116 protein-coding genes and 1 other RNA gene (2 of these 117 cut by a window edge) are annotated in these 115,343 nt (G+C 34.5%); 51 read left to right on the top strand and 66 right to left on the bottom strand.

The features are described 5' to 3' along the window. From BUC31_RS12715 to BUC31_RS12700, 4 genes are all read left to right on the top strand, one after another. On the top strand, positions 1 to 494 hold the 3' portion of the coding sequence (locus BUC31_RS12715; protein ID WP_073244752.1) for a CdaR family protein. The gene continues 472 nt to the left of window position 1, outside the view; the window shows 494 of its 966 coding nt (coding positions 473-966); its start codon lies beyond the left edge, outside the window; its stop codon occupies positions 492 to 494. Continuing rightward, positions 491 to 1,075 carry a dephospho-CoA kinase gene (gene coaE / locus BUC31_RS12710; protein WP_073244750.1) on the top strand — a complete coding sequence of 195 codons (585 nt, stop codon included), beginning with the start codon at positions 491 to 493 and terminating at the stop codon, positions 1,073 to 1,075. The genes BUC31_RS12715 and coaE overlap by 4 nt, the downstream gene beginning before the upstream one ends. Positions 1,076 to 1,158: 83 nt before the next feature. Further along, entirely contained in the window at positions 1,159 to 2,742 is a 1,584-nt protein-coding gene (locus BUC31_RS12705; RefSeq protein WP_073244748.1) for a sensor histidine kinase, read from the top strand. A gap of 6 nt (positions 2,743 to 2,748) precedes the next feature. After that, positions 2,749 to 3,462 carry a response regulator transcription factor gene (locus tag BUC31_RS12700; RefSeq protein WP_073244746.1) on the top strand — a complete coding sequence of 238 codons (714 nt, stop codon included), beginning with the start codon at positions 2,749 to 2,751 and terminating at the stop codon, positions 3,460 to 3,462. 54 nt (positions 3,463 to 3,516) lie between these two features. On the opposite strand, the gene BUC31_RS12695 is transcribed toward BUC31_RS12700, so the two are convergent. From BUC31_RS12695 to BUC31_RS12665, 7 genes are read right to left on the bottom strand one after another with little or no spacing between them, the layout of a single operon-like run. Continuing rightward, positions 3,517 to 4,005, bottom strand: a complete 489-nt coding sequence (locus BUC31_RS12695) for a gluconokinase (RefSeq protein WP_073244745.1) — start codon at positions 4,003 to 4,005, stop codon at positions 3,517 to 3,519. Continuing rightward, a complete protein-coding gene (gene miaA, locus BUC31_RS12690; RefSeq protein WP_073244743.1) occupies positions 3,998 to 4,918 on the bottom strand; it encodes a tRNA (adenosine(37)-N6)-dimethylallyltransferase MiaA in 921 nt (306 codons plus the stop codon). The genes BUC31_RS12695 and miaA overlap by 8 nt, the downstream gene beginning before the upstream one ends. Further along, positions 4,911 to 5,771 (bottom strand): ion transporter, encoded by an 861-nt coding sequence (locus BUC31_RS12685; RefSeq protein ID WP_073244742.1) that lies wholly within the window; start codon positions 5,769 to 5,771, stop codon positions 4,911 to 4,913. Before BUC31_RS12685 ends, miaA begins: the two co-directional genes overlap by 8 nt. Before the next feature lies 1 nt (position 5,772). Continuing rightward, a complete protein-coding gene (locus BUC31_RS12680) occupies positions 5,773 to 7,140 on the bottom strand; it encodes an exonuclease domain-containing protein (protein ID WP_073244740.1) in 1,368 nt (455 codons plus the stop codon). Positions 7,141 to 7,180: 40 nt separating this feature from the next. Continuing rightward, complete coding sequence (locus tag BUC31_RS12675; protein WP_073244738.1) at positions 7,181 to 7,834, bottom strand: YggS family pyridoxal phosphate-dependent enzyme; 654 nt, start codon at positions 7,832 to 7,834, stop codon at positions 7,181 to 7,183. Between the two features lie 24 nt (positions 7,835 to 7,858). Next, a complete protein-coding gene (locus BUC31_RS12670) occupies positions 7,859 to 8,749 on the bottom strand; it encodes a 3-hydroxybutyryl-CoA dehydrogenase (protein ID WP_073244737.1) in 891 nt (296 codons plus the stop codon). Next, positions 8,746 to 9,720: a Gfo/Idh/MocA family protein gene (locus tag BUC31_RS12665; RefSeq protein WP_073244735.1), complete on the bottom strand. Its 975-nt coding sequence runs from the start codon at positions 9,718 to 9,720 to the stop codon at positions 8,746 to 8,748. The genes BUC31_RS12670 and BUC31_RS12665 overlap by 4 nt, the downstream gene beginning before the upstream one ends. Positions 9,721 to 9,866: 146 nt before the next feature. Between BUC31_RS12665 and BUC31_RS12660 the strand changes: the two genes are divergently transcribed. Continuing rightward, positions 9,867 to 10,508, top strand: a complete 642-nt coding sequence (locus BUC31_RS12660) for a protein-L-isoaspartate(D-aspartate) O-methyltransferase (RefSeq protein ID WP_073244733.1) — start codon at positions 9,867 to 9,869, stop codon at positions 10,506 to 10,508. Here the strand turns inward: BUC31_RS12660 and smpB are convergent. Both smpB and BUC31_RS12650 read right to left on the bottom strand, forming a co-directional pair. Next, on the bottom strand, positions 10,505 to 10,966 hold the full coding sequence (gene smpB, locus BUC31_RS12655) for an SsrA-binding protein SmpB (RefSeq protein ID WP_073244732.1): 462 nt from the start codon (positions 10,964 to 10,966) through the stop codon (positions 10,505 to 10,507). The genes BUC31_RS12660 and smpB overlap by 4 nt on opposite strands. Before the next feature lie 80 nt (positions 10,967 to 11,046). Further along, on the bottom strand, positions 11,047 to 11,589 hold the full coding sequence (locus BUC31_RS12650) for a SixA phosphatase family protein (protein WP_073244730.1): 543 nt from the start codon (positions 11,587 to 11,589) through the stop codon (positions 11,047 to 11,049). 84 nt (positions 11,590 to 11,673) lie between these two features. Here BUC31_RS12650 and BUC31_RS12645 point away from each other — a divergent pair, with 84 nt between their 5' ends. Further along, a complete protein-coding gene (locus tag BUC31_RS12645; RefSeq protein WP_073244728.1) occupies positions 11,674 to 13,311 on the top strand; it encodes a PorP/SprF family type IX secretion system membrane protein in 1,638 nt (545 codons plus the stop codon). Between the two features lie 59 nt (positions 13,312 to 13,370). On the opposite strand, the gene BUC31_RS12640 is transcribed toward BUC31_RS12645, so the two are convergent. Together BUC31_RS12640 and clpB are read right to left on the bottom strand one after the other, a co-directional pair. Next, positions 13,371 to 13,964 carry a TetR/AcrR family transcriptional regulator gene (locus BUC31_RS12640; protein WP_073244726.1) on the bottom strand — a complete coding sequence of 198 codons (594 nt, stop codon included), beginning with the start codon at positions 13,962 to 13,964 and terminating at the stop codon, positions 13,371 to 13,373. Positions 13,965 to 14,076: 112 nt separating this feature from the next. Beyond that, positions 14,077 to 16,677, bottom strand: coding sequence for an ATP-dependent chaperone ClpB (gene clpB, locus BUC31_RS12635; protein WP_073244724.1), 2,601 nt, complete (start codon positions 16,675 to 16,677; stop codon positions 14,077 to 14,079). Positions 16,678 to 16,835: 158 nt separating this feature from the next. On the opposite strand from clpB, the gene ytxJ reads away from it, so the two are divergent. Beyond that, positions 16,836 to 17,231 carry a bacillithiol system redox-active protein YtxJ gene (gene ytxJ, locus BUC31_RS12630; RefSeq protein ID WP_073244723.1) on the top strand — a complete coding sequence of 132 codons (396 nt, stop codon included), beginning with the start codon at positions 16,836 to 16,838 and terminating at the stop codon, positions 17,229 to 17,231. Positions 17,232 to 17,260: 29 nt separating this feature from the next. Here ytxJ and BUC31_RS12625 read toward each other — a convergent pair whose 3' ends face one another. Then, positions 17,261 to 18,445: a hypothetical protein gene (locus BUC31_RS12625; RefSeq protein WP_073244721.1), complete on the bottom strand. Its 1,185-nt coding sequence runs from the start codon at positions 18,443 to 18,445 to the stop codon at positions 17,261 to 17,263. Positions 18,446 to 18,691: 246 nt separating this feature from the next. On the opposite strand from BUC31_RS12625, the gene glyA reads away from it, so the two are divergent. Further along, on the top strand, positions 18,692 to 19,966 hold the full coding sequence (glyA, locus tag BUC31_RS12620) for a serine hydroxymethyltransferase (protein WP_073244719.1): 1,275 nt from the start codon (positions 18,692 to 18,694) through the stop codon (positions 19,964 to 19,966). A 28-nt stretch (positions 19,967 to 19,994) separates the two neighbouring features. Here glyA and BUC31_RS12615 read toward each other — a convergent pair whose 3' ends face one another. From BUC31_RS12615 to BUC31_RS12585, 8 genes are all read right to left on the bottom strand, one after another. Beyond that, positions 19,995 to 20,633: a hypothetical protein gene (locus tag BUC31_RS12615; protein WP_073244717.1), complete on the bottom strand. Its 639-nt coding sequence runs from the start codon at positions 20,631 to 20,633 to the stop codon at positions 19,995 to 19,997. A 156-nt stretch (positions 20,634 to 20,789) separates the two neighbouring features. Continuing rightward, positions 20,790 to 21,458, bottom strand: a complete 669-nt coding sequence (locus tag BUC31_RS12610) for a response regulator (RefSeq protein ID WP_073244716.1) — start codon at positions 21,456 to 21,458, stop codon at positions 20,790 to 20,792. A gap of 39 nt (positions 21,459 to 21,497) precedes the next feature. Next, positions 21,498 to 23,573 carry a tetratricopeptide repeat-containing sensor histidine kinase gene (locus BUC31_RS12605; RefSeq protein ID WP_170861959.1) on the bottom strand — a complete coding sequence of 692 codons (2,076 nt, stop codon included), beginning with the start codon at positions 23,571 to 23,573 and terminating at the stop codon, positions 21,498 to 21,500. Between the two features lie 91 nt (positions 23,574 to 23,664). Beyond that, positions 23,665 to 23,841 (bottom strand): hypothetical protein, encoded by a 177-nt coding sequence (locus BUC31_RS20325; RefSeq protein WP_170861958.1) that lies wholly within the window; start codon positions 23,839 to 23,841, stop codon positions 23,665 to 23,667. Between the two features lie 139 nt (positions 23,842 to 23,980). Further along, the gene (locus tag BUC31_RS12600; RefSeq protein WP_073244712.1) at positions 23,981 to 24,712 is read right to left on the bottom strand and encodes a LytR/AlgR family response regulator transcription factor; all 732 of its coding nucleotides are present in this window, start codon (positions 24,710 to 24,712) and stop codon (positions 23,981 to 23,983) included. Positions 24,713 to 24,856: 144 nt separating this feature from the next. Then, the gene (locus BUC31_RS12595; protein WP_073244711.1) at positions 24,857 to 26,401 is read right to left on the bottom strand and encodes a hypothetical protein; all 1,545 of its coding nucleotides are present in this window, start codon (positions 26,399 to 26,401) and stop codon (positions 24,857 to 24,859) included. Positions 26,402 to 26,427: 26 nt separating this feature from the next. Next, positions 26,428 to 26,814 carry an acyl-CoA thioesterase gene (locus tag BUC31_RS12590; protein ID WP_073244709.1) on the bottom strand — a complete coding sequence of 129 codons (387 nt, stop codon included), beginning with the start codon at positions 26,812 to 26,814 and terminating at the stop codon, positions 26,428 to 26,430. Between the two features lie 4 nt (positions 26,815 to 26,818). After that, positions 26,819 to 27,874, bottom strand: coding sequence for a glutaminyl-peptide cyclotransferase (locus BUC31_RS12585; RefSeq protein WP_073244708.1), 1,056 nt, complete (start codon positions 27,872 to 27,874; stop codon positions 26,819 to 26,821). A gap of 133 nt (positions 27,875 to 28,007) precedes the next feature. On the opposite strand from BUC31_RS12585, the gene ffs reads away from it, so the two are divergent. Then, positions 28,008 to 28,106, top strand: an RNA gene (ffs, locus tag BUC31_RS12580) — signal recognition particle sRNA small type. A gap of 89 nt (positions 28,107 to 28,195) precedes the next feature. Further along, the gene (locus tag BUC31_RS12575) at positions 28,196 to 29,002 is read left to right on the top strand and encodes an SDR family oxidoreductase (protein ID WP_073244706.1); all 807 of its coding nucleotides are present in this window, start codon (positions 28,196 to 28,198) and stop codon (positions 29,000 to 29,002) included. A 35-nt stretch (positions 29,003 to 29,037) separates the two neighbouring features. Here BUC31_RS12575 and BUC31_RS12570 read toward each other — a convergent pair whose 3' ends face one another. Then, positions 29,038 to 30,420, bottom strand: a complete 1,383-nt coding sequence (locus BUC31_RS12570; protein ID WP_073244705.1) for a DUF4369 domain-containing protein — start codon at positions 30,418 to 30,420, stop codon at positions 29,038 to 29,040. A gap of 179 nt (positions 30,421 to 30,599) precedes the next feature. Between BUC31_RS12570 and BUC31_RS12565 the strand changes: the two genes are divergently transcribed. Continuing rightward, positions 30,600 to 32,222, top strand: coding sequence for an ABC-F family ATP-binding cassette domain-containing protein (locus BUC31_RS12565; protein ID WP_073244703.1), 1,623 nt, complete (start codon positions 30,600 to 30,602; stop codon positions 32,220 to 32,222). 32 nt (positions 32,223 to 32,254) lie between these two features. After that, entirely contained in the window at positions 32,255 to 33,379 is a 1,125-nt protein-coding gene (locus BUC31_RS12560; protein WP_073244701.1) for a hypothetical protein, read from the top strand. A gap of 9 nt (positions 33,380 to 33,388) precedes the next feature. Here the strand turns inward: BUC31_RS12560 and BUC31_RS12555 are convergent, their stop codons facing one another. After that, the gene (locus BUC31_RS12555) at positions 33,389 to 34,111 is read right to left on the bottom strand and encodes a hypothetical protein (protein WP_073244699.1); all 723 of its coding nucleotides are present in this window, start codon (positions 34,109 to 34,111) and stop codon (positions 33,389 to 33,391) included. Between the two features lie 206 nt (positions 34,112 to 34,317). Here BUC31_RS12555 and BUC31_RS12550 point away from each other — a divergent pair, with 206 nt between their 5' ends. Next, positions 34,318 to 34,890: a fasciclin domain-containing protein gene (locus tag BUC31_RS12550; protein ID WP_073244697.1), complete on the top strand. Its 573-nt coding sequence runs from the start codon at positions 34,318 to 34,320 to the stop codon at positions 34,888 to 34,890. Here BUC31_RS12550 and pheT read toward each other — a convergent pair whose 3' ends face one another. Then, positions 34,891 to 37,320 carry a phenylalanine--tRNA ligase subunit beta gene (gene pheT / locus BUC31_RS12545; protein WP_073244695.1) on the bottom strand — a complete coding sequence of 810 codons (2,430 nt, stop codon included), beginning with the start codon at positions 37,318 to 37,320 and terminating at the stop codon, positions 34,891 to 34,893. A gap of 127 nt (positions 37,321 to 37,447) precedes the next feature. On the opposite strand from pheT, the gene BUC31_RS12540 reads away from it, so the two are divergent. Beyond that, complete coding sequence (locus BUC31_RS12540) at positions 37,448 to 38,671, top strand: peroxiredoxin family protein (RefSeq protein ID WP_073244693.1); 1,224 nt, start codon at positions 37,448 to 37,450, stop codon at positions 38,669 to 38,671. 1 nt (position 38,672) lies between these two features. On the opposite strand, the gene leuB is transcribed toward BUC31_RS12540, so the two are convergent. Together leuB and BUC31_RS12530 are read right to left on the bottom strand one after the other, a co-directional pair. Next, positions 38,673 to 39,791: a 3-isopropylmalate dehydrogenase gene (leuB, locus tag BUC31_RS12535; RefSeq protein WP_073244691.1), complete on the bottom strand. Its 1,119-nt coding sequence runs from the start codon at positions 39,789 to 39,791 to the stop codon at positions 38,673 to 38,675. 2 nt (positions 39,792 to 39,793) lie between these two features. Beyond that, positions 39,794 to 40,966 carry a 2-isopropylmalate synthase gene (locus tag BUC31_RS12530; protein ID WP_073244689.1) on the bottom strand — a complete coding sequence of 391 codons (1,173 nt, stop codon included), beginning with the start codon at positions 40,964 to 40,966 and terminating at the stop codon, positions 39,794 to 39,796. A gap of 145 nt (positions 40,967 to 41,111) precedes the next feature. Between BUC31_RS12530 and BUC31_RS12525 the strand changes: the two genes are divergently transcribed. After that, the gene (locus tag BUC31_RS12525) at positions 41,112 to 42,656 is read left to right on the top strand and encodes a hypothetical protein (RefSeq protein WP_073244688.1); all 1,545 of its coding nucleotides are present in this window, start codon (positions 41,112 to 41,114) and stop codon (positions 42,654 to 42,656) included. A 15-nt stretch (positions 42,657 to 42,671) separates the two neighbouring features. Beyond that, positions 42,672 to 43,532 (top strand): DMT family transporter, encoded by an 861-nt coding sequence (locus tag BUC31_RS12520; RefSeq protein ID WP_073244686.1) that lies wholly within the window; start codon positions 42,672 to 42,674, stop codon positions 43,530 to 43,532. A gap of 9 nt (positions 43,533 to 43,541) precedes the next feature. On the opposite strand, the gene BUC31_RS12515 is transcribed toward BUC31_RS12520, so the two are convergent. The 4 genes from BUC31_RS12515 to panB are packed head-to-tail and all read right to left on the bottom strand — an operon-like array spanning position 43,542 to position 46,165. Further along, positions 43,542 to 44,072 (bottom strand): DUF4252 domain-containing protein, encoded by a 531-nt coding sequence (locus BUC31_RS12515; protein ID WP_073244684.1) that lies wholly within the window; start codon positions 44,070 to 44,072, stop codon positions 43,542 to 43,544. A 30-nt stretch (positions 44,073 to 44,102) separates the two neighbouring features. Then, positions 44,103 to 44,801 (bottom strand): RluA family pseudouridine synthase, encoded by a 699-nt coding sequence (locus tag BUC31_RS12510; protein WP_073244682.1) that lies wholly within the window; start codon positions 44,799 to 44,801, stop codon positions 44,103 to 44,105. A 33-nt stretch (positions 44,802 to 44,834) separates the two neighbouring features. Then, complete coding sequence (lspA, locus tag BUC31_RS12505; RefSeq protein WP_262987452.1) at positions 44,835 to 45,302, bottom strand: signal peptidase II; 468 nt, start codon at positions 45,300 to 45,302, stop codon at positions 44,835 to 44,837. A gap of 44 nt (positions 45,303 to 45,346) precedes the next feature. Continuing rightward, complete coding sequence (panB, locus tag BUC31_RS12500) at positions 45,347 to 46,165, bottom strand: 3-methyl-2-oxobutanoate hydroxymethyltransferase (protein WP_073244678.1); 819 nt, start codon at positions 46,163 to 46,165, stop codon at positions 45,347 to 45,349. A 132-nt stretch (positions 46,166 to 46,297) separates the two neighbouring features. Between panB and BUC31_RS12495 the strand changes: the two genes are divergently transcribed. Further along, on the top strand, positions 46,298 to 46,771 hold the full coding sequence (locus BUC31_RS12495) for a 3-methyl-2-oxobutanoate hydroxymethyltransferase (RefSeq protein ID WP_073244676.1): 474 nt from the start codon (positions 46,298 to 46,300) through the stop codon (positions 46,769 to 46,771). Between the two features lie 4 nt (positions 46,772 to 46,775). Here BUC31_RS12495 and BUC31_RS12490 read toward each other — a convergent pair whose 3' ends face one another. Continuing rightward, positions 46,776 to 47,819: a ThuA domain-containing protein gene (locus BUC31_RS12490; protein WP_073244674.1), complete on the bottom strand. Its 1,044-nt coding sequence runs from the start codon at positions 47,817 to 47,819 to the stop codon at positions 46,776 to 46,778. 155 nt (positions 47,820 to 47,974) lie between these two features. Between BUC31_RS12490 and BUC31_RS12485 the strand changes: the two genes are divergently transcribed. Continuing rightward, positions 47,975 to 48,505, top strand: coding sequence for a hypothetical protein (locus tag BUC31_RS12485; protein WP_073244672.1), 531 nt, complete (start codon positions 47,975 to 47,977; stop codon positions 48,503 to 48,505). An 8-nt stretch (positions 48,506 to 48,513) separates the two neighbouring features. Here the strand turns inward: BUC31_RS12485 and BUC31_RS12480 are convergent, their stop codons facing one another. Beyond that, on the bottom strand, positions 48,514 to 49,554 hold the full coding sequence (locus BUC31_RS12480; protein WP_073244670.1) for an alpha/beta hydrolase: 1,041 nt from the start codon (positions 49,552 to 49,554) through the stop codon (positions 48,514 to 48,516). A 322-nt stretch (positions 49,555 to 49,876) separates the two neighbouring features. On the opposite strand from BUC31_RS12480, the gene BUC31_RS12475 reads away from it, so the two are divergent. Beyond that, on the top strand, positions 49,877 to 50,881 hold the full coding sequence (locus BUC31_RS12475; RefSeq protein WP_073244668.1) for a sugar kinase: 1,005 nt from the start codon (positions 49,877 to 49,879) through the stop codon (positions 50,879 to 50,881). 78 nt (positions 50,882 to 50,959) lie between these two features. On the opposite strand, the gene BUC31_RS12470 is transcribed toward BUC31_RS12475, so the two are convergent. The 5 genes from BUC31_RS12470 to BUC31_RS12450 form a co-directional block, all read right to left on the bottom strand. Next, entirely contained in the window at positions 50,960 to 51,388 is a 429-nt protein-coding gene (locus BUC31_RS12470; RefSeq protein ID WP_073244666.1) for a hypothetical protein, read from the bottom strand. Continuing rightward, complete coding sequence (locus BUC31_RS12465; protein WP_073244664.1) at positions 51,388 to 51,948, bottom strand: hypothetical protein; 561 nt, start codon at positions 51,946 to 51,948, stop codon at positions 51,388 to 51,390. The genes BUC31_RS12470 and BUC31_RS12465 overlap by 1 nt, the downstream gene beginning before the upstream one ends. A 223-nt stretch (positions 51,949 to 52,171) precedes the next feature. After that, positions 52,172 to 52,579, bottom strand: coding sequence for an OsmC family protein (locus BUC31_RS12460; protein ID WP_073244662.1), 408 nt, complete (start codon positions 52,577 to 52,579; stop codon positions 52,172 to 52,174). Positions 52,580 to 52,820: 241 nt separating this feature from the next. After that, positions 52,821 to 53,597 carry a TIGR03915 family putative DNA repair protein gene (locus BUC31_RS12455; RefSeq protein WP_073244660.1) on the bottom strand — a complete coding sequence of 259 codons (777 nt, stop codon included), beginning with the start codon at positions 53,595 to 53,597 and terminating at the stop codon, positions 52,821 to 52,823. Between the two features lie 209 nt (positions 53,598 to 53,806). After that, a complete protein-coding gene (locus BUC31_RS12450) occupies positions 53,807 to 55,066 on the bottom strand; it encodes a putative DNA modification/repair radical SAM protein (protein WP_073244658.1) in 1,260 nt (419 codons plus the stop codon). A 139-nt stretch (positions 55,067 to 55,205) separates the two neighbouring features. Between BUC31_RS12450 and BUC31_RS12445 the strand changes: the two genes are divergently transcribed. Then, positions 55,206 to 55,973 (top strand): XRE family transcriptional regulator, encoded by a 768-nt coding sequence (locus BUC31_RS12445; RefSeq protein ID WP_073244657.1) that lies wholly within the window; start codon positions 55,206 to 55,208, stop codon positions 55,971 to 55,973. A 10-nt stretch (positions 55,974 to 55,983) separates the two neighbouring features. Here the strand turns inward: BUC31_RS12445 and BUC31_RS12440 are convergent, their stop codons facing one another. After that, positions 55,984 to 56,409 (bottom strand): GNAT family N-acetyltransferase, encoded by a 426-nt coding sequence (locus tag BUC31_RS12440; RefSeq protein ID WP_073244655.1) that lies wholly within the window; start codon positions 56,407 to 56,409, stop codon positions 55,984 to 55,986. Positions 56,410 to 56,519: 110 nt separating this feature from the next. Between BUC31_RS12440 and BUC31_RS12435 the strand changes: the two genes are divergently transcribed. Then, positions 56,520 to 57,590, top strand: coding sequence for a transporter substrate-binding domain-containing protein (locus BUC31_RS12435; RefSeq protein ID WP_073244653.1), 1,071 nt, complete (start codon positions 56,520 to 56,522; stop codon positions 57,588 to 57,590). On the opposite strand, the gene BUC31_RS12430 is transcribed toward BUC31_RS12435, so the two are convergent. The 4 genes from BUC31_RS12430 to BUC31_RS12415 form a co-directional block, all read right to left on the bottom strand. Then, positions 57,587 to 58,183 carry an LURP-one-related family protein gene (locus BUC31_RS12430; protein WP_073244651.1) on the bottom strand — a complete coding sequence of 199 codons (597 nt, stop codon included), beginning with the start codon at positions 58,181 to 58,183 and terminating at the stop codon, positions 57,587 to 57,589. The two genes, BUC31_RS12435 and BUC31_RS12430, sit on opposite strands and share 4 nt — an antisense overlap. A 50-nt stretch (positions 58,184 to 58,233) precedes the next feature. Beyond that, the gene (locus BUC31_RS12425; RefSeq protein ID WP_073244649.1) at positions 58,234 to 58,935 is read right to left on the bottom strand and encodes a hypothetical protein; all 702 of its coding nucleotides are present in this window, start codon (positions 58,933 to 58,935) and stop codon (positions 58,234 to 58,236) included. A gap of 63 nt (positions 58,936 to 58,998) precedes the next feature. Continuing rightward, positions 58,999 to 60,690: a gamma-glutamyltransferase gene (gene ggt / locus BUC31_RS12420; protein WP_084135036.1), complete on the bottom strand. Its 1,692-nt coding sequence runs from the start codon at positions 60,688 to 60,690 to the stop codon at positions 58,999 to 59,001. 62 nt (positions 60,691 to 60,752) lie between these two features. Further along, positions 60,753 to 61,349 (bottom strand): acyl carrier protein phosphodiesterase, encoded by a 597-nt coding sequence (locus BUC31_RS12415; RefSeq protein WP_073244647.1) that lies wholly within the window; start codon positions 61,347 to 61,349, stop codon positions 60,753 to 60,755. A 96-nt stretch (positions 61,350 to 61,445) separates the two neighbouring features. Between BUC31_RS12415 and glmM the strand changes: the two genes are divergently transcribed. Continuing rightward, on the top strand, positions 61,446 to 62,834 hold the full coding sequence (gene glmM / locus BUC31_RS12410; RefSeq protein WP_073244645.1) for a phosphoglucosamine mutase: 1,389 nt from the start codon (positions 61,446 to 61,448) through the stop codon (positions 62,832 to 62,834). A gap of 69 nt (positions 62,835 to 62,903) precedes the next feature. On the opposite strand, the gene BUC31_RS12405 is transcribed toward glmM, so the two are convergent. Further along, positions 62,904 to 63,800 carry a lysophospholipid acyltransferase family protein gene (locus BUC31_RS12405; protein ID WP_073244643.1) on the bottom strand — a complete coding sequence of 299 codons (897 nt, stop codon included), beginning with the start codon at positions 63,798 to 63,800 and terminating at the stop codon, positions 62,904 to 62,906. Positions 63,801 to 63,857: 57 nt separating this feature from the next. Here BUC31_RS12405 and BUC31_RS12400 point away from each other — a divergent pair, with 57 nt between their 5' ends. Beyond that, the gene (locus BUC31_RS12400; protein WP_073244641.1) at positions 63,858 to 64,508 is read left to right on the top strand and encodes a rhomboid family intramembrane serine protease; all 651 of its coding nucleotides are present in this window, start codon (positions 63,858 to 63,860) and stop codon (positions 64,506 to 64,508) included. 128 nt (positions 64,509 to 64,636) lie between these two features. Further along, entirely contained in the window at positions 64,637 to 66,298 is a 1,662-nt protein-coding gene (locus BUC31_RS12395; RefSeq protein WP_073244639.1) for an LVIVD repeat-containing protein, read from the top strand. A gap of 71 nt (positions 66,299 to 66,369) precedes the next feature. On the opposite strand, the gene BUC31_RS12390 is transcribed toward BUC31_RS12395, so the two are convergent. Together BUC31_RS12390 and BUC31_RS12385 are read right to left on the bottom strand one after the other, a co-directional pair. Next, on the bottom strand, positions 66,370 to 67,488 hold the full coding sequence (locus BUC31_RS12390) for a TlpA disulfide reductase family protein (RefSeq protein ID WP_073244637.1): 1,119 nt from the start codon (positions 67,486 to 67,488) through the stop codon (positions 66,370 to 66,372). A 103-nt stretch (positions 67,489 to 67,591) separates the two neighbouring features. Next, entirely contained in the window at positions 67,592 to 68,071 is a 480-nt protein-coding gene (locus tag BUC31_RS12385; protein ID WP_073244635.1) for a hypothetical protein, read from the bottom strand. 90 nt (positions 68,072 to 68,161) lie between these two features. Between BUC31_RS12385 and BUC31_RS12380 the strand changes: the two genes are divergently transcribed. Continuing rightward, positions 68,162 to 71,080: an FAD-binding and (Fe-S)-binding domain-containing protein gene (locus BUC31_RS12380; RefSeq protein ID WP_073244633.1), complete on the top strand. Its 2,919-nt coding sequence runs from the start codon at positions 68,162 to 68,164 to the stop codon at positions 71,078 to 71,080. On the opposite strand, the gene BUC31_RS12375 is transcribed toward BUC31_RS12380, so the two are convergent. Then, the gene (locus tag BUC31_RS12375) at positions 71,081 to 71,950 is read right to left on the bottom strand and encodes a UDP-2,3-diacylglucosamine diphosphatase (protein WP_073244631.1); all 870 of its coding nucleotides are present in this window, start codon (positions 71,948 to 71,950) and stop codon (positions 71,081 to 71,083) included. 228 nt (positions 71,951 to 72,178) lie between these two features. Here BUC31_RS12375 and aroC point away from each other — a divergent pair, with 228 nt between their 5' ends. Together aroC and BUC31_RS12365 are read left to right on the top strand one after the other, a co-directional pair. Beyond that, entirely contained in the window at positions 72,179 to 73,243 is a 1,065-nt protein-coding gene (aroC, locus tag BUC31_RS12370; RefSeq protein WP_073244629.1) for a chorismate synthase, read from the top strand. Positions 73,244 to 73,304: 61 nt separating this feature from the next. After that, positions 73,305 to 74,606, top strand: a complete 1,302-nt coding sequence (locus BUC31_RS12365) for a dicarboxylate/amino acid:cation symporter (RefSeq protein ID WP_073244627.1) — start codon at positions 73,305 to 73,307, stop codon at positions 74,604 to 74,606. A 2-nt stretch (positions 74,607 to 74,608) separates the two neighbouring features. Here the strand turns inward: BUC31_RS12365 and BUC31_RS12360 are convergent, their stop codons facing one another. The 3 genes from BUC31_RS12360 to BUC31_RS12350 all read right to left on the bottom strand — a co-directional run bounded on the left by BUC31_RS12360 (position 74,609) and on the right by BUC31_RS12350 (position 78,590). Beyond that, positions 74,609 to 75,721 carry an AsmA family protein gene (locus BUC31_RS12360; RefSeq protein WP_073244625.1) on the bottom strand — a complete coding sequence of 371 codons (1,113 nt, stop codon included), beginning with the start codon at positions 75,719 to 75,721 and terminating at the stop codon, positions 74,609 to 74,611. Positions 75,722 to 75,855: 134 nt separating this feature from the next. After that, on the bottom strand, positions 75,856 to 76,260 hold the full coding sequence (locus tag BUC31_RS12355) for a thiol-disulfide oxidoreductase DCC family protein (protein ID WP_073244623.1): 405 nt from the start codon (positions 76,258 to 76,260) through the stop codon (positions 75,856 to 75,858). A gap of 158 nt (positions 76,261 to 76,418) precedes the next feature. Continuing rightward, complete coding sequence (locus BUC31_RS12350; protein ID WP_073244621.1) at positions 76,419 to 78,590, bottom strand: endonuclease MutS2; 2,172 nt, start codon at positions 78,588 to 78,590, stop codon at positions 76,419 to 76,421. Between the two features lie 196 nt (positions 78,591 to 78,786). Between BUC31_RS12350 and BUC31_RS12345 the strand changes: the two genes are divergently transcribed. Beyond that, positions 78,787 to 79,452 (top strand): uracil-DNA glycosylase, encoded by a 666-nt coding sequence (locus BUC31_RS12345; RefSeq protein WP_073244619.1) that lies wholly within the window; start codon positions 78,787 to 78,789, stop codon positions 79,450 to 79,452. A gap of 81 nt (positions 79,453 to 79,533) precedes the next feature. Continuing rightward, positions 79,534 to 79,962 (top strand): response regulator, encoded by a 429-nt coding sequence (locus tag BUC31_RS12340; protein WP_073244617.1) that lies wholly within the window; start codon positions 79,534 to 79,536, stop codon positions 79,960 to 79,962. 2 nt (positions 79,963 to 79,964) lie between these two features. Here BUC31_RS12340 and BUC31_RS12335 read toward each other — a convergent pair whose 3' ends face one another. From BUC31_RS12335 to BUC31_RS12310, 6 genes are all read right to left on the bottom strand, one after another. Continuing rightward, a complete protein-coding gene (locus BUC31_RS12335; protein WP_073244615.1) occupies positions 79,965 to 80,810 on the bottom strand; it encodes a substrate-binding domain-containing protein in 846 nt (281 codons plus the stop codon). Beyond that, a complete protein-coding gene (ppk1, locus tag BUC31_RS12330) occupies positions 80,797 to 82,833 on the bottom strand; it encodes a polyphosphate kinase 1 (RefSeq protein WP_073244613.1) in 2,037 nt (678 codons plus the stop codon). The genes BUC31_RS12335 and ppk1 overlap by 14 nt, the downstream gene beginning before the upstream one ends. A gap of 54 nt (positions 82,834 to 82,887) precedes the next feature. Continuing rightward, entirely contained in the window at positions 82,888 to 83,754 is an 867-nt protein-coding gene (locus BUC31_RS12325; RefSeq protein ID WP_073244611.1) for a nucleoside phosphorylase, read from the bottom strand. 1 nt (position 83,755) lies between these two features. Beyond that, positions 83,756 to 84,688: a DUF1835 domain-containing protein gene (locus BUC31_RS12320; protein ID WP_073244609.1), complete on the bottom strand. Its 933-nt coding sequence runs from the start codon at positions 84,686 to 84,688 to the stop codon at positions 83,756 to 83,758. Positions 84,689 to 84,797: 109 nt separating this feature from the next. Then, positions 84,798 to 85,127, bottom strand: coding sequence for a translation initiation factor (locus BUC31_RS12315; RefSeq protein WP_073244607.1), 330 nt, complete (start codon positions 85,125 to 85,127; stop codon positions 84,798 to 84,800). A gap of 5 nt (positions 85,128 to 85,132) precedes the next feature. Then, positions 85,133 to 86,083 carry an isopenicillin N synthase family dioxygenase gene (locus BUC31_RS12310; protein ID WP_073244605.1) on the bottom strand — a complete coding sequence of 317 codons (951 nt, stop codon included), beginning with the start codon at positions 86,081 to 86,083 and terminating at the stop codon, positions 85,133 to 85,135. A 121-nt stretch (positions 86,084 to 86,204) separates the two neighbouring features. On the opposite strand from BUC31_RS12310, the gene BUC31_RS12305 reads away from it, so the two are divergent. The 10 genes from BUC31_RS12305 (at position 86,205) to BUC31_RS12260 (ending at position 95,349) form a co-directional block, all read left to right on the top strand. After that, a complete protein-coding gene (locus tag BUC31_RS12305) occupies positions 86,205 to 88,181 on the top strand; it encodes an alpha-ketoacid dehydrogenase subunit alpha/beta (protein ID WP_073244603.1) in 1,977 nt (658 codons plus the stop codon). A gap of 147 nt (positions 88,182 to 88,328) precedes the next feature. Continuing rightward, positions 88,329 to 88,808: a lipocalin family protein gene (locus BUC31_RS12300; protein ID WP_073244601.1), complete on the top strand. Its 480-nt coding sequence runs from the start codon at positions 88,329 to 88,331 to the stop codon at positions 88,806 to 88,808. A gap of 26 nt (positions 88,809 to 88,834) precedes the next feature. Continuing rightward, positions 88,835 to 89,527: a YiaD family glycine zipper/OmpA-like lipoprotein gene (locus BUC31_RS12295; RefSeq protein ID WP_073244599.1), complete on the top strand. Its 693-nt coding sequence runs from the start codon at positions 88,835 to 88,837 to the stop codon at positions 89,525 to 89,527. An 80-nt stretch (positions 89,528 to 89,607) separates the two neighbouring features. Next, complete coding sequence (locus tag BUC31_RS12290; RefSeq protein WP_073244598.1) at positions 89,608 to 90,729, top strand: NAD(P)/FAD-dependent oxidoreductase; 1,122 nt, start codon at positions 89,608 to 89,610, stop codon at positions 90,727 to 90,729. Continuing rightward, complete coding sequence (locus tag BUC31_RS12285; protein WP_073244596.1) at positions 90,729 to 91,436, top strand: methyltransferase domain-containing protein; 708 nt, start codon at positions 90,729 to 90,731, stop codon at positions 91,434 to 91,436. The genes BUC31_RS12290 and BUC31_RS12285 overlap by 1 nt, the downstream gene beginning before the upstream one ends. Positions 91,437 to 91,460: 24 nt before the next feature. Beyond that, entirely contained in the window at positions 91,461 to 92,516 is a 1,056-nt protein-coding gene (locus BUC31_RS12280; RefSeq protein WP_073244594.1) for a type III polyketide synthase, read from the top strand. 18 nt (positions 92,517 to 92,534) lie between these two features. Continuing rightward, complete coding sequence (locus BUC31_RS12275; protein WP_211573869.1) at positions 92,535 to 93,317, top strand: SDR family oxidoreductase; 783 nt, start codon at positions 92,535 to 92,537, stop codon at positions 93,315 to 93,317. Positions 93,318 to 93,326: 9 nt separating this feature from the next. Then, a complete protein-coding gene (locus tag BUC31_RS12270) occupies positions 93,327 to 93,779 on the top strand; it encodes a 3-hydroxyacyl-ACP dehydratase FabZ family protein (RefSeq protein WP_073244590.1) in 453 nt (150 codons plus the stop codon). After that, positions 93,772 to 95,052: a beta-ketoacyl-[acyl-carrier-protein] synthase family protein gene (locus BUC31_RS12265; RefSeq protein ID WP_073244588.1), complete on the top strand. Its 1,281-nt coding sequence runs from the start codon at positions 93,772 to 93,774 to the stop codon at positions 95,050 to 95,052. Before BUC31_RS12270 ends, BUC31_RS12265 begins: the two co-directional genes overlap by 8 nt. A gap of 42 nt (positions 95,053 to 95,094) precedes the next feature. Further along, positions 95,095 to 95,349 carry an acyl carrier protein gene (locus BUC31_RS12260; RefSeq protein ID WP_073244587.1) on the top strand — a complete coding sequence of 85 codons (255 nt, stop codon included), beginning with the start codon at positions 95,095 to 95,097 and terminating at the stop codon, positions 95,347 to 95,349. Positions 95,350 to 95,374: 25 nt separating this feature from the next. Here BUC31_RS12260 and BUC31_RS12255 read toward each other — a convergent pair whose 3' ends face one another. Continuing rightward, on the bottom strand, positions 95,375 to 96,313 hold the full coding sequence (locus BUC31_RS12255) for a TerC family protein (protein ID WP_073244585.1): 939 nt from the start codon (positions 96,311 to 96,313) through the stop codon (positions 95,375 to 95,377). A gap of 476 nt (positions 96,314 to 96,789) precedes the next feature. On the opposite strand from BUC31_RS12255, the gene BUC31_RS12250 reads away from it, so the two are divergent. Continuing rightward, positions 96,790 to 97,083, top strand: a complete 294-nt coding sequence (locus BUC31_RS12250) for a hypothetical protein (RefSeq protein WP_139251965.1) — start codon at positions 96,790 to 96,792, stop codon at positions 97,081 to 97,083. A 12-nt stretch (positions 97,084 to 97,095) separates the two neighbouring features. Here BUC31_RS12250 and hpf read toward each other — a convergent pair whose 3' ends face one another. Then, a complete protein-coding gene (gene hpf / locus BUC31_RS12245; protein ID WP_073244581.1) occupies positions 97,096 to 97,398 on the bottom strand; it encodes a ribosome hibernation-promoting factor, HPF/YfiA family in 303 nt (100 codons plus the stop codon). 232 nt (positions 97,399 to 97,630) lie between these two features. Here hpf and BUC31_RS12240 point away from each other — a divergent pair, with 232 nt between their 5' ends. The 6 genes from BUC31_RS12240 (at position 97,631) to BUC31_RS12215 (ending at position 101,407) form a co-directional block, all read left to right on the top strand. After that, positions 97,631 to 97,945 carry a hypothetical protein gene (locus BUC31_RS12240; RefSeq protein ID WP_073244579.1) on the top strand — a complete coding sequence of 105 codons (315 nt, stop codon included), beginning with the start codon at positions 97,631 to 97,633 and terminating at the stop codon, positions 97,943 to 97,945. Positions 97,946 to 98,062: 117 nt separating this feature from the next. After that, complete coding sequence (locus tag BUC31_RS12235) at positions 98,063 to 98,389, top strand: hypothetical protein (RefSeq protein ID WP_073244577.1); 327 nt, start codon at positions 98,063 to 98,065, stop codon at positions 98,387 to 98,389. Between the two features lie 55 nt (positions 98,390 to 98,444). Next, positions 98,445 to 98,987, top strand: a complete 543-nt coding sequence (locus BUC31_RS12230; protein WP_084135035.1) for a DUF4251 domain-containing protein — start codon at positions 98,445 to 98,447, stop codon at positions 98,985 to 98,987. A 150-nt stretch (positions 98,988 to 99,137) separates the two neighbouring features. Further along, complete coding sequence (locus BUC31_RS12225; RefSeq protein WP_073244573.1) at positions 99,138 to 99,566, top strand: FKBP-type peptidyl-prolyl cis-trans isomerase; 429 nt, start codon at positions 99,138 to 99,140, stop codon at positions 99,564 to 99,566. A gap of 93 nt (positions 99,567 to 99,659) precedes the next feature. Beyond that, positions 99,660 to 100,166 carry a TlpA family protein disulfide reductase gene (locus BUC31_RS12220; RefSeq protein ID WP_073244571.1) on the top strand — a complete coding sequence of 169 codons (507 nt, stop codon included), beginning with the start codon at positions 99,660 to 99,662 and terminating at the stop codon, positions 100,164 to 100,166. Further along, positions 100,166 to 101,407, top strand: coding sequence for a hypothetical protein (locus tag BUC31_RS12215; RefSeq protein WP_073244569.1), 1,242 nt, complete (start codon positions 100,166 to 100,168; stop codon positions 101,405 to 101,407). Before BUC31_RS12220 ends, BUC31_RS12215 begins: the two co-directional genes overlap by 1 nt. Here the strand turns inward: BUC31_RS12215 and BUC31_RS12210 are convergent. After that, positions 101,400 to 101,870 (bottom strand): FKBP-type peptidyl-prolyl cis-trans isomerase, encoded by a 471-nt coding sequence (locus BUC31_RS12210; RefSeq protein ID WP_073244567.1) that lies wholly within the window; start codon positions 101,868 to 101,870, stop codon positions 101,400 to 101,402. The two genes, BUC31_RS12215 and BUC31_RS12210, sit on opposite strands and share 8 nt — an antisense overlap. 530 nt (positions 101,871 to 102,400) lie before the next feature. On the opposite strand from BUC31_RS12210, the gene BUC31_RS12200 reads away from it, so the two are divergent. The 4 genes from BUC31_RS12200 (at position 102,401) to BUC31_RS12185 (ending at position 105,053) form a co-directional block, all read left to right on the top strand. Beyond that, the gene (locus tag BUC31_RS12200; RefSeq protein ID WP_073244563.1) at positions 102,401 to 102,595 is read left to right on the top strand and encodes a cold-shock protein; all 195 of its coding nucleotides are present in this window, start codon (positions 102,401 to 102,403) and stop codon (positions 102,593 to 102,595) included. Positions 102,596 to 102,776: 181 nt separating this feature from the next. Further along, a complete protein-coding gene (locus BUC31_RS12195; protein WP_073244561.1) occupies positions 102,777 to 103,214 on the top strand; it encodes a hypothetical protein in 438 nt (145 codons plus the stop codon). A 169-nt stretch (positions 103,215 to 103,383) separates the two neighbouring features. Continuing rightward, on the top strand, positions 103,384 to 103,692 hold the full coding sequence (locus BUC31_RS12190) for a hypothetical protein (protein WP_073244559.1): 309 nt from the start codon (positions 103,384 to 103,386) through the stop codon (positions 103,690 to 103,692). 185 nt (positions 103,693 to 103,877) lie between these two features. After that, positions 103,878 to 105,053: a hypothetical protein gene (locus BUC31_RS12185; RefSeq protein ID WP_073244553.1), complete on the top strand. Its 1,176-nt coding sequence runs from the start codon at positions 103,878 to 103,880 to the stop codon at positions 105,051 to 105,053. 974 nt (positions 105,054 to 106,027) lie between these two features. Here the strand turns inward: BUC31_RS12185 and BUC31_RS12180 are convergent. Genes BUC31_RS12180 through BUC31_RS12155 form a run of 6 tightly spaced genes read right to left on the bottom strand, consistent with a single transcriptional unit; the run spans position 106,028 to position 110,210 of the window. Next, positions 106,028 to 106,501, bottom strand: a complete 474-nt coding sequence (locus tag BUC31_RS12180) for a cupin domain-containing protein (protein WP_073245936.1) — start codon at positions 106,499 to 106,501, stop codon at positions 106,028 to 106,030. Positions 106,502 to 106,514: 13 nt separating this feature from the next. After that, positions 106,515 to 107,234 carry a carboxymuconolactone decarboxylase family protein gene (locus BUC31_RS12175; protein WP_073244551.1) on the bottom strand — a complete coding sequence of 240 codons (720 nt, stop codon included), beginning with the start codon at positions 107,232 to 107,234 and terminating at the stop codon, positions 106,515 to 106,517. A gap of 15 nt (positions 107,235 to 107,249) precedes the next feature. After that, positions 107,250 to 107,690, bottom strand: a complete 441-nt coding sequence (locus BUC31_RS12170; RefSeq protein WP_073244549.1) for a nuclear transport factor 2 family protein — start codon at positions 107,688 to 107,690, stop codon at positions 107,250 to 107,252. A 20-nt stretch (positions 107,691 to 107,710) separates the two neighbouring features. Continuing rightward, positions 107,711 to 108,244 carry a nuclear transport factor 2 family protein gene (locus BUC31_RS12165; protein WP_084135034.1) on the bottom strand — a complete coding sequence of 178 codons (534 nt, stop codon included), beginning with the start codon at positions 108,242 to 108,244 and terminating at the stop codon, positions 107,711 to 107,713. A gap of 31 nt (positions 108,245 to 108,275) precedes the next feature. Continuing rightward, positions 108,276 to 109,391, bottom strand: coding sequence for an alpha/beta hydrolase (locus BUC31_RS12160; RefSeq protein ID WP_073244547.1), 1,116 nt, complete (start codon positions 109,389 to 109,391; stop codon positions 108,276 to 108,278). Between the two features lie 36 nt (positions 109,392 to 109,427). Next, positions 109,428 to 110,210, bottom strand: a complete 783-nt coding sequence (locus BUC31_RS12155) for a hypothetical protein (RefSeq protein WP_073244545.1) — start codon at positions 110,208 to 110,210, stop codon at positions 109,428 to 109,430. Positions 110,211 to 110,364: 154 nt separating this feature from the next. Here BUC31_RS12155 and BUC31_RS12150 point away from each other — a divergent pair, with 154 nt between their 5' ends. Next, positions 110,365 to 111,279: a helix-turn-helix domain-containing protein gene (locus BUC31_RS12150; RefSeq protein WP_073244543.1), complete on the top strand. Its 915-nt coding sequence runs from the start codon at positions 110,365 to 110,367 to the stop codon at positions 111,277 to 111,279. Between the two features lie 998 nt (positions 111,280 to 112,277). Here the strand turns inward: BUC31_RS12150 and BUC31_RS12145 are convergent. The 3 genes in view from BUC31_RS12145 to BUC31_RS12135 are tightly spaced (at most 56 nt apart) and all read right to left on the bottom strand, a layout consistent with a single transcriptional unit that may run on beyond the window. Further along, the gene (locus BUC31_RS12145) at positions 112,278 to 113,237 is read right to left on the bottom strand and encodes a TIGR03571 family LLM class oxidoreductase (protein ID WP_073244541.1); all 960 of its coding nucleotides are present in this window, start codon (positions 113,235 to 113,237) and stop codon (positions 112,278 to 112,280) included. Positions 113,238 to 113,293: 56 nt separating this feature from the next. Beyond that, positions 113,294 to 114,235: an aldo/keto reductase gene (locus BUC31_RS12140; protein ID WP_317614955.1), complete on the bottom strand. Its 942-nt coding sequence runs from the start codon at positions 114,233 to 114,235 to the stop codon at positions 113,294 to 113,296. Between the two features lie 7 nt (positions 114,236 to 114,242). Continuing rightward, positions 114,243 to 115,343, bottom strand: partial view of an MFS transporter gene (locus BUC31_RS12135; protein ID WP_073245932.1) — the 3' portion only. Its footprint extends 108 nt past the window's final position; 1,101 of the gene's 1,209 nt are visible here — the last part of the coding sequence; the start codon falls outside the window, past its right edge; the stop codon is at positions 114,243 to 114,245.

Here is a 115,343-nt window from a genome sequence, read left to right as displayed (position 1 = left end):
TTCTTGAAGGTGATATTAGGGTAAAGCCAGATTCTATACAACTATCAGGTCCTAAGAGTCAAATAGACACTATAAACCAAATAAGAACTGTGTTGTTTAAAGCAGACAATGTAAATAGCTCTTTTTCAAATGAAATTGCTTTACAATTACCAGAGCAACTAAAAGGAACTACATTTTCTAATAAAAGAGTTAAGGTTTCTGGTAAGGTGGTCAAATTTTCTGAACAGGTCATTAAAGTTCCTGTTCACGTCATTAATTTACCTGAAAATATAAAGGTTCGTACTTTTCCGGAAATTGTTGAAGTGCGTTGTCAAGGTACATTGGAGCATTTGAAACAATTAGAAATAGAAGATTTTTCTGTAGAGGCAGATTACGCCAAGATATCGAAAGAAACAGAAAATAGATTGTCTGTAAAATTGGTGAAATACCCCAGAGCATTAAACAATGCTGTAATGAGTACAAATGAAGTCGAATTTATACTTCGAAGAGAATGATAATAATTGGTCTTACAGGAGGAATTGGAAGTGGTAAGTCTACTGTCGCTACTATGTTCAAAGAATTAGGTGTTCCGGTCTACGACTCTGACCAACGTGCAAAGTATTTAATGAACACTTCTAAAACTATCAATAAACAATTGGTGGAGCTGTTAGGGGATGAAGCTTATGAAAAAGGGAAGCTGAACAGACCATATATAGCAGAGAAAGTTTTCAATGATTCAGAATTATTGGCAGAACTCAATAATATAGTACATCCAGTAGTAAGGCAAGATTTTATAGATTGGACAAATGAGCAAGATGCAAGCTATGTAATTCAAGAAACAGCTTTATTGTTTGAAAATAAATCTCAAGATCTCTATGATGAAGTCATTTTGGTAACTGCTCCCAAAGAAGTCCGTATTAGTCGTGTATTAAATAGAGATAATACTACAAGAGCGCAGGTTGAAGCTCGTATGAACAACCAGCTTGAAGATAAAATAAAATTAGAATTAGCCAATTTTATTATCGAAAATATTGATTTGGAAAGAACTAGAGAAAAAGTTCTTCAAGTGCACGCATCTATCCTAGCTGACTGTTAGTAATTTAGCAATTTTAACATTTTTGTTAAGGTTAGGTTAAACGTACTATCCTCTAACTGTTAAATCTTTAATTTTAACACCCAATGAACAAAAAGTTATTTGTGCTCTTAGTGGTTTTGATGAGCCTTTCACTTATTGGTCTGATTTTCGTTCAAAGTTTCTGGATTAGTAAATCCATAGATAGTGGAGAAGAACAATTCTCTAGCAGTGTTTCTGAAGCATTGAACAGCGTCACCAATAAAATTACAGAAAGAGAATCTAAAAATTATTTTGACAGGTATTTAAATGCTAAGGATAGTATAGGAGGGGAGCTTAAAGGTACTCAGCTTACTAATTTTTTCTTTATTGATAGAGATGTCAATTCTAATGAAATATTACTGTATGAACACGGTATTTTAGAAGAAGACTACGGAATCTCGTCTACGTTCTTTGATAGTAGTGATGGTGCAGATACTACCATCATTAAAAGTTATACCAGTAAGCGTACGACTTCAATTTTTAGAGAAGATATAGACTTAGAGGGTAATACACCACGCTTAAATCCAATTCAAAGATTTGAAAAAATCGGAGGACTTAATAAAATGGAGAAAGCTGCCATGGAAGATGTTTTTATGGTTTATGCCAAGCGTGTTCCTATTCATAAGCGTGTTTCTAAGCAAGAAATTGAGTTGCTTTTACAACGAGAGTTAGAGAATAGAGGAGTTGATATAGCATTTGAATATGGAGTGTATAGCAATGGTTTACCGACCAAAGTGAAATCATCTAAATTTAAATATGCAGAAGCGAATATCTATAGATCGCCCATGTTCGTAGATTATGAAGGAGTTTCAAATTTCGATTTGTTAATTTCCTTTCCTAAGAAAAAACGATTTTTGGTGCAATCTATCTTAGGTCTCGCAATGCTTTCATTATTGTTTACCATAATAATAGTGGTGGCTTATGCAGGAGCAATTTATCAGTTAATTCGTCAAAAGCAGATATCTGAAATAAAAACCGATTTCATAAATAATATGACGCATGAGTTCAAAACTCCGATTGCGACCATAAATCTTGCTGTTGAGGCGATTAGAAATCCGAAGATAATTAATGATCAAGAAAAGGTTCTACGTTATCTACAGATGATTCGCGATGAGAATAAAAGAATGCATGCACAAGTAGAAAATGTGTTAAGAATCTCTAAACTTGAAAAAAATCAGCTCGATATAAGTAAGGATAGGGTCAATGTTCACGACATTATAGAAGATGCTATTACTCACGTACAATTAATAGTTGATGATAGGGGAGGATATATTCATACGCATTTGGATGCTGAGCGTTGTGAAGTATTAGCAAATGAAATGCATTTTACCAATGTAATCGTCAATATGTTGGATAATGCAATTAAGTATTCTGAAGAGGCTCCTAAAATAGATGTGTTTACAGAAAGAGCTAAAAATTACATTATTATTAAAGTACAAGATCAAGGTGCTGGTATGAGTAAAGGTGTGGTTAAGAAAGTATTTGAAAAATTCTATCGAGAGCACACAGGAGACATACATAACGTAAAAGGACATGGATTAGGATTGTCTTACGTAAAAAAAATAGTAGAAGACCACCAAGGCGAAGTTTATGCCGAAAGTGAAAAAGGAAAAGGAAGTACATTTTACATAAAACTGCCGTTAATATAAAAATATATGGAAACAATAAACAAGAAAATACTTTTAGTAGAGGATGACCCTAATTTTGGGATTGTATTGAAGGATTATTTGTCAATGAATGACTTCGATGTCACTTTGGCAAAGAATGGAATGGAAGGTTTTGAGAAGTTCAAAAAAGATAATTATGACATTTGTATTTTAGATGTTATGATGCCTTACAAGGACGGTTTCACATTAGCGAAAGAAATTCGTGAAAAGAATGAGAATGTTCCAATTGTTTTTTTGACGGCAAAAACAATGAAGGAAGATGTTCTTAAAGGATATAAAGCTGGTGCAGATGATTATTTGAACAAGCCCTTTGATTCTGAAGTATTACTAATGAAATTAAAAGCAATTCTTCAAAGAAAAGCTTCTAATGGATTAGCTGATAGCAAGAAATTTGAATTTACAATAGGTGGTTTCCACTTAAATTCTAAATTGAGATTCTTGAAATATAAAGATACCGAGGCGATTAAGCTTTCTCCTAAAGAGAATGAGTTGTTACGTCTATTGGCTTTGCATGAAAATGATTTAATGCCAAGAGAGTTAGCTTTAACTAAAATTTGGAGAGACGATAACTACTTTACGTCTCGTAGTATGGATGTTTACATTGCTAAATTGCGTAAGTATCTTAAAGTTGATGATACTGTAGAAATATTAAATATTCACGGTGAAGGTTTCCGATTGGTGGTAAAGACTGAAGGAGAATAATTTTCAACGAAATCAAGTATAAAAAAAGCATCCTATTGGGATGCTTTTTTGTTTTTATAGCTTTTCGATAATATCGTTTACAATGTCATCTGGCGTTTGATCTATTGAAACAGTAAGGGCGTCTAAAGGAGTTTCAAGGTCATCGAATTGAGATTGTAAAAGCCCTGCAGGCATGTAATGGTTCTTTCGTTCTCTCAATCGAGAGTCGATAAGCTCAAAGCTACCTTCTAAATAAACAAATTGATGATTGTTCTCTAGGTTTTTGCCTAGTATGGTTCTATATTTTTGTTTCAGGGAAGAGCACACAATTACCGCTCCGGTAGATAAGTTCTCAATACCAACTTCGTTGAGTTTTTCTAACCAGCCCTGGCGATCATCATCGTTTAATGGGTGACCTTCTTTCATTTTTTTAACGTTCGCTTCTGGGTGAAAACTATCGCCATCAAAAAATGGGAATTGTAATTTATCAGCCAGTAGCTTACCAATAGTAGATTTTCCGCTACCTGAAACACCCATTAAGAATAAGATCTGTTTTTTAACCATTTTTTAAATTTACAATATCAGTTTCAATTTTAGGTAATAGTGTTTTAGGATCGTAATCGTATTCAACCCACTGAGTATCTTTGTTTCTTAAAAACCACGTTAGTTGTCTTTTAGCGAATCTTCGAGTGTTCTTCTTAATCTCGGATATAGCAAAATCTAAAGTCCATTCACCGTCAAAATACTTAAAAAGCTCTTTGTAACCAACCGTTTGCAAGGCGTTATAATCTTTGTGCGATAACAATCCTTTTGCCTCTTCTAAGAGTCCGGCTTCGACCATTAAGTCTACACGTTCATTAATACGTTCATATATTAAGGGGCGTTCAGCTTTCAATCCAACAGATAAAACTTTAAACTCTCTTTTAGCTTTTGGTTTGTTTAAAAACGAAGAATAGGGGCTGCCACTACCAATAGCAACTTCTAATGCTCTAATAACCCTTTGAGGATTATAGATGTCTACCTTTTCAAAATATATAGGATCTAGTTGCTTTAGTTTCTTTTGTAGTGGTCTTATACCATCTTCTGCTAGTTCTAAATTTAACTTTTCACGAATAGATGGATCTATTGTAGGGAAGGTGTTTAAGCCATCAGTAACTGCATTTACATAAAGTCCGCTACCACCAACCATAATTACTACATCATGTACTTTAAAAAGGTCGGATAGTTTTTGAATAGCTTCCCGTTCAAAATCACCGACGGTGTATTCTTCTGTAATGCTTTTGTGCTGTATAAAATGATGATTAGCTTGTTCTAGTTCTTCTAAACTAGGTACAGCAGTACCAATATTCATTTCTTTGAAAAACTGTCTAGAATCAGCTGATATAATTTCTGTTTTATAATGCTGAGCTAAAAGTATTGCCAATTTGGTCTTACCAATGGCTGTAGGGCCTACTACTGATATAAGTATTTTATTCATTTAATATTGATCCGCAATTATAACAATGGGTAGCATCATCTCTATGACCTTCTTTGCTACATGTTGGACAGGATTGTGTGTTTATATGAACATAGCTGCCAGAATCCTTCAAATTAGAAGTGTCTTCTCTGCTTTGTTTTGAAAATTCAGCCGTAACCATCCCTGTTGGTACGGCGATTATGCCATAACCTAAGAGCATAATAATTGTAGCAATTGCTTGCCCTTGTGGGGTAATTGGTGCTATATCGCCATAACCAACTGTTGTAAGCGTAACAATAGTCCAGTAGATACTTGTGGGTATACTCGTGAAACCAGCTTCATCACCTTCTATTAAGTACATGAGCGTTCCCATCATCACCGATGCAATAAGCACGGCAAATAGAAAAACGGTAATCTTTGCTCTACTAGCTTTTAAGGCTCTTTTTAATTGCGAGGCTTCCCCAAGAAAACGGGCAAGTTTTAAAATACGAAATACACGTAATAATCTAAATGCTCTAACGGCCAAAAGGACTTGGGATCCTGCAAAAATATAAGATATGTATAACGGAATAGTGGATAAGAAATCTATGATTCCGTAAAAGCTAAATATGTAATGGCTTGGTTTTTTAATAGAGATAATACGAGCAATATATTCAATGGTAAAGAAAATGGTAACTATCCATTCTAATACAAAAAGAATTTCATGATATTCGGCATCGATAGCTTTAACACTTTCGAGCATGATAAGAATAACGCTGAAAATGATAATAACGAAAAGAATAATATCGAACAGTTTACCCATAGGGGTGTCTGCTTCATAAATTATTTCATGAATTTTTCGTTTCCAAGGTGATAGTTTTTCGTCTTCCTTCAAACTAATCGTTTATTTCTATTATTTTAAGTACTCTCTTCTTTCTTAAATAAGATTCAATAAGATAATTAGCATCTCTAGTACCATTCATAGGGGTTATAATACTTTCTAAGATATGAATATTATTTATTTGATAGTTAAGATCATAGAATCCGAATCCGACTAAAGAGCCATTTTTTATTAAAATAGCACTTTGTTCTCCAATTTCTCGTCCCTTATCTACCACCACAACATTCTTGCCGTTAATGTTATTTTTAGTAGTTGCAGCAATAACACGTTTATTGTATTCTTCGACATCTTCTTTATTTATACATGCACCTTTGCAATTGCCTTCATCATAGCCCGAGCAATTGTTACGAGCTTCACTAATACCGTTTACTTTCTCACATAAGTCAAACTCTTTCGTAATTTTATACAAATAATTCTTGGCACTGAATACTCCGTTAAAAAGCCCTAGTGGCTCTTTACATTCTCTATAAGGTTTAATATCTAAAGAGAAATAACCATTTTCGTTAACGCTCTTGCAAATAGCGTGACTATACATTCTTTTTTTAGGAATGGTACTATACTTAGGTCTAAGCTTTAATAGCTCTTCATGCTCTTTTAATATCGCAACAAGTTCATTTCCTGTAAGTTCGAAAGTAACTTTTTTAGTGTCTTTGGTTAGCTTTCTAGATTTATCATTGGTCTTGGTAAAAATCTGGTTGACCCTCTTTTTTATATCGCTAGATTTGCTAAGGTGAATAATGTCTCCATCCTTATTATGCATATAGAAGACGCCCGTTTTATTAGGTAAATCTCTTACAATATCTAATTGTTTTTCAGAGAGCTCACCTTGAGTTTCTTTTCTGATAGTATCCTTTATGATAATTTTTTCAGAGTCTTTGGCAAGTAAAAGTTTAAAGAGTTTTATTGTTGCCAAGGCATCACCATTAGCCCTATGGCGATCACTTACTGGTATGCCTAATGATCTAACTAGTTTGCCTAAACTATAAGATTCTGCATCGGGTAATAATAATTTAGAAAGGTCTACGGTACAAAGGGTTTTGCGTTCAAAATTATAACCTAATCGCCTAAATTCTGTTCTCAAAATTCTATAATCGAACTGAGCATTGTGGGCTACAATAACAGTATCTTCTGTAATTTCGATAATGCGCTTAGCTACCTCGTAAAATTTAGGTGCCGTTCTTAGCATTTTACTGTTGATGCCAGTAAGTTTAACAACAAATGGTTGTATTTCCCTTTCAGGATTTACCAGGCTTATAAATTTGTCAACTACTTTTTGACCATCAAATTTGTGAATAGCAATTTCAGTGATTCCCTCTTCATTGAATTTTCCTCCAGTAGTTTCAATATCTAAAATTGCGTACATGTATTATAATATAATTTATGGGGTGGTAAGGTTTTAGATATTAATTTCTAGACCCAAAGATACTACTTCCTATACGTACCATTGTGCTACCTTCTTCAATTGCGATGTTGTAATCACCGCTCATACCCATAGAAAGGGTAGTGAAATCAGCATAATTACTTTTAAGTTTTGTGAAGAGTGATTTAAGACTAGCAAATTCTCTACGTACTTGGTCCATGTTTTCGGTAAAGGTAGCCATGCCCATTAACCCCACAATTTTTACATTTTTAAAAGCTTTAAATTCTTCGTTAGCTACTAAATCAAGTAGCTCTTCTTCGTTAAACCCGAATTTAGTGTCCTCTTCTGCAATGTGTACTTGTAATAAACATGAAATAACTCTATTGTGTTTTTCCGCTTGTTTGTTTATTTCTGCCAATAATCTAGGGCTATCAACACCATGTACCAAAGAAACGTATTCAGCCATATATTTGACCTTGTTGCGTTGTAAGTGTCCGATCATGTGCCATTCAATATCTTTTGGCATATTCTCCCACTTTTCAGTCATTTCTTGAACTCTATTTTCCCCAAAAACTCGTTGTCCCTCATCATACGCTTCTTGAATGTATGACATGGGTTTCGTTTTCGATACTGCAACCAAAGTTACAGTGTCTGGAATGTTCTTTTTAATAGCTAATAGATTTTCTTTTATAGACATATAACTATGAATTCTTAGATGCTTCTAGTTTGTAAATTGGCTTGATACTACTTCAGCTTTTCTATTTTCAGCGTAATCATAAAATCCTTCTCCAGATTTCACTCCTTTTTTTCCTGCCATAACCATATTTACAAGTAAAGGAGATGGTGCATATTTTGGATTTTTGAATCCGTCATGCATTACATTTAAGATAGAAAGACAAACATCTAATCCTATAAAATCTGCTAGTTGTAACGGCCCCATGGGGTGTGCCATACCCAATTTCATTACTGTATCTATTTCTTCTACACCAGCAACACCATGGTGTAAAGTTTCAATTGCCTCGTTGATCATTGGCATTAAAATTCTATTTGCTACGAAACCAGGGTAGTCATTAACTTCGGTCGGAGTCTTGCCTAATTTTTTAGAAAGCTCCATAATAGCAGTTGTAGTCTCATTAGAAGTACTGTAACCTCTAATAATCTCTACCAATTTCATAATCGGAACAGGATTCATAAAATGCATTCCAATAACTTTTTCAGGTCTACTAGTTGCAGCAGCTATTTGAGTTATGGAAATAGAAGAAGTATTTGAGGCTAAAATGGTATTTGGATCACAAACATCATCAAGCTCTTTAAAAATTTTCAGTTTGATTGTTACATTTTCAGTGGCAGCTTCGATTGCAAGATCAACTTTTGAAACACCCGCTTTCAATTCTGTAAAAGATTTGATGTTCGCTAGAGTATTTTCTTTATCAGAAATAGTTATTTTTTCTTTAGTAACCATTCTGTCCAAATTCTTTGCTATGGTTGCTAGACCTCTATCTAAGGCTTCTTTAGAAACATCAATTAAGTGAACCTGAAATCCGTTTTGAGCAAATACGTGGGCAATACCGTTGCCCATTGTACCTGCGCCTATAACTGCTATTGTATTCATATTTTCTTTGGATTAAATTCTGCAATTATTTGTAAAGCAACTTTTAGTGCTTGTGTACCTTGCTTTAAACTTACTACTGGGGTTGTATCATTGTTTATTGCCTCGGCAAAAGATTCGAGCTCGTCTAAAATGGCATTATTGGTCTCAATTGATGGATTCTCAAAATAAATTTGCTTTTTGATACCTTCCGCATTTTGCAGAATCATGTCGAAATCTCCTGGTTCTTCTGGGGCATCTTTCATTTTTACAACTTCGACTTTCTTTTCTAGAAAATCTACCGATATGTAGGCGTCCTTTTGAAAGAAGCGCGATTTTCTCATGTTTTTTAAAGAAATTCTACTTGCAGTTAAATTTGCTACACAACCGTTTGCAAACTCTAATCTAGCATTTGCAATATCTGGCGATTGACTAATAACAGATACTCCGCTAGCATTAACCTGTATAACTTCAGAATTTACAACACTTAAAATGGCATCGATATCATGAATCATTAAATCTAAAACTACAGGCACATCAGTACCTCTAGGGTTAAATTCAGCCAATCTATGTGCTTCAATGAACATTGGTTCATTGATAGCGTCTTTTACAGAAGTAAAAGCAGGGTTAAAGCGTTCTACATGTCCGACTTGTCCTTTTACGCCATATTCTTTTTCTAAGGCGAGAAGTGAATTAGCTTCTTCTATAGTATGAGTGATGGGTTTTTCGATGAAAATATGCTTACTTTTTTCAATAGCCTTTTTTGCACAATCGTAATGTGAAAGAGTAGGAGTTACAATATCAACAACATCAACGGCATCAATTAAATCATCGAGTTTTTTGAAATATGTATACCCGAACTCTGAACTTACTTTTTCTCCGTTTGAACTATCGGCATCGTGAAACCCTATTAGTTCATATTTTTTAGATTCGTTTAGAAGTCTAAGGTGGATTTTACCTAGATGCCCAGCTCCCAAAACACCAACTTTTAGCATTTGTTTCGTTTTCTCCAAAAATACGCATAGTTAGGTACTTTTATCCTATGCGGTATTTCAATTTTATAAAAAATAAAGATTAGTTTTCGTTGCTTCTTCCGTCGTTTGAAGAACTTTGTTAACTTTGAAGGACAAACCGACTACCATTGAAAGATACCTTAAAACACAGGGGAATGCGCAACCATTTAGCGCAAGTATTGATAGACAAAGGAATAGCTGATAAAAAAGTGCTAGATGCCGTTAGAGAGATACCTAGACATTTATTTATTGACAGTAGTTTTGAGGGGCATGCCTATCAAAACAAAGCGTTTCCTATTGCTGCAAACCAAACAATTTCGCATCCATACACCGTTGCTTTTCAAACGGAATTACTAGAAATAGAACCTGGACAAAAGGTTTTGGAAATTGGTACGGGTAGTGGGTATCAAACTGCCGTTCTTTTGAAACTAAAGGTTAAAGTGTATACTGTTGAAAGACAGTTAGAGCTATTTAAGAAAACGAATCTCTTTTTTAAGAAGATGGGTTATAGACCTAAGCAAGTAATATTTGGAGATGGTTATAAAGGCTTACCAAAAGAAGCACCTTTTGATCGTATAATAGTAACTGCCGGTGCGCCAGCAGTACCAAAAGCATTATTAGCTCAATTAAAAGTAGGGGGTAGGTTAGTAATACCTATTGGTTTTGAAGAACAGATAATGACATTATTCGTTAGAACCACAGAAAAAGAATTCTCTAAAACCGAATACGGTTCTTTTAGATTTGTGCCTTTGCTAGAAAATAAAAATTAATTATTGAAATTCTTTTTAATACGATCAAGATCTCTCTTGTTGTCACGATCTTTAATAGACTCTCTTTTATCGTAAAGCTTTTTACCCTTTGCTAATGCAATCTGCATTTTTGCAAAACCTCTTTCGTTAACAAATACACGAAGTGGTACAATCGTTAAGCCAGATGTGTTTACTTCTTTGCTGAGTTTTTTAAGCTCTCTTTTTTGTAAAAGTAATTTACGCTCTGCTTTAGGTTTATGGTTAAAATGAGATGCATGAGAATACTCATCTATTTGCATATTAATAACAAATAGCTCTTCTCTATCGTTGAACTCACAAAAACTCTCTGAGATAGAAGCTCTACCTTCTCGTATAGCCTTAATCTCGGTGCCTGCAAGAACGATACCTGCGGTAAATTTATCTAAAAGCTCATATTCAAAACGAGCTCTTTTATTCTTAATGTTTATTGTATTCTGCATCTTAGACAAAAGTAAGAACAATTAAAAGAATGTCTTAGCCTTTTAGAGCTAATTGCTGTTGTTATTAAAAGATGGAAATATTAATCGGGACAGTTACAATTGAAAATAAGTTTTTCTACAGAAGGTGTACCATTAATGATTTTAACAATAAATAGAGTTCCGTTCTCGCTATCATCGATATCAAAATACTTTTGCTCATCAATTAATTTATTGACAAACTCAGGTGTGGTGTTACTGTGACCAACAACTAAAACTTTATTATTTAAATTGTCTGTTTTAAATTGAGCAATATCAATCGTGCTAGGGTCATAATATTGAACATCGATATTTTGCTTCACAGATGTTGGTGCAGCAGTCATTGCAGTTCTATTATAGTCAGTAGAATAAATAGCGTTTAATTCTGTATCAGCAAGAATTTCTGCCCAATGCATAGCTCTACCTAGTCCTTTTTGGTTTAACTCTGGGTCAACATCATCAGGATTACTTCTGTCCTTTTCGGCATGTCTTATAAGGTAAAAAGTGGAAATTGAAGTTTGTTCTTGGGATTTATCAATTACTGGTTCATCTTTGCAAGAAAGATTGATTGCTAGCAAAATAAAAAGAACAATTTTGAATGCTTTCATGGAATTATGTTTGGTGTATTAAATTAATAACTAAAATTACTTCAAAATAGTACTATAAATAGTCTATTTTTTGTTTTTTTGCATATGAAAAATTTTTGTGGGGCGCTTCTTATCGGATTTGTAGTTCTAGGTCTTAAGGCTCAGGAAGTCGTTTTACCTACTGATTTTAGGCAACAAAACCTCACGGAGTATAACGGGAGCTTAATAAACCCTGCTTATAGTTTAAATCGCAATAATCCTTCTTCAGTAGCTTTGTGGGCTAGATGGCAATGGCAATCTTATGATGGTGACCCAACCTCGTTATTTTTAAATTACACAACAAGACTTAATGATGTTTCAGCTGCCGGTGTTGGTTTTTTTCAACACAATACAGGAATTTTCTTGAATACCGGTGCAGCTCTTAACTATGCTCATACCATAGAATTGAGTGAAGGTGTTATTTTAGGTGTTGGTTTAAATGTGTTTGCATTTCAGCAGAAGTTAGCAGATGATCGCTTTTTTATACCTAACCCATTACAGACTACTGCGGAGAATGATTTTATTCTGCAAATGGCACCAGGAGTTAATTTGAGTATTGATAGATTTAATATTGGTCTAGTATCAGAAAACTTATTCGATTATAATTTCACTTCTAATGAGCGTAATTCTAGTCCTGATGATAGAATGTTTCAGGCTTTGGTAAGCTATGATTTTCCTGTTGACGTTTTAAGTACGGATGATAGTTCTGTTTTAAGACCTATGTTGTATTATAAGACGATACCAGGTTTAGATAACCAAGTAGGGTTGACTACATTGTTAACGACAAATAAATATTGGGCACAAGCAGGTTATAATAGCTTTTACGGATTTTCAGGAGGTGTTGGAGGTCGTTTCTTTAAGCGATTCTCTTTTGGTGCGTTAATTGAAGTGGGTACTAGTTCAGATTTAAAGGGACAAGATCCTTCTTTCGAATTGGTAACATCATATAAGTTAGGTACGCTTCAAACACCTGAAGAAAAACTCGAAGAACAATTAATTGCCGGAGAGGAAAAGCAAAAAGAAGATTCACTTGTTAAGCAAGAGGAGAAAGAAGTATTGTCTAATGAATTAACAAAGGCTGAAAAGTTGGCACTGAAGCGTGAATCTAAAAAGCAAGAGCGTTTAGCACTTATTGAAAGCAATAGATTAAAAGATTCAATTCAGACCGCTTCAAGAAAATCTGATTTAGTAGTAAAGGAATCAAAAAGAGATATCAGAAGAAAAAGTGATTCTGTAGAAAGTGCAAGATCGGCACAAGCATTAGCTTCTGCAAATGCTTTAAAACAACAAAGACAACAAGATTCTATAGCGGCGGTTATGAAAAAAGAAGCAGCAGCTGTAGCATTGGCTCAACAACAAAGACAAGATTCAATTGCGCAAAGCGAAGCTTTAGCAATGCGAAATGAAGTTGTAAAGGTTAAAGCTGGTGAGAAGTATGAAGAAGTAACCAAAGAAGGTTCTTTAGAGCCTGGTTATTACTTAATAGCCAATGTATTTGGCACTAAGAAGTATTTAGACGCTTTCTTGGCAGATATGCAGAAAAAAGGAATCAATGCCAAATCATTCTTTAGACAAAAGAATAAATATAATTATGTTTATCTAGCTAAATACAACTTCATTAAAGATGCTAGAGAAGCTAGAGACTCTAAATTAGGAGGCAAATACACTGATAAAATCTGGATATTCAGGGTAACGGGGGAGTAGTAAATTTTACTATTATCTAATGTGTTCGTTTAGAATACACTAAAGTGTAAGAGAAAGATTTATTTAAGTTCTCTTTTAATTAATACATCTAAATACGTTATTGTATTCAGTAGGTACTTACGGTCTTTTGTAATCGTTGCCATTGCAATGGCGCCTTGAATAATCGTAAATAATTGTTTTGAGAATTGTAGTGGAGAAACCGGTAGTTTAAGTTCTTCATTATTGATTCCGTTTTCAAAGACCAAGGCTATTTTTCCTTCAATATCCTTTATTGTTTCCTTTGCGGCGGCAGCAAGTAGTTTGTTATTGTGTTGTGCATCTATGCCAACATTTAATATAGGGCAGCCACCCATTTTCATGGTGAATATGTCATACTTTTTATAGAACTCAATAAGATTCTCAATTTTAGCCATAGCCTTACCTTCAATTGATAAATGCTCGTCAATGGCGGCAAGTAATAAGCTTCTATTGTATTGGAAGGCAGCTAATGCTAATGCCTCTTTATTTTCGAAATTACCATAAAGCGCACCTTTAGTTAAATTAGTTGCATCGGTTAAATCGCTCATACTTGTGCCTACATACCCGTGTTTATTAAATACAGGTGCGACAGTCTCAATAATAAATGCAGTAGTTCTTTCGGCTTTGGTTGACATAATAGACTGTTTTAATGCGAATATAAATAATCTATACTGTATGGTATATACTGTTGATAAAAAAAAGCGTTCATATATTTAATATGAACGCTTTTTTGTCATTTTATTAAATTTAGACTGTAATTTCCTCTTGATTTCTAAAGACTAAACTATTATCAAAGGCATCAAGTAAAACAACGCTGTCAGCTTTAATGTCACCACTTAGTAGTGCTTTAGACATGTTGTTTAGAACTTCTTTCTGAATAGTTCTTTTTACTGGTCTTGCGCCAAATTGAGGGTCGTAACCTTTCTCTGCCAAGTAATCGATAGCCTCTTCGGTGGCGTCTAAGGTAATTTGTTGTTTGTCTAACATTTTCTTTAAACTTTCCAATTGTAGTCTTACAATTTCTTTGATGTTATCTTTAGTCAAAGGTGTAAACATTACAATGTCATCGATTCTATTTATAAACTCAGGTCGAACCGTTTTCTTTAAAAGACCAAGAACTTCAACTCTGGCGGTCTCTGCTGCACTAACAACATCTACTGCGTTTTCAAATGTTTCTTGAATGATATCGCTACCCATGTTACTGGTCATGATAATAATTGTATTCTTAAAATCTGCAACGCGACCTTTGTTATCTGTCAATCTACCTTCGTCCAATACTTGTAATAAGATATTGAAAGTGTCTGGGTGAGCTTTTTCAATCTCATCTAAAAGCACAACAGAATAAGGTCTTCTGCGAACCGCTTCGGTCAATTGTCCGCCTTCATCATAACCAACATATCCTGGAGGTGCACCTACAAGTCTACTAACCGAATGTCTTTCTTGATATTCGCTCATGTCTATTCTTGTCATAGCATTCTCATCATCGAATAAATACGATGCCAGTGTTTTAGCAAGCTCTGTTTTACCAACACCTGTAGTTCCTAAGAAAAGAAACGAACCAATAGGTTTTTTAGAATCTTGGAGCCCGGCTCTACTTCTACGTATAGCATCAGAAACTGCTTCAATAGCTTCCTCTTGACCTACAACGCGTTTGTGTAGCACTTCTTCAAGTTTCAATAGCTTTTCGCGTTCACTTTGCAACATTTTGGTAACAGGTATGCCTGTCCATTTTGCAACTACTTCTGCAATATCATCACTGGTAACTTCCTCTTTAATCAAAGTACCTGCATGTTGTTGCTCTGCTAAATCATCTTGTAGCTTTGTTAAACTCTCTTGCGCTTCTTTAATTTTACCGTATCTAATTTCTGCTACTTTGCCATAGTCTCCATTTCGTTCGGCACGTTCAGCTTCAGCTTTGAAATTTTCAATGTCGAGTTTTGTCTGTTGAATATTGTCAACTACAGATTTTTCACTCTCCCATTGCGCAAAAATTTCATTTCGCTCTTCTTTTATGTTGGCTAAATCTAGATTTAAAACCTTAAGCTTTTGCTTGTCATCTTCACGTTTAATCGCTTCGATTTCAATTTCGATTTGCATTATTTTACGATCAAGCACATCAAGCTCTTCTGGTTTAGAATTAATTTCCATTCTAAGTTTAGATGCAGCCTCATCCATAAGATCAATAGCCTTGTCTGGCAAGAATCTATTGGTTATATATCGTTGTGATAACTCTATAGCAGCAATTACCGCTTCATCTTTAATACGTACTTTATGATGAGCTTCATACTTTTCTTTAATACCTCTAAGGATGGAAATAGCACTTTCAGTATCTGGCTGGTCTACAACCACCTTTTGAAATCTTCTTTCAAGAGCTTTATCTTTTTCAAAATACTTTTGATATTCATCTAAAGTAGTTGCGCCAATAGATCTTAACTCACCTCTTGCAAGAGCTGGTTTTAGAATATTAGCGGCATCCATAGCACCTTGTCCGCCACCTGCACCAATAAGAGTGTGTATTTCATCAATGAATAATATGATATTACCATCAGCACTGACAACTTCTTTTATAACGGCTTTTAGTCGCTCTTCAAATTCACCTTTATATTTGGCGCCGGCAATTAATGCTCCCATGTCTAAAGAGTAAATTACTTTATCCTTTAGGTTTTCAGGAATATCGCCCTGTATAATTCTATGCGCTAAGCCCTCAACTATAGCGGTTTTACCCACGCCAGGCTCACCTACAAGAATAGGATTGTTTTTAGTACGTCTTGATAAAATTTGTAGAATTCTACGTATTTCTTCATCACGCCCAATTACAGGATCTAGTTTACCGCTATCTGCTAATTCATTTAGGTTTTTGGCATACTTATTAAGTGAGTTATAATTGTCTTCGGCACTTTGTGAGGTAACCTTATCGCCATTGCGCAATTCATCTATCGCAGCCATTAAATCTTTCTCGGTTGCACCTTGGTCTTTTAGGATCTGTGCTATCTTGCTTTTGGATTTTAAGATGGCTAAAAATAAATGCTCTATTGAAACATATTCATCTTCCATCTTTTTGGCGATGATACTGGCTTCGTTTAAAGTCTTACTAGCTTCTCTAGAAAATAGTAAGTCACCGCCTTCAACTTTAGGAAAGCTTAAAAGTTCTTTTTCTAAAATTTGTTGAACTAGTGAAAAATTAATCCCAAGCTTTTTAATTAAAAAGGGCATTACATTTTCTTCAACTTCGGTAAGTGCTTTAAATAAGTGTTCGTTTTCAATTTGCTGATGTCCGTTATTTTGGGCAATCAGCTGGGCTTGTTGAATAGCCTCCTGTGATTTTATTGTGAAATTATTTATATTCATATTCTTTAGGTTTTAGTTAATTGTAATACTTTTGATAGCTAATATTCAACAATCTTACCAATTAGGTTTTCAGGACAAAATGGCTGAAAATCTTAAAAATATGCTGACATTTAGTCAGTTTGGTTGTGTTGAAATGACTATATTAAATTAAGAATTTTATGGGAATATTTGGTGGTTTATTTGGAGGTTCTAACAGTGGTGATGAAAAAAAATCATCAGGTATACCGTGGATACCTCTAAACTCCGTAGCTCAATTGAAAGATATTAAAGAAGTGTCTAGTAGTAGACCACAAGTGATATTCAAACATTCCACATCTTGTGGAATAAGTAGAATGGTGTTGAATATGTTTAAAATTAGTTACGGGCTAGAAGAGGGGCAAATGGATCTTTACTTTTTAGATTTGTTGGCAAATAGAGATGTTTCTAATGCTGTTGCTTCTGAGTTTGGTGTAATGCATCAATCTCCTCAGTTATTAATAGTAAAGAATGGGGTAGTGGTAATGCATGATTCGCACAACGCAATATCTAATATTAAGCTAGAACAATACATATAAAAAAAGCCCCGTAATTACGGGGCTTTTTTTTAATTGAAACTTTGATTGTTCAAGATATTTTTAAGATTATTTTTTAAATCTTCACCGGCATCATAAACCATTTGTTCATTGCTGGGAAATGGTACTCTTGCAAGTTGTAAAAGAGAAACCAAGTCATTATCTAGCGCTCTTTTATCACCATCATAATTAGCATAAATATGTTCGAATACGAATTGACTTGTTAATGGATATTGATTTATTTTTTGTTGTTTCTTTAGATCAATAAAATTTACAACCCCAGTAACCTGTGCACTTTTAAACTGTGTAAACTGGTAAAAATTACAACGTACTGTTTTGAATTTATCAACTTTAATGCTATTACCTAAACTGTCAGAAACTACATTGCCATTGCGGTCTTCTACAAAAGTATATCCATCTTTAATTTGTCTTTCTTTGCTTATTTGTTTCTCCCTAATTTGTTCAGGTGAGATGTTTATGTCTTGAAAAGAAACTTCCATTTGATAATCATACACTTGATTGTGTAGTCTGTTCGTATGGTATTCCGTCCAGTTAGAGTTTAGGCCGTATGTATTCAAATTTAAAAGCTCATCTTCTAGCCTTTTTGGTATAATCTGATTTGTATTATTTGTCATATCAACAATAACATAATCTAATCCTTTTTGATATGCTTCATCTATTTTAGAGATTACATCTTTATAGTTTGGATTTATTTCCTGTAAATAATTTAAATCATTGTACGCGTTTCTAAAATCAGCTTTATAGTTAGCGTCAGTTAAAAGTGCATTTGCCTTGTTATATAAAAACTCAGATAATTTAGATTTTGCGGCAATAATATCATCATCATAATTTTTAAAGTTGAATTGTGCTCTTCTGCCCTCATCTTGAATTTGTAAAGGAAGTAAAGGTCGAATTCGTTCTTGAATAGATTTTAATCTACCGTAGGCATTAAAAATCTCTTCATAGTTTGCAGCATTACCATCCTTTTTAAGGAATTTAATATGTTGCAGTTCTCTTTCGGTATTTTTTTTATACCCTTCTTCAAGAAGAACTATATATTGCTGATTACTTTTTTTGTTCTTATTCTCTGCAATATTCATAACTGCTTTATTAATTGCAGCCTCGTAATTACCAGAGTTCAGAGCTTCCTGTGTTTTTTTTACACCACTACAAGAAAGTAGTATACCGATAAAACTAAATAGTAGAAATTTTTTCATGTCTATTATTTTTATGATTTATAATAGCTATTCAACAGCCGTGCCACAAAAGGGTTAATATTAAACGTAATAGGATGATGAATAGTATATATTCGATGAGATGCATGAATTCATTATTATTTAATAAGCTATAACAGTATAGTTATTAACTAATTTTAATAAATAAGTTATGTGTTTGTGCTCTTTTTTATATTTCAATAGATACGCTATTTGTATTTTTGCAGCTGATTTAAAAGAAATATCATCATGCAACGCGACACTACTATTTTTAATTTAATTGAAGAAGAGAGACAACGTCAAATCAATGGCATTGAATTAATTGCCTCTGAAAATTTTACTAGTCCTCAGGTAATGGAAGCTCAAGGCTCAGTACTTACAAATAAGTATGCTGAAGGGTATCCTGGTAAAAGATATTACGGCGGTTGCGAAGTAGTAGATAAAGTAGAACAGTTGGCTATTGATAGAGCAAAAGAGCTATTTGGTGCGGCATATGCAAATGTGCAGCCTCATTCAGGTTCTCAAGCTAATGCAGCTGTATATCACGCATGTTTACACCCGGGTGATAAAATTTTAGGATTTGATTTATCTCATGGTGGTCACCTAACACATGGTTCTCCTGTTAATTTTTCAGGTAGATTATATAATCCTGTATTTTACGGGGTAGATAAAGAAACTGGAAGGTTAGATTATGATAAAATTCAAGAAGTAGCTACAAAAGAACAGCCAAAGCTTATTATAGCTGGTGCTTCTGCATATTCTAGAGATATGGATTTTGAACGTTTTCGTAAGATTGCAGATAGTGTGAATGCTATTTTGCTTGCTGATATTTCTCACCCAGCAGGATTAATTGCGAAAGGATTGTTGAATAACCCAATTCCTCATTGTCATATCGTTACTACAACAACACATAAAACATTAAGAGGTCCAAGGGGAGGTTTAATATTAATGGGCACTGATTTTGAAAATCCGTTTGGTATCAAACTTAAAAATGGAAATCTTAGAAAGATGTCTGCTTTATTAGACTTAGCTGTTTTTCCAGGAAATCAAGGTGGTCCATTAGAACATGTTATCGCTGGTAAGGCAATAGCTTTTGGTGAAGCATTAACAGAGTCATACGCAACGTATATAGCTCAGGTAAAAACAAATGCCGATGCCATGGCTAAATCTTTTGTACAACGAGGTTACAATATCATTTCTGACGGTACGGATAATCACATGATGCTTATAGATCTTAGAAATAAAGACATTTCTGGTAAAGATGCTGAGAAAGCATTGGTTTTAGCAGATATTACAGCAAACAAAAATATGGTGCCATTTGATGATAAATCGCCATTTGTAACTTCTGGTATTCGTTTTGGAACAGCAGCAATAACCACAAGAGGTTTAGTTGAAAGCGATATGGAAAAAGTGGTAGATTTTATTGATCAGGTAATTACAAATCCTGAAAATGAAACTATTATAAAAGAAGTGAAAGAGAAGGTTAATGCAATGATGAATACAAGACCAATTTTTAATGCATAACTAAAAGTTAGTAATTGATTTAGAGTTTTTATTCTGATAAAAACTCTAAATCACCACTAACATAAGTATTCTTATTTACGTCGTAAATAGAAGCCTCATCATCTTTATCTAAGTAAATTCCCCAAAATTCTGAATAAGATTTTGGAGCCATATTTAATTGCTCATCATCTGCTTCAATATTCTCGATATAATCTTCAAATATGGGAACAAATATTTCGTAAGGCTTTTGAGTAAGCCCTCTTGTTAAAAACACATAATTAAATGCTATTTGTTTTAAAATATCATTTAATTGCGTTGATATACTCCTGTCATAAATTCTTTTTATAACAATACTAGTGTCGTTTAAGAATAGTGTAAACTCTTCAATATCTATGTTATATTGATTTTTTGTATCAAGAGTCTCTAAAGCTATATGTAAGGGAGAATCTTCTTTTCCGCTATTTCCCCATCTACCTGTATTAAAGTGAGCAAGTAATTCAAGTAAATCTAAATTACATGAAACTTCTAAAACTAAACTGATAGAATTAAAGGTAATATGCTGGTTGTTAAGCTTTACATTAGAAAAATAATGAAAACCAATAGCGCTTAGAAATTCATCGATACCAGAAATTTCTTTAGTATATTCTAGTTTTGAATTATTAATAAAATTTTCGTAGTTAAAGGGCATAAAGGTAGAAATTTATAGCATTCTTTTACATAAAGATACTTTTCTCACTTTGCAATTTGACTTAGGAAAACCTTAGAATTTCGGAGGATATTATGATAAAATCATCTAAAAAATCATAAACACATGATATTCAGTAAGTTGTAATTTTGATGTCTGTTATAAGAAACCTCGCGTTTTAGCTTCATTTATCAAGGCAAGGTCATTACCATTTTTAACATCGAATAAAGCTTTTAGTTGCCGTTTTCTTGCTTCTACAGTAGTGTTTGCAGAGCCAATTAATGGGGCAATGTCTCTTGTGTGTATTCCTTGAGATAGATGATATAAAATCTTCTGATCTTGCTCATCAATAACGATATTGGTAGACATTCTACGACGTATTGCAGATAGCGCGCTGGCAGTGTAATATGGAGATTCATTTACAATAGTTTCTACCATTGTTTTAAGAGACATTTCATCTATTTCAGATTTAACCATATACCCGTCTGGGTTTACGGTTTTGAAAATGTTGTTTATTCTATAATTGTCACTGTAAGAAGACATGAATACCACCTTTGAATTAGGCACTTCATTTCTTGCTACAATGCCTAAATCAATACCTGTTCTAGGGTCTTTAGATTCTGGAGAGAATAATTGAATATCTAATAAAATAACATCATAAGGTACGGCTCGTTTTGAAGTTTCAATCTTAGTTTTGCCTTTTTCAAAACTAGTAGCAATTTCTACCTTTACATTAAAGTCTGCAAACTCAGAATCCTCAAGAATATATTTATATCCAAGAGCAGTCATTTCGTGATCATCTACCGCTAAAATTCGTACAGTGTTCATAAATTACGATTCTATTGTAATTTACTAAACGTTTTTATATTAGGTATTATTATTGGTACTTATTTTAATCTTTAGATTTACCGGAATATTAAGTGAAATCGTAGTGCCTTGCCCTTCAGTAGAATCTATATGAAAGGTTCCTTTTAGTTTATCCATTCTAGAGGTAATATTTCTAATACCAATACCTTTTTTACCTTTATTTATATTATAGCCAATTCCATTATCGCTCATGATAACATTGAATTGATCGTCGTTTCTATAGAAGGTAACTTCAAAGTATGTGCATTTAGAGTGTTTAATAGCGTTTTGAAACGTTTCTTGTATGATCCGATACACATTTATTTTGATATCGCCAGCTAAGCTATCCCAATTTTCATCTTCGTTAAAATGAAAGATAGTTTTAATGTTTGCATTTTTATTGTTGGCAAGAAGGGTTTCAACAGAATCAGTAAAGTTGTTTATTTTTTGATAAGCACTATGGCTTAGCTCGTGAGATATAGATCGTATTTCATTCTCAATTTCTTGTAAAGAACCAAGTGCTTTAGATTTTTCTTGAATGGCTTCATCCGTAGCACGCTTATTTAAGCCTGTCAATATCATACGGGCACCAAGCATTTTACCAAGAACACCATCATGTAATTCTTCTGAAATTCGTTTTTGTTCAAGTCGTTTTACTTCATCAACTTTTTGCTTTTGCATTAACATTAGGTTGAAAATCTCTTGGTTGTTTGCTTGTTGCTGTTGGTCAAACCTAAGTTTTTGATTTTTTGCACGCTGATTGATAATGATGTAGACAGAAAGACCAAGTAAAAAGAATCCGGTGGCAATACCTATCCAAATTTGCTTTTGTTTTGAGAGTACTTCTTTCTCACTTTCTAGCTCTATATTTTCAGCTATAAATTCATCGGTCTCAAAGCGTATTCGAGCAAATTTATTTTGCTGCTTACGGTCTTCTTTTTGTAGACTATCGTTAAGTGCAGTAAATTTTTTGAAATATTCTGTAGCATTTTCCTTTTCTAAAACCGCTAAATATGGCCATATTTTTAAAAGCTGCTCATTTGAATTTCCTGCGTATGCCAACCTTTCAGATTCTTTGCCCTTGATTATAGCATTTAAAGTGTCTTTAGCGTAAGCTTTATATTCTGCATAATTGTAATAACTTGAGGCCAAACTACCAAGGTCATTTTCTTTCTGCTTAATTTCAATTGCTTTGATGAAAAGATTTTCAACATCAATAGTGTCCTTATTATATAATTTAGAAGTTGCAAGGTTACTTAATGCCTTGGCGTATAGGTTGGGGTTTTTTACAAATAAGTTATTGGTGCCTAAAACATTTTCAAAATTTTCAATTGCTAATAGGTACTGTTCGTTGTCTCTATAGATTACTCCAATGTTATTTATGAGAGTCGCTTCTCTAATATTGAAATTGGGGGTCTTTTTTAGATAATATAAAGCTTCATTGTAATACGAAAGTGATTTTTCATATTCTTCTAAATCGTTTAAAACGATACCTAAAAGATTATAACTATCAGACAATTTTTTGTTGTCATCAATTGATTTAAAATATTCTATGGCTTTTACGGTGTTTGCTTCGCTACCTATGTAATCTTTAATTTTCATTTGAATGACTGCCATGTACAAATACATTTGTCCAGTGCTAGATTTATCATTAATGGAATTAAAAATATCTAGTGCTTCTGAATAATTGTAAAAGGCACTATCCTTAACATTATATCTTTCAAAAAAAAATGCCAAATCCCAATAGGCATTACCAAGAGCAGAGGAATCTTTAATGCTCTTATTGAGCAATTTGGCTTGTTCATTTACTTTCCGGTATAATAAACTGTCAGTTATGAAATTGGGGTTGTAAGAAAGGTTTGAGAAGTATAGGGCTTTTAGAGAGTCATTGCCTATATTTTTAGCAAGATTGTATGCTTTTAATTGTAAGGCTAATTTATCTTCTTTTTTTATTTCAGGTTTATTGCTTTCAGATGCCCAGACTGAGATACTGTCTATAGTTGTATATGTTTCTTGAATTACCTTTTCAGGTTTTGTTTTTGAACAACTGAGGCAAAGTAGAAAGAGTATTATTATGTAAAAATAAGACTTGTTCAAAAAAAATGATTTTATAAGGATTAAAAACCAAGGTATAAAAAAATAGCCTTTAACAAGATTGTTAAAGGCTATTTTTGTTTTATAAAGCTTGTTATGCAATACCTTTTGGTGGTTTTCTATCTGCCGGTGGCATGTAACAATCATCGCAAGTTAGAGCTTTAGAAATATCATTTATGAAATCAAATTCACTAGCTGTGTTTTGAATAATTGAAGTTGCCATACCTATAGTCATTATTGCAACGGCTAAAATACTTACTACTTTTTTCATACTGTTTCTGTTTTTTAGGGGTTTTTGGTTTATGTTACAGCCAAAGTACCACCGTTCGTTGAGCAACGATGTCAATATTTTAAGTCTTAAGTGGATGACCTGATTCTGTTAGTAAATGAACCAATTGTGAGAGAATTCTTTAATTTAAAGAGGAAAAGGTATTTTTAGAAAGAATATTCTTAAGGTTGTTCATATTCTCTCTGTAAGTTTTTGAAAAAGGAATATTCTCGTTCACCGCTTTAATTGCGCAGATAGATTTTCCGAAGTTGATACGAGAAACATAACTAGTGTTAACAATATAACTTTGGTGAACACGCATAAAATTATCGGGCAAAGTATTTTCAAAAGTCTTTAACGTTTTATAGGCATTGATAATTGTACCATCTTTCATGAAAAATTCAGTAGTATTATTATCTGCCTTTAAGTAGAGGATGTCGTTAGTGTTTAAGTATTGAAAATCGTTATATGATTTTAAACATATAGTAGCGGGCGCCTTCTCTTTAGGTATTCTTTTTTGCAATTTCAATAATGATTTGCGAATATCAAATTCATTAAATGGTTGTAGCCAGTAATCGAAGAACCCATTTTTTATAGCATCGTACGCATAATTCTTAGTAGATGCAATACCAATTAAGATTGGTAACTGATTCATGTATTGATGAATTTCTGTAACCATTAGAAATACAGATGAATAATCATTGTTAAGATTAATAAAAACAATATCAGGAGAGTACTTTAAAATATCATTTAATCCGTCTGAAGGGGTGTTGGTGGTGTTTATACATTCAAAGTCACCATATTCATCCAAAAATGCATGCAACTGCAAATTTGAAACAGCATCAGAGTCGATTATGGTGTAAGTATAATTCAAATAAAATAGCGTATACTACGAAATTAAACATAGGCAGGAAAAGGTTTACCTAGAATGTCCTTATAAAAAGAGAGGACATGTTTATAAAATGAGTGTTTACGGGACTTGTGAGAGAAAAATCCTTCATTTATTCCCGTAATAAAGTTATAAATTTTTCTCTATTGCCTGATATGCACCTAAATCTGGATTAGGTATTCGTGCTGTTTCAATGATATCTAACGGCGTAGAATTCGCAATATTTAAATCACCTTTATTGATGACTTCAGAATTTAATCCTATTTTAAAATCATTTTCAAATGGTTGAAAATAATCCAATTCTCCATTTAAAATAACATTGGGGTAGTGGGCTTCATCTTCGAAATCGTATAATATGTTATTCTCTGTGGAAGATTGATTTTCGTTGTATTTGATATAACAATTTTGAAAACTAAAGTTGAAAGAATTTTGACTATTGCTCTGAAGTGAAATTTCATTAGCGCTATTTCCATCAATGATGCAGTTCTTAAAATCCGCAGCCAATAAATCAAATCCGTTATTTGAGTTGGTAATTGAAGTGTTGCTTACAGCTAAACTAGCATTAAATCGAAACCCTTTGTTCCAATAGTTGGCAATTGTTGCATGTGTAAATGAGTAATTACCACCATTCTCTATAAGAAGAGAAGAGCTGCCTGCGCTACCCAATATGATATTGGCAGCATTTACGTGGGCATTTTTAGTCCAGAGATTATGTGTAGAACTATTAAGTATCTGGCTGTTTGTGATGGTCAAGGTTTCTTCTGGTTCATTCTCTTGCCCTTCAACGAATAAGCCTAATTCCGCGTTCTTAATAGTTAAATGATTAATGGAGTTATTCTTACTCCCTGCACTTATCCAAATAGTTCCCCATTGCCCTGCTATGTTGTTGAACTCGGTCTCAAGTCTATCTCCTTCGAAAATAACTTCTCCTTCTAGTAATCCTTCATTTTCACTTATTTCTCCATTTATAGTAATAGTAGCACCATTTTGGACTACTATTCCAGAATTCTGATGGAAATGCACACGCGTACCTGCATCAATAATTAGTTCATTACCATCAGGTACGATAGCGTAGCCATAGATAACGTAAGATTTATCTTTTGTAAAATTTAAATGTTCATCAGGTAAAATGAATCCCTCTATTTCAATAGGGTTTCCTAATTCGTCATTATAAAGCACAATAGATTCTGCGTTGTTGTTCGTATTTTTATTAGGGTATAGCAATATGGCATCTTTTGCTAATGTCACTAATTCAACAGATTGTTGAAAAGGTTCGCTATCAAATTGAATAGCATCGGTGTATAGGAGCTCGTTTAATGTATCATCATTAATATCTATAGTAGTTTCGACTAAAATAAAAAGACTGTCTTCAGCGTAAAGCGGTATGTTTTTGAATTCTTTACCTGCAACCCCATCAACATTTAATCTGTAAAAACTTTCAACACCGTTTTTAAGGGTAATAGCAGGGATGATAACATCATCTTTAGTATCGTTATATACTTTTAATGTATACGTACTGCTTCCTATATTAGAGAAAACGGTATCTAGGTAAACGGTGTCTTTAGAAAACGAAAGATGACCGTTACTTGGGGCGTATTCAAAATCTTTTCTACAAGAGGTGCTCCATAGAATAGTAAATAAAATAGTGAGTACAGTTAAGATTCTAAGGCGCACGCTAAAAAGGTTTTACATCATCTAAATTAAAGGAAAATTTCTTTGATCTCTTCAGGAATTCGTATTGGTCTGTAAGATTTACTATCAAGAAGACACCATTCTGTGCTTGATCTAACTAGTAATTTATTGGTAGTGCCGTGTTTCATTTCTACAATTCTAACACATTTAGCACCAGAACTAGATTCTATGTGTGTTGATATAACAATTGGGTTATCTAATACTGCTGCCCGCTTATATTCTATATGATGAGTTAATACTACCCAAATAACATCTTGCTGCATTTTTGCAGTTGCTACTGTTTGCCAATGTTCTTTAGAAATGTCTTGTATCCACTGTACATAACGCACATTGTTTACATGGTTTAAATCGTCTAAATCGTCATGCGAAACAACAATCTCTTTTTGAAATGCCATATTTCTATTTTTTCTCTATTTGCACTTCAAACATTTTGTCCCAGAACTTACCAGTAACAAAAAATGTCTTGCGTTCTGGGTGGTACGCTATACCGTTAAGCACGTAATTTGTTTTATCCCAATTCTCAGTTTTAGTAATGATATCACTTAAACCGCTGAAATTGATAACACCTTCTATAGCTCCTGTTTTACTATCAATAATCATGACACTCGGTTTTTGATAAACATTAGCATAAATTTTTCCGTCTACATATTCTAATTCGTTGGCTGAATTAAATATTGATGAGTTGGTTACCGTTTCTATGTAACCTTCCTCTGTCATTGTATCTGGATTCAAAAACCATATTTTTTCTGTTCCATCGCTTTTATAAATTTTAGAGCCGTCGTTTGTTAATCCCCAGCCTTCACGACTTTTTCCGTATTGAAAATTGTCCAATTTTTTAAAAGAATTTAAATCATATATAAAACCTAGACCGCTTTGCCATGTTAGCTGATAGATTTTATTATTCAATATAGTTATGCCTTCTCCAAAATAAGTTTCGTCTAAGTCTATCTGTTCAAAAACTTCTCCAGTTTTAAAATCTAATTTTCTTAAAAAAGATTGCCCTTTTTTTCCTGTAGACTCATATAAGGTGTCATTATAAAATTCTAAGCCTTGTGTATAAGCTTTGGTATCGTGCGGGTATTCCTTAATAATGGTGTAGGTGTAAATTTCAGGAGCTTTCTCAGAAAGTACCTTAAGGTTTTTGTTGATATCAACGGTTTCACCATCAAAAGTAATTTTCGCAGTTAGAATTTTGTTTCCTAATGTGGGTAAATCAATTTTTATTTTATCATTATTGACCGGAATTTTAGTGCCATCAATGCTATATTCAACGCTTTCTATCTGTTTTTCCTTTTTATTTTTAATACTTATACCAATTTCTTGGTTCAAATTAACTTGGCTTGCATTTTTCTCTAAGCTAATTTCGAATAGAGATGATGCTTTTTGGTTGCCGCTTCCGCAAGCGGTAAACAAACTGGTAATAAGAACGATACAGAAAAAATTTATAATTTTCATTAAGAAAACGGGTGTTTAAGTTTATGTAGTAAGTGTATACAAGAAGGGTTTCTTGTTATTAATAGGCAATTTAATTCATAAAAATTAGAAACTAAAGGATTGTCAAAGTTTTAAAAGATTGTATATTTGCACCTGGCAAGTCCTACACGACCAGCTCCTGTAGAATCCCCCAGGGTGGGAACACAGCAAGGGTATATGGTCGTAGCGGTGCGATGTAGGTAGCTTGCCTTTTTTTGTGCCTTAGAGTGAAATTTTAAGATTTAAGGTAACATATTCAAAACCAATTCTATATAACGTTTAGCATCGCTTATTTTCTATAAAATGAAAAAAAAAGTAGTACTAATTACAGGTGGGTCTTCAGGTATTGGCAAAGCAATAGGTATACATTTAAAAGAAAAAGGGTATAAAGTTTACGGTACAACACGTAGCAAGAGTAAATATCCGTCATTTTCAGATTTTCCACTTTTAGAGATGGATGTAAGAAAACAAGAAACTATTAAAAGTTGTATTGCATCATTACTTGAACTTGAAAATAGAATTGATGTACTTATAAATAATGCAGGTATAGGTATAACAGGACCTATGGAAGAAACTCCTCATGAAGAAGTTTTAAAAGCCTTTGCAACCAATTTCAACGGACCATTAAATGTGATGAACAATGTTTTGCCCGTTATGCGTGAGCAGAAAAATGGCCTTATTATTAATATAACCTCTATTGCGGGTTATATGGGTTTGCCATTTAGAGGTATTTATTCAGCATCAAAAGGAGCGTTAGAAATTGTAACCGAGAGTTACAGAATGGAGACTAAAGCTTTTGGCGTAAAGCTTACAACATTGGCGCCTGGTGATTTTGCTACTAATATTGCTTCTGGTAGATATCACACTCCTGTATATGAAAATTCAGCTTACAGAAATGCCTATAAGAGTACTTTAGAGGCTATAGATGCAGATGTAGATAGTGGTGGTGATCCAGCTGATGTGGCTAAGAAGATTGCTAAAATTATTGAAACTAAAAACCCTAAACCTCATTATAAAGTAGGTTCATTTATTCAAAAATTCTCTTTAACCCTCAAGAATTTATTACCGGGTCTTTGGTTTGAGAAGTTGCTTGAAGGTCATAGTTCGTAACAACCTAGAATAAAATCTATTAAAATTTTAGTTTACTAGTTTTTGTAGATATTAGAAAAGCCATCAACTATTACCGCGTTTTCAGTTATAATAGCTTTATTCATAGGGTAGAGCACCAATTTCTCGGTAAGCTCTTTAAAATCATTGCTATGATATTGTGATGAAGGATCTACACCAAGCGTAGATATGATAGTTTTCCACTGGTCGTAATCTGTTTTAATGTTAATACCTATAAGCTCATGGTCAGGTTTCTTTTCTTTAAGTATGGACACTCGTTTAAATATCTCTAAATATTGCTTTTTGTTAGTGCCAGACCAGAAATAAAATAAGACTTTCTTGTTTGCTGCAATTTCAGTTAAAGTCTTATTTTCATTGTTGAAGGTCATCACCTTTAAATCGGGAATAACTTTTGCAGGCTGAAGATTTGCAATACCTTGATAAAGGTTTTCAATTTCTTCAATGTGCATATTGTTTTTGGAAACTTTCTTAAATTCTGTTAAGAATATTTCTGTGTTTTCAGGTGCATCTTTTTTCTTTAATAAATAGTCAAATGCTACATTTCTAAAAAGATTATCTCTCAATTCTTTTTCAATAACAAGACTGTCAATCAGATGTAATTTATGCTTTTTGTAATGCAATTGCTTGCTTTCGTCTTCATGAGCGTTCTTGCATTCATTTTTACAGCTCATATAAGATAAGTTGCCAAAATGAGCTTTCATGAAATCGTAATAAGGTCTAAGGTAGGTCAATGTGTGGTCACCGTAATCTATTTGACTTCTATACGAGTAGAAGTCCTTAGGTAAATCATGAAGATTTTCCTCAGCAGTTTTTCTTTTATGTTGAAAGGGGTAAATTTCTTTATATCTATTATACGTGTAATCTATACTGCCGGTTAATAACTTAATTGCTTCTTCTGAAATTAGATTTTCTGAATTTAACTCATTTAGTGTAGCAACTTTGTCTTGTCTTAGAGATTGTATTTTATCAGCGAAGTCTAAGGGTTCTAATTCGTAATACTCGGAATACATAGCAGAATCTTCTTCTTCGGTTGCTAGAAATAACTCTAATAAAAAATTATTGGTCTCTTCATTAGTACCAGAGAAAACCAAAGACTCATCAAAATAGATAGTATTAAGCCTAACCATAAGACTATCGCCCTTTTCTAGGTATACATATTGATGTTCTGGAGCTAAATTAAAGTGGTACAAACCGTTTTCAATGGAAGAAAGCTTAAACTCAAATCGGTTATTGTTATCAATCTTTGCGGAATCGACCTTTACGCCGCCTTTCAGTAAAATAACTTGATCACTCGTAGGATTCACTATTTCACCAGCAAACAGTACTGTTTCAGAATCTTTTTTTGTGGAGGAACAACCCATTAATAAGGCTACGGATGCAGAGAGTAAAAATCTTATCATATAGTATATGGGACTGGTGATAGTCAAAAATAACAAACCTAATCACCAGATGTTGTTAATAGCTAGTTAAATGTTGTTAACCGCTAACTTAATAATCTTTTGTCGAATTTGATGCTAAACTAAGTAGAGTAAGCCTAGAAATTCAGTATTTTTGCACGGATTTTTAAAATTTTGTTTCTATGTTATCTGTTTCTAATCTTTCTGTTCAATTTGGAAAACGAGTGTTGTTCGATGAAGTAAATGTTGCTTTTACCCAGGGTAATTGCTACGGTATTATTGGTGCCAATGGCGCAGGTAAATCTACTTTTTTGAAAATTCTTGCTGGGCAAATGGACCCAACTTCTGGTCATGTTCATTTAGAGCCAGGTAAGAGAATGTCTATATTAGAACAGAATCATAACTCTGCCGATGATTTTACGGTATTAGAAGCAGTAGTAATGGGTAACAAGCCTTTGTATGAGATTAAGAAGGAAATAGATGCCCTTTATGCAGATTACGATGATAAAAATGCTGATAGAATAGGGGAGTTGCAGGTGAAGTTTGAAGAAATGAATGGTTGGAACGCAGATAGCAACGCGGCGGCATTACTCTCAAATTTAGGTATTAGTGCAGATTTACATTTTACTTTAATGTCTGAGCTAGATTCTAAATTAAAAGTACGTGTACTTTTAGCACAAGCGTTATTTGGTAATCCTGATGTATTAATAATGGATGAACCTACAAACGACCTGGATTATGAAACAATCAGTTGGTTAGAAAACTTCTTGGCAGATTATGAAAATACTGTTATAGTAGTAAGTCATGACCGTCACTTCTTAGATACGGTTTGTACTGATATAGGTGATATCGATTTTGGAAAATTGAATTTATATTCTGGTAACTATACGTTTTGGTATGAGAGTAGTCAGTTAGCGGCTCGTCAACGTGCACAACAAAACAAGAAGGCAGAAGAAAAAGCAAAAGAATTACAAGAATTTATTGCTCGTTTTAGTGCAAACGTTGCAAAGAGTAAACAAGCTACTTCTCGTAAAAAAATGCTTTCTAAATTAAAAATTGATGATATTAAACCATCTAGCCGTAGGTACCCTGCAATTATTTTTGACAGAGAACGTGAGGCTGGTGATCAGATTTTAAACGTAGAAGGACTTTCTGCTTCAACCGATGAAGGTGAGCTATTATTTAGTAACGTAAATATTAACTTGGCAAAAGGAGATAAAATTGCTATTATATCAAGAGACTCAAGAGCTACTTCAGCATTCTATGATATCATAAATGGCAATAAAAAAGCTGATAAAGGTACTTTTCAATGGGGTATAACTACTACACAATCTTACTTACCTGCAGATAATTCAGGTTTCTTTACTGGTAACATTAACTTGGTAGATTGGTTACGTCAATACGCTAAAACAGAAGAAGAGCGCGAAGAAGTATATATTCGTGGTTTCTTGGGTAAAATGTTATTTAGTGGAGAGGAAGCACTTAAAAAGTGTACTGTTCTTTCTGGAGGAGAAAAAGTACGTTGCATGTTAAGCAGAATGATGTTAATGCGTGCAAATGTATTAATGTTAGATGAACCAACGAACCACTTGGATCTAGAAAGTATTACTGCATTTAATAATTCACTCAAGAATTTTAAGGGTACTGTAATGTTAACGACACATGATCATGAGTTTGCGCAAACTGTTGCAAATAGAATCATAGAATTAACTCCAAAAGGCAACATTGATAGGTATTCTACGTTTGATGAATATATGTCTGACAAGGCATTAAAAGATCAGCGTAACAAAATGTACGCTAATTAAGCATAGAATAGATTAACCCAAATAGTTGTTTTATGAAAACCTACAAATATGTGGCTTGCTTTGTGCTAGCCTTTAGTTTCTTCGCATGCGAAAAATCTTCAGAACAAGTTGATGAGGAAATCGCTACTAATGTACAAGTTGACTACACAGTTTTTTTACAAAATAACAATCAATTAAATGGTGTTGTTTTGTGTTCTGCTAATGATGAATTTACTGTTAAAAGCGCAGTAAACTCATTTAGTAACATTCCCTCAAATGCTATAAAATATCGTACAACAACCGATATTGGCTATTATTCCACTACTAATTGTCAGGCAACTTTTCAATGGTTTAATGCAGAAGATTCTTCTTCAAAGTCAGTAGCCCTATTTAGCGATTTAGATGTATGTTCCATAAATGTAATTGCAATGGCATATTCTAGTGAACTTGCCGCTGTTGCGTATGAAAGAGAGCTATTGGGTAAAGACAAGCAATTTGTAATTCGCATAAATTCACTTAATGAGGTAGCAGATGGTCTTGTGGAAATTTCTTTGGATAAGAAGCCAATAGATATTGTAATGTCATCAAACCGTTTGTTTGTGTTAACGTTAAATGAGTTTGTAAGTGATGAATTTCATTTATCGGTAATTGATCTTGATGATAATGAAGTTTTAATGGAATTAGAATTAGGTTTAGACGCACAGCGTCTATTTACCAATAGTACTGGTAAGGTTATTATTAGCTACCCAGAGTTACATACTACTTTAGATCCCTTTACTTTAGAAAAAACGTACACCACGTATGGTGAGAATACAGAGCCTGGGTTTGTTACAACACAAGATTTTTTCTTAGATAGCGCAGGTAAATTTTATTTTCAAAAAAATATACCAAATGCAGAAATTGAAGAAGTACCAGCAATATATGACTTTGAAAAGAATAGCACTGTAGTTTATCTATTTGAAAATTTCTTAACTGAAACTGAATTGAATATGAAGTACAATGTAGCCCAAACAACATCAATAGCGTACGATGAAAAGAACAATTATGTTTTAATAGGCTATCAGAAAAAAGGACAGTTAGATAAAGGTGGAATTCTGAGAATAACTCCTGCTCCAGATTTCAAACTTATTGATAATATTGATTTAGAGGGTGTTCCGAAAACTATATTTGTAAAATAACATTTGTAATTAGCTATTAAAATATTTACTGTTCCAAATAGCAGGATTAAAGTTTTTGCCCATTGCAAATCCGTAGAAAATTACCACAGAAGCAATACACTTGAACATAAAAAAGTTCAAAATCCAAAATTGAGCATTTGAATTGGTTTTTGAGAATAGTCCGTCTGGTATCAACATCGTTGTAATGGTACTCATCAGTAAAACTAAAATAGCAAGGTTTACGATGCTTTTAAAAGGCCACATTAGTAGCTTTCGAAATGGGTGAAGGTCATTTCCCCATTGATGTATTAAATAATGATAACCATTTCCAATAGGGGCAAATAGCAAAGGATCATCCTTATCTTCTAGTTTAAAAAGTTTAGAAGGAGCTATTATTTTAAATCCCTGTATTTCTAAGTTATGTTCTTTTTCAAGACTTTTAATTTTTGACAGCGCCTCTGCAGGTATTGGTCCCTTAAAATATTTAGTATCTAAAAAGCGTAAACGATAGTCTATGCAAATTTGCTTGATTTCGTCTACGTGATAAATTCTAGAGCTATCTAATATGTTTACATTGAAATTATTGTTAGGTCTGCCATTGCTTGTTATTACGTTTTGTTCAATTCTCTCTAATTCATCATCTACATTTGAAAGAATATTATAAACCTCTTTCATTCTTGCATCTTCTGATAAAATCTGCTTATTTCTAGCTTTAGAGAGTTTCTGTTCAATGTTTGTTTTAGATAGCAACATATTCTTTTTTTAGCAATACACTCAAAGTTAGTTAATTAGTTATTTTATCAAAATCTTGTTTAACTTAATTAAAAGTTAATAAAATGTTAAAATCGTTCTATTGCTTAATTCACGCTAGGTGTAAAAGACATCTAATTGTATATTAACGGCGAAATCGAACCGTTTATCGATTTTGAGAACATTTTGCCCCTTAATAACCACCTATTATGAAAAAATGGACATCCCTCATGTCCTTGTGCGCCCTATTTTTAGGGATTCAGACCTATGCACAGGACAATGCTATTGATTTTAAATTTGAAAATCTAATATCAACTATTCAACCGGAAAAGTCTATTATAGAGCGTACGGCAAGCTTCGAAAATCATTCTTCATTATTAAATGCACTTAGAGCAACAAACTTAGATAAGGTTTTAGATTATACCGGAGAATTTACTGTTTTCGCACCTTCTAACCTTGCATTTGAAAAGTTATCAAAAGCGACAATAGATAAGTTATTTGATCCAGAAAATAAGAAGGCATTAAAGGCTATGCTTTCTTACCATATAATAGCGGATAAATTATCTGCCTCTAGTATTTTAAAAGCAATGTGTAGAGGTAATGGTATCGCAAAATTTACCACTATACAAGGAGATAAAATAACAGCAACCATGAAAGGTATTGATATTGTACTTACAGATAAATCTGGTAACAGTGCTATAATTACAACGGCAGATTCTAATCAATCTAACGGCATCATTCACGAAGTTGATACCGTTTTTGTTCCAGAAAAAATGCTTTAATTAACGAAGTATTGCACCTAAATTACGTTCGTAAGTACTTTGTAATTTAGACATTATCTTTTCTATTTGCTTTTCGGTCAAAGTGCTTTTGTCGTCTTGTAAAGTAAAACTCACTGCATATGATTTCTTTCCTTCTGGTAAATTTTCACCTTCATACACATCAAAAAGAGTCATGTCTTTTAAATATTTACGCTCTGTACTAAAAGCAAGGTCATGCAATTCTCGATAAGTAGCTTTATCATCTAATAGTAAAGCAAAATCTCTTTTTACTTCTGGGTGCTTAGGTATTTCTTTAAAAGTGACAGGTGATGTTGTAATTTGTTTTAAAACAGTTCCCCAATCAAAATCAGCATACAATATATCTTGTTTTATATCAAAATGCTTTAGAATAGACTTTTTAACCAAACCGAAAGAAACCAATTCTTTTTTCTTATTTGTAAATGTTAAGCCTTCTGAGAAAATTGTAGAAGTGGTAGGTTGACTTTTTAAATCAGAAAAACCAAGTCTTAATAATACCGACTTAACAATAGACTTTAATTCAAAAAAGTTTGCAGGGACAGCTTTTGTTGTCCAGTTATCTTGAACAGTATCTCCAGTTAATAGAATACTAAGATATTTTGGTTCTATTCGTTTATCACCTTTGGCGTAATATGTTTTGCCAAATTCGAACAATTTTAGATTACCCCTTCTTCGGTTAATGTTATAACTAGCAGCTTCCAAAGCAGAGAACAAAGAAGTTCTACGCAAAACAGAGAGATCCCCACTTAATGGGTTAATAATTTCAATAGACTTACGTTCTTCATCCTCATCTTCTAATAATGATGTATAATCAGGGTTCGTTAAGCTATTGGTTAAGATTTCAAAATAACCCTTGGCAGCAAGCGAGTTTCCAATAGTGGATTGTATGGTATGGTCTGCAGTCGCCTCTGTAGTGGCTATAGATGCATTCAACTTTTGGCTAAAAGCAACATTGTTGTAGCCGTAAACCCTTAATATTTCTTCTATAACATCTACCTGGCGTTGCACATCTACACGGTAAGAAGGTACTTCAAGACCCATACCGGCTTCTGTAACATTCTTAACCTTAATATCAAGAGATGCCAATATAGATTTAATGGTATCTTGCGGAATTTCTTGACCTATAAGTTTATTGATTTTTTCAAATGCAAGAAAAACTTCAAAATTAGGGTGCTTTTTAGGGTAAAGATCATAGACGTCAGAGGTAATTTCTCCGCCAGCAATTTCTTTTATTAATAATGCAGCACGTTTTAAACTGTACTCTACATTTTCAATATCAATACCACGTTCAAATCTAAATGAAGCATCGGTATTTAAAGCGTGTCTCTTCGCTGACTTTCTTATTGAAACAGGGTTAAAATAAGCACTCTCCAAAAATATAGATGTTGTTTCTTCGGTTACACCAGAACCTAATCCCCCGAAAATACCAGCTAAACATAAAGGTTTTTCGGCATCACAAATCATTAAGTCATCTTCATGTAAAGTTCTTTCAACTCCGTCTAGCGTAGTAAATTTTGTCCCTTTTGGTAAAGTCTTAACCAAGATTTTATTACCCTTTATTTTTGCAGTATCAAAAGCATGTAAAGGCTGTCCAAGTTCGTGTAGCACATAATTAGTTGCATCTACAACATTGTTCTTCGGAGTAAGACCTATCGATTTAAGTCTATTTTGAAGCCAAGTAGGCGAGGGCTGAACAATTAAATTGCTTAATGTAACACCACAGTAACGCGGAGCCAGTTCAGTTTTTAATACATCAACATCAATTTTTAAAGAACGGTCGTTAATATTAAAATGACTTGTAGAAGGTGTAATAAGTTCTTTGGTAATTTCCTTTTGTTTAAGTCCTGCTTTTAAATCTCTTGCTACGCCGAAATGACTCATGGCATCAGCACGGTTTGGTGTTAAGCCAATTTCAAAAACTTCATCCTCTTCAATGTCAAAAACTTCTGAACAAGGAGTTCCAACTTTCAGATTTTTATCAAGCACCATTATACCTTCGTGACTGCTACCAAGACCTAACTCGTCTTCTGCGCAAATCATCCCAAAGCTTTCTTCTCCTCTAATCTTTCCTTTCTTGATGGTCCAAGCTTCACCTTCGGCAGTGTATAGTGTTGTGCCAATTGTAGCTACAGGTACTTTTTGTCCGGCAGCAACATTCTTAGCACCACAAACAATTTGTACAGGTGCTTCTAGACCAATATCAACCATAGTGACATTTAGCTTATCGGCATTTGTATGTTTTTCGCAACTTAATACGTGACCTACAACAATACCTTTTAATCCGCCTTTAACAGATTCAAATTTATCAACACCTTCAACCTCTAAACCTAAATCAGTTAAAAGTTCTCCGGTTTTCTGTGATTCCCAATCTATTTGTATGAACTGTTTAAGCCAGTTGTATGATATTTTCATTCAAAATATTTATAGGTTGCAAAGATAAAACAATGCCCTAATACATTCAATAAGCTATGAAGTCTTTATTTTAATTTTTAATTCTGCCATTTTAATTGTTTATTAGAAGTTAAATTAAAAATTAGGTATGAGATATAGTATTGCAGTACTAGTCGTTTTAGTGTTATTGGTTGGGTGTAAGCAGAATACACCGAAAGTAAATTTATCAGAGGGTATTTGGCTTGTTGAGCTAGATGTTATGGATAATCAAGTACTCCCTTTTAATTTAAAAGTCAATAAAAAGCAGGATGGAAGTTACGCAATGCAAATTTTTAATGCGGAAGAAGTTATAGATGTAGATGAAATTGAAATTAAAGGTGATTCTATAATTATGCAGACACCTGTTTTTGAAGGTTATTTGGCGGGTACTTTTACCGAAAATAGAATACAAGGTCAGTTTATTAAAGCAAGTTTAGATAGGATAGTGCCGTTCAATGCAGAATATGGTACTGAAGATAGATTTGAAACTACAAATGAACGTACTAATGGCAATGTAACTGGTATTTGGGAAACCTATTTTAGTCCAGATTTAGCAGAAGAATATGTTGGTAAGGGTATTTTCTTGCAAGAAGATGATAGGGTTACAGGTACTTTTAGAACTACAACAGGAGATTATAGATATTTAGATGGCATACTTGATGGTGATTCTTTAAAATTATCTGCTTTTGATGGAGCTCATGCTTTCCTGTTTAATGCAAAAGTTACTGATTCTAGTATGAATGGTGTTTTTTATTCTGGTAATCATTTTAAGGAACCTTTTGTAGCTACTAGAAATGATGGCTTTGAATTGCCAGATCCAGATTCATTAACTTTTTTAAACGAGGGTTATGATAAATTAGCCTTTACTTTCCCAGATGTAAAAGGAAATATGATTTCTTTAAATGATGAAAAATATCAAGGTAAAGTGGTCGTTGTTCAGTTAATGGGTACATGGTGCCCAAATTGCTTAGATGAAACTAAATTTTTGGTAGATTATTTAAAAGAAAACAATGACATTGAAATTATAGGCTTAACTTTTGAATCAGCAAAAACTAAAGAAATAGCAATAAAAGGTATTGAGCGATTAAAAGATAGAATAGGGGTGAACTATCCTATTTTATTAGCGCAGTATGGTACTTATGATAAACAAAAGGCACAAGAAAAATTACCGATGTTAAACCATGTACTTTCATACCCAACCACAATATTTATTGATAAAAAGGGGAATGTTCGAAAAATTCATACAGGATTTAACGGTCCCGCCACAGGTGATAAATTTGTTGAATTCAAAAAGAATTTTAATGAATTGATGACCGAATTGGTAAGTGAATAATTTAGATAATAGTAGATTTTCCTAAGCCGATATTTTCATCGTTAATACTGAAATTACCATCTAGTTCCATGATATTGTCGGCAATAAAATCGCCAACATAGTTAGTACCATATTTAGAACTTCCTAAAATATCTGGGGTTACTATTTTTTTAGAAAATGATTTTAAAACTGCTGCTACAACGGCATCAGATTCTTCATTCATTTTAAAATGTTGCAATAGCATGGCCATACTTAATATAGAAGCTACTGGGTTTGCAATATTTTTACCTGCTGCATCTGGGTAAGAACCGTGAATAGGTTCGAACATAGCATGCTCAAGTCCTACAGAAGCTGATGGTAAAAGTCCTATTGAACCTGCAATTACGCTACCTTGATCAGAAAGAATATCTCCAAACATATTGTCGGTTAAAATGACATCAAATTGAGCGGGATTTAAAACCATCTGTACGGCAGCATTGTCTATCAATTGATAGTTAAGCTCTACATCTGGGTAGCTCTCGGATATTTGCGTTACCACACGTCGCCATAATCGCGAAGTTTCAAGTACATTAGCTTTGTCTACCAAGGTTACTTTCTTTTTTCTGGAACGAGCAGATTTGAACGCTAAATGAGTAATTCTACTAATTTCAGATTCACTATAAGAACATATATCTGTTGCAATATTCTTTTCTTCGTCAAAAGTTTTTTCACCGTAGTAAATTCCTCCAGATAATTCTCTAAAAATTACTAAGTCTGTATCTTTTACTTGAGCTTTTGATAAAGGGGATTGCTTAACTAAAGATGGAAAAACTTTAACAGGTCTAATATTTGCAAACAGACCTAATTTCTTGCGTAATTTCAATAGCCCTTGTTCTGGCCAAACTTTTGCTTTGGGGTTGTTATCAAATTCAGGTAGGCCCAAAGCACCAAATAATGTAGCATCGGTACTTTTACAAAGTTTTAGAGTTTCTTTTGGCAATGGACTGCCGGTCTGTTTAATAGCAGAAGCACCGATGAGTCCTTTTTGAAAGGTAAAACTATGGCCAAAAGTTTCTTCAACAGAACGTAGACACTTAATAGATTGTGCTACGACCTCAGGTCCAATTCCGTCTCCTTCTAAAACCGCAATATTTAAATGCATAATTAGCTAATACTTTGTAAATCAATATTTGAAGTCTCAATAATTTGATGAATATCATCATCTTTTACTTCTTTTCTAGTGTCCGCATACTTTAAAAACTCTTGATAAACATCATCTAATTGAACTTTTGACAATTCGTAACCAACAATTTTAGCTCTGTAGGCTAATGCGGCTCTACCACTTCTAGCAGTTAAAACAATAGATGATTCAGTGACGCCAACATCTGCTGGGTCAATAATTTCATAGGTTTCTCTATTTTTTATAACACCATCTTGATGAATTCCAGAGCTATGTGCAAATGCGTTAGCACCAACAATAGCTTTGTTTGGTTGCACTATCATACCCATTTTATTAGATACCATTAAACTAGTATCATAAAGTAATTTGCTATTTATAGTGGTGTCATAATTTAAATCTGGGTGTTGGCGTAATATCATTACAACTTCTTCTAATGATGTGTTACCTGCGCGTTCACCAATACCATTAATGGTACATTCAATTTGTCTTGCGCCATTAATGACACCAGAAATTGAATTTGCGGTAGCCAAACCTAAATCATTATGACAGTGACAAGATAGAATTGCTTTTTCAATGCCTTTTACATTTTCACGTAAATATTTTATTTTGGCACCATATTCATCTGGCAAGCAATAGCCTGTGGTATCTGGTATATTTAAAACGGTAGCACCTGCTTTTATAACCGCTTCACAAACACGAGCTAAAAACTCGTTATCTGTACGGCCGGCATCTTCGGCGTAAAATTCAACATCTTCTACAAAAGTCTTTGCGTATTTAACCGCATCAATTGCACGCTCTATGATAGCGTCTCTGTTAGAATTGAATTTAAATTTAATATGAGAGTCAGATGTGCCAATACCAGTATGGATTCTTGGCATTTTAGCATACTTAAGAGCTTCGGCTGCAACTTCAATATCATTTTTGACCGCGCGGGTCAATCCACAGACTGTAGCATTTTTAACGAGCTTGGCTATGGCTTCGACAGATTGAAAATCTCCCGGGCTAGAAACAGGAAAACCGGCTTCGATCACATTAACACCCAGTAAATCTAGGCGTTCAGCGATGACCAATTTTTGTTCCCGGTCCAATTTACAGCCCGGTACTTGCTCTCCATCTCTTAAAGTAGTGTCAAATATTTGTACTATCTCTTTACTCATTATATTTACGTAGTTTTACTCGTCAAACGAATATATAACCTAAAATACAAGTTACTTTAATGTTGTTAACTTGTTTACAACGTTAAGCTAGTTTTTTAGGTATGTAAAGTACTGAATAACAATTATTTAAACTCTTATTATTACGATGACAAATGCGCATAAAGATGCTTTGTTCGTTTTGGTTAAGTCACTTTCTAAATCTGAAAAGCGTCAGTTTAAGCTTTATGTAGGTAGATTAGGTGTAAATACAGATGCCAAATTTTTGGCGCTCTTTAATCTACTAGATAAAATTAAGCAATACGACGAGAAAACTATTTTGGAAAGTGGTATAGTTAAGAAGGCCCAACTTTCTAATCTTAAAGCTCACTTATATAAGCAGATTTTAGTGAGTCTAAGACTAAATCCTGTGAACCAAAATATAAGGGTTCAGATACGTGAACAGTTAGATTTTGCTACAATATTATATCAGAAAGGACTTTATAAACAAAGTTTGAAAATTTTAGATAAGGTAAAGGGAATTGCTATAGATAATGAAGAGAAGAATATAGCATATGAAATTGTTGAGCTAGAGAAGATAATTGAAACCCAGTATATTACAAGAAGTATACCTGATCGTGCAAATGAACTTGCTATACAGGCAAAAGAATTATCTGGACATAATGTAATGACCAGTAAGTTGTCAAATCTTTCTTTACAGCTTTATGGAATGATGTTAAAAGTGGGGTATGTACGAAGTGATGAAGATTATCAAAAAGTGAAAACTTATTTTAATAATCATCTGCCATTGTATAATATTGAGGACTTAGGTTTTCGGGAAAAATTATGGTTATATAAAGCCTATTTGTGGTATAGTTTTCTTACCCAAGATTTCTTGTCGTGTTTTAAATATGCCAGTAAATGGGTAGATCTATTCTATGATCATAAAGACATGATCTATTTAAATCCTGTTTTCTTTTTAAAAGGTAATCACTATTTATTAGAATCTCTTTTTTATGTGCAATACAGTTCTCAGTTTAAAGAAGTTTTAGAGCGTTTAGAAACGACTATTAAAGAAAAAGATTTTCCTGATAACGATAACATCAACTCCTTGGTGTTTATGTATTTAAATGCCAATAAATTGAACTTGCATTTTCTTGAAGGTACCTTTGAAAAAGGCTTGTACTTGGTGAAAATTGTTGAGTATGGTATTAATAAACATAGAGATCGAATTGATGTACACCATGTTATGGTACTCTATTATAAAATCGCCTGTCTTTATTTTGGTATTGGAGATAACAAGACCTGTATTCAATATCTTAAAAAGATAATTGATAATAAGAATTTAAAAATGCGTGAAGACTTAATGTGTTTTGCACGTGTTTTGAGTTTGGTAGCTCATTATGAAGCTGGTATGGACTATCATTTAGAAGTTCAATTAAAAAGCACGTATAAGTTTCTTTTAAAAATGGACGATATGCATGCTGTACAAAAAGAGATGATCAAGTTTCTAAGAAGTCTAGGTGGTATTTATCCTAACCAGTTAAAAGCGGAATTTCAGAAGTTATATAATGAGCTTAAAAAGTATGAGGATCATCCGTATGAAAAGAGGGCTTTCTTGTATTTAGATATATTATCATGGTTAGAGAGTCATTTACAGAATAAACCGGTTTCTCAAATTATGAGAGAAAAAGCGCTGGCTAAAATACGCTAAGCGTAATTTATGTAGATGAAAAGTAATCACCTTCAGCACTTATTAGAAATTAACCTTGCAATGCTCTTTATAGCTACTTCTGGAGCATTAGGGCGTTATGTTCAGTTATCTGTGCCAATTACTATTGGTGCAAGGGCAATGTTAGCTTTTATAGCACTATTTATATATTGTAAATGGAAGGGTTTTAGTTTAAAAGTAGATAAAAAAGATGTTCCCGTAATTTTACTGAGCGGTTTATTAATGGGGGTGCATTGGGTTACTTATTTCTATGCTCTAAAACTATCTAATGTAGCAATTGGTATGCTTTCTATATTCACCTACCCGGTGATTACGGCTTTCTTGGAACCTATTCTTTTAAAAACGAAGTTTGAATTGATGCATTTGCTTCTTGCATTTTTGGTGCTTACAGGTATGTATTTCTTGAGTCCTACGTTAGATTTTGAAAATTCATATACTATAGCTATTGCCTTTGGTGTGTTTTCAGCTTTGGCATATGCACTTAGAAATATCCTTTTGAAAAAGAAAGTGGCGAAATATAATGGGTCTATGCTAATGACTTATCAGACTGCAATTGTTGGGGTTATTTTGTTCCCATTTTTATTTACTGTTTCAGCAGATACAATCATAAGTCAATGGAAAGTTCTTGTTGCGCTCGCCGTTTTAACTACAGCTATTGGTCATACCATGTTTTTAATGACATTCAAGCATTTTAATATAACGACAGTAAGTATTTTAAGCAGTGTACAACCTGTATATGGTATAATAATTGGAGCTATATTTTTGTCTGAAATACCAAAAGGAACTACTATTTTAGGCGGAATATTAATTTTAAGTTCCGTTGTAATAGAAAGTATACGGTCTAAAAGATCAACTTAAAGGTTCGTTTTAGTTTTGAGAGTTTATACCCGGTGTACTAGCTCCAAACTGACTGATTATATTTTCTCCGAATTTAGTAAACTGTTCGTTTTTGGCCATCTCTCTAACTTTTGCAGGGTCAAAATCACCATTGAAGTATAAAAAGGAACCTGTTTGACTGTTGTTATTGTAAATCAGAATTTCTTTGACTAGATTTCTCTTCTCTCTTACTGAAACTACATTACGTTTTAAATCATCATTCTTTCGAAAAACTTCAATAAATGAGTTGCCTGTAATACCATTCATTTGCTGGTTTAGAAATTGAGTCTTACTTGATGTTGCACTCGGAAATTGCATATACCGCAAATCTTTGGCATTACCGACCATAGCTTTCATCTCAGGCGAAATTTCACTGATCATGGACAACATAAATTTTGGAACTCTAACAGCGGTTACTTGGTTGTCATTTTTATGGGCATTATAAAAGGTGTCAATAGAGTTATAGCTACTGCACGAAGTAATTATTAGGAGTACGCTTAGCGCGTAAATTTTTTTTACCATGGTTATAGTGTTTCTCTAAAAGTAGTAAAATTAAAGACACGCATTCCAAATAGGATCATTTGGTGGAGGAGCAATGATTTCTAAAGGTTCTTTTTTTACCGGATGCATCAATCGTAGTCTTCTTGCATGTAAATGGATACTTCCATCAGCATTGCTTCTGTCAAACCCGTATTTTAAATCCCCTTTAATAGGGCTTCCAATCGCAGTTAGTTGTGAGCGAATTTGATGATGGCGACCTGTTTCTAAATCAACTTCTAAAAGAAAATAGCGATCTAATTTTTTTAAGATTTTATACGTTAAAATGGCTTTTTTACTATCTGGAACTTCTTTAATATTGGCGTATGATTTATTTTGTTTGGTGTTGCGCTTCATCCAATGAACTAATCTTTTCTCGGGCTCTTCAGGACTATTCTTTACTATTGCCCAATATGTTTTCTTTGCATCTTTTTCTGCAAACATTTTGTTTAGCCTAGGTAAAGCTTTAGAGGTCTTTGCAAATACCACGATACCCGATGTTGGGCGGTCTAAACGGTGTACAACACCTAAGTAAACATTACCTGGCTTGTTGTACTTTTTCTTTAAAAAAGCCTTAACAGTATCGCTTAATGGCTGATCACCGGTTTTATCACCTTGTACAATATCACCAGGGCGTTTATTAATAACAATTAAGTGATTGTCTTCAAATAATACTTGAAGGTTATTTATTGTAGAGTGTTCTTTTTTTGACAAATTGTGGTCTTAATTATTTAATTTTTTTACTGTCTAAATTGCTGATTTCTTTCCTCTTACTATTAAAAAGATAAACATAAATAAACCTAAGGTGACAGCAATATCTGCAATATTGAAAATTCCTGTTTTGAAAATTCCTAATCTAATTTGAAAGAAATCTGTAACTGAGCCATATGCGATTCTATCGATTAAATTTCCTAATCCGCCCCCTATAACGAATGCAAAGGCAATAATTAGTAAAAGGTTTAAGTTGGGTTTGCTCATTATTCTGTAAAGCATTATCAACAGCAATAACATTGGTAATACTTGCAGAAGAAATCTTTTTAAAATAGGAGGGAAGTCCTGTCCAAAACCTAACATTGCACCAGTATTTTCAACATTGGTAAGAATCAAATGATTCTTAATTATAGGAATGAAAGCTTCTGATTCTACTTTTTTGCGAGTCAATTCTTTTGATACCTGATCGCAGCCAACCGTCATTAAAACAATGATTAGAATCAAGAATCTAGTAAAGTACTTAGAACGCCTCAAAAAGAATGTTTTAATTAGTATTGCTCATCATCATTTGGAAAATCTTGGCTTTTTACATCACTCACATAGTTAGAAATAGCATTACCCATTTCTTCATATAAGTTCATATATCTACGTAAAAAACGAGGGTTGAATTCATGTGTCATACCTAATAGATCATGAACTACAAGTACTTGACCATCAGCATGTTTTCCGCCGCCAATTCCTATAGTAGGTATTGTTAAGCTTTCAGAAACTTTTTTGGTTAGCTCAGCTGGTATTTTTTCAAGAACCAAACCGAAACAACCTAGTTTTTCTAGTAGTTTAGCGTCTTCCATTAATTGTTCGGCTTCTTCATCTTCTTTAGCACGAACGGTATATGTTCCAAATTTGTATATAGATTGAGGAGTAAGGCCTAAATGACCCATAACAGGAATACCGGCAGCAAGAATTCTTTTGACAGATTCTTTTATTTCTGCTCCACCTTCTAGCTTTACAGCATGTGCACCACTTTCTTTCATGATCCTAATAGCAGAACGCAGAGCTTCTTTAGGGTCACTTTGGTAGCTTCCAAAAGGTAGGTCAACAACAACCAATGCTCTGTCTATAGCCCTAATAACTGAAGATGCATGATAAATCATTTGATCTAAAGTTATAGGTAATGTGGTCTCATGACCCGCCATTACATTACTGGCAGAATCACCTACCAAAATAACATCAACCTTAGCGGCATCAACAATTTTGGCCATTGAGTAGTCATATGCAGTAAGCATAGAGATTTTTTCTCCGTTCTTCTTCATTTCGACTAATGACTTTACCGTAATCCTTTTATATTCTTTTTTAGCTACAGACATATTCTATTATTGATTAAGAGCCATAAAAGTAAGGAGTTTTAATGAGATTAAGCATTCACGATATCAACCATTTAAAAGTGAGCAATTAAAATTTATCTATTTTTATGTTCAGTACTTTAAACAAGTTGAAATATGAAATATATCTATGTTCTATTTACTTTATTGGCATGTAGTATAGTTAATGCACAATTAGAAGAAGAAGTAAAGGTTAGGGTTGCAATAGAGCAATTCTTTTATGCTTTCAACAATCGAAATGAGCTTGCGATAAAGAAACTTGTTAGTCCTGATGTTTTGATACAGACCATCGGTCTAAACGTACAAAACAAAATGATTGTTAGAACCGAAAATTTTAATGATTTAATAAACTTCATAATAACTACACCCGATTCTATAAGTTTTAAGGAAAAAATACTAGATTATAACATACAAATAGATGGTGGTATGGCGCACGTATGGGCACCATATGAATTTTGGTATAATGAAGAATTTAGCCACTGTGGAGTTAATTCTTTTCAGCTATTTAAAGATGATGATACTTGGAAAATTATATACTTAGTTGATACCAGAAGAAAAGAAGAATGTAATCAAGTTTCAGATAAAAACTAATATTCTATTTCCAAGATCTTGAATTTGAAGCATCCGCAGAAGGAAAATCCTTGGGCACCCCTTGTGTAACTTCTCCTGTAGCTGCCCATTCTGTTCCTCGTTGTAAAGTTGTAATAAAACCTACACATTCCATTGAATAATCGAAATGACCTAGCGTAGAATGAAAAACACGACCTTTTCCATAATTAATTGCCATAAGTTGAGGAACGTTCTGTCCTAAACCTGTTACATTTGGATCCCATGGCGGAGCATTTTTTTCTACATCAGCATAGGCTGTTGCTAAAATTGTAGCATTTTCAAACGGACCTCTCATACGCTCATATAACTCGTCGGGGGTGTGTAACCATTTTTCTGGTATACCTTTCATTATTGGATGTTCTGGTGCTCTGGTGGTTAATTGAAACTCATATTCAGGTCCGTGAGAACCACAAACTCCTTCTGAAGGGTCTTTTATTAGTTCACCATCCTTATTGTAATATACGTAAGGTCCAGATTTTTCATCTCGTCCTCCCCAAGCACCTAAACCAATCATTTTATTAAATTCATCCCACTCACCCCAAGCATTGTCGGCAGCATGTACCACTACTAAACCGCCACCATTGTTCATATAAGTTTCAAAATCATTTCTGGTTTTTTCAGGCCATAAAGGAGAATCAGCGCCAAGGTTAGAAATAATAACATCGTAATCATTGAAATTAAATGTAAAGTCTGATGTCTTAATCGGACTCTCGGATATATGATAGGTCTTATCTGTTAACGGGTAAGACTCTATGAATGAATGGTATGCTTCTGGTCTATCCTTATTGTATTTAATACCTAACCACATAGAATCCATTCTTTGAATATCTACCGTAAATAGATTGGTCTGCTCTAAATAATCTTTCATCATCATGGTAGTCTTTGGCCAAATGTAATGATTGTTCTGACCGTCAATAATCAAGGCTTTTAGTTTCGCTTTAGGTGGAACGTTTTTGGCTACTTCTTTCTTTTTTTCTCCGCAAGACGCCAGTACTAAGCTTAATATTACAACTGCCATTAAATTTTTCATGTTGATGGTTTCATATAAATGTTGACTTTAAATGTACATGAACTAGATAAGATGACAAAAACCAAATTAAAAATATGTTAGATGGGAAAAATCTAATTCTTGTTGCGGATGAAAAAAACTGCTATTAAATTAGCACTAAACAAAAGTTGAATACAATGAAATTATTAGGGATAGGGTCTAGAATTCTACATAAAGAATTAGGTAAAGGTGTAATTACAAATGTTTCCAGTACCATGTATTGGGTAACATTTATGGATAATGGTTTAGAAACCATTGATATAGATTCTGATTATGAGGTGATAGATGCTATTGAAAATGAAGTAGATACTGTAAGCTTTTTCGATGTAGAAAGTTCTTTGGTTGCTATACTTCAAAAGTGGAGCGACGCTACGCAACGTGTTGCCATTGCAGATAAATGGAAAGGTGGAAATTTAATTCTGGAACCTGGTGAAGTTGGTATGAGCAAAAAAGAAATACCAATTAATACCTTCTTTCATAAAATTGTAATGGTAAGAGACCGCATTCGTGTAATGGAGCAAAAAATAAATTCAAGTAAGAATTTAGATGATCAAGAGAAGGTTGACTTACAGCAATATATTACACGTATTTACGGTAGTTTAACAACGTTTAATGTACTTTTTAAAACCAAAGGAGATCAATTTATTGGAGAAAAAGGAGGGAAGTAGTTTCTTTTTTAATTTTGGACTCTAAGAGCTTTAACAATTTCATATTGTTTATCAATTATAGCTTCGTTAAAACCATGGGCTGCATTAGAAACAGTGAAATATTCTTTTCTAGGAGCCCTTATTTTTTCAAAATAAGGCTTGTTTAGTTCTGCAGAGCATAGTATATCATGTTTCCCTTGAATCATGAAAACGGGTAATCTAAAGACTATAGCGGTTTGCTCAAAGTTGATGTCACTTACCATTGATTTTATGCCAATGTTCTCATCGCCAACAAGGTTTAGAAAAGAGTAATCATCACCATTATATCTATCTCTACTATCTTCATTATTCTCATATTCTGCTGCGACTTTCCCCCAAGAAGAAGGGGCAGGGGTTGCATTTTCTCTTTCGTATTGTTTAATGACTCGTAATAACTGTCCGTAAGTTTTTGCTTTTATATATGGTGGTTCACCCAAATTATTCAACTTATCCATAACAACTTTATCATCATTTCTTTCTGCTATTTTTTTAACTTCTAAATATGCATTTTTAATATTGTCAGGAAAGTTTACAAATTGAGCGTGACCTATATACGCGTGATATAAGTCGGGATTCTTCTGCGCCATTTCAGTAGCTAAAATAGAGCCCCAAGAAGTACCTATAAGTATTACTTTTTTCTTATTTAATCGTTTTAAAAGGTATTGTGTTACTGAAATGCCGTCATTGACCATTTCGTTAACTGTTAACGGGGTGTTTAAATAAAACTCCTCATTAATATCCTTCGGGCAGTTTTTTCCAAATGTTTTACCAGCACCTGGTTGATCCCAATGAACAATGGTAAATTCTTTCAGCCATTCTGCATAAACACCATCCTTATAATGGCTCATGGTGCTGCCTGGTCCGCCATGTATGATAAGTATAATAGGGTTTTCAGAGTCATCCCCTTTAATAGTGACCCACTGCTCTATACCGCCAATGTTAATAAACTTTTCTTCAGCTATTTTGTTTTGCCCAATAGATACATGTGTAATGCATATAAAAAATATAAAAATCGAAGACTTTAAATGCATTGCTAAGAAGGTTTTATGATTTGTATATTAAGATACGAAGATATTATGCCTTGTACAACATATAACTATAGCTTGAATACATTAACTAATATTTCACTTATTATATAATTCATCAAGCATTTAATGCTGAAATAGAAATGCGAGAACTGTTTTATGTTGTTTTACGTTTTTTCAAAAGTGAAGTAATCTAAATGTTTTAATAAATTTTGGTCTTGTGTTTATCTCCTCTTGATTATAATTCAATTTATTCTTCTTTTGAGATATTTTTTAACAACTATGGTTTTTAATTAATCATTAACTATTTTAGGATTAAAATTACATTATGGGTAAGATTATAACCTTCGGTGAAGTTCTAATGCGCATTTCTCCACGTGGTAACAAGAAGTTTGTACAATCGAATATTGTTGAATTTTATTTTGGTGGTACAGAGTTGAACGTTGGTATCTCCATCTCTAATTTTGGAGGTAATGTAAAGCACATAAGTGCAATTTCTGATGACTTTATTGGTGATACTGCCATGACTTATATTCAAAAGTTTGGGGTAGACACATCTTCAATTGTAAAATCTAAAAGACCTTTGGGAGTCTATTTTCTTGAAGTAGGCGCAGTTATTAGACCAAGTATGATCTCATATAACCGATCACACTCGGCATTCTCTGAAATTGAACCTTCAAAGGTAAATTGGGAAAATGCATTAGAAGATGGAGAATGGATGCATTGGACAGGAATAACACCAGCCTTGTCTCAAGGAGCTTTTGATGTTTTAAAAGACGGATTAAAATTAGCAAGGCAAAAAGGACTTACCGTTTCTGCAGATCCAACATACCGTAGCGGACTCTGGAAATATGGTCAAGATCCGAAAGAGGCATTAATAGAACTCTTACATTATTCTACGATATTTATTGGAGGTGTAAATGAGATTAATGAGGTGCTAGGCACAGATTTTAGCTATAGTAATGAAGATTTTATTGAGGCTAGCAAACAGCTAATCGAAGAGTTCCCTTCAATAGAAAAAGTATTCGATAAAATAAGAACTTCTTTAAACTCTTCATGGCATAAAATTAGAGCCAGAATGTGGAATGGTATTGAGTTTAGAGAAACGGAAGACATTGATATTACCCATGTTGTTGACCGCATAGGCACAGGTGATGCTTTTGCAGCAGGTTTAATTTATGGGTTACAACAGTATGATGATTATAAAGCATTGGAGTTTGCAAGTGCAGCTTGTGCTCTCAAGCATACATACGAAGGCGATGTAAATTTTGCTACGGTTACTGAAGTAAATAATATTATTTCTGGTAATATTACAGGAAGGCTGGTGCGTTAAGTTGAAAGATTAAAATAGTTTTATGTAGTTTAATAATTAGACTTAAGAAGTTTCTTTCTGGTTTAAGGTAAATTTTAATTATTTCCACTTACGTAACCTAAGTATCGCTTTTAGTTTGTGAATACTTTTAGAAAAAGCAAATGAAAAAGCAAAGGTAGTCAACAGCGCAATAAATGCTAGAGCACCAAGAGCCCCACCGAAGCCTTGAAATAAATTATTCTTATTAATATAGATAATACTAAATAGACAACCTGCTATTGCTAAATGAATGTAACTTCTTCTGGTTGTTGTTGAAATCATACCTATAAAAGAGGTTCCTATGAATACTACAGGTATATTTTTTGTTAGGTATGTATTCATTAAATCGGGAAAATTGTAAAAAAATAAACCTACTAAAAGAGATAATAGTGCAGAAGCTCTTACCGGACCTTGATTGTGATAGTGGCTAATATAGAAAGTCATTGTTGCACCCAAAATACCGGTAACTATTATGATGAAATTATTCATTAAGCTATTAGATTAATTAGATAGACAATAAATACACCAAGAAATGCCATAGTACCCAGCTTACCACCAATGCCAATAAATAGATTTTTTGATAGAAGAAAGAATAATCCGGCGATTGCACCTGCAGATAATACAAAGCCTATTGTTGGTGTAATGGTATTACTTGACATACCAACAAATACTCCGCAATAAATGGCTCCTGGGAGTTTTTTTAAGTAACTAGATTGCTTATTGAATATAGGAACGAGCGAACCTAATGTGCCAATAATGCCTGCAGACAAAACGCTGCCCAGTCCATAATTGAAGTTTAATATATGACAGGCTACAGCCCCAATAGGCACCCAAATTACAACAGATAATTTTTCATAATCATGTTTGCTATGATGTAGGTCTAAATAGCTATGGCCAAATAAGACTACAGCTGAAATTAATAAAATAGCAATTATTGCAAAAAAGTTATTAGTGTCGTAATTGTTTTTTGCAATTAATAGCAGAAATACAATTTGTATAATTAAAACAGTAGCTAACGTAAACGTACGGATTGCTTTGTTTTTCTTCATCAGGTAATTTATATTTTACTACGGTAAAATGTTTCTAAGCTCTTTTGCAAAGTTTATAAATAACTTTTAGTTCAACTATTCGTAGTTTCATTTATTTTAATAAAACATTTGTTTTATACAGTCTTCTCATCTTTTTAGATAACTTATAGTTTTAAATGTGGAAGATTAGAGTTGTAGAAGTTTAGATAATTGATAATATAGCTATTAAAACAACATTTTTTAATTAGTCATTTATAGTTCTTGTAATAGTACCATTTATAGTACATATCTGTTTTACCGTATTGTAAATAGTCCCGTGCTTTTCAATGTTTTTTTGAAGTAAATCTATGTTTAGTTTAATATCGTTACTGTAAATGTTTAAGTTGTAAATGATGTTATCCATTCTTGGTGGATTTTCTAACCTTTCAGCTTTTACTTCTAATGTGGTATGATTATATTTAAATTTCATCAACAAAGAAAAGCGCTCTACATTTTTTAGCATACACGAAGCAAACGAGCCTAAAAATAACTCAGCAGGATTTGGTAGTGTCTCTGACGTTTGGCTGGTAGTGCCAAAGACAATATTAGATTTCTTTATATGTATTTCACCATCATTATTAAAATCTGAGCTAGCATTTATTTTATAATTCATAATTGAATTTATTTTAAAATAAAAATTAAAGAAATTCAGTTGTATCCATTAAAAAAGGAAATGAACTAGTAAATGCAAAATGATAAATAGAGCTTATTGCTATGCACCTGAAACAAATATTTCCATTACGTTATTATTCACCTAAAAATAGATAAGGACTAAATCTCATTTAAAATCAATGCTAAATGTACAATGAGCGGTTTTTTTAAATTATGATTTAAGTCAGCTACAGTAAAATAAATTAAACAGCTTCCTTTTTCTCGGACAGGTATTTCCAATAACGCTTTGGTACATGTTGAACATGTAGTTTATTATTAATACGAGATTTTATAGTTGTGCTTTTGAAATAATTATTCCAAAGGTCTTGATATTCATATTCAGCATCTGTGAATGCAGCACTTTTCTCCATACTATTAGTATGAATATCAGATAAATCTAAAGAAATTATTTCAACTGTATTCAAATCATAGAATAGTCCATATTTACGTTTTACATCATAAATAATCCATTGCTGGTCAGCATATCTATTTCTAAAATGCTTAGAGATTAATGGCAGTACATCAAAATCTGGTTCTATGTTCGCAAAATAAACATCGTCTTTTGTTAACTGAAATCGTACAAATGCTTCCATACGGTGCTTTTCTCTTCCCACTTTATGTGCTAGTTGATTTATTTTTAAAACGCCATCATCACTAAAATCAGTAGCCCCTTTATATTTACTTCCCATAAGCTTTTGAATATAGCGGTAAATTAGAGCTTCCATATTTTTCTGTTCGCTCAAGAATGCAAAGTATATATTTTTAATAGCAGTGTTACTTTTGTTCCGTACACCGTTCCAAACCCGTTGTGCTTTTTCAATGTTGGTAAATATAGTTTCCGTTTCAGCAAAAAGACCGCTTTGTAATTGCCCTTGTTTCTGAATATCGGCATGCGTAAGCTTTTGTTCAAAGCCTATAAATACTGCAGTTAAAAAACCATTAAAACTACCATCGTAAACTAAAGTTTTTGAAGTATTCATATTACCAGTTTTAGAAGTTGAAGAAAAAGATTCTTGATACAATTTTTAGCCTTTTTTTAATCTTTGTTTTTAATAATACCATTTGGTATCCTATTGCTAATATTTGACTTTGACTACGGTCTATAACAGTATTTGAAATTGAAATAGTTGTCGAATTCAAGGTGTTATTAATATTTTCCATAGTCATTTGGTTTAATTAAATTATTAGTTTAGTTAAATAAGGATAATTGATTGTTGTACTGATTTTTGAATTTGCTATTTTGAGATTGAAGAATCATTCCTTTTATGGTCGCTGCGTCTAAATCTCTACGTTCCCAATCAGCCGAGTTACAGATGATAAAATACTTTGCGCGATTTAATGCAATCCCCATTTTTTTTAGATGATCCCAGCTTAACCGGCGATATTTTCTTCCGCTTATAATTTTATGCACAGAGCCCATTCCTATACCCGGAATTCTAGCTAACATTCGTGGTTCTGCTTTATTAATATCTACAGGGAAATAATTAAGATTTCGAAGTGCCCACATCAATTTGGGATCGATATCCATATCTAAATTCGGATTATCTGTATCTAAAATTTCATTGACACTAAATCCGTAAAATCGAAGTAACCAATCTGTCTGATATAGTCTGTTTTCTCTAAGCATTGGTACTTCAGATCCCAAAGAAGGTAATCTATTGTCTGTTGAGATAGGTACATAACCAGAATAGTAAACCCGCTTCATCTGATAGTTCTTATAAAAGTGAGTGGCAGAATACATGATATCTTTATCACTTTCGCCAGTAGCACCAACAATCATTTGTGTACTTTGTCCTGCAGGAGCATATTTTGCAGTGCTTTTAATTATTTTACGTTCTTCTTTATAACGTATAATTTCATTCTTAACCTTTAGCATTGGTTTAATGAAATCTTCATGTTTTTTATCTGGAGCTAAAAGTTTAAGGCCGGAAATAGTGGGGATTTCAATGTTAACCGATAAACGATCAGCATATAAACCGGCCTCATACATTAATTCATCACTTGCACCAGGTATTGATTTTAAGTGAATGTACCCGTTAAAGTTTTCTTCTTCACGTAGTTTTTTGGCAACGGCTATTAAACGTTCCATAGTATAATCTGCACTTTTGAAGATGCCAGAACTTAAGAACAGTCCTTCTATATAGTTTCTTCTATAAAAATTAATAGTTAAATCGACTACCTCTTGTATTTTAAAAGCAGCCCGTTGAATATCATTGCTTTTACGGGTAACACAGTAGGCACAATCAAAAATGCAATGATTGGTAAGTAAAATTTTTAATAGAGAAACACAACGGCCATCTTCTGTATACGTATGGCAGATACCATTACCGGTATCACCTAAGCCATTATCCTTGTTTTTGCGGTTACTACCACTACTTGAACAAGACACATCGTATTTAGCTGCATCAGCCAGTATATTTAATTTTTCTTTAATCCTATTAAAATCCATAACAATTGGTAATTAATCCAAAATTATGGAAATATTCCTAATTATGGAAATAATCCAAATAATATTTTGGATATAATCCATAATCACTATATTTGGACTATAAAGAGGTATAAAAATCTTTATTGAACCGGAAAAGATTATGGAAAACGAACTGACATTAAAGCGATTTACCGATTTAAGAAGAGAACTAGGTTTTACTCAAGCAGATTTTGCGGCACTAATTGGTGTTTCTAATACAACGGCAGATATTGAGCGTGGTAGAACTAAACTTTCGGGTAAAGTAGTTTCAGAGTTGTTGAAGCAATTTAAAATTAATCCGCTTTGGTTGTTTGGGGAAAGTGAAGAACAGTATTTAGAGACTTCAAGAACTAGTGTTATACCTAAAGTGGTAACAGTTGATTCTGCAAATCGTGATAACATGGTTTTGGTAAATGCGAAAGCAGCGGCTGGTTATCCTCAGAATATATCAGATACTAGTTGGTATCAACAATTACCTGCATTCGATTTACCTATTCCTGAATTTAGAAATGCAACCTATCGAGGGTTTCAAGTAGAAGGTGATAGTATGTTGCCTAATTTACACCCAGGTGAATGGGTTTTGGCAAGGGCAATTGAACATATAGATTACGTGAGTGCAAATAAGATGTACGTTGTTGTGCTCCAAGATTCCATAATGGTTAAGAAAGTAGAAAAGCGACCTAACTCTAATAATATTACGTTAATCTCTTTAAACGAAACTTATCCGCCTTATGATATTAAGCCGTTTCAGATTCAAGAAATATGGGAGGTAAGTAGTAAAATTACTTTTAATGTAGATGCTACTACAGATAACAGTCTCTTACGTCAGTTACAAGAATCAATGAAAGAGTTAAAAGATCAATTACAACATGTTAAGAAGGTTAATTAAAAGTATAGCTTTAATATTTTTTAATATACATACCGCTCTCTTTTAATTTAAAACCTAAGCTTTTATAGAGAGAAATTGCTGCAGTTCTGTGGTGACCACTGAATAATAGAACATCGTCAAGTTTTGATTTTTCTGCCTGTTCTAAAAGTTTTTCCATTAGCTTTCTACCAATACCTTTACCTCTATATTCAGAAGAAACGACCACATCTTCAATCATTCCTTTATGTCCAGATACCACCTTGTATTTTGCCATCATAGCAATGCCAACCAATTTATCATCGTCTAAACAAATTACAACATCTGTAGTGTTGTAATCAGAAAGTGCGGTTGCCAAATCTAATTGCGTTAACTCAGCATTCAGTTGTTTATATAGTTCAGTTAGTTGAGATTGTAGATCTGCGGTAACTTCGTTGAAAGTGATTAGTTTAATATCCATATGCTAGGTTGCTTTTAGTACCTAAAATTACTTCATTTTAGGTGAATAGGTTAATCTGTCAATACTTTATAAAATGATTATATTTAAAAGAATGTAAACCCTACCATTTTATGAGAATCCTTCTATTAGTCATTGTCTTATTTATTTCAATCTCGGCGAGCAGTCAAGTTGATGATGAAAAATTACGTATTGGCTATACAGCTGCTGCACCTTTTATAATTGAGAACGGAGAGGATGTGGAGGGACTTAACGTCTGGTTATGGAAAAGGGTGGCTAGTGATTTGAATATTGAATATGAGATGATACCTATGGAATTTTCGGCGATGTTAGATTCTCTTCACACTGGCGGAATTGATTTAAGTATTAATCCGTTAACCATTACTAGTCAGCGTAGTAAAGAGATGGAGTTTACACATTCTTTTTATGCTTCTAATGCCACAATAGCTATTGCCGAAGTTTCTTCTTTTGATAGATTGAAGTCATATTTAAGTGGTTTTTTAAATGTCGGTTTTCTTAGCGGTTTACTGATTTTACTATTTATTATCTTTCTATTTGGGGTCTTAGGTTGGTTGTTTGAACGTAAAAAGAATCCGGATGTATTTAGACCTGGAAAAAGTGGTTTATGGGATGGCATGTGGTGGTCTGCTGTAACTTTGACTACTGTAGGATACGGCGATAAGGCACCTGTCACCAAATTTGGTAAGATAACTGCCTTGGTTCTAATGTTTGGTGGACTTCTATTTATTTCTGGCTTAACAGCGAGTATAGCATCGAGTTTAACCGTAAATCAACTTACCAATAATCCTGATGGTTTTAATGAATTTAAGGGTAGGGCAGTGGGTACTATAACTAACTCTGGTACTGAAAATTTCTTGTCAGAACATTTTTTTAAAGATATACATACTTATCCAAATGTACCAACTGGTTTAAAAAATTTGGACCAAGGTAATATAAAGGCTTTCATTTACGATGAGCCTATTTTAAAATATGCCATTCAAAGAGATTCAACATTACATAAATTAGAGTTACTTCCTGTGAAATTCGATATACAGTTCTATGCCTTCGGACTCCCGAAAACACATGTAGAATTAGAGCAACGAATTACCCAGCGAATTCTTGAAATAATAGAAACCGAAGAATGGGATATTGTTTTAAATGAATATGGTTTGGCAGAATTTTAGCCTTTTCGACGTTCTAATAATACCATCATCATTAAGCTTAATATGATAATGTCATCATCATTGCCGTTCAGTTTTTTTACTTCACTAACCTTAAAGCGACGGCCAACCAATGATTTTTCTTTTGACAATCTAACTACGGTCTCATTGTTACCATTGATTACCAAATAAGCTGGGTTTAAGAATAACCCCGTAAATAGGTTGATAATAGGTATTTGACCTACTAAGCCATCCATCACCTTTACCCAGGCGTTCTCTTCTCTAATAGTATATTTTAACTGCTTGTTTTCGTCAAAAACTTCGTAATGTGCTTTCCATAAAGAAGCCCATCCTTTGCGACCTATTTTTCCAAATTCCTTACCTGCTGGATCTGAGAAAGAGTAGCATGCAGAAAAGTCTATCCACCTATCTGCTTTGATATTGTATAGTAAATTAGTCTTACTGTCATTTTGATAAACACCAACGTTTTCCTTAAACTTAAAAAGCTTTTGTTTTACATAGGCAACCATATTACCATTGGCATCAACAGCAGAAAAATCGTTCGATAGTGTGCCAATATGGAATTTGAAATCTAAAGGAAATTTATAATCTTGCATAAAATGGTTTTCTTAGGTGTAATAGTAAATTAGGATTGAGTAATAATATTTTAATAAGTCCCCTTAACTTCTCCCATTGATATAGAAAACGGACCAAGTTTATGTTGGGTAGGTAGGAAAACGCCGCTATCTGTTTCAATCCAATCTTGCCATGTTGCTTCAACACCACCAATTGGGATAATTTTTGTCCAAAGTTTAAAGCTTTTAGGTCTTCCGCTAGGTTCTATTATCCATAGATATGAATCGCCAGGTGTATCGCCACCTTGAGTGTACGTAACAAGCAGCGCTTCAGACCCATCTTCCATATGTACTAAATAGCGTTCGGTGCCTCGGTCAAAAGCTTTAAATGGTGCTACTAACCAAAAAGAATCATTATTAAAATAGCTTTGAGCTTTTTCAATTAACTCTTGTGATTTCTCATAAGACGCAGGTTCGTTATTGATTGTAGCAATACTTGAATGCGGAGTAATCAAATCTAAGTTTACAATAACATCATCGTAGCTAACTGCAACTATTTGTTTTTCTCGATCCCATTTATAAATGTGATCACCTCTAAAAGACCATTCTAAAACTTTAGTATTATTGAAGTTTTTATAATTAAGGGCATCAAACATTCTGTACGCTAAGGCATCAGCTTCTGGTCCTGATTCGCCTGTAGGTACGGGTTCATTATATAAGTAATATAAAACACCATAGCCTATTATAGCAAGTAATAATAAGATACCAATTAACTTAAATAATTTCTTTAGCATAATGTATTCAAATAATTCATTAATAATATATTGTAATCGATTTAAAATTAGATTTAGTTAAGACTAGAATCCTATTGCAGCATCATCTCCACGTTTATCGGCACCCCCTTCAAGTTTACCATTTGCTAAAACGCGAATAGCATCAACTTTACCTATAATAGGGGTTCTTTCTTCATTGATGATATACCCTTTTGTCTTCAGTTCTTCTTTTAGCTCAATAGGGAATCCATCTGGTTCAAAGATGACCATGTCTGGTAACCATTGGTGATGAAATCGAGGAGCGTTAACAGCATCTTGCATGCTCATTTTAAACTCATATCCATTTAAAATGGTTTGTGCTACTGCAGTAATAATTGTAGATCCACCTGGTGTACCAACAACCATCCATAACTTCCCATCTCGTTCAACGATAGTTGGGGTCATGCTGCTTAGCATTCTTTTTTCGGCAGCTATACTGTTAGCTTCTGCACCAACTAGACCGAACATATTTGGTACGCCTGCTTTAGCACTGAAATCATCCATTTCATTGTTTAGGAAGAAGCCAAGCTCATCTGAATACAGCTTAGAGCCGTACGCACCGTTTAGAGTAGTTGTTACCGAAACGGCATTACCCTCTTGATCAACAATAGAGTAGTGGGTAGTTTCCATACTTTCAACAATCTCTATATTACCATGTGTTACTTCAGAAGATTTCGTTGCTTTGTCAAATGAGAAATTTGCCATTCTTTCGGCAAGGTATTCATCACTTAGTAATTTATCATAGGGTATTTCAACAAAATCAGGATCACCTAAAAAGTAGTTTCTATCTGCATAGGCTCTTCTAGAAGCCTCGGTAAATAATTGTACCATTTTAGGGGAATTGTGACCTAGTTTTGCGACATCATATTTTTCCATCATTTTAAATATCTGATTGATGGTTACACCGCCACTACTAGGTGGACTCATAGAAATGATATGTAAATCTTTATAGTTAAAAGTAATAGGGTCTCTCCATACTGCTTGGTATTTTTCTAAATCTTCTTCTGTGACATACCCGCCTTTTTCTTGAATAAATGCAGCAAGTTTTTGGGCTACCTCCCCTTTATAGAATCCGTCTCTACCATTCTTTGCAATACTTCTAAAGGTATTTGCCAAAGCAGGATATTTAATGGTATCGTTCATTTTGTAAACTGTCGCAAACTTGGTGCTGTCGCTGTTTACCTCAATAAATTTATCGCGTTGGCTTGCTAGTCTTTTTTCTTGATTGGCAGTTACCACTACGCCACGCTCTGCTAAAGCAATAACAGGAGCCATAATTTCTTCAAGAGGTAGAGAACCAAATTTTTTGTGAACCTCAATAATACCAGCAACAGTACCTGGAACACCAACTGCGGTAGCCCCTAATGTGCTTTTACCTGGAATTACATTGCCTAATGAATCTAGGTACATGTCTTTATGAGCAGATAACGGTGCTTTTTCGCGGTAATCTAATGATCCTGCTTCACCATTTGCTTTTCTGTATACCATGAATCCGCCACCGCCTAAATTTCCTGCAAAGGGATAAGCGACAACTAAAGCCATTTCAGTAGCAACCATTGCATCAAAAACATTACCGCCTTTTTGCATAATATCACTACCTATTTTAGAAGCTTCTTCACGTGCCGAAACAACCATCGCTTTATCTGTAACCGTACCTGTTGGTACTGCAGGATTCTCTTTACAACTGCCAAAAGTCATGAAGGCAGCTAGCATAACTATTAATTTTGTTTGGTTCATAGTAAATTAAATTTATTATTTAAATAATTGAGTTTAAAATATTGGTTATTAGGTTTTAATATTTATTTTTTATTTGTAAGTGAAATATATTTTTGTTTTGAGAAAGTAATTAGTTCTTCGAAGAACTCGGTAAACTCTGCTTCAAAAGCATCATAATGTTCTTCAAGGTCAATAATGGCAAAATTCATTTTAGATATATTATTAGTTCTACGGTTCATGCCGTTAAGCACACGAGCTATTCCATCCATTTTAGAATAGTTGAATATCCAATTATCGGCAATCATGTAAGGCATCATTTTTTTGACTCCGATAGGTAGAATCTCGTAATTATCTTCTAAAAGATCATAGAAATTATCCACAAAAACATCTAGCGGAACATCAGAATATTTAGACCAATTTTTTGCTAAGAAGTGATCGTAGTAGATATCTACGATAACTCGGCTGTAGTGACTGTAGTTGGCATGAAGTCTTTTGCTACTAATTTTTGGTATTGCATGGCTATCCGTATACGTATCTATATGACGGTGAAGTTTTATGCCTTTCTGTACTTTAATAGGTAGGTGATCAAATTTATTGGCACGAATGCTATCGGCTATAAAATTGCCTATGGTAATTTCTTTGTCATTAAAAGACAGGTAAATATGAGCTAAAAAATTCATTCGCCTAAATTATGCTTAGTAGTTCGAATTTACAAAGAAGGGCAATAGTGATAAGTATGATACGTTTATATTTGCAAAAAAACTTATTAAGATTATATGACACTAATAAAATCTATTTCAGGAATACGAGGAACAATTGGAGGTAAACCAGGAGACAATCTTACACCTATTGATGCTGTGAAGTTTGCGGCATCTTACGGAGTTTGGTTGAAAGACTATTCTAAAAAAGATAAATTAAAAGTTGTTATTGGTCGCGATGCCCGTTTGTCTGGCGAGATGATGCAGAACCTTGTAGTATCTACTTTGGTAGGTTTAGGTATAGATGTTGTTGATTTAGATTTGTCTACCACGCCAACTGTAGAGATTGCGGTACCAATGGAGAATGCCGATGGGGGAATTATATTAACAGCAAGTCATAATCCAAAACAGTGGAATGCCTTAAAGTTATTAAACGAGAAAGGCGAATTCTTAGATGCAGCCCAGGGAGCTAAAATTCTTGAAATAGCAGAAAAAGAAGATTTCGATTTTTCTGATGTTGATGATTTAGGAGTTATAAATAAGAACGACAGTTATATTGACATACATATTGATGAAGTTTTAAACCTTTCTTTGGTAGATGCCGAGGTGGTGAAAAAAGCGAAATTCAAAGTAGTTGTTGATGGTGTGAATTCTACAGGAGGTATTGCTATACCAAAACTTTTAAAGGAATTTGGAGTAGAAGTGGTTGAGTTGTATTGCAAGCCAACTGGTCATTTTCCACATAATCCAGAGCCATTAAAAGAGCACTTAAAAGATATTTGTGATTTAGTTATTAAAGAAAAAGCCGATTTCGGTATCGTAGTGGATCCAGATGTAGATCGTTTGGCGTTCATTAGTAATGATGGTGAAATGTTCGGTGAAGAATATACGCTGGTCGCTTGTGCTGATTATGTTTTAGGTAAAACAAAAGGTAATACGGTTTCTAACCTATCATCTTCTCGTGCATTGCGTGATATTACCCAAAAACACGGTGGCATATATGAAGCTGCTGCAGTAGGTGAAGTAAATGTAGTTACCAAAATGAAAGCGAATAACGCTATTATTGGCGGTGAAGGTAATGGAGGTATCATATATCCAGAAAGTCACTACGGTAGAGACTCGTTAGTAGGTACAGCTTTATTTTTAATGCTAATGGCTGAAAAAGGAGGTACAGTAGCAGAATTAAGAGCTAGTTACCCAAGTTACTTTATGAGTAAAAAGAAAATTCAATTGACACCGGGGTTAGATGTTGATGGAATTTTAAAATCTATGGCTGAGAAGTATGCAAATGAAGAGCTGTCTACAATTGATGGCGTAAAGATTGATTTTGCAGAGAACTGGGTTCATTTAAGAAAATCGAATACAGAGCCAATCATAAGAATTTATACAGAAGCTAAAAGTCAGACAGAGGCTGACGGCTTAGCAGATAGAATTATTGGTGAGATAAAATCTATAGTAGGTTTATAAAAATCATATTTGCCGATAAAAAAAACCGGAAGCAGTTAAACTGCTTCCGGTTTTTTATTTTCTGTAGTCTTAACTAACATCAGCAAAAGCTGCAGGTTTTTTACCTCTATGTTTCCAACGTTTGTGGGTCCATAGGTAATATTCAGGTTTTTCTCGAATTTGTTCTTCGGTCAGTCTTAAGAATTTGTTAGTGATTTCATGTTCTTCGGTCTCTTTGCTATTTATAGATATAGGGGTGAACTCTGCTTTATAGTGTCCACGTTTTACTTTACTAACTTTTAAGAATACCGTTGCTAATCCTGTCTTTCGTGCTAGCGCTTCGCCACCATTAAATATAGGAACAGTAATACCCATGAAATCTGTCCAATAATGCGCTCTATGCGCTTGTGGAGACTGGTCGCTTACCATACCATAGGTAGCACGAACATTGTTTCTGAAATTTTGAATGACTGTTTTAGCGGTTTGTGCTTGAGTTATTAAAGTAGTATTCCATCTAGCTCTAGTTTTTCTAATGAAATTATCAAAATAAGAGTTGTTTATTTTTTGATAAACTGCATATCCTTTAGAGTTTACGTAGTTATTGATGCTTACGTTCCATTCCCAATTGGCATAATGTGCACATAAAATAATAATACTTCGTTCTTTTTCGATTTCCAGTAAAACTTCAGGATTTACTAGGTGGTATTTTTTAGCAACATCCTCTTTACTAAGGTTCATGGTTTTGACCATTTCTAAAAACATATCACAAAGGTGTTTGTAGAATTCCTTTTCAATACGATGAATTTCATCCGTAGACTTATCTGGAAAGACCAAATTCAAGTTCTCTTGCACCACTTTTCTTCTATATCCGAATACGCGGTATATGAAAAAACAGGCAATATCAGATAAACCATAAAATAGGCGATGTGGCAAAATGGAAACAATCCATAAAAATGGATAGATCAAAACAAAGGCCAGTAGTTGCATTTTCAAAAAAATTATGGGCAAATATAGTTATATTTGACGCCAAATAAAGGGCAGATAATGTACAACATTGATATAGCGACCATAGCAATAATAGCGGCAAATGTATTAGTTTCAATGAAGGGATTCAGTGATACTACTTTTTTTGAACGCTATAAATTTAGTATTGGTGCAATTAAAGCGGGTCAGAAAGAACGTATGGCAACATCGGGGTTTCTGCATGTGGATATTTCACATTTATTGTTTAATATGCTTACCCTTTATTTCTTTGCAGGTGTAGTTATCAATTGGTTTGGTACAACACAATTCTTAATCATTTATGCTGTAAGTCTTATTGGCGGTAGTTTGTTGGCTTTAAGTTTTCATAAAGACGAACCCTATTATTCTGCGGTTGGTGCAAGTGGTGCCGTAACTGGTATATTATATGCTGCAATTCTTTTACAGCCAAATATGCAATTAGGTATTATGTTTATTCCAATTCCGGTTCCTGCGTATGTTGTTGGTATTGGCTATTTGTTGTATTCTATTTATGGTATGAAAAAGCGATTAGGCAATATTGGACATACTGCTCATTTTGGAGGAGCGATTGGAGGGTATGCTTGTACCTTATTGTTCATGCCCAGCTTGTTGCAAACAGAAACTCTAATGGTGGGTTTACTAGCATTGCCAATACTACTATTATTGGTACTTGAGAAAATGGGTAAGATTTAGATTAATTTCCTGTTTTTTTATCAATAAAGTGTATGATTCACCCTAATTAAGTGTATTTTATCGTATTTCCCTGTGTATAGACAACAAGAGGGCAGTTTGGGGCGTTAATGCAAAAACCCCGAATTAAAATGAAATCAACCCTATCTGTAAGAAATGTATGGCTTATGGCTATTTCTGCTTCATTTTTAGTAGCAAGTTGTAGTGATGAAACCACAGTTTTTGAAAACCCTGAAGATAATTTAGTTAGTGAAACCGACCAATCTAAGCTTGACAATAGTGTAAGTTTTGAGCGTGCTGGTGTTTTGGACATTTATGAGGACCCTATTGCCAGTGCAAAAAGATCGAGTATAACTGGAAAAGATGCAGAAGCCGGCGATTACCCGTTAACCTTAGTTGCTCAAATTGCCCCACCTACATTTTCCAACGGTGAAAATTTAGCTGCTACGCATGTAGTACTAGATGGTGATTATGGCTATGTATCCTATAATACGGTAGGTCAAGACTATGTAGGTGCTATCGATGTAATCGATATTAGTGACCCGAACAACCCTAGAGTAACATCAAGGGTATATTACACCAATGCCGATTTAAATTCAATTGCCTATGATAACGGTTACATATATGTTGCTGGTGGCGTAGATTCTGAGCAATCGGTAACTGCTACGGCAAACTCGTTAGTGGCTAAAATTGCAGTTAGTGATGGTAGAATGAATACTTCTAATATTACTTACGGCTTTCAAGAAGGGTATAATGCTACAGATGTTCGAATTATTGACAACAATGTAGTAGTAACAAGTGGTCAAGATGGCTTCGTGGTAGTCTATGATAAGAACGATTTAAGTGCTTTGAACGAGACTGCTTTTGCAGATTTACGTTCAGTAGCTTATAATGGTAGTGAAATTGCAGTTTTAGATGCTGCACAAGGTGTAAGTTTTTTAGATCAAAACTTGAATATTATAAGAACTATAAATATCGAATCTGATTTTGGTGTAGACGCCAAACGTTCATTAGATTTTTTAAATGAAACTATTGTAGTTTCTGAAGGTACTAAAGGTGCTGGTGTATATAATGCAGCTACTGGTAGCTTTATTGAGTATATATCCATATTAACGAATCCTGAAAATGCCGAGCCAGGAGATGTTGTAACCAATGGAGTTGCGGTAAACGATAATGTGTTATTAATGGCCAATGGAGCAGGAGGGTTAAGTCTTTCCGAGAATAAAGATGACAGCACCAATGGAGTTGGGGTAATTGAACTAACAGGGTCTATTAACTATGTAGCTTCAAAAGGTGATTATATTTTTGCTGCATCAGGTAAATCTGGTTTTCAGATTATAAAATTAAATAGACCAACAGAAAGTTTGGTGAGTAGTTGCGAGAATCTTGCCTCATTCAGCGGAAGTTCAGCCTATACCGTAGAACAAGGTAGTGAGCAAGCCTTTTCAGGTTCTAAACGATTTAATTCTATAACCATAAATGGGTCACTGTTGTTATGCGGTTCATGGACGGTAAAAGATGATTTAACGATTAATGAAAATGGAGTTTTTGAAATGAACGGAACCATAGTTATTGGAAGGGTAAACCGTCAAAGAGATATTGTGGTCAAAGCAGGGGCTACACTTCGTATTGAAGGTAATATGTCTATTTATGGAGATTTGATTTTAGAAGAAGGTGCAACCTTAGAGTTTTTAGGCGATAGTAGTACTGTAGCAGCTGTTTGGGGTACTGTAAGTAAAGCAAATGGATCTTCGATTACTGGTACGTTCAATGATTATTATGATAAATTTTGATTTTATAAAAGGTAAATAAAAAAGCCCCAAGGTATATTTAACCTTGGGGCTTTTTTATTTTTTTTTAAACTTTAGTTTAAAAGTTCGGCAACTTTAGCTTCAAGAGCAGGACCTCTTAAATTTTTAGCAACGATTATTCCATTTTCATCCAATAAGAATGCTGCAGGTATTGCATCTACATTATAAAGTTTAGCGATTTTATCATCGAAATAAGCGATGTTTGAAATATGGTTCCAAACCAATCCGTCTTCAGCGATTGCTTTTTTCCAAGCTTCATCCGTTCTATCTAAAGAAACACCTAAAACGTTTAATCCTTTGTCGTGATATTTATTATAAACAGCAACGATATTAGGATTTTCAGCTCTACAAGGTCTACACCATCCGGCCCAGAAATCGATTAAGGTTACTTTTCCCATAACATCTTTCAAGGCAAGTTCAGTTCCATCAGGACTTGGACCTGAGAAATCTGGAGCTTTAGCACCAATACTAGAATTTTTACCAGCTGCTTCTGATACCTTTAAATCTTCAATACCCTTTAAAATTTGTTTCCCTGGTTTAGAGCTTTTAATTTCTTCAGATAATGTCTTGTAAATTTTTTCCGCTTCTTCTAATTCAACTGCTTTAGTTGCAACCGCTCTATCTAACACCAAAGCAGATATTAATGCTTTAGGGTGAGCTTTTACATAGTCCAATTCAAAGGTTTTGTACTCTTCTTGTAACTCTTTCATTTCATCTTGCAAAGCCAAAGCCGATTCACCAGATGCTGCTTTCATGTCTTGTTGTATAGATTGCGCTTGCATTGATATTTCTCTCGATTGCTCCATATAGTCAGCGAAAGTGTCATTTTGGAAAGTTCCGCTTATATCAGCGAAGCCCATGCTATCTCTTTGTGCGCTAAATTGTATTTCTCCGTTTTCAAGAATTACTGCAGTATAGCCAGGTAGTTGTTCAACAAAGATGTAGTGAAGTTCAGGAATATCAGATTTTCCGGTAAAAGTAAACTCACCATTTGTTGTAGTAGCGGTATCAACTTCCATTGGTTGATTGTTTTCTCCTATTTTCTTCAAGAAAACACGAGTGCCATCAGTAATTTCGCCTCTAAGCTTTCCGTTAAGGGTAAAGCTCTCTGGCTTTGAATTACAGCTAAACAATAAGACTCCTGCAAGCAGTATTAAAATACTATGTTTCATAAATTTCACTTAGGTTAAGTTGCAAATGTACTTATATATAGGATATAAAAAAAGACCTCTAACGCAATGGTCAGAGGTCTTTATTATATTGGTTTAATTGAGGTTAAAACTGGTAACGAATACCAAGTCCAATATCAAAATCAAAATTATCAGAAAATCCGTCATAACCAACAACTCCCAATTCTGGTCTAAAATCTAATGATAGTATTAGTGGTATGTCAAAATTGTACTCTATACCAATGTCACCAGCTGCAAAAACAAACAAGCCGCCGTCATCACCAGGAAAATCAACATTTCCTAATCCGCCACCAACACCATAGTACCATTGAAAATCACCTTCAATTGGGCGTACCCATTGGTAAAGACCCGCTATTTTAAATGCATTAAAATTTCTACTATCTCTCCATCCAAGGTCAAATTCAACCCTAGTGTCGCGTGTTAATGATTTTTGATAACTGATTTCAGCACCAAATCCGTCACTATCTCCTAATCGTAATCCTAATGCATGATTCGATATTTCTTGTGCAGAAAGCGAACAGGTTGCCATAAATAGTAATACGGTAATACCTTTTAAAATCTTCATATAGTTATTCTTTTTTGTGATGAAAAATGAGCCGATTTGTAATGTAGCTCACACAATAAAACTTAATTTAGCAATCAAAATTGTGTTAAGTTGGATAATAATTTGCTGTCAAAGTTACGACAAGATATAGAGGGAGATGTACGATTTGATAATCTTACCAAGACTATTTACGCTACAGATGCATCTGTATATAGAAAAATACCTTTAGGGGCTGCTTTTCCAAAAAGTGTTGATGACATTAAAAAAATTATAAGGTTTGCCAATAATGAAAATATTGGTCTTATACCTAGAACTGCAGGTACTTCTTTAGCAGGGCAATGTGTAGGTGATGGTTTGGTTGTTGATGTGTCAAAACATTTTACGGAAATCATAAGTCTAGATCAAGAAAAGAAACAAGTAACCGTTCAGCCAGGAGTTATTAGAGATGAGCTGAATCAATATCTAAAACCCTTTGGGTTGTTTTTTGGTCCTAATACATCAACGTCAAATAGATGTATGATCGGCGGCATGGTCGGTAACAATTCATCAGGTACAACTTCAATACAATACGGGGTTACCAGAGATAAGGTTATCTCAATGAAAACCATTTTGTCAGACGGTAGTGAGGCTGAATTTGGAAGAATATCAGCGTCAGAATTCAAACAAAAACAACAAGAAGACACACTTGAAGCATCACTTTATAATAATTTATTTAAAGAACTAGATAATAAAGATATAGCTTCTGAGATAACAGCGCATTTTCCAAAGCCAGAAATACATAGAAGAAATACAGGTTATGCCGTAGACGAGTTATTGAAGTCAGATGTGTTTGGTGGTGAATTAGCTTACTTTAATATGGCTGAATTGCTGTGTGGTAGCGAAGGTACTTTAGCTTTTACAACAGAAATTACAGTTCAATTAAATGATTTACCTCCAGCCTTATCGGCAATGGTCGTTACACATTATACTTCTTTGGAAGATTGTTTAATGGATGTTGTTCCTGTTATGAAACACCCATTACAATTGTGCGAAATGATGGATAAAGTCATTTTAGATTGTACAAAGAATAACCGGGCGCAATTAGCGAATCGGTTTTTTGTAGAAGGTGATCCGGCAGCATTATTAATGTTACAAGTATCAGCGCATACAGAAGCTGAATTGAAAGAGGCTGTTGCTTCGTTACAAAAGACGATAGCGCAATCAGGACTCAGTTATGCCAACCCTGTATTATTTGGAGATCAAATACCAAAAGCGATAGAGTTACGTAAGGCAGGTTTAGGTTTACTTGGTAATATAGTAGGTGATATGAAAGCTGTAGCCTGTATAGAAGATACTGCGGTGGCTTTACCAGACCTTAAAGATTTCATAGCAGAGTTTTCTGTAATAATGAAGGGTTATGGACAAAGTGCGGTGTACTATGCACATGCAGGTGCGGGTGAATTGCATTTGCGCCCTATTTTAAACCTAAAAAAATCAACCGATGTTGGGTTGTTTAGAGATATTACTACCGATGTTGCTAAACTTACTAAAAAGTATAAAGGATCGTTTAGTGGGGAGCATGGCGATGGTATTGTGCGTGCCGAGTTTATACCTATTATGATAGGCGAAAAGAACTATGAACTTCTAAGAAGAATTAAATCTTATTTTGATCCTAAGGGTATATTTAATCCGGGTAAAATTGTAGATGCTTACCCAATGGATAAGTCATTTCGTTATGAGGTAGACCGCAAAGAGCCAGAGATTAAGACATTAATGGATTTTTCTGATAGTGAAGGTATACTTAAGGCTGCAGAAAAGTGTAATGGTAGTGGTGATTGTAGAAAAACCCATCATATGAACGGTGGTATGTGTCCTAGTTATCATGCAACAAAAAATGAAAAAGATACCACAAGAGGTAGGGCTAATACCTTAAGAGAGTTTTTAACGAACCCTGATAATGCGGCAAAGAATAGTTTTGATAGTCCAGAGATTAAAGAGGCTTTTGATCTTTGTTTAAGTTGTAAAGCCTGTGCCAGTGAGTGCCCTAGTAATGTAGATGTAGCCACTTTAAAAGCAGAGTTTTTATATCAATATCAAGAAGCTAATGGCTATTCTTTACGAGGGAAGTTGTTTGCCTATAACACCAAGTTAAACGGATTGGGAAGTAAGGTTTCTGGTTTAACAAATGCTATTTATGATTCCAAATTTCTAGGTGGATTGTTGAAAAAAAGTAGCGGAGTAGCAAAAGAACGTACTTTACCAAAGGTATATAGCTTTAATTTCAATAAACACCTTCAAGAATATGGTAATCAAAATACTAAGTCAAAGAGAAAAGTAGTTTTATTCATTGATGAATTCACTAAATACTTAGATATTGAGGTTGGTAAAGATGCTATTGAGCTATTAACGAAACTTGGTTACGATGTTGAATTGTATTATGCTGAAAGTGGAAGAACATTTCTTTCAAAAGGCTTTTTAAAACAAGCTCAAAAGCTTGCGATTAAGAATACGCAAGAATTAAAAAAGTTCGCAGAAGCAGGTTTGCCAGTCTTGGGTTTAGAGCCTTCGGCAATCTTATCTTTTAGAGATGAATACAAGCGTATGACATCAGATAAAGAAACCGCTCAGAAAATAGCTGATAACTCATTTTTGATTGAAGAGTTTCTAGCAAAAGAAATAACAGAAGGCAATTTAAATTCGTCTGATTTTACAGAGGAAGCCAGAGATATAAAAATTCATAATCATTGTCATCAAAAAGCTTTGAGTAATCAAAAGGTAACTTTTGATATATTAAATCTGCCAACAAATTATAAGGTTACCATAATAGCCTCTGGTTGTTGTGGTATGGCTGGTTCTTTTGGATATGAAGAAGAGCATTATGAAACCAGTATGAAAATTGGCGGATTAAAATTATTCCCTGCGGTCAATAAATCAACTCCAGAAACAATTATCGCTGCTAATGGTACAAGTTGCAGACATCAAATATTTGATGGTACAAAGCGCATAGCACAGCATCCGGTGAGTATATTAAAAGAAGCCTTGGTGCAATAGCTAATCTGAAAGTCTGTCTTTCTCTTTTTGATTATTCAATTCTCTTGTCTTGCGTTGTGTAATTGTTTCAATAAGCTCATTTATATTCATAGACTTAAGTTCTTCATCCATATAGAATGAAGCGAGCTTATCATTTTCGTAGCGGTAGATTTTCCAACGTTTAAAAGAATATTCAAGGGCAGTCATGTGTTTTACCCAATCTCCAGAGTTTAGGTAGAGACATTCTCCCTTTCTGGTTTCAAATAGTTGCTTGTTCGGTGCGTGGCTATGTCCGCAAACTACATGGTTAAAATGTTGTTTAATAGCCATTTTGGCTACGTTTTTCTCGAAAAGTGCAATTTGTTTAGGGTCACGTTCTCCATATTCCAATTCCGGATTTGAAAAAGGTTTGTTTTTCTTTCCGAAAAAACGCATCGTTTTAGTCTTAAGCTTTGCAAGTTTTAAAAGCAAGTCAAAACCTGTACTCCCAAAATTCAAAAGCCACTGCGAGTGTCTAAATGAAAAATCGAAAATGTCTCCATGAAAAAAGAGTGTATTTTTCCCGTTCAGTTTTAAAGTTAATCTATTAGAAACTTTTATTGCTCCCATGTAAATCTCATCAATTTTACGAAAAGGTTCGTCGCGGTTACCAGTAATATAATGTACATCGGTACCTTTTGAAGCCAATGAAAATATTTTCTTAATTACGTTTAGATGGGATGGAGGAAAGTAATTGTTACGCATTTTCTTTGCGTCTAATATATCACCATTCAGAATTAAGATTTTTGGGTCAATACTAGATAGGTATGTTAGTAATTCTTCTGCATGGCATGCGTAAGAACCTAAGTGAATATCAGAAAGCACAACTATTTCAAGACGTCGTTTTTTCAAGGAGATAATTTTTATGACAAAATTAAACCTAATGGTATAAGCAACAACTACTTGCTAGGTCAACAATTTTTAATCATAAGGTTAAATAATCATTATCACAAATCCATAAGGTTAAGCAAATATTATGCGCTTTTAAAATTTTTCTTTCCAGCATTTAACATTTACCTTTGAAGTCGGTTGATTTGTAAGTATTACAATCAGTATTACATCATTAAGAACGCATTTATTATGGCTGGAAATACCTTCGGAAACATATTTAGGGTAAGCACTTTTGGAGAATCTCACGGAAAAGCAATTGGAGGAGTTATAGATGGCTGTCCATCAGAAATAGAATTAGATTTCGATGCCATACAGAATGATCTTAATCGTCGTAAGCCAGGGCAATCAGCTATAGTTACCCAGAGAAAAGAGCCAGATGAAGTAGAGTTTTATTCAGGAATATTTGAAGGTAAAACTACGGGGACACCAATTGGCTTTGCTATTCATAATACAAATCAAAAATCTAAAGATTACGGACATATAAAAGATTCGTACAGACCATCGCATGCAGATTACGTGTATGATAAGAAATATGGTTTTAGAGATTACCGTGGTGGCGGTAGAAGTTCTGCGCGTGAAACGGCAAGTAGAGTAGTGGCAGGTGCTATTGCGAAGCAGTTTTTGAAAGGTGTAGAAATCCAAGCTTTTGTGTCTCAAGTAGGAGATATGAATTTAGGTAAGCATTATACTGAATTAGATTTATCGTTAACAGAAACTAATGATGTACGTTGTCCTGATCCAGAAATGGCAGCAAAGATGGAGGAATATATCAAATCTATTAAAAAAGACGGCGATACCATTGGCGGTATTATTACATGTGTAGCCAAAAATGTACCGATTGGTTTAGGAGAACCAGTTTTTGATAAACTTCATGCCGAATTAGGTAAGGCAATGTTGTCTATAAATGCTGTAAAAGGCTTTGAGTATGGTAGCGGTTTTGAAGGTGTTAAGATGAAAGGCAGTGAACACAACGACCAGTTTAATAATGATGGTTCTACAAAAACCAACTATAGTGGTGGTATTCAAGGTGGAATAAGCAACGGAATGGATATCTATTTTAACGTAGCTTTTAAGCCCGTAGCAACCGTAATTCAAGGTTACGAAACAATTGATAAAGAGGGTAATACCATTAAAACTCAGGGTAAGGGAAGACATGATCCTTGTGTGGTTCCAAGAGCAGTGCCCATCGTTGAAGCCATGACCGCATTGGTTTTGGCAGATTACACCTTATTGAACAGGACCATTAAATTATAGGTTCCGTTTTTAGCACTTTTCCCTGCAAAATACTATCTTACTTCCCTAAACTAATTTATATATGAGGAAGCTTGAGTTGCATTGGCAAATTCTAATAGGAATGTTAGCGGGAGTTTTATTTGCTTTAGCCATGGTTCAATTAGATTGGGGACCAAAATTCATTTCAGATTGGATCAAACCTTTTGGTAATATTTTCATCAATTCATTAAAGCTAATTGCCGTTCCTCTTATTTTAGGCTCATTGATAAAAGGAGTATCTGATCTTAAGGATATCTCTAAACTTTCTCAAATGGGTGGTCGTACTATTGGTATCTATATCGCTACCACGGTTATTGCCGTTACTATTGGTTTAGGTGTTGTAAACATTGTAAAACCAGGATCTTCAATAAGTGAGGCAACACGTACCGAATTAGTTGAAAATTACAAAGGTGATGCAGATGCAATTAAAAGTAAAGCAGATAAACAAAAAGAAGCCGGACCATTACAGGCTTTAGAAGACTTGGTACCAAGTAATATTTTTGCGGCAGCTTCTGACAATGGTAATATGTTACAGGTTATATTCTTCGCTATATTCTTTGGAATTGGACTAATACTTATACCTGAAGAACAAGCCACGCCCGTAAAGAAATTCTTTGACGGCTTCAATGAGGTGATTCTGAAAATGATAGACCTTATCATGTTAGCAGCGCCATTTGGTGTTTTTGCATTATTGGCAGCTTTAGTGGTAGAATCACCTAGTCTAGATTTATTTAAGGCATTGGCATGGTATGCTTTCTGTGTTGTTTTGGGTCTATCGTTAATGTTAGGTGTATACCTACTCTTGGTTTGGGTATTTACTAAAACATCTCCGAATACATTTATGAAAGGTATGTCACCGGCTCAACTTCTAGCATTTTCAACGAGTTCAAGTGCTGCAACCTTGCCAGTAACCATGGAAAGGGTAGAGGAGCATTTAGGTGTAGATGAAGAGGTAACAAGTTTTGTGTTGCCAATTGGTGCCACTATAAACATGGACGGTACTAGTTTATATCAAGCCATTGCTGCTGTATTTATAGCGCAGGCGTTTGGTATGGATTTAAGTTTATCTGCACAATTGGGAATTATCGTTACCGCTACCTTGGCTTCAATTGGTAGTGCTGCCGTACCAGGTGCTGGTATGGTAATGCTAGTTATAGTACTCGCTCAAGCAGGTATACCTGAGGCTGGTTTAGCATTAATATTTGCTGTAGATAGACCGTTAGATATGTGCAGAACGGTTATAAACGTATCTGGAGATGCAACTGTCTCCATGATGGTGGCGAAATCTGTAGGTAAGTTGCATGAACCTAAAATTAAGAATTGGGATGACAATTATAAAAAGTAAGATTATTGCTTTTTAGATTTTTTGTTATTTAACTTATCAGCCCCTTCAGTGGCGTCTTGATAATTTAAATCATCATCTACAACATCCTTATAAGCCTGAATCCATGCATTTCTGAATATTCTAGTGACTGTTGGCCAAATCTTTGTTTTCACATTGTTTAGGTCTCCTTCTACTGGTATTTTAGTAGCTAGAGTATCTTTCTTATGATTTTTTAGAACAAATTTAAAGAAGCCCACAAATCCTTCCCAAAGGGTTTGTAGAAATCCATCGTCTTTACCTATTAATTTTGCATTTTTAAGTATGGGTTTAAAAGACCCTTTCATATATCCATCAGCAATAGCCAGTTCTCCGTATAAATCAAAAGAACCTTCGTCAAAATCTATTCCAGCATAATAGTTGGTAAAATCATTAAGTGCCTTCGCATTCGCATTTTCTAGACTAAAAGAAATATCCATATCGGGAATTTCCTTTACTAAATTCATATCTCCATCTAGTATCACATTTCCATTACCTATAGATGATGCTGTAGCGTGTATATTTGAAGGTAATGTTCTCGATTTTTCCACTACATTTCGAAGGTTAGAAGCTGATAATTGAACGTTAGCCAAGTGTAAATCAATATTTGGATCAGCTTGTAATTGTAAAAAAGCGAATTTTCCATTTTCAATCGTCAGTTGGTTAATGTCAATAGGCACCAAATCGGTTAGCGCTTTAGACCAGTCTTCAGTATCGGCAACTCCAGTGGTGTCCTGTTGATCTTCAAATACATATAATATGGTAGGTTCTGTCATTTCAATTTCACTAACTATTTTACCATGAAAAAGTGCATTCCATTCTACTGAAATGTCGGTTTTCTTAAAGTCTAAAAAAGGAAGTTCAGTATTGCCATTGACTGTATTTAAGTACATGCCGTGTATGGTGTAAGCTCCGCGAATAATAGATAAGTCAATATCTTCTACTTGACCGTAGTAACCGGGTATGTCTGCAAGAACTTTGTTTACGTAATTCTTAATAAGGTAGGGGAGAGATAAACGAATTATAATAAGTAAAATGATAAGAATAACCGGCACTGCATATCTTTTCTTTTTATATCGTCTTCTTTTTAATTCGCTCATAAAATTCAATATTTAATGTAAACATTGAAAAGATAAGTTTTTGGATTATAAATAATTGATATAATGAGTGATAGGGATAAAAGTAATATTGTAAGGATTAAAAATAGCTTAGCGGAGAGAGAGTACTATAGTTTTTAAATGAATTTGCTCTTTAATTCTTCAGTAGGAATTATGCAGGCATCTTTTTTACCGTACCATTTGTATCTATTGGCGGCAACAAAATCGTATACGATATTTCTAATAGACTCTGGTAGCCACAGTAAAATGGTAGATATGGTGCCAAGTCCTTTCAGATCCTTACCAATTTCAAGTGCAGCTGTTGATTTGGTGTAATAAGCAATATTTGGTTCTATTAGAATTATGGAATCGATTTCATTAGTATCGATATTACGTTCGGTTAATAGCCTTTTTCCTGTTTCACTTTGTATGGCAGCATATCTAAAAATATCATGTTCATCTCGTTTTATAGCAAACTGAACACTGCTGTTGCATAAGTTGCATACACCATCAAAAAGAATGATTTTTTTATTTGAATTCACACTGCAAAATTAAAACAATAATTAATCATCTTCTCATAACATTTTTATAATAAAATAGTAGTAAATTTTTGAGAATTAGTTGAAATGAACACTATAATTAACTTCAAAAGTATTATATAAATCGTATACGATTTTATGTAACTAACTGTTATAGAGTGTTATTTCTTTCTTTCAACCATTTCAAGCTGGTCTACACTTACGTTTGTTGTAAATATGCCATAATTAACAATAGCCTTACCTTTTTCAAGAGAATCAATACTACCAACTGCTTTCCCATCTAACATACGTACTCGGTCACCAATATTAAATACAGGTCTTGGCTTATTTTTTTCCTTAAAGATGGCTTTCTTCTTTTCCACTTTCTTTTTTTCTCGAATAACCTTCACTTCTTTTTGAACTTCTTCTGCGACTTTGGCTTTCTTAACGCGTTCTGCCTTTGCTTGATTAGCGGTCTTCTTCTTTCTTTTACTATTCTCTGTTTCAACGATTCTCAAAAGCTCAGAAACTAAAGGACGTTTCTTGTTATCTTGAAAATACTTATCGGCAGCAACATTTACTTTGTTGCCCAATTGTATCATACGTTGATCGTGATCGTATAGCTCTTGATAGTTTTCGAGTTTAGATTTGATTTTAGCGTTCAGCTTTTCTAATCTTTCGTTTTCTCCTCTCGCTTTTGTTTCCTCTTCTTTTAGCCTTGATCCAGTTTCAGCCATTTTACTACGCTCTTTTTGTAGTTTGGCAATCGTAGCATCAAAACGAACCTTGCCTCTTTCTATTTTCTTCTTCGCTTTATTAATAAGCGAGTAGGGGATTCCGTTCTTCTGCGCCACCTCAAATGTAAAAGAACTACCGGCTTGCCCTAAGATCAGTTGAAATGTTGGTTCTAGTGTTTTACCATCAAATAGCATATTGGCATTGGTTACATGTGGCAATTCGTTTGCCAAGGCTTTTAGATTTGCATAGTGTGTGGTAATAACGCCAAATGAACCTCTTTCATAAAAGACTTCCAAAAATGCTTCTGCCAAAGCACCACCTAATTCAGGATCACTACCGGTACCAAATTCATCGATTAGGAAAAGGGTGTTATGATCACAACGCTTTAGAAATTGGTTCATGTTCTTTAAGCGGTAACTGTATGTACTTAAATGATTTTCAATACTTTGGTTATCGCCAATATCTGTTAAAATCTTTTTGAAGAAGCAAACTTCACTTCTTTCATGTACAGGAATCAACATTCCGCTTTGAAGCATTACTTGAAGTAAACCAATAGTTTTTAACGTAATACTTTTACCACCTGCATTGGGTCCGGAGATAACTATAATTCTGTTTTCTTGATGTAATTCAATTGTTTGCGGATAAGTCTTTTCATTCTTGCGCTTATTATTCAAAAACAATAGCGGATGATATGCATCTCGCAAATACAATCTATTATTTGAGTTAATTTTTGGCAGTAGGGCATCAATATCTTCTGCGTGCTTGGCTTTTGCAGCAATAACGTCCACTTGCGTTAAAAAATCTTGATAATCGCTTAAAAGCGCTCTAAATGGTCTTATTTGATTTGTTAGTTGCTTAAGAATACGTTGTACTTCTTCCTTTTCTTCAAACTCTAAGTTATTGAGTTCTCTACTGTATTTCAAAGCAGCTTCAGGTTCTATGTAAACGATGCTTCCAGTTTTTGATGTACCCATAACGGCACCCTTAACTTTCTTGCGATACATGGCTTTAACCGCTAAAACACGTCTATTCTCCACTACAGACTCTCTAATCTCATCCAAATAATCTGATGCTTGGTAGGTGTTTAAGGCAGAGCCAAAGCTTTGACTTATTTTACCTCGAACCATGTTTATTTGCCTTCTTATGCTAAATAATTCATCTGAAGCGTTGTCTTTTACTTCGCCAAAGCGGTCAATTACATTATTGATCAAAATTGGAATTTCAGCGTTCTGCTCCAGTTTTAAGGCAAAATCATAAAACAGAGGATAATATTCCTTGAATTTTTTAAAGAATTTTTGGTGTTGTGCAACTGTAGTACAAATGCTCGCTATTCTTTTGAAGCCTTGTAGTTCTAAGGTTGTATTTTCAATCTTAAGAAGCTTCAAGTCAGCATTAATAGCATCGAAACCATGATTAGGAATTCGGTTTTCACTAATAACTGAAGATAGATATTCGGCTGTTTTGCCAAGTTCTACTTTAATTACCTCGTCAGTGATAAATGGTGCAATTTCTAATGCAGCTTCTTTACCTAATTCCGTATGGCAACGCGCTGAAACTTGTTTTAATACAGAAGGAAATTCTAAGTCTTGTAATGTTTTGGAATGTATGTTAGCCACGTTATATTTTAATGAGCTGCAAAGGTACGCATTGACAATTAAATTTTATAAATGAGAATGTGCCGGACTCATAAAATGCAGTGCAAACACTAATTACTACTTTATGTTGAGTGAAATTAAACCCAGTTCTAGGAATTTGGGTATTGTCTTACAGCAGGGTTAACAGTAACTTTGATATATAAAAAGAAAGAGCATCATGGATATTGATTTGGTTAAGAGTTGGAAAGATCAGTTGCAGCCAGAATTTGACAAGCCCTATTTTAAAGATTTAATGCAATTTGTTGAGCGTGAATATGAGGAGCATACTTGTTATCCGGAGTATGTTGATATATTTTCAGCTTTTAATCATTGCGAATTTGAAGACACAAAAGTGGTTATCATTGGCCAAGACCCTTATCATGGTCCTAATCAAGCAAATGGTTTATGTTTTTCAGTAAAGGATGGTATTAAACATCCACCTTCATTAATCAATATTTTTAAAGAAATTGAGAGTGATTTAGGTATTCCTTACCCTGAAAGTGGAAACCTTGAACGTTGGGCTAAACAGGGCGTTCTGTTATTAAATGCAACTCTTACGGTAAGAGCTCATGAGGCCGGAAGCCATCAAAAACATGGTTGGGAGGTTTTTACAGATGCGGTGATTTCAAAACTATCAGAAAATAGCGAACATGTTGTTTTTATGCTTTGGGGTGGTTATGCTAAGAAAAAAGCAAAACTTATTGATGCAGAGCGGCATTATTTATTGACATCTGGTCATCCATCGCCGTTAAGTGCCAATAGAGGATATTGGTTTGGAAACAAGCATTTTTCATCTTGCAATAAAATACTAGGTGATTTAGGCAATAAAAATATAGTGTGGTAAGTTAGATACTTATTAAATGGTTTAAATTTTAGATTGTACTTTGGGGTACAATGGTGGCTAACAACTTAAATAACAGCTCAAATGAATAACTTAGAAAGGTTAAATACTATTTTACTTGTAGATGATGATGATGCAAGTAACTTCTTACATTCCATCTTTATCAATAAATTAGATATGGATGTGAATATTAATTCTGCTCTTAATGGTCAAGAAGCTATTGATTTTATTCTTGGTAAAGGTCAAGAGAAATTAGAATTGCCGTGTATGGTCATGTTAGACTTAAGAATGCCTGTTATGGATGGGTGGCAGTTTATGGATGCTTACGAAGAGTTGGTGCCTAAAAAACTAAAGGATCAAATTACCATTGTACTTGTTACAATAAGCGATAATAAAGAGGATAAAGAACGTGCTGTCGCTAATCAGTATATAGCTGATTTTGCACAAAAGCCACTTTCTGATGAAACTTTTAAAGCTTTAATTCAAAAACATTACAACTTAGCAGCTATCTAATGTTACTTTAGAATTTCTGAAACTGGGATTATTTTATCTATTAAATTAAGTTCTTTTAGTGTATTTTGAACTTTAATCAATGTAGATTCTGGTAATTGTTTTTGGCTCCATTCTGTAATTTGAAGCCATTCTTGTATGTCTTCTAATTTTTGATGGTATCGGTTTGCTAACGTAGAATCAATTCTTGGAATTTGTTTGAATTCAACCGTATACATATTGATGATTTCAAGAATATGCTTTAATAATCCCTCATTTTCCTTCAAAAACGAATTAGTTCCGACTAAAACAAAACATGGCCATGGTGTAGGGCAATTTCCTAAATGCTTAAATACACCACTATCCACAAGCGGTTTTGTTGTAAAACGCTCCCACATAAAATAATCTGCAGTGCCAGAAGACAAACCTTCAACAGCACCATCAAGATTATTTATTAAATTGAATTTTAAATTGTCAGTGTCCCAGCCCATATTTGTAGCCTGAACGTAAGACATTAGGTGGCTACCGCTACCGTAACGACTAATTGCAGCTGTAGTGTCCTTTAAATCATTTAGAGCGCTATACGAACTATTGGCGTCCACATGAATTCCCCAAAGTAGGGGTGAGGCAATGTATTCTTGAATAATTTTCACCTCATTACCTTCGGTTATGCTTTTTACGATCCCCTCAGTTAAGATAATAGCTAGGTCAGTATCCTCATTTTTAAGCATTTCGCTCATTCTACCAGTACCTTCGGGCACTTCTGTCCATTCTAAGTTGATGCCTCTTTCTTTAAAAGCACCTTCTTCTATAGCTAAATGCCACGGAAGGTTAAAATGTTCTGGTACACCAATAATCTTAACGGTTTTCATCTAATTTATTTTTAAGGTAATCGTAAATGGCATATTGAGAGCGTATATCTTCCTGACCAGGAGCCTGAGCAACTTTTTTATTGGAGTTTTCTAAATCTAACACACGTGCTTTTTGGTTGTCATTTAGCTGTAGCGTTAGAATATGTTTTAACTCATCAAAAATGTCAGGGTCTAGAATAGGTGTCAACACTTCTATTCGTCTATCTAGGTTTCGGGTCATCCAATCTGCAGAACCAATATACATGAGTTGGTCTCCACCATTTTCAAAAAGGTAAATTCTACCATGTTCTAAATATCGGTCCACAATACTTGTAATGTAAATATTGTCTTTCATTCCCTCATTAACGTCGTCGTTCGCTGTTAGGTAACAACAAAACCCTCTGATAATAAGGCGAACATCAACACCAGCATTTACCGCTCTATATAAGGCCTTTATCATATTAGAGTCTTCAAGACTGTTCATTTTAGCGGTAATGGAAGCCTTTTTGCCCTCGCGAGCAGCATTGATCTCGTTTTGAATAAGATTTAAAAAGGTAATTCTGGTTGTAAAAGGCGATACCAATAAGCGTTTCAACTTTGGTACTATTATTTTTCTTTCCAATACCTGAAACACTTGACCTAAGTCTTTCGTAATCTTCTTGTCAGCAGTAAAGAGTCCGTGGTCACAATATATTTTAGAAGTTTTAGCATTGAAATTACCAGTTCCGATGTAAGAGTAACGTTTTACCTTGTCATCTTCGTTACGATAGACCATTGCTATTTTTGAATGCACCTTTACTTGTGGAATACTAAAAATTACTTTGGCTCCTTTTTCCTCGAAAATTCGTCCCCATTTTATATTATTTGCCTCATCGAATCGAGCTTGGGCTTCAACAAATAAGGTTACTTTTTTGTTGTTATCTAATGCAGTTAAAATAGCATCTGCAAGAGAAGACGACTTTGCAATGCGATAAATAGTCATTTTTATAGCAATAACCTGTGGATCTGTAGCTGCGGTGGTCAAAAATTCTTCGACTACCTTAAAATCTTGATACGGAAAATGTACCAATTGGTCTTTTTTGGAAATGCTTTCAAAGATATTCTTGGAATAGCTTAACTCAGGATGTGGTAAAGCCGGTTTTTCTTGATATTGTAGGCGTTCTGTGCCTTTTGGAAGTGGAAAAGAAAAGAAGTCGGATAAATTGTGATATGCTCCACCGGGTGATAAATCAACCGATCCCAACTTGAAGTCCGTTTTTAAAGCTTCTATTAACCAACTAGGCATAGTTTCATCGTAAAGAAGCCTTGTGGCTTGTCCTGATAAGCGTTTGTCCAATGAATTATAAATCTTCTCTACTAATTCTAGATCAGAATAGTCGTCTTCCAAATACAATTCGGCATCCCTGGAAAGTTTGATAGAGTAGCAGGCATTAATTTCTTTATTGGGCAATAACTTTTGAATGTTAAACCTAATAATATCATCTAAATAGCAAAATTGATGTCCGTCACCTGGTAAAGCTATAAAGCGATCTTGGTTTTCAGTCGGTATTTCAACAATGCTGTAATTGTGACCTGAGTGTGTAACTGTTAAATATAGTGCCCCATCGGTTAATTCTAAGTTTTCTTTATGTACCGAACAAAATTCTTTAATACTCTCATCGAACAACGATTCTAAGAATTGTTTTTGTTCGTTTGTAAAGTTAGATGTGTTGCGAACATAAATATTATGTTCTTCAAGTTCAGAAAGGGTCGCTTTAATTACTTTACCAAACTCAACCTGTTGCTCATTGATTGTTTTTAGAATATGTTGTAATGTACTATTTGCTTTGAACATTAGTTTCTTTCGAAACTTTTTGTCTAAATGCTTTATTTGTCGAAGTTGAGAAACACGCACTTTAAAGTACTCATCTAAATTTGAAGAAAAAATAGCTAAGAATTTTAATCGCTCTAACAATGGCGTGTCGGTACTTTTAGCTTCAAGTAAAACACGTTCATTGAAAAAGAGCCAATTAATATCTCTATGCTTCAGGTTGTCTTTTTTCATGATAAGATTTGCGTAAAAATAAGAAGTACAATAGTAAATTATTGTAAATGTATGTTAAGCCAATCGTTTCAAGCAAAATTCAATAAGATTATCTACAGATTGGGTAGGTGTAATGGAAAATTCCCCAGTCGATCTATTGGCTAAAATACAATTTAGAGATACGGCTTCATGACCAAGAAGTTGGGCCAGGGCATAAATACCCGAAGTTTCCATTTCTAGATTGGTCAATTTTAGGTCATTGTAGCTAAAGGTGGATAATTTCTCCATCAATTCCATTTGACTGGGCTTTATTCTCAATTGTCGCTGTTGTGGTCCGTAGAACCCTGTATTTGTTGCAGTAAAACCTAATCGTATACGATTATCGCTAAACAATTCTCCTAGCTTTTTAGAATAAGAGAGTACATATGGTCTTGCTTTATTGGTGTCCCAAGAAGTATGGGCGATAAATTCATCTTCTATCTTAGTATAGTTAATTTCATCATGCTCGTAGAAATGTAAAAGTCCATCAAAACCGATAGAATATTTACTAATCAAGAAAGAATCAATCGGAATATCTGGCTGTATGGCACCTGTAGTTCCAATTCTAATGATATTTAAAGAAGTATGATGTTCTTTAAGAATTCTTGTCTTGAAATCGATATTTACCAAGGCATCTAACTCGTTTAAAACGATATCGATGTTGTCCGTTCCGATTCCTGTAGAAATCACTGAAATACGTTTACCATTCAAATGACCAGTATGTGTATGAAATTCACGCTTGCCCTTTTTAACCTCAATAGTATCAAAATGTCTAGATACTTGATGCACCCTATCTGGGTCTCCAACGGTTATAATGGTGGTTGCAATATCTTCTGGTAATAAATTGAGATGGTATATGCTACCATCTTCATTGATGATTAGCTCAGCAGGCTTTAGTTGCATGCTATAATTTTAAAATTCGGTTTGTACTAGTATTATAAAGGAAATTGTACTTCAAAGCGCCTCCTAAATACACATCATTGTCTTGTATGCAAGAATAATAGCTGGTTTGACCATCTAAAATCTCTTTGCCTTTCTTAGAAATACGCACAGGGTTTAAACTAGTTATTAATGGTTTTAACCTCGTTAAAGCACGATCATACTGGGTATTAGAAAAACCTAAGTTGCCTTGATTTTTAAGTAATACATCTATGTATTCCGTTTTAGATTTTGGTTTCCTGTCTATAGCAAGCTGTAAGATGGTATTTTCCATTTCATTTAAGCCGTTGTTAATACTAGGAAAACGTTTTAGATGCGATTTTACGGCATCACCAAGATAATCGAATTGGTAATCGTTAAAATCGGTAAGGTTTTCTAAACGAATAGGATTATTGCTGCAGTACAATTGCCAAACATAATCAGCATACTCGGTATCATCTTGTGTTAATACCTTTTTATTCTTGTATAGACCTAATAATTGGTCATCAGTAAGCTCATTAAGGCTGTACATTTTATCTGTACCATCTTCTTTGCCACTGCACACTAGCGATATCTGAGCATATTTTCTGTGTGTTAATAGCCAGCTAATAACGGCAAGCATATTCACCTGACAAAAAAGATCATATTCGAACCAAAGAACGATATGATCTTGTTGTTTGTGGTTACAAAGAGACCTATATTCTTTAAGGGTCTTTTCTATAAACCAAGATTTTGAAACTTTATAGTTTTTATGGAGAAACTCAAAACGAGCTTTCCAAAAGGTTTCTGAACCAACATTAGGTAGTGTCTGTCCTTCACATAGCATTTCACGCCAAGTGATGACGTCGCCATCTAAGTTTAATTTTTGAAGACGTTCGGTGAAAACATCTCCATTGGTAATGTGCAAGAGAGAACTCATACCAGGTTTGATTTTAGTTTGAATAGATTAAAAATAATACTAATAACAACGTTAAAAAATTATTTAACAGAAAACAAATGGAACTTTCAAGGTAGTGTTTTTTGCTAAATTATCCACCTACACGTTTGACAGAGAAACCTTTGTCTTTTAATATGGTCATGATTTTGTCTCTGTAATCTCCCTGAATTATAATTTTGCCATCTTTAAAACTACCACCAACACTCAATTTCGTCTTTAATTCTTTAGCTAATTTCTTAAAATCTTCATCGGCACCAGTGTACCCTTCAAGAATTGTAATGGGTTTGCCTTTTCGTTTTTCGTACTTGCAAATGATAGGGTCATCTTGAAGCCAAATAGGATTATCCGCTGTTTTTTCAACGGGAGTTTCCTCTGATTCGTGCTCTGGAAATAGATTTTTTAACTGGTCTTTAAGATCCATATAGACTATTTTTTGATTAATCCTAAATCGATTAATCTTTCATGTAAAAATTCACCTGCAGTTATATCTGTATACAGTTTAGGGTGTTCATTATCAATACAATTGTCTAAACAATTTAAAGACATTTCACTCACCGGATGCATAAAAAATGGCACAGAATATCTTGAAGTCCCCCATAATTCTCTTGGCGGGTTCACTACCTGATGAATTGTAGACAATAACTTGTTGTTGGTTAAACGGCTGAGCATATCACCTACGTTGATCATTAGCTGGTCAGGTCTTGCAATAGCATCTACCCATTCCCCATCGTGGTTTTGAACCTGAAGTCCTTTACCATGAGCTCCCATTAACAAAGTAATTAAGTTAATATCGCCATGCGCTGCAGCTCTTACTGCATTTTTAGGTTCAGAAGTTATAGGTGGGTAATGTATAGGACGTAAAATTGAATTACCATTCTTAATATAATTATCAAAATAGAACTCATCTAAATTTAAATGTAAAGCTAAAGCGCGTAACACATATCTCGCTGTTTTCTCTAACATTTTGTAGGTTTCCTTTCCTACTTTATTAAATTCAGGTAGCTCTTTAACCATTACATTGGCAGGGTATTCTTTTTCAAGATCATCATTATCCTCAACATATTGACCAAAATGCCAAAACTCTTTTAAATCGCCTTCTTTTCTTCCTTTAGCATGTTCTTTGCCGAATGAGGTATAACCACGCTGACCACCAATGCCTTCAATCTGGTATCCGTCTTTTACATCCTCGGGTAAATCGAAGAATTCTTTAATTTCACTATATAAAGTATCCACTAATTCTTCAGACAAAAAATGCCCGCTTAAAGCAACAAATCCGATTTCTTCAAAGGCTTTTCCAATTTCATTAATAAACTTTTGTTTTCTTTTTGGGTCTTCCGATAGAAAATCCGACAAATCAACACTAGGTACTAAGCTCATATTATAAAGATTTTACGTAAAATTAATAATTATTGTCGATTTAATAGCGTTGTTGTATTCTATACTTTCTAGATACATTTTTGTTACATTTATAATTTAATAGACAAAATTGACCTTATCAATGAATTACACCGATTTTAAAGTAGCTAAAGACGTTAAGTTAAAACTTTATAAATCAATGCTTAAACCTCGAATGATAGAGGAGAAAATGTTGATTCTATTAAGACAAGGTAAAATTTCTAAATGGTTTAGTGGTATTGGTCAAGAGGCAATATCTATAGGTGTAACCACAGCTTTGAACAGCGATGAATATATACTGCCTATGCATAGAAACCTAGGTGTCTTTACAACAAGAGACATACCATTATATAGGTTGTTTACGCAATGGCAGGGAAAAGCAAGCGGCTTCACCCAAGGTCGTGATCGTAGCTTTCATTTTGGTACACAAGAGTTTAAGATTGTAGGTATGATATCTCATTTGGGTCCGCAATTAGGTGTGGCAGATGGTATAGCGCTAGCCCATAAATTAAAAAAGGAAAAGAAGGTAACCGCTGTTTTTACAGGAGAAGGAGCTACAAGTGAAGGTGATTTTCATGAGGCTTTGAATGTAGCTTCAGTTTGGAGTTTACCCGTTCTTTTCTGTGTAGAGAACAATGGCTACGGATTGTCCACACCTACCAACGAACAGTTTAAATGTGAGAACATCGCAGATAAGGGTGTTGGCTATGGTATGGAATCTCATATCATTGATGGTAATAATATTCTTGAAGTTTATTTTAAAGTAGCCGATTTAATTAGGGATATGAGAATAAACCCTAGACCGGTATTATTAGAATTTAAGACTTTTCGCATGCGCGGACATGAAGAGGCCAGTGGTACAAAATATGTACCTCAAGAGCTTTTAGATACCTGGGCAGAGAAAGATCCATTGGAGAATTTTACCCAGTATTTATTGAGAGAAAATATATTGACAGAGGAAAGTATAGCGAATTTTAAGGCAGAAATTCAATCTGAAATTGATGAACATTTAAAAATCGCGTTTGCAGAAGAGGCAATTATACCTAATCAAAGTAAAGAATTAAGTGAGGTATATAAAAAATTTGATTTAAAAGAAGTTGAACCTAGTAAATTTGTAACCAATATTCGTTTGGTAGATGCTATATCTGAAGGTTTAAGGCAGTCGATGAAGAAATTTGACAACCTTGTAATCATGGGTCAAGATGTTGCCGAGTATGGTGGCGTATTCAAAATTACAGATGGCTTTGTGAATGATTTCGGTAAAGAGCGTGTACGTAATACGCCTATATGTGAATCGGCAATTGTATCTGCCGCAATGGGTTTATCTATAAACGGAATGAAGGCGGTTATGGAAATGCAATTTGCAGATTTTGCAAGTAGTGGCTTTAACCCAATAGTAAATTATTTAGCTAAAAGTTTTTATAGATGGGGAGAGAATGCAGATGTTGTAATTCGTATGCCTTGTGGTGGTGGCGTTTCTGCAGGTCCTTTTCATTCGCAGACAAATGAGGCGTGGTTTACTAAAACTCCCGGCTTAAAAGTAGTATACCCAGCATTCCCGTATGATGCAAAGGGCTTGTTGGCAACTTCGATAGAGGATCCAAATCCGGTTTTATTTTTTGAACATAAAGGTTTGTATAGAAGTTTTTATCAAGAAGTACCTGTTGATTATTACACATTGCCATTAGGGAAAGCAAGTCTTTTAAAACAAGGTGATCAAATAACCATTGTAACTTATGGAGCAGGAGTACATTGGGCTTTAGAAACATTGGAAAAAAATACAGATATACGTGCAGATCTATTGGATCTACGAACATTACAACCATTAGATATCAATGCAATTTACGATTCGGTAAAGCGAACAGGTAAACTAATTATATTGCAGGAAGATAGCCTCTTTGGGGGAATTGCCAGTGATATTTCAGCAATGGTCATGGAGAATTGTTTTGAGTATTTAGATGGTCCCATAAAAAGGGTGGGTAGTTTAGAGACTCCTATTCCTTTTAACACTAAGCTTGAAGAACAATATCTTGCAAAGTCTAGGTTTGAATCTGATTTAAAAGAACTTATCGCATATTAAGTAAATCCGTCAAGAAATATGTTAAAAGAGGTAATAGGTATTTATATTTAGCAGCATCTTTGCAGTGTTATTTGGTCGAATAAATAGATTTTATCCATCCAAAAAATGACAAGCAACGTATATAGATCAAACCTAAATTTTTTACTTATGAAAAAAATAATTTTACTTTTTAGTATTGTACTTTTAATAACCTCATGTTCTGTGTCTAAAGATGCTCGAGGAAAAAGAAATCTACTAAGCGGCACATGGACTTTAAATGATGTTTCTTTTGAAGGTAATACTGGTAATGTAAAGGCAGTATTGTTTAATGATGTAGAAGATATATGTCTAGAAGGCAGCGAGTGGTTTTTCCGTGATAACAATAGTACTGGTAGATATACTATTGACCAATCAACATTTTGTACTGGTGGTGATCGTTATATTAGATGGTCTGTTGTAGAACGTGAAGAGAACTACACTAGTCAGTTACAATTCAAATTCATTAACGAAAAAAATCAAGATATTTCTGGAGGTGCTGGTTATCGTTTAAATATTGAAAACCTTACCGAAACAGCTATGACATTAAAATCTAATGTGATGGTTGAAGGTGCTCCTATAAATGTAGTTTACCAATTCAGTAAAAAATAAACCTACTTAAATTTTAAATTAAGCATATGAAAACAATGATATTACGTAGAACAAGTTACATTCTAGCTCTTGCCTTGGTGATGAGCTGTAGTACTGTAAAAAACGCAAATAAAACACAAAAAGGCGCGGTAATTGGTGCTTCAGGAGGCGCTGTAATCGGTGGAATTTTGGGGAATAATGTTGGTAGCGGTAATAATACGGCTCTTGGTGCTATTTTAGGTGCTGCAATAGGTGGTGCTGCCGGTGGTTATATTGGTAATAGAATGGACCGTCAAGCAGAACGTATTGAAGAAGAAATACCTGGCGCAGAAGTAAAGCGTGTTGGTGAAGGTATCAACGTAACCTTTAATGAAGAAGCTGGTGTGTATTTCGATACTAACAAATCTAACGTGCAAGGTACATCTGCAGTTACTTTAGATAAACTAGTAGGAATTTTTAAGGAATATCCTCAATCTAATATTTTAGTTGAAGGTCATACGGATAGTGCTGGTGCTGAGGAGTATAACTTGAACTTATCTAAGCAAAGAGCAGAATCTGTAACGAGCTATTTAATAAGTCAAGGGATAGATGCTAGTCGCTTTGATACAAAATGGTATGGTGAAACACAGCCAGTAGGTGACAATACAACTTCAGCTGGTAAAGCTAAGAACAGACGTGTAGAGTTAGCGATTGTTGCTAGTGAATCTTTAAAACAAGAAGCACAAACACAAACGAACTAAGAGATACAAATTTTAGTATTGAGTTAAAATAAAGCCCTGCACTTGCAGGGCTTTTTTGTTTTTGGTGTAACTTCCATGCAGTGAAAGAACACGGCATACTTATTATTGGAGGCGGACTAGCGGGCTTGACTGCTGCTATTCATTTGGCTTCAGAGGGATTGGATGTTGCTGTGATTGAAATGCAGCAATACCCGCATCATAAAGTATGTGGCGAGTACGTATCTAAAGAAATTGATCCGTATTTAAAACGGTTAGGAGTAGACCTAAAGGCTGAAGGAGCTAAAGATATTTCGCAATTTCAAATTAGTACACAAGATGGATTTATTGTTGAGACCGATTTGCCATTGGGCGGATACGGTATAAGTAGATATGCTCTTGATAATTTGCTTTTTGAACGAGCAAAGAAGCTAGGGGTCATTTTTTACTTTGAGAAAGTTATAGCAAATGTATTCACAGATGATTTTTTCACTATTACTACCAAGTCTAATAGCTATTCTTCTAAAATAGCTGTAGGAGCTTACGGTAAGCGATCAGCGCTAGACAAAAACTTAGACAGGGCATTTAGCAAGAAAAAGCAATCGTGGTTGGCGGTAAAGGCTCATTACGTACTTAATGATCTTCAGGAAGATATAGTTGCGCTGCACAATTTTAATGGGGGATATGGCGGACTCTCAAAAACGGAAACAGGTGCGGTGAATTTCTGTTATCTAGTTAATTATGAGAGTTTTAAAGAATATAAAGATATTCAAAGTTTCAATAAAGAAGTGGTTGCCAAAAATCCATTTTTAAAACAATTTCTATTAAATGCAAGTCCAGTTTTTAATCAGCCTATGACCATTGCCCAAATAGCCTTTGACGAGAAAGACAATGTGGTCGATCACATGCTTATGTGTGGAGATACAGCAGGTCTAATTCATCCGTTATGTGGTAATGGTATGGCAATGGCTATTCATAGTGCAAAGATTGCTTCAGAATTAATATCAAAGTATGTGAATGAATCAGATTACAAACGTAGCGACCTAGAGCACGATTATAAAAAGGCATGGTCAAAAGCCTTTAGTACCCGTTTATGGTTTGGTAGAAAATTACAGTCCGTCTTAATGAATAAAAGATTAGTTTCAATGGGAATTAAATCCGTCGGAAAGTCAAAATCAATATTGAAGTTTATTATTTCTAAAACCCATGGAGAATTAATATCGTAATGGTAGATTTTACACAAAGAAGTAGTGAAGTGGAGATCATGGATACCTTTTCAGGTACTACTAGTGAGCTTGAAACGATACTACAAGATATCAATAGGGTAAATAGGTTGCTTGGGGGTTATAGTATAAGCTTAGATGCTGTTTTTGAGTTACTTGAAAAAAAAAACAAAGAATCGTATACGATTTTAGATATGGGTTGTGCTGAAGGAACCATGCTTAGAAAACTGGCATTAGCTGCAAGAAAGAAGAATGTAAAACTTAAATTGATTGGAGTTGATTTTAATGAACAAGGATTACAATTAGCAAAGCAATATTCATCTGATTACCCTGAGATTAGTTACCTGAATACAGATATTTTAAAATCTGATTTTTCTGAATGGAATATTGATGTGGTTATGACGACGTTAACCTTGCATCATTTTACAGATCAAGGAGTAGTTGAGTTTGTAAATCGCTTTGTAGAAATAGCAAAGTTAGGCGTAGTAATCAATGATTTGGAACGGAGCCCAATCGCATATTATTTGTTCAAAGCATTTAGTTTGTTTTTCATCAAAACTGAAATTGCCAAGAAAGACGGATTATTATCTATCCGTAGGGCATTTGTAAAGAAAGAATTATTGCATTTTGCTGATCAGGTTACAAATGCATCTCATCATATTAAATGGAAATGGGCTTTTAGATATGTATGGGTTTTACAGAAGAAATAAGTAGATTGAAGATTAAGAGCAACTATGAATCATACAAGAATTATTAGTGTTACGAAAGAATTACCACCGTATTCAAAAGATACCAAGGATATCATTCCTCTCGTTGAATTTTGGTTAAGCGGACAAGAGGAGCGTTTCTCTAGAAAGGTCGTTAAGATTTTTGAAGGGGCTGCAGTAGATAAACGGTATTCTATCATGCCACCCGAAGATGTGTTTGTGACTACTTCTTTTGAGGATAAGAACAAGATTTATAGTGAAGAAGCCAAACGTATGGGTACTAACGTACTTAGAAACGCGCTACAAAAAAATAATTGGAAAGCTTCCTCAATAGATTATATTATTACAGTTAGCTGTACAGGTATTATGATTCCGTCTTTAGATGCTTATCTGATTAATGAATTGGGCATGCGTCAAGATGTGGTAAGGCTTCCGGTGACAGAAATGGGTTGCGCAGCAGGAGTGTCTGGGCTTATATATGCTCACAATTTCTTGAAATCAAATCCTGGTAAGCGTATAGCTTTGGTTTCTGTTGAAAGTCCCACGGCAACCTTTCAGCTTCAAGATTATTCCATGGCAAATATGGTAAGTGCTGCAATTTTTGGAGATGGTGCGGCTTGTGTTCTGCTATCGTCAGAAGAAGATGCTGTAGGACCAAAAATAATAGGGGAAGAAATGTATCACTTTAAAGATGCCACTGAGATGATGGGTTTCGATTTAACCAATCACGGATTAAAAATGATTCTTGATCCGGCTGTACCTGAAACGATATCTAATCATTTTGCTGAAATTGTACATCCGTTTTTAGAAAAGTATGGTAGTAATATTCAGAAAGTAGACCATTTAATATTTCATCCGGGAGGAAAGAAAATAGTGCAAACAGTAGAATCACTTTTTGGTGCATTAGGTAAAAATATTGATGATACCAGAGAGGTGTTACGACTTTATGGAAACATGAGTAGTGCTACTGTTTTATATGTATTAGAACGTTTTTTAGAAAAAGATATAGCAGCAGGCGAACAAGGGTTAATATTGAGTTTTGGTCCCGGTTTCTCGGCACAACGCGTATTGATAGAATGGTAGCATAAGTAAATGACAACTATGAAAAATACCTATTGGGCTATAATATTGGGAGGAAGTAGCGGACTTGGACTCGCTACGGCAAAGAAATTGGCTAGTCATGGCTACCATATTTTAATTATGCACCGAGATCGACGTGCAGCTATGGATGATATTGAAAATGGATTCGATGAAATTCGTGCCTTTGGAAATCTATTAATAGCGATGAATGTAGATGTTTTGAATGCTGAAAAACGCACAGATATCATTTCTAATATTCAGCAACAGTTACCTGCTGGTCATCAGATTAAGGTAATGGTGCATAGTGTAGCTAAAGGAACGCTTAAGCCCATGTATTCTGAAAACAGACCAACCTTGGTCGATACCGATTTTAGAATCACTTTCGATGCCATGGCGCTGAGCTTATATGATTGGACAAAAGCACTGGTTACCGCGAATTTATTTGCAGACGATACTCGTATAGTTTCTTTTACAAGTGAAGGTAATACAAAAGCATTACCAAATTATAGTGCCGTTTCGGTGGCTAAAGTAGCTTTAGAAGCACTGACCAGAAGTATTGCGTTAGAGTTTGCACCAATCGGTATAAAAGCAAACTGTATACAGGCAGGTATTACCATGACCAAGTCGTTATCTATGATTCCCGGGTTTGAACAGATTAAAGAAAATGCATTAAAGAGAAATCCACAGAACCGCTTAACCACTCCCAAAGACGTTGCAAATGCCGTGTATTTGTTAACTATGGATGAAGCAAAATGGATTACCGGAACTGTGATTAAAGTTGATGGCGGCGAAAGTTTGATGTAATAAGAAAAGATGATGAAGAAATCTTATAATTGGATATTGAAGCAACTACCGTATTCGGAGCCTTTTTTATTTGTAGAAGAGCTTCTGAATATTAATGATAAAGGTGCCGAAGGGAAATATACGTTTTCATCAGATGCAGATTTTTACAAAGGGCATTTTAAGAATGATCCTGTAACACCAGGAGTGATTTTAACGGAATGTTGCGCACAAATTGGCTTGGTCTGCCTAGGTATTTATCTATTAGGTCAAAAGACCGAACTAGAAAATGTAGGTATTGGTATGAGTAGTTCTCAAATGGAATTTCTTTTGCCTGTATTTCCTGGAGAACGGGTTAGGGTGGTTTCAAATTTGATTTATTTTCGATTTCAGAAATTAAAGTGCGAGGTTAAAATGTACAATGAAGATGATAAACTGGTCTGTAAAGGAGTTTTGGCAGGCATGATAGGTATAGCAAATGAGTAGACGCGTAGTTATAACTGGCTTAGGGGTATGTGCACCAAATGGTCTAGGTCTTACCGATTTCACAAATGCCTTGCTAGAAGGTAAAAGTGGACTTCGGCATCAACCAAATCTAGAGAAGTTAGGTTTTGGTTGTCAAGTTGCTGGCGAGCCTTTAGTCAAAGACAATCTCATGGATAAGTATTTTACTCCGTTAGAGCGCAGAGGATTAAATGCTACGGGAATTGTATACGGAGTCATTGCAGGTATAGATGCTTGGAAAGATGCCGGGTTAGAAAAGAATACGACCGATGAACCAAGCTGGGATCGCGGAATCATTTTTGGAACCGGAATTTTGGGGGTCGATAAGTTTAGGGAAGCCATTCATTTAATCGATGAAGGAAATGTACGTAGACTTGGTAGTACTTCAGTAATACAGACCATGGCAAGCGGTATAAGTGCTTATTTAGGTGGATTATTAGGTTGCGGAAATCAAGTCACAACAAATTCCGCGGCATGTACAACAGGTGCAGAAGGTATTATTATGGCATACGACCGTATTAGTCAGGGAAAGGCAGAAATTATGCTGACCGGTAGCTGTAGTGATAGTGGACCGTATGTATGGGGTGGTTTTGATGCCATGCGTATTTTACCAAGAGGCTATAATGACAATCCGTCGAAAGCAAGTAGACCTATGAGTGCCACAGCAGCCGGATTCATTCCCGGTAGTGGTGCAGGTGCGTTGGTGTTAGAGTCCTTGGAAAGCGCCCAAAAACGAGGTGCACATATTTATGTAGAAGTGCTTGGAGGTGAAATTAATAGCGGCGGACAATTAGGGGAAGGGTCCATGACCGCACCAAATAGTATGGCGGTGCAGCGTTGTATTCGTAATGCCATAACTAATGCAGGAATTGAAGCTTCAAATATTGATGTCATTAACGGACATTTAACTGCAACTACTAAAGACGGATTGGAAATAGAAAATTGGAGTAAAGCGCTGGGAAGGGAACATGATGATTTTCCGTATATCAATTCATTTAAGGGATCAGTGGGTCATTGTTTGGCGGCAGCAGGTAGTATAGAAAGTGTTGCGGCGGTATTGCAGTTTAAAGAGCAAGTAGTGTTTAAGAATGTGAACTGTGACGACATACATCCAGAGATTTCTAAATTGATTTCAGAATCTTGTATTCCGAGGGAAACAATAAAACATGCTCCAAAAATAATCGCAAAAGCAAGTTTTGGATTCGGAGATGTAAATGCTTGTGTTATATTTAAAGCGTTTTCAAAAGAAGAATAAAATCTATAATAATACCAAAAGGTATTTTAATTAAACTTAAATATGCTTAAAGAAGAAAAATACCAAAAATTAAAAGATATTATTAAAATTTATCTTCCCGAAGACGTAGCGGTTACTGACATTAAGCAAGATAGCCACTTCATGAATAATCTAAATATCAATTCTGCAAATCTTGTAGATATTGTATTAGACGTAGAAGACGCTTTCGATATTCGCTTAGAAAATGATGACATGGATCAGATGCAAACAGTCAATGATGCCATGGCGATTATCGACGCCAAATTAGCTGAAAAGTAATATCTTAAAATAGCTTTTAAAAGAACTATTCTTTATCCTTAATTAACATTGACGCTAAAATTCCCGATACTAATGCAACTGAAATAACCGTTAAAGAAACCCATTCTGGTAAATGTATGTAATGGGAGAATAACATCTTTAGTCCCACAAAGGCAAGAATAACGACCAAGCTGTAATTAATATACTTAAACTTCTCTAGCATTCTAGAGATTAAAAAGTACATAGAACGCAATCCTAAAATAGCTAAGATATTCGAAGTAAACACGATAAATGGATCAGCTGTAATTGCTAGAATTGCAGGTATGCTATCTAAAGCGAAAAGAATATCGGTAAGTTCAATAACAATTAGAGCTACAAATAGGGGAGTAGCAGCATTTAGGCCCATTCTTTTTACAAAGAAATCATGACCGTGCATTGTAGAAGTTACTGGGTATATCTTTTTAATCTGTTTAAATACAAAAGAGTTCTTAGGGTCAAAGTTATCATCATCACCTTTTAGCATGTTAAATGCTGTATATAAAAGGAATACTCCAAACACATAGATAATCCAATCAAATTTGGTGATTAGGGCAACTCCGAAAAATATCATTAATGCTCTAAATACAATCGCACCAAGTATACCCCAAAACAATACACGATGTTGATATAATGGCGGAATCTTAAATGATGAGAATATAACGGCAATTACAAAAACGTTGTCTACACTTAGTGAAAGCTCAATAAGATAACCGGTAATATATTTTAATACGGCATCATTAGGTGTTAGTCCTGTTGGGTTGGCAATAATTTCTGCACTGAACAACCAATAGATGACGCCACTAAAGGCAAATGCAACCGTTACAAAAATAGCAGTCCAGATTCCTGCTTCTTTAGATTTAATAACATGTTCATCTTTATGAAAAACACCTAAATCTAATGCAAGAAATATAAGTACAAAGGCAATAAAAACAATCCAGACTATCATATAGAATTTTTCAAGATGCAAAGGTATTAAAAATTGACATTACCTATTTCAATTCTTTGAAATGTTGGTGAATTGGCAACCAATTTACTAATGAATCCTATTATTTGACAAAATTGGACCATTATTTCTCCATAGATTGATGTTTTAATTCAAAATAGTAACCTAAAAAAATAGAATTTAAAATTAATCTGCATCCCTGTTAAAAAACAGAGGTCAGCAGCTTTATTCAAAATAACAATAGTGCAGTTTATTTGCGGGTTATTTTTTTTAAAATATTGAAAATCAGATGGTTCAAGTGGGTGGTTTAGGGATATTGTATAAATTGGATAAACTAACTTATTTATCCGATTAACTACCATTTTATTTCATATTCAAGGGGGAATCGGATTTTTTATCTTAATTTTAAAGTAGAACAAGCTATTAAAATGAAAAAACTAACCATTTTTTGTGGATTTTTGCTATGCGGTATTTTGAGCATGCAGACAGTCCAAGCACAAGACTCTTTGCAGTCAGATGCTAGAGTAAAACAACGTATGCTATTAAATCAATTTGAGTCTGATTATGTGCTAACCGCTTCTGAGCGTGTGGCATTAAAACAGAGCCGTATTGCGTATCAATTGCGTATGAAAGAAATATTAGATACTATTAATATTTCTGATTCAAGAAGAAAACGTCTACTACAAGAATTGAAGAGAAACCCATTTTCTGAGCGGGTTCAAACCGTGATCGCCAATCACACGGTTTCTGAAGATGATAATATAAAACAATAAAAAAAATGCAGTCTAATGAGACTGCATTTTTGCTTTTCTTTTTTCCAATTGTCGTTGTAAATCTTCTATAGATGAAGCAATTGCAGCTTCAAAACTAGCAGAAGACGACTGTGCGAACAGGCGAGGACCTGGTGCACTCAAGCGTATATTACATACCATACCTGAATCAGGGGAAGAGGTATTCTCCTTTTTAAAGAAAACATCGGATCTTACAATAAAATCGAATTTATCCAATAATTTCTCTAATTTTTCAGCAGCCATTATCTCTAATCGGTTGCTTGCTTTTACATCGTCGTATTCAAAATTGATATTCATAAGCTAAAAGTTTAGTTTAAGGTACTCATTTCAATGATGCATTACAATTAAAAAATTCTTAATATTTTTCATTAAGTAAGTTAAGTATTTCTAATCCTTTTGTTTCTATAAAGTTAGCAAAATCGGTACCAATTTAAAATTTAGTTAAACTTACACAAACATAATTTAAATATGGACTGTTTATCTTAAATTGAAGTAGTTTTCCCACAATTATGTTTTTAAATCTACGGCTATGGAGAATGTACAGAATAAATCTATGTGTTTAGGTAAATTAGAACGTTGTTACAAAACGATTCAGCAATTTAAAATAAGAGTAGATTCTTATTTGTACGAACCAAAAACTGTGGCCCTTTTTGAGACGAAAACATATTTAAAGAATAAGATTTTAAAGCTTTCTGATGCTAATGAAAAGCTATTGAATTATATGAGGTCTTCTAAAGAATTAGTACCAGAACAATACAAGCTGGTCAACCACCATATTAGGGAAACTTTTGAGCTCGAATTTGATTTTTTAGAGTATACCATGAGATTTAGACAACCCGTTTAAATACCTATATTTTAGTTTATTGGTCATAATTAGATTAATTTCCTGTTAAGTTTTCTGTTTTAAAGCGATTTAAAGAAAATGTTACTAATTTAGACGTAGAACACTAATGAAATTGATATGAAAATTTTTATGCGGCTAGCTATATGCTGCACTTTTTTCTGTACAAGTATTTCGTACTCACAAGCGAACGATTCTACAAAAGTAAACCCGAAAGAGGAAGACGAAGGTCCGGTTATGTTTCAATTTGAACCTAATTATGAAACAGCGGTAATGCTTCAAAGAGCTGCACTACAAGAAAAAATTAGAGGATTAGATACCTTAGATATCTCTGATCGTAAACGTCAACGATTAATAAAGGCGTTATATAAAGAATCTAGAAGCTTTAATTTCAAGAAGTCTGTTTTAGTAAATACCGAATTTGAAGAAGAGGATTTTGAAGATTAAACTTCTTCTTTTGGCATAGATTTCGTAGGTTATTAGGTGATTAAAAATAACACTTATGAGAAGCTCATTTATATTTCTATTGACCATTAGTATATTGTTTGGCTGTTCCTCTTCAAAAACTGCAATTAGCGATTCACATGCTATTCATAGTTTGGTAGCGTCAAAGCAAATAGAATTTACGGCAACATCTGCCAACCCAACAGTAACACAAAGTTTAAATGCTGTTGCAAATAGCGGACTCATTCCGCCAGGTAGTACCATTTCACGTATAGATTTAATGGGTAATGGTAATTACCTAAAGATTTTTGGTGATAGTGTATCGGCGAACTTACCTTATTATGGAGAACGCCAATTTGGTGGTGGTTATGGTTCTGCTACAGGAATTGAGTTTAACGGGCTGCCAGATAATTATACACAAGAATTTAATAGCGATAAGCAGAAGTATACCATAAGCTTTCAAGTAACCGACACATCTGATCGGTATACTATTTACATTGATATCTATCCTAGCAAGTCAAGTGTTGTTTCTGTAAACATGGCAAATAGAAATGCAATTCAATATAATGGTAACATAAATGCTATTAAAGAAAACGAATAAGGTATTCAGTAAGAGGTATTTGACCGCATTTTTCGACTTTTAATGTTAAGAAGAGGCTAAAATGAGAAGGTTTTGCCATAATCTTCGTTATTCCCTATTGAGAATAATACCTTTGCACCTCAATTAAGTTAAATAGCAGAATTTAATAGTATGAGTAAAGTAAAAGCAGATAGTCAGGTAAAAGTACATTACACAGGTAAACTAAGTAATGGTCAAATATTTGATAGTTCAATAGATAGAGAGCCTTTAGAAGTAAAATTAGGACAAGGTAGTTTAATACCAGGTTTTGAAAAGGGATTGTTAGACATGGAGGCAAACGATAAGAAGACTATCGTTATCGCTAAAGAAGATGCATACGGTGAAAAGCAAAAAGAGCTTTTTCAAACTGTACCAAAATCAGAATTGCCACAAGAAATGGAGCCAAAAGTAGATATGGCACTTATGGCAACCAATGCAGATGGTAGTGAAAGACAATTACGTGTTGCAGAAGTAAACGAAAATGATATCGTTGTAGATGCAAACCACCCTTTAGCTGGTGAAGATTTAACCTTTGAATTAGAATTGGTTGAAGTTAAATAAGCAGTAATAGTTATTATATGAAAAACCGCCTAATAGGCGGTTTTTTTGTTTCTATGCGTGTCGGTAACATGACACTAAATATTATATTTGAATATGCATTTAAGAATAGTATATTTTTTGATTTTAGGGGTTGTATTTGTTGGCTGTAAAGAAGAAAAAACCAAGACAGTAGCACCTGAAGTAATAGAAGCTGTGGTAGAAAAAATTTCCACTTCAACTTATGAAGATTTAGAAGGTAATCCTATAGAATTAAGCGATTACAAGGGTAAACGTGTATTGTTGAACTATTGGGCAACCTGGTGCAGACCTTGCATTGAAGAAATGCCGGATATGGAGAAAGCACAGACGATTCTAGAACAAGAAAACTATGCATTTCTATTTGCATCTGATCAATCGGTTAAGAAGATACTAGCTTTTAAGGAGGCGCGCGGATTTCAATTAGATTTTATAAAATTCAATGGCATGTATGCCGAAGAAAATGTTAGTGCCTTGCCAGCAACATTTATATATAATGAAGTAGGGGAGCAGGTATTGCGTTTTGATGGCGGATTGAAGTGGGATAGTCCTGAAATGATCGAAAAACTTAGAGCGGTAAAGTAATGCGTAACATAACCAATACTTTTTTTATTTTCTCAGTCATTAGTTTGATGCTAGGTTGCAAAGAAGAAACTAAAAATATACAACCGGAAGCAGCGGTAAGTACAATGGTAGAAATGAGTTCTCCTGCTGGCGATGCTAGTGCTTTGCCACACTTAATGTCTAATAAAGACGTAGCCTTGCTTTCATGGGTAGAAATTTCTAATGATACGGTGGCGACAATGCGGTATTCAGAATTGATTGATGGCGAGTGGCAAGAAGCGCAAAATATATGTAGCGGCACAGATTGGTTCGTTAACTGGGCAGATTATCCTATGATTACCGAGAATAATGGTAGTTTATGGTCTCATGTATTAAAGAAATCCACAGCAGGTACGTATTCGTATGATGTAAAAATGAATGTGAAGCCAAAGGGGGCGACAGATTGGAAGACCGATGTAGATTTGCATACCGATGGTACACCGACCGAACATGGTTTTGTAAGTATAGTACCTTATAATAACAATTTCTTTGTCAATTGGCTAGATGGTAGAAATACCGTAGAAAATGAATCAGGAGAACGCGGAGCCATGACCTTGCGTGGTGGTGTTGTTTCTACTACGGGAGAATTGTTAGAAGAATATGAATTGGATAATAGCACATGCGATTGCTGCCAGACCACTTCAGTTATCACAGATAACGGTCCGGTTGTGGTCTATCGTGATCGGTCAGACGATGAAATTCGCGATATTAGTATTGTGCGTCAGGTGAAAGGGGAGTGGACAGCACCTAAAGTAATACATAAAGATGATTGGCAGATCAAAGGGTGTCCGGTAAACGGACCAAAAGTTGATGCCTTGGGTAATAATTTGGTGGTAGCTTGGTTTACGGGTGCTTCGAATAAACAAAAAGTACAAATTGCTTTTTCTTCAGATGGAGGAGCTGAATTTTTAGAACCGGTTTCCGTTGTAGAAGGTGCAATAATGGGTAGGGTAGATATACTATGGATGGATGAAGATCAAGCCGTTGTAAGTTGGATGGAAGCCAATGACAAAACTGCATTATTTAATGCCATGTTGGTACATAAAGACGGAACAACTTCCAAAAAACAATTAATTACGGCAATGGCAGATTCTCGTAAATCGGGATTTCCTCAAATGGAAATGGTGGAAGAAACCTTATATTTTGCTTGGACAGAGCAAGTTGGTGCAGTTACGCAAGTACGTACAGCAAAAATGTCTGTTGATGAATTTTCAATTAATTAACAGAAATCAATTCAATATCAAAAATCAAAACAGAACCACCAGGTATGGAGCTATAGTCAAAACTACCATAACCTAAATGCGCAGGTACTAATAACATGCCATTTCCACCTTCGTTAAATAGTTGAATACCTTCTGTCCAGCCAGCTATTACTTTGTCAAGTCCTGTAGTAAAGCCCGCATTATTTTGGTCAAAAACAGCACCATCAAGAAAATACCCTTTATAAGCAACGGTTACATTAGAAGACGCAGATGGTTTTGCGCCGTCACCAGGGTTTTCTATGATATAATGTAAACCAGAAGCTGTAGTTTCCGATACTAGATTATTTTCGGTTAAATACACGTTTATTTCCTTTTCATTGATGTCGGTATAATCAATAGGCTCAAGGGGAGTAGGACTATTATCATCAGAAGATCCACAAGATATCATAGTAGTTACCAGTAGCAGAATAGCAAAGTATTTCATTTTATAATTATTTTTTAGAATATCGTTGTTGTGTAAGTAAGTGGTGTTGATTTGTAATGATCTTAACCATTATAAAGAATAGTAGGGTATAGCAGTTATGCAATAAAGGTGTTCACAGAAAAACGGACGCTACAATTTTTGTAAAGGTATTTTTGGAATTTTATAGCATGAGATTGCGAATCAAAAACAACGGCTTCTGTAATACTGTTCGCTAGAACTAGATGCCCAATAAGGTATTCTACGTAGTAAGTGTTGTTTTCAGAAAGAAGAACAAAATTTGGTTTGGTCGTCACACTATTTATTTTACGATACTAAAATAAAGCATTTATTTATGTGATCCTAATTTTTTTGAATTTCCTTGTTAAATGGGTGTTCAATTGCATGTATTGCTATGCTTTTTGCTATTCAGAAAGTATGTTTTATTATTTTGATGAAGATGACATTACAAATAAAATTATACTAGTTTTTAATTCTTGGCATCATAGTTGCATATCATCTAGTAATTATTAATATCAAATTATATTACATTTATGAGTACAGGAACAGTAAAATTCTTCAACGATGCTAAAGGCTTCGGATTTATTACAGAAGAAGGTTCAAACGAAGAACATTTCGTTCACATTTCAGGATTAGTTGATGAGATTCGCGAAGGCGATGAAGTTGAATTCGAACTAACCCAAGGAAAAAAAGGATTAAACGCAGTTAACGTAAAAGTTATAGATTAAACTTCAAAAGTCCGTCAGCAATGACGGACTTTTTTTTGGAACCATATCCAAATGCGGTGTGTAGACAGCCGAGCCTATAAAATGTCTATGATCAACTTAGCGTATTCAAGGTCTTTACAATCTTGTAACACTTTGTTCAAAAACGAATTATACCATTATTAACTATAAATTTTAAACACAAATGTTAGATCAATTAAAGCAAATGGCAATTGAAAAATTGCAAGAAACAATGAGCGCAAATTCTTTAAATTCTGAAGCAACTAGCGGAGCAGCAGAAGAAGGAGCATCTTCACTTATCAATAGTCTTATGGAGAAAGTAGGTGCAGGAGATTTAAGCGCAGTAACAAGCCTATTTTCAAATGACGGTAATGCAACTGAAGACAGTGGTATTGTTGAAAACTTAAAAGGTAAACTAGCTGAAATACTAGAGAGCAAAGGTATGAATGCTGCAGATGCTCAGGCAGAAGCTAGCAATGTAGCACCAGGTTTAGTGGATAGTCTTAAAGAAAAGTTTGTATCGAACGATGCTTCAGATTCTGCTTTTAGCTTAGAAAGTCTAAGCGGATTAGTTGGTGGCGATGCTGGCAGCTTGCTTGACAAAGCAAAAGGTCTTTTCTAAGAGATTAACTTAGTATATTAAATGTAGAACCGCTCAGAAATGAGCGGTTTTCTTGTTTTAAAACATTAGGTAATTGGTTCTTCTAATATGCATTATCATGAAAGAATCTTTCTTTTTTAACACAATCATTTTAATAATGTCTCGTTAGTTATATAAAATAAATTAGTTTATGAAAAGTATAATGAGTTCCCAAAAAGTAGCTGTATTGACCGAATTAGAACGAAAGCGTAAATCGGTTGAGCAATTGTTATTGAAATTGGAATCTTATTTATATGAACCTCAGACACATAGTTGTTTCGAGAAAAAACAAAGCTTGAAAACAACTATTAACCGTACTGCAAATAGCACTGATTCGTTGATGACTATTTTAAAAATGAATGATATTTCTATCATGGAAAGTATGGATGATATAGAGCGCCAAATGGAAGAATGCTACGAATTAGAATTAGAAGTAGCATCGTACATGTTAAACAGATAAATATAATTTTATATAAAAATTCAAACCGCTAAGTAATGAGCGGTTTTTTTGTGCCTATGAGTTAAGTATTAGACATCTAAAATATTCATAGGGTAGTGGTTTAGCATTTGAAATAGGGGAGCTAGTACACTAAAACGCGAATACCATTGTTGTATATATAACCGCAAACTTTAAATAAACCACTGATGAATGCATTGTTGCCAATATTAAAAACTTCAGATTACCGTAAAGACGAAAAATTACAGTTTAAAGAGTTCTTATTCAATGACGCAATAGCACCTGTTGTTGCTTATGGTAAAGATAGCGGCAACGCTATGGTTTATGAAGGTGCAGCTAATGAATCAGAGTTGTACGCTAGGTTTCCAGCTATTAAAAAAGAAGCCCTTGCGAATCTTAAGGCAATTGATGTTCCATATCAAATTACAGAGGCAGAAGGTACAAACGTGCTGTTTGCCGAAGGTCATGAATATGCCAGCGAAAAGATTTTAGATAAAGCGTATATGATTAAAATTGCAGCTGATTTAAAGTGCGATACGCTAATGGTGGGTATTCCTTTTAAAGGTGTGCTGATGGCGATTGATTCTAATTCAGAGATGCGTTTAAAGCTACCGGTTATTGTAAAGCAGTATTTTGATAATCCGCAGCAAGATCCTATTTCAGATAAGGTATTTCTGGTTCAAAATGGGGAAGTGGTCGCCATGGGAGGCGAGAAATTACCAGAAAATGAATCGGAGGATAATTTTGTGATATCTGAGAATAAGGCGCAAAACTATGGTATTGAACTAAAAAGTAAGAATATAGATGAACTGGTTACTGATATAAATACATCGTTTAAGCAGGTTATGCTCATGATTTTACAACGTAAATCGTTTGGTGGTGAAATCACTTTTAAATTGAGTAGTGCTATTCCTTTAAATGATACGCTGACAGATAAATGTAATTCTATTATTGAGCAGATTGAGAAGAACGAAATGCTACAAACAATTTCTCAGGCATTGGCATCTAGTAAAGTACAATTTAAGTTTCTGCATGATGGTAATCTAATAGCGCCAACTACAGCACCTAAAACCGTGCAATCGGACTCAATACAGAAATCTATACCAGTAGCATCTAAATTAGAACAGGAAACTACAAAAGTCATTACAGATACGAGTGAGAAAATAAAATCGGTTGCTGAAAATAAACAGAAACCGGCAACAGCCAAGAAATCTAAACCATGGTGGAAGTTTTGGGCAAGCGAAGAACAAGACACTCCAGAAATGATTAAAGCTGCAGAAGACAAAGCAAAACTAGAGGAGCTTAAATCCGGAACTCAAAAAGAGTTTAATAAATCGGATCATAATAAGTTTATGCCGAAATAACCTAAGTTTTTGAATGTTGACAATTGCGATGAAATTTGTAGGTAATAGTGGGGTCTTAAAAAGTCTATTTTACATAATATAAATTATAGTACAGATTGGTATGTTTAGATTTGAAACCAACCACATAGCTGTAGGCTATAATTACATTATGTAAAATATCCCTTAAGCTCATAGCTTTTAAGAGAATTACTAACAGGGTCATAAACTTGTTTAATTTACGTAGCTTCAATATTTGAATATAGAATAAACTTTTCAGAAAATTTCAAATTCTCAGAACCCCAGCGACAACCTCGTAGCTGTATCTATAATTTGCCGTTATGTAAAATAGCCGCTGCCAAACACTCGATTGCTTTTTAAATTCCAAAATGCTGAAAAACGCATTTTAAATTTAAGCACAATTTGCCACCGCTTGCCAACGCCATTTAAAAGCTAGCCTTTTAGGTTTGTTTAAAATTTAAGTATTCGAAGAAATATGTGCAAGATTTTTTTCTACAGCATTCTCGTCAGATTGTCGCAACAGCTTAAATTTTCTCTGCGAGCAAAATTCTTAGCCCTTGCTAACCTCACGTCTTGTTTGAAGCTTTTCTTTAGGTACTTATAATATTATGTAAAATAGGACATAAATTTTAGAGATTAAGTATCTCTGAAATTTTGGGCCAGCCGTAGCGTTGGCATTGACTAGCACGGCGTTGATTGAAGTTTCTTTTCTTTTTTTCTTGATAAAAAAAGAAACAAAATCAAGGCAAACAGATAATTTTGGAAACAATGTACGGCTCAGGCGCTATATTCTAGAAAGCATTGTAAACCTTAAGACCGCTTTGAACTACTTAAAACATTATACTGGGCTACAAGCCTTATTAACAGCCCTCTAGAATATGGTCGCTCCCCTCGCCTATTGTTTTGCCAAAATTCTCTTAGGCCCTAACGTTTACTTCAAAAACTAACATTTTAAGAAACTACGTTTGAATAGAAAATTATTCAGATTTACCATTATATTTTTCGTCTAAAACCGGTTTAAACCACTGCGCGGGTCCTTTATCGCGACTTGAAATTGCTATATGAGCAAATTCGGAATTTTGGCTAGCCCCATGCCAATGTTTTATGTTGGGCAGGCATTTTATGGTTTCGCCTTGGCGAAGCACACGTTTACTTTTTCCTTCTTCTTGGTAATAGCCTTCACCTTTGATAACAATGAGAATTTGTCCCGCAGGATGCGAATGCCAGTTAGTACGTGCGCCAGATTCAAAAGTGACCAAGCCGGCATACATGGTATTTAAACTATCTGGTGTAGCCAACATATTTAGCCACGCGGTGCCCGTAAAATTTTCATTGATGATTTTTTCACCTTTTGAAAATAAGGCAGCATCCTTGTGAATTTCTTTTGTTTCATTACAACCAATCAACAGGGCTAAAATAAAAAATATACTATATAGGGGATTAATTTTCATCTCTTCACTATTATTATTTTCGATTATCAAGTACTTCTTTAAGTACAATTTTTGCTGCTGTTGCGTTCTCGGTCGTCGTAGTTCCTTCTAGTACTTTGGTGAACTGAAGCAATTGTTCTTGTTGCCAACCAACGTTTAACGAAAGATTTAAATGGCTTTTTAACATGGGCTCTAAGGTTCCCAAACTTGCAATTACCGATATGGTTACCAATTCACGCTGTTTATGGCTAAGCACATCGCGCTCAAAAATATCGGCAAATAAATGTTCTTTTAAGAATCGGTCCACCTCTGGTGAGAATTCTTGATATGCAGGCTTTGGTCCGTCTAAAGACCTACCTACCAAGCTTTCTAAAATTTTCTTGCCTATATCATATTTGTCTTGTGTTTCGGAAATCGGAGATGCTTCCACTCCTCTTTCATCTATTATTCCTTTGCTTTTTCGGTCATCCAAAACTCCCAAAAAAGTTTGCAACCCACGTATACTTCTTGGAAAACCGGCATAGGCATACAAATGCACCAAAACCTCTTTGATTTCGTTGATTGTAAGTCCGTTGTTCAAGCCTTCGTTTAGAGCATCCCTCAGGTTTACCAACTTGCCCTGTGCCGTATAACTAGCAATTAAAATGATACCCTTTTCTTGTTCTGATAAACGAACCGTAGCTACTTCAGTATTTTGAGCGTTCAATTGATATCCAAGAACAATAAATAAACACATTATAAGTCTCATTTTCATACTTTTATGTTTCTTTTATTCCCTAACCATCTGTTTTACAAAAGAGAGGTTTAGCAGTTTCCAGCTCCCCCCTATTTTTTGGTATTCTTCGGTCACTACAAACGGGTTGGTCACTTCGTTACCGCCTACTTCTGCCACCAGGGTAATGGTGTTAAGAAGTATCGCAGTATCACCTGTTACAGCTACAGTAGCATCTTTAACAATCGCTTCTTTATACCATATACCGCCACTTTTAATAATTCCCAATTCACGCTCGGTGCCCCAATATCCGCCCATATGTACATATTGGGCATTTTCATGAAATAGTTGGCCCAGTTTTTCGGTGTCCTTATCTGCCATCCATTGCCATTTGTTTTTCGAGAGCTCTTTAATTTCCTGCTCAACCAAGGTTTGTGAGAAGGTTAGCCCAATGCTGAATACAGAAAGAAGTGCAATTAAAATTATTTTGGTGTTCATCGTTTTTGATTTTTATGTTATTAATGTTCTATTTTGTGTGTATCGCGCACACTGCTAAAGGTTAAATCAAGCAGCTTCCAATCATTAGCTTCTTTTTTATAGACTTCGGTTACTGTAAATTCATTAGAAACATCGTTGCCACGAACGTGGGCAGTTAAGGTGATTCTATTCCAGAGTACAGCGGTATCGTCTCCAAATACTTCCACAGCAACATCATGAACCGCTGCGTTTTTATACCAAATGCTGCCCGATTCAATAATTTCAAGTTCCCTGTCCTTTTTCCAAGAACCGCTCATATGTACAAATTTGGATTTGTCGTGGAAAAGCACAGCCAATTTATCAACATCCTTGTCTGCCATCCATTGCCATTTGTATTTTGATAATTTTAAAAGCTCTTTTTTAATAGTATCTGTATTTTTTAAGGAATCATATTCCGTTTCATTCTCGTGTACGGTATCTACTAGTTTATCTTTCGGGATAATGGACTCCTGTGCAATTGAAAAAGTAGTTCCTATGAGGGCTAAAATAAGGGTGATTCTCTTTATATTTTTCATAATATTTAGTGTTAGCTATGCTTTAAATTATTTAATTCAATTCTTTTTCTTTAAGCCAGTCATACATTAAATCGGCTATTTGTTGATTGTTTAAATCGGACATGGGGAAGTGTGTATTGCCTTTAATGCCAATTTCAGGTAATACTACTAAGCTTACATCTCCTCCGGCATCATTAACTGCTTTGGTCCACTTCTTTGCCATACGAAGTGCAGCACGCCATTGATCTTGACCAGGATTTTCGACTTCAGTTTCAGGAATGTAATCCCCATAATAGATTACAATGGGGATTTTGGTCAGTTTTTTAAATTCTTCCGCCGGAATACCTTTGGCACTTAATGTTCCGCCCACATAAGCGATAGGGTCTGGAATGTCATTGTCAGGAAAAATAAAATTACTACCAGGTTCGTAAGCTACAATAGCTTTTATGCGGTCATTCTTTAGAGCGGTACTCCAACCTTGTCCGCCACTGTGGGAATGGGTAACAAGTATTCCTTCACCAATTTTTTCAAACAATGCGGTAACAGCGTCAATATTGAGATTGATACTTAAAGGTCCCGTATCTGGAGTACTGCGACGGAAAAATTGATTTAGAGCTTCGGGATCCTTCGAAAACTGAATGTCTGGATAAAAATTAACTCCCTCTCCCATTCTAAATATACCGAACCATAGTTGATCCTCGGTTCTTGCCTCAATTGTTTTTGGTGCTGAACTTTGTCCTGCCAGTCCCCTTCTGGGCTGATCTAATAAATATACAGGGAAACGTTTTTTTAGAAAAATACTTTGAAAGCCTTCTCTACCATCTGGGGTGCTTTGCCATGTACGCATAGACTGACCGTAACCATGCCAAAATACTAATGGGAGATTACGTGGTTCTGTAGGAATTTGATATAAAACCGAAGCATGGTCCCCGTGAAGCGTTTGTCCCACATTACTTTGATTTGAAGGATTGAATGCTCCGTGAGCAATAGGGTCAAATTCCCCTGGGCTTTTCTTAACCGTACCGCCAACGGCAAAAGTACCCTGTTGTTGAATAGAGATAACATCATTAGACTTTATAGGTTTTTGAGTTACCTGTTTGCTTTGTTCGGTACAGCCAATAAGAAGTAATGTGCTTCCAAGTACAAATAGATAGTTTAGCTTTATCATGATTTACTTTTTTTTGGGGAATCTTTAATCGATACTTTATATTTTTCTCTTCAAATTCCTAGCTTTTCCTGATGATGGAAAGCTATAATTCAACAACACGCTCCATGTAAAATCGTCATCGGGCAAGATTTGTGTGCTGATTCCTTTGTTTACCACCGCTGTTAAAGAAAAGGGACAATTTCTTTTCGCCAAGGTCAAAAATGCAGAAGTATAATAACCGGTTAATTTGTCTGAAGTAAGATAGTAAACTTGTGGCGTAAAATTCATAAATACAGTTTTTGAAAGGGGTATTTGTGTAAAGGAAGCATTTACTACCAAGAAATTGGTCTCTTTTACACCTTCATCTAGACCACGCCCATATAAATAATATATACCTACGCTAAATCGCTCTGTTATTTTATAATTGGGTACCACTTCTGCGCCTATATATCTTCTTGATTCTAACAGTTCCTCATTCTGCCCATTGCGAATTACATTGACCGTTCTAAAATTGAGTCCAGGGTGTGCGCCTACTCTAAGCGAGAACTTTTCTTTTTCAATTGCCTTATAGCGTAACCAAAACAACATGGTCCATGGTTTGCCTTCTAGTGAAAAGCGCATATCGGGTTCAAAACTTAGCTTTCCCTTGGTAAACTTTAAATCGAACAACAAAGCAGGGTCACCTAAAGAAAAAGAAGGAACCAATGATACGCCATTATGGGTAATACTTGCAGTAGCCCTAAAATCATCTAGAAATTTAGGGTGATTTTCAGAACCACTTTCTTGTGCGTACATGGTTGATAACAAAAGGGACACTACTAACGTAACTACTTTATTCATAAGGGGTTAATTTCTTTCAGAACAAAATTAGGATAAGAAAGAAGGCTGAGTAATACCCAAATAACGGATGTTTATACCATAATTACAGATTTTAAGATCAGGGTTTGACTACATGGTAGTCAATAGGTTATCTTTATTTTAAATTCAATTGGTCGTGAAGAATATTTTAGAGATAAAAACCATTGCAGATTACTTTAAACTGCGAAATTGTGAAGTGCTACATCCGTTGGTGGGTATTGTAGATTTTGACAACGTAAGTAAAAGCGGATACACCAATATGCCTTACGACGGTTTTCATTATAGTTGCTATGCCATCTTCCTAAAAGATGCTGTTGGGTGTAAATTGATGTATGGCGGGAATGCTTATGATTATGATGAAGGGACATTGGTCTTTATGGCACCTAACCAAACCATTGAATTTGGCGGGTTCGCCCCAGATTATGTTCCCAAAGGCTATGCATTACTCTTTCACCCAGACCTACTATTGGGCACTAATTTGGCTAAAAAGATTCAGGAGTTTAATTTCTTTACCTATTCTAGTAATGAAGCTTTGCATTTATCGGCTAAAGAACGAAAAGTGATTTTAAGTTTGTTGGAAAAAATTCAGTTTGAATTGGAGCAGCCGATAGACAAACACAGCAAGAAACTAATCGTAACCAATATAGAGTTGTTTTTAGATTACTGCCTACGATTTTATGACCGCCAATTTATTACCCGCGAAGTTGTCAATAAAGGCGCTTTAGAAAAGTTTGATACGCTATTGAGGGATTATTTTTTATCAGATAAACCTAAAACTAACGGCTTACCCTCTGTTGGCTATTTCGCAGGCCAATTACATCTGTCCTCAAATTACTTTGGTGATTTGGTCAAAAAGCAAACTGGAATATCTGCCCAAGAATATATACAGATAAAACTTATTGATGTGGGCAAAGAAAAAATCTTTGACCCTAACAAATCTGTAAGTGAAATAGCATATGAATTGGGTTTTAAATATCCACAGCATTTTAGTCGTCTATTCAAACAAAAGGTAGGGCATTCGCCTAAAGAATTTAGGGCCTCTATTAATTAATTGAGGTTAAAATCATTCCACACACATTGCTTTCCCTCCTGCCGTCGGTCAGTTAATAAGTGTTCCATTATCTTTCGAGAAGAAAGCTTTTAGAAAGAAAAAAATGGAGAGAATGTAACAACTTTCGCTTTTAATCAAAGCTCAAGTTACATAACGCAAGACATTATAGAACATTTATAGTAGTTTCGTGTATAGCGCATTCCGCGCTATTTGACATAGTTGCGTTATAAGCCCTGCAAGTGGATTATAACAAAGCAATTATGACAAAACGAAACTACGGTATGTTCAACTGTATTCTATTTAAGGCAGCCACATCAACACGCAGATTCTTAAAATTCATCCTCAGGATAAATTTTATTCGCTCATATTTTAAAAAAGCAATTTACCAACGCTTGGCCAGCGCCAAAAAAAAAGCTAACCTTTTAGATTCTTTTAAAATTCTCGTATTCGATAAAATTTACGTCATATTTTTTTCTAGAGCATTATCGTCAGCTTGCCGCACGTCAGTATTTTGGAAGGTCTGGAAGACCTTTTGAAATATGAGCGAGTTGGCGCACTGGAAAAGCAAGGTAATTTCTGAGCACTTGCTACCTCTTGTCTTTGTTTGAAGCTTTTCTTTAGGTGTCCCTAATATTATGTCAAATACGGCATAAATTCTGAAGATTAAGAATCTTTAGGATTTTGAGCGAGCTGTAGCGTTGGCATTAAGTTCTTCGATGTTTAAGTCCAACGCTACGGCTGGCTCACAAAATAAAATCCTCCTCAGGAGAATTCTATTTTATGCCCTCTTTTTTTCTTGATACGGCAAAGTATACTTTGAACGAGTTGCTGCGGAGGCTTGGTTCTTTGATGAAACATATTACTTGAATTGCAGCTACATCAACTCGCCGAAAAATAAATGCTTCTTTGGTTGCACTTATTTTCTCGCATCTAAAATATGGCCGCTCCCCTCACCTATTGTTTGACCAAAATTCTCATAGATCGTTTCAAATTTAATATTAAAACTCCGGCAAAACCACTTCCGTTAATTTAGATATAGCCTCACTTACGGGAGTTTCAGACTTTCTCAGGTTTATTGCCATATGATTGACACCGACGTTTTCATAAGCTTTTAAATATTCGGTAAGATGATTGATACCTACCGTACCACCAAATCGTTGTGGTTTAAATGTTGCAGTGTCGTCTTTAGATAAGTTTAAATGTATAGCCGTGATATAAGGCTTTGCTGCTTGGTCTTCGTCATACAAAGCATTACACCAGTATTTTCTATTTTCTAAAGTGTCGGCAACTGGTCTTGGGTAATTAAACCAAGCTTGTGCGTTTTTTGCTATCCAATTAATACTTTGTCCGGAATGACCGGCTACGACTAGCGGAATGTCTTTTTTCGGTTTAGGATAGACTTCAATACCGCTGCTTAAAAAATCGTATTTAGATTTTAAATTACTGTTTGTTTTCCAAGCTTCTTTAATGATATCTAGATTTTGTCTAAAGATTTCAGGTCTTTTTTTATAGTCGATATTGTACATTGGGAACTCCACGGGTCTATCGCCCAATCCCAAACCCAACAAAAGTCTGCCATCACTTAAATTTTCTATGGTAGCAGCAGCTTTGGCTAATTTTATAGGCTGTTGTAATGGTAATACTATAGCTGCCGTACCCAATAAAACGTTTTTGGTAGCTGCAGCTAAATAGCCCAAGTAAGGTAGAGTATCAAACAATTGCCCACCATCACCAAAATTTGGGTCGTACACAGGAACATCTCGCATCCATAAAGCTGCGAACCCTGCTTCATCAATTTGCTTTGCCAATGCTAAATGATTAGAAATGTCTGGCACACCAAAAGGTCTGTTATCTTCCAAGCGTTTTCGGTTACCTTCGGTTGACCAATCGTTATCTAAAGGAAACTCTATACCCAGTGTCATTTTACCTGGCTTGTATAGTTTATCAAATGGATTCATAGTGTGTGTTTTTAAATTCATCAGGTATCAGTTAAGACACCTGATGAATAGTGTGATTAAGCATTCCAGATACTATCTGCAGTGTAGGGTCCGTTTTCAACTTCCCAAAATTTACCATCTATAAAGCGGTGTCCCTTATCTAAATCCTTCAGTAACGTCATATCTTCTTCTGTAAGCGTATGGTTTAAAGTCTCTAAATTCTGAAGCAATCTCGCTTCATTAATAGATTTAGGAATTACCGCAATGCCTCGTTGCATAGTATATGCCAATGCAACTTGTGCAGGCGACATGTGTCTTGCATTGGCTATATTTTTTATCGTATCATTTTCCAACAAACGTAGCGTGCTATTGTCATCTACAAGCGAACCTAAAGGTGCGTATGCAGTTATATGCATATCAAAATGAGAGCATAATGCTTTTAATTCTTTCTGTTGTAAAAACGGATGCATTTCTACTTGATTCATCTCTGGTTGATGCACTGCAGTCGCCATTATTTCTTTCAACTGATTTTCATTGAAATTACTCACGCCAATATGTTTTGCAAGTCCTTGCTCTAAAGCAGCTTCCATCCCTTTCCAAGTATTGGTTAATGGTACTTCTGAAAGTGGAATAAAATCGGATGCTTTTTCTGGCATTTCGGATCCTTTTTTAAGAGCGACAGGCCAGTGGATAAGATACAGGTCTAGATACTCTAGTTGTAAATTTTCTAAAGTCTGGTGCAGCGCTGGAATCACATTTTCCTCCCCGTGAGAAGCATTCCATAATTTGGACGTTACCCATAAATCTTTTCTAGTAACCAAACCTTGTTTAAATGCTTCGGCAATGGCATTACCTACTTCTTTCTCGTTACCGTAAGCAGCAGCACAATCTATATGTCTGTATCCCATTTTTATTGCGGAAAGTACTGCATTGTACACTTCATTAGGTTCAGATCTAAAAGTTCCTAAGCCTAAAATTGGCATTTCGTCGTTATTTCTAAATTTTAATGTAGTCATCATTATATATTTATATTTTTTCTTTTTTGAATAAAACTAAGGTCAACAAGAATCCTACGATTACTAGTATTCCACCAACCCAAGGCGTCGCTTCAATTCCTAAGCTGGATTCTACAACCATTCCGCCTACATAAGCACCAATGGCAATTCCAACATTAAACGCTGCGATGTTTAAGGCAGATGCTACGTCTTCTGTTCCTGGTAAGTATTTTTCCGCCATTTTAACGACATATAATTGTAATGCAGGTACGTTTGAAAACGCTAGGATTCCCATAAAAAACAAGGTTACGATGGCAAAAATCTGACTAGAAGCCGTGAAGTATAACACAAACAACACAATGGCTTGTAACGCAAACATTACCAATAAGGCTTTTCCTGGTTTGTTGTTAGAGACTTTACCACCTATGATATTTCCTATAGCAATGGCGATACCATAAATTAAAAGGAATACACTGGTCATATTTGAAGAGAAACCGGTTACTTCTTCCAACAAAGGAGTTAAATAGGTAAAGGTTACAAACGTACCACCATAACCAAATGCGGTAATGGCTAACACCAATAAAATAGACGGATTCTTAATCACCTTTAATTGGTCTATAAGTCTTAATGGAGCCGATTGTTTGATGTTTTTAGGCACCAAAGCTAAACTAGCTATTGCACCTACTAATCCTAAAAGGGCTACACCTATAAAAGTAGCTCTCCATCCAAAATTCTGACCAATGTATGTTCCTAAAGGCACACCAGTTACAATAGCCACGGTAAGACCCGCAAACATTATAGAAATAGCAGTTGCCCTTCTATCTTTTGGTACCAAACTGGCTGCGATTGTAGAACCGATAGAGAAAAATACACCGTGTGCAAAACCTGTTACCACTCTTGATAATAGCAACAACTCAAAACTTGGTGAGATTGCTGCTAATCCGTTACCAACAATGAAAAGCAACATAATTCCCATTAATAATTGTTTTCTAGGAATTTTACCTGTTAAGGCAGTTAATATGGGTGCACCAATGGCGACACCAATGGCGTACAGACTAACTAATAATCCTGCTGATGTTAATGATGTACCTAAGTCACTTGCAACGGTAGATAATAAACCTACAATTACAAA

The sequence above is a fragment of the Maribacter aquivivus genome (assembly GCF_900142175.1).
Classification (GTDB): Bacteria; Bacteroidota; Bacteroidia; order Flavobacteriales; family Flavobacteriaceae; genus Maribacter; species Maribacter aquivivus.
This window is presented reverse-complemented; position numbering and strand designations above follow the sequence as displayed.

Excerpts from the sequence above, each read along its gene's own strand:
- BUC31_RS12395 (WP_073244639.1), top strand. The coding sequence starts at position 64,637 with ATGAAATCAACCCTATCTGTAAGAAATGTATGGCTTATGGCTATTTCT.
- BUC31_RS12625 (WP_073244721.1), bottom strand. The coding sequence starts at position 18,445 with ATGAAAAAATTTCTACTATTTAGTTTTATCGGTATACTACTTTCTTGT.
- BUC31_RS12450 (WP_073244658.1), bottom strand. The coding sequence starts at position 55,066 with ATGGATTTTAATAGGATTAAAGAAAAATTAAATATACTGGCTGATGCA.
- BUC31_RS20325 (WP_170861958.1), bottom strand. The coding sequence starts at position 23,841 with ATGAAAAAAGTAGTAAGTATTTTAGCCGTTGCAATAATGACTATAGGT.
- ggt (WP_084135036.1), bottom strand. The coding sequence starts at position 60,690 with ATGAACCAAACAAAATTAATAGTTATGCTAGCTGCCTTCATGACTTTT.
- BUC31_RS12220 (WP_073244571.1), top strand. The coding sequence starts at position 99,660 with ATGCATTTAAGAATAGTATATTTTTTGATTTTAGGGGTTGTATTTGTT.
- BUC31_RS12285 (WP_073244596.1), top strand. The coding sequence starts at position 90,729 with ATGGTAGATTTTACACAAAGAAGTAGTGAAGTGGAGATCATGGATACC.
- BUC31_RS12170 (WP_073244549.1), bottom strand. The coding sequence starts at position 107,690 with ATGAACACCAAAATAATTTTAATTGCACTTCTTTCTGTATTCAGCATT.
- BUC31_RS12265 (WP_073244588.1), top strand. The coding sequence starts at position 93,772 with ATGAGTAGACGCGTAGTTATAACTGGCTTAGGGGTATGTGCACCAAAT.
- BUC31_RS12700 (WP_073244746.1), top strand. The coding sequence starts at position 2,749 with ATGGAAACAATAAACAAGAAAATACTTTTAGTAGAGGATGACCCTAAT.
- BUC31_RS12560 (WP_073244701.1), top strand. The coding sequence starts at position 32,255 with ATGAAAACCTACAAATATGTGGCTTGCTTTGTGCTAGCCTTTAGTTTC.
- BUC31_RS12250 (WP_139251965.1), top strand. The coding sequence starts at position 96,790 with ATGCAGACAGTCCAAGCACAAGACTCTTTGCAGTCAGATGCTAGAGTA.
- BUC31_RS12300 (WP_073244601.1), top strand. The coding sequence starts at position 88,329 with ATGAAAAAAATAATTTTACTTTTTAGTATTGTACTTTTAATAACCTCA.
- BUC31_RS12495 (WP_073244676.1), top strand. The coding sequence starts at position 46,298 with ATGAAATATATCTATGTTCTATTTACTTTATTGGCATGTAGTATAGTT.
- pheT (WP_073244695.1), bottom strand. The coding sequence starts at position 37,320 with ATGAAAATATCATACAACTGGCTTAAACAGTTCATACAAATAGATTGG.
- miaA (WP_073244743.1), bottom strand. The coding sequence starts at position 4,918 with ATGAATAAAATACTTATATCAGTAGTAGGCCCTACAGCCATTGGTAAG.
- BUC31_RS12475 (WP_073244668.1), top strand. The coding sequence starts at position 49,877 with ATGGGTAAGATTATAACCTTCGGTGAAGTTCTAATGCGCATTTCTCCA.
- BUC31_RS12160 (WP_073244547.1), bottom strand. The coding sequence starts at position 109,391 with ATGATAAAGCTAAACTATCTATTTGTACTTGGAAGCACATTACTTCTT.
- aroC (WP_073244629.1), top strand. The coding sequence starts at position 72,179 with ATGGCTGGAAATACCTTCGGAAACATATTTAGGGTAAGCACTTTTGGA.
- BUC31_RS12455 (WP_073244660.1), bottom strand. The coding sequence starts at position 53,597 with ATGAATACTTCAAAAACTTTAGTTTACGATGGTAGTTTTAATGGTTTT.
- BUC31_RS12235 (WP_073244577.1), top strand. The coding sequence starts at position 98,063 with ATGAAAATTTTTATGCGGCTAGCTATATGCTGCACTTTTTTCTGTACA.
- glyA (WP_073244719.1), top strand. The coding sequence starts at position 18,692 with ATGCAACGCGACACTACTATTTTTAATTTAATTGAAGAAGAGAGACAA.
- BUC31_RS12465 (WP_073244664.1), bottom strand. The coding sequence starts at position 51,948 with ATGAAGAAAAACAAAGCAATCCGTACGTTTACGTTAGCTACTGTTTTA.
- BUC31_RS12610 (WP_073244716.1), bottom strand. The coding sequence starts at position 21,458 with ATGAACACTGTACGAATTTTAGCGGTAGATGATCACGAAATGACTGCT.
- BUC31_RS12270 (WP_073244590.1), top strand. The coding sequence starts at position 93,327 with ATGATGAAGAAATCTTATAATTGGATATTGAAGCAACTACCGTATTCG.
- hpf (WP_073244581.1), bottom strand. The coding sequence starts at position 97,398 with ATGAATATCAATTTTGAATACGACGATGTAAAAGCAAGCAACCGATTA.
- BUC31_RS12390 (WP_073244637.1), bottom strand. The coding sequence starts at position 67,488 with ATGAAACATAGTATTTTAATACTGCTTGCAGGAGTCTTATTGTTTAGC.
- BUC31_RS12345 (WP_073244619.1), top strand. The coding sequence starts at position 78,787 with ATGGATATTGATTTGGTTAAGAGTTGGAAAGATCAGTTGCAGCCAGAA.
- BUC31_RS12145 (WP_073244541.1), bottom strand. The coding sequence starts at position 113,237 with ATGAATCCATTTGATAAACTATACAAGCCAGGTAAAATGACACTGGGT.
- BUC31_RS12615 (WP_073244717.1), bottom strand. The coding sequence starts at position 20,633 with ATGCCCTTTAACTACGAAAATTTTATTAATAATTCAAAACTAGAATAT.
- BUC31_RS12180 (WP_073245936.1), bottom strand. The coding sequence starts at position 106,501 with ATGAAAATTAATCCCCTATATAGTATATTTTTTATTTTAGCCCTGTTG.
- BUC31_RS12415 (WP_073244647.1), bottom strand. The coding sequence starts at position 61,349 with ATGAATTTTTTAGCTCATATTTACCTGTCTTTTAATGACAAAGAAATT.
- BUC31_RS12255 (WP_073244585.1), bottom strand. The coding sequence starts at position 96,313 with ATGATAGTCTGGATTGTTTTTATTGCCTTTGTACTTATATTTCTTGCA.
- BUC31_RS12590 (WP_073244709.1), bottom strand. The coding sequence starts at position 26,814 with ATGGCATTTCAAAAAGAGATTGTTGTTTCGCATGACGATTTAGACGAT.
- BUC31_RS12550 (WP_073244697.1), top strand. The coding sequence starts at position 34,318 with ATGAAAAAATGGACATCCCTCATGTCCTTGTGCGCCCTATTTTTAGGG.
- BUC31_RS12540 (WP_073244693.1), top strand. The coding sequence starts at position 37,448 with ATGAGATATAGTATTGCAGTACTAGTCGTTTTAGTGTTATTGGTTGGG.
- BUC31_RS12430 (WP_073244651.1), bottom strand. The coding sequence starts at position 58,183 with ATGCAAGATTATAAATTTCCTTTAGATTTCAAATTCCATATTGGCACA.
- BUC31_RS12385 (WP_073244635.1), bottom strand. The coding sequence starts at position 68,071 with ATGAAGATTTTAAAAGGTATTACCGTATTACTATTTATGGCAACCTGT.
- BUC31_RS12185 (WP_073244553.1), top strand. The coding sequence starts at position 103,878 with ATGAATGCATTGTTGCCAATATTAAAAACTTCAGATTACCGTAAAGAC.
- BUC31_RS12435 (WP_073244653.1), top strand. The coding sequence starts at position 56,520 with ATGAGAATCCTTCTATTAGTCATTGTCTTATTTATTTCAATCTCGGCG.
- BUC31_RS12470 (WP_073244666.1), bottom strand. The coding sequence starts at position 51,388 with ATGAATAATTTCATCATAATAGTTACCGGTATTTTGGGTGCAACAATG.
- BUC31_RS12480 (WP_073244670.1), bottom strand. The coding sequence starts at position 49,554 with ATGCATTTAAAGTCTTCGATTTTTATATTTTTTATATGCATTACACAT.
- BUC31_RS12155 (WP_073244545.1), bottom strand. The coding sequence starts at position 110,210 with ATGAATAAAGTAGTTACGTTAGTAGTGTCCCTTTTGTTATCAACCATG.
- BUC31_RS12705 (WP_073244748.1), top strand. The coding sequence starts at position 1,159 with ATGAACAAAAAGTTATTTGTGCTCTTAGTGGTTTTGATGAGCCTTTCA.
- BUC31_RS12665 (WP_073244735.1), bottom strand. The coding sequence starts at position 9,720 with ATGCTAAAAGTTGGTGTTTTGGGAGCTGGGCATCTAGGTAAAATCCAC.
- BUC31_RS12140 (WP_317614955.1), bottom strand. The coding sequence starts at position 114,235 with ATGATGACTACATTAAAATTTAGAAATAACGACGAAATGCCAATTTTA.
- BUC31_RS12215 (WP_073244569.1), top strand. The coding sequence starts at position 100,166 with ATGCGTAACATAACCAATACTTTTTTTATTTTCTCAGTCATTAGTTTG.
- BUC31_RS12275 (WP_211573869.1), top strand. The coding sequence starts at position 92,535 with ATGAAAAATACCTATTGGGCTATAATATTGGGAGGAAGTAGCGGACTT.
- BUC31_RS12440 (WP_073244655.1), bottom strand. The coding sequence starts at position 56,409 with ATGGATATTAAACTAATCACTTTCAACGAAGTTACCGCAGATCTACAA.
- coaE (WP_073244750.1), top strand. The coding sequence starts at position 491 with ATGATAATAATTGGTCTTACAGGAGGAATTGGAAGTGGTAAGTCTACT.
- BUC31_RS12280 (WP_073244594.1), top strand. The coding sequence starts at position 91,461 with ATGAATCATACAAGAATTATTAGTGTTACGAAAGAATTACCACCGTAT.
- BUC31_RS12325 (WP_073244611.1), bottom strand. The coding sequence starts at position 83,754 with ATGCAACTAAAGCCTGCTGAGCTAATCATCAATGAAGATGGTAGCATA.
- BUC31_RS12305 (WP_073244603.1), top strand. The coding sequence starts at position 86,205 with ATGAATTACACCGATTTTAAAGTAGCTAAAGACGTTAAGTTAAAACTT.
- BUC31_RS12340 (WP_073244617.1), top strand. The coding sequence starts at position 79,534 with ATGAATAACTTAGAAAGGTTAAATACTATTTTACTTGTAGATGATGAT.
- BUC31_RS12445 (WP_073244657.1), top strand. The coding sequence starts at position 55,206 with ATGGAAAACGAACTGACATTAAAGCGATTTACCGATTTAAGAAGAGAA.
- BUC31_RS12680 (WP_073244740.1), bottom strand. The coding sequence starts at position 7,140 with ATGTACGCAATTTTAGATATTGAAACTACTGGAGGAAAATTCAATGAA.
- clpB (WP_073244724.1), bottom strand. The coding sequence starts at position 16,677 with ATGAATATAAATAATTTCACAATAAAATCACAGGAGGCTATTCAACAA.
- BUC31_RS12520 (WP_073244686.1), top strand. The coding sequence starts at position 42,672 with ATGAAAAGTAATCACCTTCAGCACTTATTAGAAATTAACCTTGCAATG.
- ppk1 (WP_073244613.1), bottom strand. The coding sequence starts at position 82,833 with ATGAAAAAAGACAACCTGAAGCATAGAGATATTAATTGGCTCTTTTTC.
- BUC31_RS12485 (WP_073244672.1), top strand. The coding sequence starts at position 47,975 with ATGAAATTATTAGGGATAGGGTCTAGAATTCTACATAAAGAATTAGGT.
- BUC31_RS12695 (WP_073244745.1), bottom strand. The coding sequence starts at position 4,005 with ATGGTTAAAAAACAGATCTTATTCTTAATGGGTGTTTCAGGTAGCGGA.
- BUC31_RS12240 (WP_073244579.1), top strand. The coding sequence starts at position 97,631 with ATGGAGAATGTACAGAATAAATCTATGTGTTTAGGTAAATTAGAACGT.
- BUC31_RS12200 (WP_073244563.1), top strand. The coding sequence starts at position 102,401 with ATGAGTACAGGAACAGTAAAATTCTTCAACGATGCTAAAGGCTTCGGA.
- BUC31_RS12460 (WP_073244662.1), bottom strand. The coding sequence starts at position 52,579 with ATGAATTATAAAATAAATGCTAGCTCAGATTTTAATAATGATGGTGAA.
- BUC31_RS12400 (WP_073244641.1), top strand. The coding sequence starts at position 63,858 with ATGTACAACATTGATATAGCGACCATAGCAATAATAGCGGCAAATGTA.
- BUC31_RS12640 (WP_073244726.1), bottom strand. The coding sequence starts at position 13,964 with ATGTCAACCAAAGCCGAAAGAACTACTGCATTTATTATTGAGACTGTC.
- BUC31_RS12190 (WP_073244559.1), top strand. The coding sequence starts at position 103,384 with ATGAAAAGTATAATGAGTTCCCAAAAAGTAGCTGTATTGACCGAATTA.
- BUC31_RS12530 (WP_073244689.1), bottom strand. The coding sequence starts at position 40,966 with ATGAGTAAAGAGATAGTACAAATATTTGACACTACTTTAAGAGATGGA.
- BUC31_RS12295 (WP_073244599.1), top strand. The coding sequence starts at position 88,835 with ATGAAAACAATGATATTACGTAGAACAAGTTACATTCTAGCTCTTGCC.
- BUC31_RS12360 (WP_073244625.1), bottom strand. The coding sequence starts at position 75,721 with ATGAGCGAATTAAAAAGAAGACGATATAAAAAGAAAAGATATGCAGTG.
- BUC31_RS12490 (WP_073244674.1), bottom strand. The coding sequence starts at position 47,819 with ATGAAAAATTTAATGGCAGTTGTAATATTAAGCTTAGTACTGGCGTCT.
- BUC31_RS12230 (WP_084135035.1), top strand. The coding sequence starts at position 98,445 with ATGAGAAGCTCATTTATATTTCTATTGACCATTAGTATATTGTTTGGC.
- BUC31_RS12310 (WP_073244605.1), bottom strand. The coding sequence starts at position 86,083 with ATGAGCTTAGTACCTAGTGTTGATTTGTCGGATTTTCTATCGGAAGAC.
- BUC31_RS12565 (WP_073244703.1), top strand. The coding sequence starts at position 30,600 with ATGTTATCTGTTTCTAATCTTTCTGTTCAATTTGGAAAACGAGTGTTG.
- BUC31_RS12260 (WP_073244587.1), top strand. The coding sequence starts at position 95,095 with ATGCTTAAAGAAGAAAAATACCAAAAATTAAAAGATATTATTAAAATT.
- BUC31_RS12515 (WP_073244684.1), bottom strand. The coding sequence starts at position 44,072 with ATGGTAAAAAAAATTTACGCGCTAAGCGTACTCCTAATAATTACTTCG.
- panB (WP_073244678.1), bottom strand. The coding sequence starts at position 46,165 with ATGTCTGTAGCTAAAAAAGAATATAAAAGGATTACGGTAAAGTCATTA.
- BUC31_RS12575 (WP_073244706.1), top strand. The coding sequence starts at position 28,196 with ATGAAAAAAAAAGTAGTACTAATTACAGGTGGGTCTTCAGGTATTGGC.
- BUC31_RS12225 (WP_073244573.1), top strand. The coding sequence starts at position 99,138 with ATGAGTAAAGTAAAAGCAGATAGTCAGGTAAAAGTACATTACACAGGT.
- BUC31_RS12555 (WP_073244699.1), bottom strand. The coding sequence starts at position 34,111 with ATGTTGCTATCTAAAACAAACATTGAACAGAAACTCTCTAAAGCTAGA.
- ytxJ (WP_073244723.1), top strand. The coding sequence starts at position 16,836 with ATGGGAATATTTGGTGGTTTATTTGGAGGTTCTAACAGTGGTGATGAA.
- BUC31_RS12320 (WP_073244609.1), bottom strand. The coding sequence starts at position 84,688 with ATGAGTTCTCTCTTGCACATTACCAATGGAGATGTTTTCACCGAACGT.
- leuB (WP_073244691.1), bottom strand. The coding sequence starts at position 39,791 with ATGCATTTAAATATTGCGGTTTTAGAAGGAGACGGAATTGGACCTGAG.
- smpB (WP_073244732.1), bottom strand. The coding sequence starts at position 10,966 with ATGCAGAATACAATAAACATTAAGAATAAAAGAGCTCGTTTTGAATAT.
- BUC31_RS12165 (WP_084135034.1), bottom strand. The coding sequence starts at position 108,244 with ATGAAAAATATAAAGAGAATCACCCTTATTTTAGCCCTCATAGGAACT.
- BUC31_RS12315 (WP_073244607.1), bottom strand. The coding sequence starts at position 85,127 with ATGGATCTTAAAGACCAGTTAAAAAATCTATTTCCAGAGCACGAATCA.
- BUC31_RS12425 (WP_073244649.1), bottom strand. The coding sequence starts at position 58,935 with ATGCTAAAGAAATTATTTAAGTTAATTGGTATCTTATTATTACTTGCT.
- BUC31_RS12175 (WP_073244551.1), bottom strand. The coding sequence starts at position 107,234 with ATGAAAATGAGACTTATAATGTGTTTATTTATTGTTCTTGGATATCAA.
- BUC31_RS12670 (WP_073244737.1), bottom strand. The coding sequence starts at position 8,749 with ATGAATACAATAGCAGTTATAGGCGCAGGTACAATGGGCAACGGTATT.
- BUC31_RS12365 (WP_073244627.1), top strand. The coding sequence starts at position 73,305 with ATGAGGAAGCTTGAGTTGCATTGGCAAATTCTAATAGGAATGTTAGCG.
- BUC31_RS12585 (WP_073244708.1), bottom strand. The coding sequence starts at position 27,874 with ATGAAAATTATAAATTTTTTCTGTATCGTTCTTATTACCAGTTTGTTT.
- BUC31_RS12335 (WP_073244615.1), bottom strand. The coding sequence starts at position 80,810 with ATGAAAACCGTTAAGATTATTGGTGTACCAGAACATTTTAACCTTCCG.
- glmM (WP_073244645.1), top strand. The coding sequence starts at position 61,446 with ATGACACTAATAAAATCTATTTCAGGAATACGAGGAACAATTGGAGGT.
- BUC31_RS12650 (WP_073244730.1), bottom strand. The coding sequence starts at position 11,589 with ATGAAAGCATTCAAAATTGTTCTTTTTATTTTGCTAGCAATCAATCTT.
- BUC31_RS12675 (WP_073244738.1), bottom strand. The coding sequence starts at position 7,834 with ATGTCTATAAAAGAAAATCTATTAGCTATTAAAAAGAACATTCCAGAC.
- BUC31_RS12645 (WP_073244728.1), top strand. The coding sequence starts at position 11,674 with ATGAAAAATTTTTGTGGGGCGCTTCTTATCGGATTTGTAGTTCTAGGT.
- BUC31_RS12195 (WP_073244561.1), top strand. The coding sequence starts at position 102,777 with ATGTTAGATCAATTAAAGCAAATGGCAATTGAAAAATTGCAAGAAACA.
- BUC31_RS12525 (WP_073244688.1), top strand. The coding sequence starts at position 41,112 with ATGACAAATGCGCATAAAGATGCTTTGTTCGTTTTGGTTAAGTCACTT.
- BUC31_RS12570 (WP_073244705.1), bottom strand. The coding sequence starts at position 30,420 with ATGATAAGATTTTTACTCTCTGCATCCGTAGCCTTATTAATGGGTTGT.
- BUC31_RS12405 (WP_073244643.1), bottom strand. The coding sequence starts at position 63,800 with ATGCAACTACTGGCCTTTGTTTTGATCTATCCATTTTTATGGATTGTT.
- BUC31_RS12210 (WP_073244567.1), bottom strand. The coding sequence starts at position 101,870 with ATGAAATACTTTGCTATTCTGCTACTGGTAACTACTATGATATCTTGT.